Below are 106582 nucleotides of genomic sequence, written 5' to 3'. Positions count from 1 at the left end.
CCCGGATTTTAGTTCGGAGTGCAACACCCAGTGAGTTACCCCGAGCATAACTCCTGGAATACCTCTGCCGGGGTCGCCCAACCCAGCACTTTCCTGGGCCGGTCATTGATCTCACCGATGTACTCGTCGAGTTCTTCCTGGGTGAGGTCCTCGAAGGTTGTGCCCTTGGGGAGATACTTCCGTAGCCGACCATTGAAGTGCTCGTTACTGCCCCGCTGATATGCGCTGTACGGGTCACAGAAATAGGTGGGCACCCCGATCGTGTCGGCAAGCATGTAATGGCGTGCGAACTCGCTTCCATTGTCGGCTGTGACAGATTTGACGGCGTGTGCAGGCAGCACCCAATACACGCCAAGCTGCGCCTCCAGAGTCGGGGCAGCAGCGACTCGGGAGAGCTTCACTCCCAGGTAGTAACGGCTTGTGCGTTCGACCATGGTGTGAATACCGCCGGTGCCGTGTGCGCCCAGCACACTGTCTGATTCCCAATGCCCAAACTCTTCCCGCGTCAATACCTCGGCGGGTCGTTCATGTATCGAGACCCGATATTTGATGCGTTCCGTGTGTACCTTTCGGCCCTTGATGCGGCGTCGTTTCTTCTGCCCCCGAGCAAGGTATTGGTGCAACTGCCGATGCTGTTGCCCGGGTGAGTAAATCCAGGCATACAACGTTTCTGGGCTGACCCGCATACGGTGATCGGTGGGGTGCTCGATAGGGAGGCGTCCGCTGATCTCTTCCGGGGTCCACCCCCGCCCCAAATGTGTGATCACCCAATCAACGAGCGGGTCATGCGTCATTCGGTAGGGCTGGTGCGAGCGTGCTCGGCGTGTGTTGGCGTGGAGTTGTGCTTGACCAGCGAGATACACCCGGTCTCGCCGGTGACGGGTGTCGAGTTTGTTCCGTAGGTAGGGGCGAAGATTCGCGTGGTCGTGTTCAGGTTGCCAGGAACGCTTCTTGATCTCGCGGCCGATGGTTGAACGGTGCACGCCGATTCTTCGAGCGATCTCGGCGTGGGTGTGGCCGTGGTCGTGGAGTTTCTCGATCTCGATCCGGTCGTTCAGGGTGAGGTGGCGGTAAAGTGTGGACAAGGAAGCGCAGCCCTTCGGTGGTGGTCTAGACAACTCACACTTTAGGTGTTGCGCTTCCGTCTAGAACCCGGGGCCGCGGGGGAGTGGGAATGCGCTGCGTGTGGCCATGGTTGTTGGGTACGAAGCGATGTATTGCCCGAAGCCAGGAGCCACCGTGACCAAGCCCACCACCCCATTGACGAACCTCGAGTCGTTTCGCGCTGCGCACGCCGCCTGGCACGCCGAGGTCGAGCGTGGCCGCACCGCACCGCACGGGCCGCTCAGCGTCACAGCTCTCCACTGGCTCTCGGCCGAGCTGCAGGTCTTCCCCGGGGTGCCGGGGCTGTGGAGCGCAGACGCGAAGGGCCTTGTCACCGCCCAGTTCGCCGCGAGCGACGGCGTGACCCGGGGCGGGGCTCCGCTTGACGGCACCGTGCAGCTCGGCCCGCTCACCGGCCTCGAATCCGCCACGCTCGTGTGGGGCGATCAGCAACTCGAGCTCGCCGCCCGCAGCGGCCGGATCGTGCTACGGCCGCGCGATCCACAATCGAAGGATCGCGTCGAGTACGCGGGCACGAACACGTTCCCACCGAGCGAGCAGTGGATCGTCACCGCGCGTTTTGTGCCCGCCCCGCGTGAGGCGGTGCAGGTGGATTCTGCGGCCGGCCCCGATGCGAAACAGCACTACGACTCTCCCGGTACCGCCGAGTTCGAGATTGACGGCACGCCGGTTGCGCTCACCCTGTTCGGCGAGGAGCATTCGCCCAGCCTGCGCGCGATCTTCGCCGACGCGACCGGGGTCGATCTGACCTTCCCCGCCGCGCGCTTCGTGGGCGTGACGCAGACCGGCGATGACACCGTGGTGATCGACTTCAACCGCACCGTGAACCCGCCGTGCGCGTATTCGGCGAGCGCCACCTGCCCGTTCCCGCCACCCGAGAACCGCCTGGGCGTGCGCATCGAGGCCGGCGAGATGCGCCCCGGGGTGACACTCGCGCGGGGTTGAGCTCGCAGGAACCCTGCGCGAGTGTCCACCAGGCATGGCCCAGACAGTCCAAGCGCGGTGCAGGCGCGCGGCCGTGTGTGTCTACCCAGCGCCGGCCCGCCGCATCGGTAGACTGTTCTGGTGATTGGCGAGAATTTGCTCGGCCCCGAGCCCACGAGGCTTGCGCCCGAGCCACAGGTAGCGAGTGCGCTCGCCGCGGGCGAGACCCCCGAGCAGGTGGCACGCACGCACCCCGAATCGCCGCTCGCCTGGGCCCTGCTCGCCGACGAGGCCCACGCCGCGGGCCGCGATATCGAGTCATACGCGTACGCGCGGGTCGGTTACCACCGCGGCCTCGACACCCTGCGCAAGTCGGGGTGGCGCGGCGCCGGGCCGATCCCCTGGGAGCACGAGCCCAACCGTGGCGTGTTGCGCGCGCTGTACGCGCTGCGCCGCGCCGCCGCAGCCATCGGCGAGACCGCTGAGGTTGATCGTCTGACCGAGTTTCTGAACGGGGCCGACGCTACCGCGATCGCCCGCATCGAAGAGAGCGCATAGCGCGAAGGAGGGGCTGCAATGCCCGCAGTACTGATTACCGGCGCCCAGTGGGGCGATGAGGGCAAGGGCCGCGCGACCGACCTGCTCGGCAGCCGCGTCGACTACGTTGTGAAGTTCAACGGCGGCAATAACGCCGGGCACACGGTGGTGGTCGGCGACGAGAAGTACGCGCTGCACCTGCTGCCGTCGGGCATCCTGACGCCGGGCGTGATCCCGGTCATCTCGAACGGCGTCGTTGTCGACCTCGAGGTGCTGCAGGCCGAACTCACCGCGCTCAGCGCCCGCGGGGTCGACGTGTCGCGGCTGAAAGTCAGCGCCAACGCGCACGTCATCACCGCCTACCACCGCACGCTCGACAAGGTCACCGAGCGCTTCCTCGGCAAGCGCCAGATTGGAACCACCGGCCGCGGGATCGGCCCGGCCTACGCCGACAAGATCAACCGTGTCGGGATCCGCATTCAAGACGTCTTCGACGAGGGGATCCTGCGCCAGAAGGTCGAGGCGGCACTCGACTTCAAGAACCAGGTGCTCGTCAAGATCTACAACCGTCGCGCGATCGGTGTCGACGAGGTCGTCGATGAGCTGCTGAGCTACCGCAAGTTGCTCGAGCCGATGGTGTGCGACACCGGCCTGTTGCTGCACGAGGCGATGCAAGAGAACAAGACGATCCTGTTCGAGGCAGGCCAGGCGACGATGCTCGACATCGACCACGGCACCTACCCCTTCGTCACCTCGTCGAACGCGACCGCCGGCGGCGCGAGCACCGGCTCGGGCCTGCCCCCGCACGCCATCGACCGCGTGATCTCGGTCATCAAGGCCTACACGACCCGTGTGGGCGCCGGCCCGTTCCCGACCGAGCTCTTCGACGAGTCGGGCGAGTACCTGCGCGCGCAGGGCTTCGAGTTCGGCACCACCACCGGGCGCCCGCGCCGCTGCGGCTGGTACGACGCCCCCATCGCGCGTTACGCCGCCCGCATCAACGGTGTGACCGACTTCGTGCTGACGAAACTCGACGTGCTCTCGGGCCTCGAGACGATCCCGGTGTGCGTCGCCTACGACGTGAAAGGCGTGCGTCACGACGAAGTGCCGGTGAACCAGACCGACTTCCACCACGCGAAGCCGATCTACCAGGAGTTCCCCGGCTGGACCGAAGACATCACGGGTGCCCGCACCTTCGAGGATCTCCCGAAGAACGCACAGGACTACATCCTGGCGCTCGAGGCGATGAGCGGATCGCGCATCTCGGCCATCGGGGTGGGCCCCGAGCGCGAGCAGGTCGTCGTGCGCCACGACCTCCTCGACTGAGCGGATCGAGGCAGACCATGAGCACCGAAACGCCAGAGGCCCGATTGCGGCGCCTGCGCTCGAGCATCGACAACATTGACGCCGCGCTGATCCACATGCTTGCCGAGCGCTTCCGCTGCACGCAGGAGGTGGGTCGTTTGAAGGCTGAGTTCGACATGCCCGCCTCCGACCCCTCGCGAGAGGCGACCCAGATTTCGCGTCTCCGTTCGCTCGCGAGCGATGCCCAGCTTGATCCCGAGTTTGCAGAAAAGTGGTTTAACTTCGTGGTCGCCGAGGTGATCCACCACCACATGCAGCTCGCCGACGAGGCGCGGGAAGGGTAGCCTTCCCTTCGATGCGCTCGGCCTGCGAACGGGCGAGAATGGGTGACATGTCGAAGATTGTCACCGCAGCACGCCGCTACCCCCTCGTGGCTGCGACCCTCGTCGTGGGCACGATCGGGCTGATCATGCTTGCGACCCATGCGCGCGATGCGGCGCCCTGGGTCGTCGGCGTGTATGCCCTCGCGATTGCCGCGTGGGAGGCCGTGAGTATGGTGCGCCAGCTGTTGCGCGGCCACGTGGGCCTCGACATCCTCGCCGTCACCGCGATCACCGCCGCCGTGCTCGTGGGTGAGCCGTGGGCCGCGCTCGTCGTGGTGCTGATGCTCACCGGTGGATCTGCGCTCGAAGACTACGCGGAGGGCCGCTCGAAGCGCGAGCTGACCGCACTGCTCGCTCGCGCGCCCGAGCGGGCGACCCGCATTTTGCCCTCGGGCGACACCGAAACCGTGGGCGTACACGAGATTCAGGTCGGCGACGAGCTGCTGGTGCGGCCCGGCGAGCTGGTGCCGGTTGACGCGGTGCTGGCGGATCGCTCCGCCACCTTCGACGAATCGTCCCTGACCGGCGAGAGCCTGCCCATGGAGCGCGCGCTCGGGGAGAAGGTCTTGAGCGGCGCGGTGAGCGGATCGATGGCGGTGCGCATGCGGGCGGTCGCGCGCGCGGAAGACAGCGAGTACCAGCAAATCGTGCGGCTCGTAGAGCAGGCGGCGAACAGCAAAGCTGGCGTCGTGCGGCTCGCGGATCGGTACGCGGTGCCGTTTACGCTGCTCTCGCTCGCCATCGCCGCCATCGCTTGGGCCGTGAGCGGCGACCCGGTGCGCTTCGCCGAGGTCTTGGTCGTGGCGACCCCGTGCCCGCTGCTCATCGCGGCCCCGGTGGCGTTCCTCGGCGGAATGAGCCGGGCGGCTCGCTTCGGCCTGATTGTGAAGGGTGGCGGCACGCTCGAACAGCTTTCCCGCGTGCGCGCGGTTGCGTTCGATAAGACCGGCACGCTCACCAGCGGCCGCCCCGATCTCGAGCGTGTGTTGACCGGTGAGGGGTTCACCGAAGAACAGGTGTTGCAGCTCGCCGCGTCGGCCGAGGTCTATTCGTCGCACGTGCTCGCCGACGGAGTCATCGACGCGGCGAAGGCACAGGGGCTCGCGCTGCTCTCGGTCGAGCGCGCCGAGGAGATCGCCACGCAGGGCGTGCTCGCCGAGGTGGTGACTGCTGACATCCTCGCCGCACATTCGACCATGGGTGCGTTCGCCGCGTCGGGCGAGGTGCGCGTGGGCAAGCCCGACTGGGTGCACGAGGCGGCAGCCGACCTGCGGCGCGCGGAACTCGCCGCCGGGGAGCTGGGCATCTACGTCTCGCTGGGGGATCGCTTTGCCGGCACCATCGTGATGCGCGACCGCCTGCGTGACGAGGCCGCCGACACCGTCGCCGAGTTGCGTGAGATGGGCATCGAGCACATGCTCATGATCACCGGCGATGTTGAGGCTACCGCTCGCCCGATCGCCGACCGCCTCGGCATCGACGAGGTGCACGCCGAGTGCAAGCCCAGCGACAAGGTCAGTATTGTGGCGGGTGTCAAGGTTCGGCCGCTGCTCATGGCTGGCGACGGCCTGAACGACGCCCCGGTGCTCGCCGCCGCCGAGGTCGGCTTCGCAATGGGCGCGCGCGGATCCACCGCTGCCAGCGAATCGGCCGACCTGGTCAACCGCTTCGACAACATCGCGGGCCTCGCGCGCGCGGTGCGGATCGGCCGCGACACGGTTCGGATCGCATTGCAGAGCATCTGGCTCGGCATCATCATTAGCGTCGGGCTCATGCTCGTGGCCGCGTTCGGGTTCTTGCCCGCACTCGTCGGCGCGTGGATGCAGGAGCTCGTCGACCTCGTCGCGATCCTCGGGGCACTGCGCGCTATCGGGCCGCGGTCTGAGCGTCGAACGCCCGTCGCGCCACGCTGATCGCCGCGAGCACCCGCTCGCGGAGCGCGTTGCCGCGGGCCGCGAAACCCCGCTGCAGTTCGGCGTACAGGCGCTTGCCCTCGGGGGTCTCGATGGCGATCGGCGTGAGCGGCAGGCCGTCTGCCCCCGTAAACCCGGTCACGTCGTAGGGGGATGCGCGCATGTCGACCTCGCGGATGTCGCGAGCGAACTCGAACGCGTCGAGCAGCACCTCGCCGGGCACGATCGGGCCGAGCTTCGCCGCCCACTTGTAGACGTCCATGCCGGCGTGCAGACACCCCGCTTGCTCGAGCTGCCCCTGCGTTTCGCGGGTGGGGTGCAGGGTGTTCATCGGGGCCGCCTCGGGCGTGAAAAAGCGGTACGCGTCAAAGTGGGTGCAGGCGATGCGGTGGCTCTCAACGACCGCGTCAGTGGCCGCGTGGCCGATGCGAAGCGGCAGCCCGGCGTGGCGCACCTGATCGGGGCCGAGCCGATACACCATCGCCCACTCGTGCAGGCCGAAGCACCCGTACTGCGGGGTGTGCTCGATGGTCGCCGCGAGCAGCTGCTCGACGAAGTCGACGGTCGCGCCGCGCTTCGCGAAGTAGGTGTCGAGGTCGACCGTCACGTCGCACGCTTCGCTTGTGGATCGCGCAGCGTTCGGGAACTCCGTATCCGTGCGTCCCGCGCCGCTCACAGCTGCCACGATCGTGTAGTGTCGCCAGGCTGCGCGATCCACCCCCGCGTCTGCGAGCACGACCCCCGCCCCCGGATGCCAGCGGGCGAGCTCGGCCGGCTTGACCGAGTAATACGTCCATAGAAAATCTTCGATCGGGTGCTTCTCTCCGCGGGCGCGCCGCTCGCGGTGTGCGGCGGTGAGTGCAGCGGCCCGTGCCTGGTGTGTGCGCTCGAGGGGGTGCCACTCGCTGGGAGAGAGGTGCTGCAGATGCGGCATGTGATCGGGCGTGGCAGCAAGCAGACTCGGGGCGGGCGTGGGCACCTGTCAAGGGTAGCGGGGCGATCTGAAAGCAGAGCGACGCGGGCTCGTCAGACACGAAAAATCCGCTCATGTTGTGCGGTTATTCTGGCCCGAAAGACCGCACAAGTGGCGCGGATTTTCATGTCGACCTGGATTAGGGGGTGCGCCTGCGCTGGCACGGTGCGGCAGTGTGTGGCACGGTGTGCTGGGGCGAGGAGCCTTGCGTTAGCCCTCGAAGTCGCGTTGCGACTCCTCGTCGCGGCCGCGCAGGCGGTCGATGTCGCGACGCTCGCGCTTCGTTGGGCGTCCGGCCCCGCGGTCGCGCAGGATGTCGGCGGGGCGCTCGACGCGGGGTAGGGGTGGGGGAGTCTGATCCTCAAAATACTGAGCCGCGTCGGCGGCGCTGCCTCGCCTCGTCGCGAGCCCGGTGACCTTGTAGATGCGGTCGAATCCGTGCAGGCGCACCCGCACCTCGTCCCCAATGTTCACGGCCTGCGCCGCCTTAGCCGGGTTGCCATTCACCCGCACGTGACCGGCGCGGCAGGCCGCAGTGGCCTGGCTGCGCGTCTTCGCGAGCCGCACCGCCCACACCCAACTATCCACCCGCACGCTCACGCCCCGAGCCTACCGCGACTGCCATCCCTCTCTGCCCTGCCCCGACTGCCCAGCCCTGCCCCGACTGCCCTGCCCTGCGCCGAGGGGTCGCAATTCCACCACCAGACCCCCGCACGTGGTGGAATTGCGACTCCTCGGCGAGCGGACGAGCGAGGGCGCGACCCGGCAGACGGGAGCCGCGACCCGGCAGAATGGAGGCATGAGTGCCGAGTACATCACCATCGCGGGCCCGGTCGACACCGAGCTCGAGATCTCGCGTTCTCGGTTCTTGACGCGCCTCGAACGCGTCTCTGATGAGGGTGAGGCGCGATCCACCATCGCGCGTGTGCGAGCCGAACACCCACGTGCCCGGCATCACTGCAGCGCGTTCGTGTTGGGCGCGGGCGGGCGCACCCGACGCTCGAACGACGACGGCGAGCCGAGCGGCACCGCGGGCGCACCCATGCTCGATGCCCTGGTCTCGGCCGGGCTCAGCGACGTGATTGCCTTGGTGGCACGCTACTTCGGGGGCGTGCTGCTCGGGGCCGGCGGGCTGACCCGCGCCTACCGCGCAGCGGTTGCCGAGGCGGTCGCCCAGGCCGGTCGAGTGCGACGTGCAGAGCGGATCCCGGCGCTCGTCACTGTCGACTACGCACTCGCCCCGCAGATCGAGGCCGAGGCAAGGCGCCGCGGGTACGAGGTGGGCGAAGCGGGGTACGGTGAAGCGGTCGAGGTGCGGCTGCTGTTGTCAGTGGATCAGTGCCCGGGCGCGGGTGCGCTGGTGCAAGAACTCAGCGCTGGAAGCGCGACACTCGAATTTGCGGAAGCGATCCTGGTGGATCTCCCCGTGTAATCAGGCAGGAAGAGTCAGCTGATAGTTACACTGCCTCCAACATTGCACCGACCGGAGAAGGATGTCGGTGCGGGGCAATACACTGACATCGTGCCTCACCGCGGACGGTCTCGGACCTTCAGACGACAATCTGAACTTTCGCTTGCCTTGGCAGCGATGTTTCTCTCGGGTGGCGTGTTTGCCGGTCTTGCCGCGACGATCTTCCCGCCCGAGAACCGCCCCCCGCTCTGGGTACCCATCACGGTCTCTGGAATTGCTTTGTTGGTCACTCTGGTAGTTCTCGCGCGCGGCAGCCGTCTTCGCCTGGGTACAGCTGCATTTACTAGTGGAATCTACCTTGCTGTTCTCTTGTTTCTGATCGCGAACAGCACGAGCCTGAGCCGCGCGACGGTGGCTGCGATGCTCACGGTGGTGGTCATCGTCTTGTATGCCTGGTTTCTTCCGACCAAGTACGCGCGGCTGGTGGGCTATACCTGCCTGGTACTCTTTGCCACGATTCTTGTCGTTCGGTACCCGTCAAACGATGCCTATCTCACTGCCGTCGCGCTGGTTGGCCTCTCGATACTCCTGACCGAGGTGTTTGGGCGATTCAAGCTGAACCTCGAGCAGTCTTCACTCACCGACCATTTGTGTGGCGTGTGGAATCGACGCGGGTTTGATGTCTTATTGGAGAAGGAAATTCTCACAGTGGCGCGCACGCGAGAACCCCTCTCCATGATCTTCCTCGACCTCGATGGGTTTAAGTCAATCAATGATTCCCGCGGGCATCACGAAGGCGACATCGTTCTCCAGCAGGTTGCGAAGGCGCTCGTTCAGGGGGTGAGAAGTGGCGACAGTGTGGCTCGCGTCGGGGGTGACGAATTCGTGCTGCTTCTCCCGCGAACCTCGACGAAAGAGGCGCGAGTGTTGGTCGAGCGCCTCCGGGGGCAGGCGACCGCGTGTGGCTGGTCTGCGGGGATTGCCGAATACCGAGAGGGTGAATCGGCGCACGAGTTCGTCAAGCGGTCGGACAACGAGATGATGGAGCAGAAGCGGGCGGGCGGTGGCGAGCATGAGCCGGTCTTGCGCTGATTGCGGACAACCGCGTGACGGTGGCTCGCGATAGCCTGATGCCATGGGTTTTTGGGACGAGATTGTGGGGCAACCGGAGGCGGTGCGGGCGCTCGAGCACGCCGCATCAGCTGAAGGTAGCGACGACCTCTCCCACGCCTGGCTGCTCACCGGCCCGCCAGGTTCGGGTCGTTCGAACCTCGCACTGCGATTCGCGGCCGCGCTCATCGCGCGCGGTGCGGAAGATCTCGACGCGGTCTGGCAGCAGGTGCGCTCTCGCACGCACCCCGACCTCGCCGTGCTCACCACGCAGAAGCTCCTCATCACCATCGACGAGGCGCGTGAAATCGTGACCACGGCGTACTTTTCGCCAGCAACCGGTCGCCATCGCGTCATCGTCATCGAAGACGCGGATCGGATGCCCGAACGCACCTCGAATGTGCTACTCAAGGCGCTCGAAGAACCTCCCGAGCGCACGGTGTGGGTGTTGTGTGCGCCCAGTGAGGCCGACCTGCTGCCCACCATCCGCTCGCGTGCCCGATCCGTCAAGCTCGTCACTCCGTCGCCCGCAGAGATTGCTGCATTGCTGCATGAGCGAGACGGGGTCGATTTCGCGGTCGCGGAACGCGCGGCGCGGCTGTCGCAGAGCCACATCGGTATGGCCCGCAGGCTTGCCAGTGACCCCGAAGCGATGGCGAGACGTGAGCGCACGATTGACCTCGCACTGGCGGTCGACACCCTGGGCGATGCGATGCGCGCCGCAGCCGGTCTGGTGAAGGTCGCGGAGGCTGACGCGTCAGCGTTCACCGAGCAACTCGATGCGGTCGAGCGGGAGGAGGCGCTGCGCAACCTGGGCATCTCTGCTGGCGCAGCGATCCCGCCCAAACTGCGTGCGCAACTGCGCAACCTCGAGGAAGATCAGTCGCGGCGGGCGAAACGCAGCCTTCGCGATGGCATCGACCGCGTCCTGACCGACCTCCTCTCGCTGTACCGTGACGTGTTGCTCACGTCGCTGGGGGCCGGCCTCGAGTTGGTCAATGTCGAGCACCAAGCACGCATCGAAGAGCTGGCGACGCAATGGGGCGCAGCACGGGCGTTGGAGGCGGTGTCGATGGTCGAGCAGGCTCGGGATCGCCTCGTACGCGCGGTCACCCCGGGGCTCGTGCTCGAGGCACTCTTTGCAGGTATCGCGCGGCAGGGCGCTGAATCGATGACACATCAATGAGTGGGGAGCGCACCATGGGCGAAGCTCGAACAGACACAAATTCCGGGGTCGAGTCCGAAGCCGGGCCTCGGCGCACTGGCCGGTCTGGCGGTTCTTCTCGTCGTCGCATCGGCCTCGCGGCCGTGGCGCTCGCCGCAGTCGGTGCCCTCACGCTCAGCGGGTGCGCCCCGCTGATCGAACTTGCGCGAGATTTTGCCTCGCGGGCCGCCGACGGTGCACCCTCGGCGAACTTTGAGCGCTTTGACGCGCAGACACCCAGGTGGAGTGACTGTGGCGACGGCATGGAATGTGCGGAGGTCTTCGCCCCGCTCGATTGGAACGAGCCCGAGGGTGAACGCATCACCCTGGCCCTGATCCGTCAACCCGCGCTGAGTGGATCATCGCAGGGGAGCCTCTTCGTGAACCCCGGGGGCCCGGGGGCCTCGGGCGTGGATTACGCGCGGTATGCGGTCGACGGCGGAATTGGCGAGTCTGTGCAGCAGAGTTTCGACATTGTCAGCTGGGATCCACGCGGCACCGGAGCCTCGTCGCCGGTGACCTGCCTCGATGCCCAAGGGATGGACGAGTTCCTCTTCAGCCTCGGTGAGGGGCAAGATCTTGAACGCGGGAGCGCTGAGTGGATCGCGCTAGCCGCCGAGGAGAGCGCGGCATTCGGCGAGGCCTGCCTAGAGGCCACCGGGCCGCTGCTCGGGCACGTCGACACGATGTCGACCGTGAAAGACCTCGACATGCTGCGAGCCATCGTCGGAGACGAGAAGCTCAACTACCTCGGCTACTCCTACGGCACCTACATTGGCGCGCGCTACGCCGATGCCTACCCTGATCGCGTAGGGCACCTCGTGCTTGATGGTGCGACCGATCCCACCGCATCCGAGGCTGATGTTGTGCGCGAGCAGACCCTCGGATTCGAGGCGGCGCTGCGCGCCTATGTCACCGATTGCCTGACTCGCGAGAAGTGCATGTTTGCCGGCAAGACTGTCGACGAAGCGATGGCGCAGATCGGCGCGCTCATCGACCAGGTGGATCAGCAGCCGATCGAGGCGAGTGATGGCCGCATGCTCGGCACCGACACCATGCTCACTGCCATCATCACCCCCCTGTACTCGCAGGTGAATTGGCCGTACCTCGACGATCTCTTCGCTGAGGTTGCGAACGGAGAAGCCGAGACCGCCTTCATCCTTGCGGATTTCTACTACGACCGCGTGGATGGTGTGTACCAGACCAACCTCATGGAGGCCTTCCTGTCGATCAACTGCCTCGACTACCCGCGAGGCGCTGAGCTCGATATCGAGCGCATGCGTGCGCAGGCAGCTGAGCTCGATGCCATCGCGCCGACGATCGGGCGGTTCCAGGGATACGGCGATACGTTCTGTGCGGAATGGCCGTTTCCGGGGGTTGAGAGCCGCGACGCAGTGCGGGCGGCGGGCGCAGACCCGATCATGGTGGTGGGCACCACGGGCGATCCGGCGACCCCGTATCGGTGGGCGGTGTCGCTCGCGGAACAGCTCGAGAGCGGCGTGCTCGTGACGTATCACGGGGAGGGGCACACCGCCTACGGTGAGCACCCGTGCGTCAACGCGGCGGTCGACGAGTACTTCCTGACTGGTGCGGTGCCTGCGAGCGACCCAAATTGCGCCGCGTAGCGTGCTGTTTCACGCCCCGCGAGTCGTGGTAAAGTAGTCGATTGTGTGCCGGGATTGCTCGGACTATGCCGACTTAGCTCAGGGGTAGAGCAGTTCCCTCGTAAAGAACAGGTCGTGGGTTCAAATCCCACAGTCGGCTCCGATCCGAAACCCCCGCGACACTCGCGGGGGTTTCGTCGTTCCGGTCGCCGCGGAGCGAAGCGGAGAATGGGGAACCGGGTGCTTGAGCTCAGAGGAATCACGCGTAGCTTCGGCGAGCGCCGCGTGCTCGACGACGTGAGTTTCACCGTTGCGACCGGACGTATGACGGGGTTCGTCGGCGGCAACGGCGCGGGCAAGACCACCACCATGCGCATCATCTTGGGGGTGCTTGCCGCCGATGGTGGTGAGGTGACGCGAGACGGTTCCCCGCTCTCCCCGCGGGACCGGGCGAGAATCGGGTACATGCCGGAAGAACGCGGCCTCTATCCCAAGATGAAGGTCGCGGAACAGCTGGTGTACCTGGGCCGACTGCACGGGCTCAGTGCCTCTGACGCGAAGGCGGAGGTCGGCACTCTGCTCGAACGCCTCGGGCTGGGCGAGCGCGCGAACGACCTGCTCGAGAGCCTGTCGCTCGGCAACCAGCAGCGCGCGCAGATCGCCGCCGCGCTCGTGCACCGCCCGATCGCGCTCGTGCTTGATGAGCCGTTCTCGGGGCTCGATCCACTCGCCGTCGAAGTGGTGATGGGGGTGCTTCGCGACTACGCCGCGCAGGGCCTCCCGGTGCTCTTCTCTTCGCATCAGCTCGACATCGTCGAGCGGTTGTGCGACGACATCGTGGTCATTGGTGGCGGGCGGATCCTCGTGGCCGAATCCCGCGAATCTCTTCGGCGCGAACATTCCGGCCTCAGCTAGGAACTCGAACTCGCCACCACGGTCGACGCCGCGGGCGAGCAGGGAACCGACGGCGCAGCTACGGGCTGGGTCCGCGACATGCCCGGCATCACAGTGACCGTGGTCAACGGAGGCCGTGTGCGCTTCGAAGCCGAGAGCGAGGCCGCGGCACAGGCTGTGCTTGCCCGGGCGGTGCGGGGTGAGAGCCGATCCACCGTGGTGCAGCGCTTCGCCCGAATCACCCCAACGCTTGCCGAGATCTTCCGGGAGGTCGTGAAATGAACGAGCAAGTTGGCAGCTCGGTGCGCCGTCCGACCGCCATGAAGGCTGCGTGGATCGTGGCTGAGCGTGAGATCACGACCCGGCTGCGCAGCAAGGCCTTCCTGATCTCGACGGGGATTCTGCTGCTCATCGTGCTCGTGGGCGTGCTCGCTGGTGGGTTCGCGTCACAGATCGGTGGCTTCGGTGGCCCGACCAAGGTCGCCGTAGTGGGGGAGGGCGCGGCGGCGCTTGAATCTGCCGGCTTCGAGGTGACCGAGGTCGCGGATCCACACGCCGCCCGAGAACTCGTGAAGACCGGCGAGGTCGACGCCGCGGTCGTGCCGGGAGGAACCGGTGAGATCGGCGCGACGATCAGCGCCGGAGGCACCGAAGGCACCGAGAGTACTGGCGAGTCCGCCGTAACGGTGATTGCACTCGAGAACGCCCCCGGCGATCTCGTACAGGTGCTCTCTACGTCACCCGAGATCGAACTACTCGACCCGGTCATCGAGAATTTCTTCCTCGCCTACATCGTGTCGATTGCGTTCGGCATGGTCTTCTTCGTGAGCGTGATGACGTTTGGCACGACCACCGCGCAGAGCGTCGTGGAGGAGAAGCAGACCCGCATCGTCGAGATCCTCCTCGCCACGGTCTCGGCGCGGGCGCTGCTCGCGGGCAAGATTCTCGGCATGACGGTGTTGGCTGTGGGGCAGGTGATCGCGATTGTCGCACTCGCCTCGATCGGGCTGCTCGCCACGGGCCAGCAGATCCTCTTCGCCGAGCTCGGCACTGCACTCGGGTGGTTCGGGGTGCTCTTCATCTTCGGGTTCGTACTGATAGCAACTCTGTATGCCGCCCTCGCTTCGCTCGTGTCGCGCCAGGAGGACATCGGATCGGTGACGAGTCCGGTCATGGTGCTCGTCATGATCCCGTTCTATCTCGTGATCTTTCTCTTCGACAACGCGCGCATGATGGCGGCGCTCAGCTACGTACCGCTGTCGGCACCGGTCGCGATGCCGCTGCGGCTCTACCTGGGAACCGCAGCGTGGTGGGAGCCGCTGGCCGCGCTGGCGGTGCTGCTGGCCACCATCGCGGTGGTGTTGTGGATCGGCTCCCGCATCTACAGCAACTCCGTGCTGCGCACCGGCGGCCGCGTGGCGTGGAGAGACGCCCTCGCGAAGACCGAATAATGGCTTCGCGGCACTGGGGCCGTCGATCCTGCCGAAGCTCCTACCCGAAGATCATCGGGCGGTCGTCTTCGTCTTCGAAGCTCGCGAACAGCAGCGACGGGTCGATGTCACACACCACGGGCACGTGGTCGCTCGGGCCGTCGCCCTTCCGCTCATCGCGCGCGATCTCGGCGCCCGTCACCGCGCCAGCGAAGGCCGGCGAGCCCAGGATGAAGTCGATGCGCATGCCCTCGTTCTTCGGGAAACGGCCGGCCTTGTAGTCCCAGAACGTGAAGCCCTCGGGAACGATCGGCCGCACCACGTCGGTGAGGGTCTGCTCGAACGAGGCGAACATTGAGCGCTCGTCGGGCGACACATGGGTGGATCGGCCCTCGACGAACGAGGGGTCGGCCATGTCGGCGGCCGTCGGCGCGATGTTCCAGTCGCCCATCAGCGCGAGCGGGAGGTCCGGGTTCTCGGCGATCCACTGCTCGGCATTGTTGCGTAACGCGAGCAGCCAGTCGAGCTTGTAGGCGTAGTGCGGGTCTTCGAGCGAACGGCCGTTGGGCACGTAGAGGCTCCAGAGCCTGAGGTCGCCCACGGTGACACCCAGCGCGCGCGCCTCAAGCGGGAGCTCGTTCGGGCCGGTGCCCTGCGTGTGTTCCTGCCCGACGATGGCCTTCCCGAAGCCCGGCATCCCGTCGAAGCCACGCGCCACATCGGTCATCTCGTGGCGACTCGCAAACGCAACCCCGTTCCACTGGTTCAGGCCGTGGATCTCGAGCTGGTATCCCGCCCGCTCGAACTCGGCGACGGGAAACTGTTCCGGCTTGCACTTGATTTCCTGCATCGCGAGCACGTCGATGTCTTCGCGGACGAGCCAGTCGACGACCCGGCCAACGCGGGTGCGGATGGAGTTTACGTTCCAGGTGGCAATGCGCATGGATCCACCGTAGCGCGCCGATGCGATCAGTTCGTGCCGTGCAACTGCAGGTGGCGTTCGGCGAGGCCGGAGCGCAGGAAGTCGACGTGCATCTCGGTCTGTGCCAGGGCCGAGACCAGCATGAAGCCGGAGAGGTTCTCCCACCCAGCAGACCAGGCCAGCCGGCTTGCCAGATCCCAGACGGGGGCGTGTGGGGTGATCTCCAGAGCCGCGCGCACCTCGCGGGTTCGTCGCAACTGATGCGCGGCGATCGAGCCGCAGCGTTCCCTGATGTTGCGGAATCCGAATTCGTGGCCGGGTGCAGCCACGTGATCGTCAAACTCGGCGATCGTTTCGAGGCTGACGAGATATGCGTCGACCTGATTGCCCGAGGCGCTGCCGCCGAGACCGACACCGCTGTTGATCGTTGGCAAGACGTGATCCCCGGTGAAGACGATTCGCTCCTGGCGCTCACGAAGGCACAGGTGACCCAAGGTGTGGCCGGGCGTGTGAATGACCTGCAGCTCGCGTCCGGGCACGAGCAGCCTGTCGCCGTCTTCGCACAGTAGGTCTGCGGGCGGAAACGACGAAACCTGAGCGGAGGTCTTGGACCTGGCGAGCCTGCCCTGATACGCGGCGGGCACGCCCCAGCCCTCCGCGCGCTGAGAAACGTCCTCCTCGCGAGTCCCGAGAGTGAGCTCCCTCACGGCGTTGTCTTCTTCGCGATGCAAGATGAGCCGCGCGCTCGATGCCGCGCGAATGCGCGCCGCGAGTCCGAGGTGGTCGGGGTGGAGGTGCGTCGCAATAACGGCGCGTACGTCGCTGACCGATTTTCCGATCCCGCGCAGATTTTGCTTCAGGAGCGCCCAATTCTCGCCCGAATCGATCCCCGGGTCGACCACGTGCAGGTCTCCGGCGGAATCCTCGATGATGTAGCAGAGGTTGTACGGAGGCCCGAACTTTCCCATGGGCATGGCGAATGACCAGATCCCGTCGGAGAGCGCCTCCGGATCGGGAAGATCTCCCTTGGAAGCCGCGGCGAACTGGGTGCCACTCGTGGGGTGAAGAATGGCCGGCCTCCTCCGAACACGAGGGGAAAAAACTCCTCGCAAAGTCGGGATCAATTTCTCCGAGGGGATGACGGGAATCGAACCCGCGCTATCAGCTTGGGAAACAAATCCCGGCCCACTCGTGTGCTAGCGGAATCACGCGGTTTTCCGCGGGATTATGCGGTTTTCAGCGTAGCACGTATTCACCGCCAGATACCGCAAATCACCCTGTTTTACCGCTGCTAGTTCCACGTAGTTCCACGCGGTTGACCAATTCCGGCGGGCCGTTTAGCCTCCCGAGCATGATCACGAAAATCTTTGACTGCCCTATCAGCTGGTGCACGAGTAGCGTCTTTGAGCATGGGGGTGACGGTTCCCCGCCGAATGACTGGATGCACTGGGGAGAGGCAGAGGATCTCGTGCCGGGCCTGTGGGGAACGGTTGAGGCGGGCGGGTCAAGGGCTGCTCATTACGTGGTGAGCCACGATACTGACTGCGATGAGGTGCCTCACGATGCCGAGTCACTGCGCGCGTTGGCGCTGACCTTCGAGGCAGCTGCGGGGCGACTGCGTGAGCGTGCGTTCTATCTGGAGAGGATCAACTCGTGAGCTTCGATGCATGGGGCGAAGTGGTGCCCGACTTCTATACGGCGCAGCTGCGCGCAGGTCTCGCCGAGACGACTGCGGCGATGCAAGTTCGGCAGTTGCGTTCGTTCGGCAGGTCGAGTGGTCTCGATCCGTGGGAGGTGAGCAGGGGAGTCGTGAGCGCGTACCTCGAGGCGCACCCCGGGTCAGTGGCGACGGTGAAGCGGCTCAGACAGACGCTGCGAGCGTTCTACCGATGGGGAATCGAGGAGGGCTACTGTGATCGGCAGCCGGTGCCGGATGCCAGCCCCGTCACGAGGTACACCCTCGGGGATCAGTGGGAGGATGCGATCGGGAGTTTCGAGCGCGCACAGGCGCACGCAAAGATGATGCCGGGCACGGTCGTGAACAGAGTGAAACACCTTGCCAGGTTCGCGAGTGACTGCGAGCGGGGGCCGTGGGAGGTGAGCAGTGATGCTGTGCGAGCTTGGCTCGATTCACTCACCTGCTCAGACAAGACGCGGCTCTCGCATCGGAGCAGCCTGCGCGCGTTCTATCGTTGGGCGCATGCCGAGGGTCGGGTGCACACCGACCCGACAGAGGCGCTGAACGCAGGCATGCAGAAACTCGGTGCACCGGTCGCATGGCAGGGCGAGATTGATGCCTACGTGCTACACCTGCGGGCAGGCGGGCGGATGGAAACAACAGTCGCACAGCACGTGCACACTCTCGCACGGTTCGCTCGCGATCACGCACGCCTCGCACCCTTTGCCGTCACCGCAAACGATGTTCTCGTGTGGGCGGGGGCGAAGCGGTGGGGCAGTGAGATGCGCCGGCATACCCGCTCACACTTGCTCGGCTTCTACACCTGGGCGATCGAGACGGGCAGATGCGACACCAACCCGGCGAGCGTCATTCGCCGCATCAGGCCGGCACCGCCAGCGCCGAAACCTGCCAACGACGACGACTACCGTCAGGCACTCGCGCAGGCGGCACCGCGCGAGCGCCTCGCGCTGCGGCTAGCAGCTGAACTCGGCATGCGGTGTGCAGAGGTCTCGCGAGTGCATACGGGTGACGTGCACCACTCTCGAGACGGGTGGAGCCTCACTGTGCGCGGCAAGGGGAACCGAACTCGGCATATACCGCTCACGGAGTCGCTGGCGCTCGAGCTTCGGAGTAAGGATGCCGGCTACGTGTTCCCTGGCAAGGATAATGGGCACCTCTCTGCCCACTACCTGAGCAAGCGCATTTCTCAGCTGCTCCCGACCGGCGTGACCATGCACGCGCTGCGGCACCGTTTCGCCACCCGCGCATATAACGTCGATCGCGACGTGTTCACAGTGCAGCAGCTGCTCGGGCATGCCTCGCCAGCCACCACTCAGCGCTACGTCCTTGTGCAGGACGATGCCAAGCGGCGACTTGTGGAACTCATGTCGGTGTGATGTCGCCAGCAGGCGGTCTCACTCTGCCAGCGACTCGGCGACAAGTTTTCGCAACTGCGGGAGTCGGGGCATAAAGAAACTGAGACGGTCTGTTGATGGGTCTGTTGTCACCGCAAACTCACTGCCCATCTGGTCAAGTAGGGGGGCGTACTTAGCTGCCCCGGCACGGGAGATATACCCGAATTTGCGCTTCCCGGCATAGACCGCGACGGCGTTTGCGTCATGGGTATTGGTCGGCTCTCTGCGCAGGTAGAGCTGTTGGGTCGCGCGATTGAACGAGTAGAGCGTTTTATCGTCCACCCAGTTTGAGGATCCCACTACACGCACAGTCACTCCGTTGTCTGTGCGGAGGTCGATCGGTGCATTTGGGATGTCTCGAAGCTCCTTCTTGATGCGTGCACGCTCAGCCTCAGCGTCGCGCCTCTCGGCTTCCAACAGGTAATCATCTGTTGCATCCCAGATCGTTACTCCGTGCTTCTCTGCGATCGCTGCGCCTTCTACCCAATAGGAGCCGCCGGCATCTTCTGCCCGCTTTATCTCGAGTGCGATCGCGCGTCGATCAGCTGAGCTCATAGGCGGGCGCGCAGGCTCTTGTGGAGACTCTTTGGAGTAAGCGCGCCATACCTTTGGCGCAACTTTGAATGCAAACCACCCGAGCGCGGCGGCGAGGCCGATGAGAAATAGCGTGAGTGCGTCCATGTCCTGATCATAGGTGGGGTGCAATATCGTCTCAAGACTGCGTCACTGAGGCCTGCGGATTGTGACTGCGCGAGGCGGCGGGATGGGCAGTTGGAGGGTGAGCAGAGGTGAGGTGAGCAGGTGTGGAAACTTGCGAAGTCGATGCGGTGAGGTAGTCTCAATCGGTAGGAGGCCATAGGCCTCAGCTTTGTCGTGTTTTTTTTGGAGAGATCTAGGCGAGTCGATTCGATCAGACTGCCTTCCACGGATCTCCACGACGATCGCAACAGTAGAGAGAGAAATCCGTGCTGCCCACTAGTGGAGGTTCGATGCATCTCTCAAAAAACATCGCGATCTTGCTCGATTGTGCGAGGTGACTCGGCTCTGCTCGGGTCGCTCTCTCCGCGTACCCTGTCACGAAGTGTCACAAGCGTCACTTCCGCATGATCATGCGGCTAAACCGTGACGCTTCGAGGGTTTTAAAGCGTCACGCAAAGCGTCACGCACAGCGAAGCGCCGGGCCTGTAACTTCCAGCCCGGCGCTTGGTGACGCTTGTGACGCTTAGTGACGCTTCATGCCTGTTCATCGGTGGTTGTGGGTGCGGGAAGGTAGCGAAGGAAGGCATCCTCGAACTCGGCGCGCACGTAATATCGGTGTGAGTTCGATCGCTTGGGGGTGATCGCGTAGGACTTCAGCAGGCGCGCCAGCCGGTGCCCATTCAGCTCGTACTCTTTCCAGCGTGAGTCCTCAATACTGCGCAGGTGCTCGAGGAGTGCCGAGGTTGCCAGCCGGTCGCTGCGCATCAGCTCGAGTACCGCGCGAATGTCGGTGAGCAGTTCGATGCCTTCCGAGATCTCTGCCTCGGTGCCCGCTGCCTCGCTCACGAGATACCGGGCAGCTGCTCGAGCTGTCTCAGGCCAGTGCCCACCGGCAAAGTCAGCGATCGTGAGCAGTGGTTCCCACACATCAGCGGGGCGATCATCAAGCTCGGTGTCGGGGATATGCTCGGCTGCGGCGAGCGCATGCCCTGTGGCCCACTGTGCCACGTCTCCACGGATGACGTGCAGGCGGTCGGCATAGCGCAGCCGGTATCGCTCCACGTGGTCGCTGGGCTTGCGCCGGCGCAGCCTGAGCACGACTGCTCGGTCGGTGATCGTGTCAGGTAGCGTGCCGATCGCTGCGAGCACCGCCGGCGCGAAGGTCTCAAACTCTTGCACTTCATGCTTCGGCCCGACAGTGCGCAGAGCAGGGGTGCCCTTCTGGAAACCCGCATTGAGCAGCCCTCGGAGATCCTCATTCTGTTCAGCTTTGGTGCGGGTGCCGAATACCGTGTCGGCTTCATCGAGGATCAAGGTAGGCGGGTGGTCGGGGTCGTCTCCGATCGTCCGAAATAGGGCGGCCACGGTCGCATTTGCAGACACGAGGGGGCGGCTCACAAGTTCGCGCAGAATGTCGAGCGTGCGGGTCTTGCCGCTTTGTTTCTCGGCGCTGGTAATTACCAGGCGTGGTGCATACCTGAACGAGCCGGAGAGGTGCGTATACGCGGCGAACAGTGCCAGTGCCGAGTAGTGGTGCGCTGACTGTTGCACGGTGAACAGCTTGAACATGTCGCGCATGAGGTCGAGCAGGTCGGCACCGTTGTGCGGTGGTTCCTCGAGGTCGGCGCTCATGCTGCGCACCTGGCTGCGGCGAGCGCATATCGTACCCGAGCGGCTCGAGGCGTGCGGGGCTGTGGATGCTCAGCACCTGCGCAGATGGGGTGGGATGTGGGATACATGTGAGATGCTTTCATTGTCGGTCGAGCGAAGTGGCGCAGGGGTTGCGCGAGTTCGCTCGCGGGGGCGGTGTGCAGGTCGGTCGGATTACTGGGCACACCGCCCTCGCATCATTCAGTCGGGGATCAGCTGAGCGACTTCTTGAGCGCGTCTCGCACCTTGCTCTCGCGCTGGGAAGCTTCGGCGAGATCTCGGATGATGACCTGCTCGGCCACCCGGAAACATGCCTCGCATGACTTGAGGGTGCCGGTCGAGTTCATCCAGTTGCCCGGAGTGAGTGGCAGCCGTCGCGGCTTCACCTCGCCGAGTGAGCCGTCGTGTGTCTCGCCACATACGGCGCAGCTGTAGCGCGTCTGCCGCACACGGTCTTGTTTCTGTCGTGCCTTTCGAGTGGCATCGTCTGCGCGGGCGGCGGCCAACCGTGCGTAGTGATCGGCGAGCGGGGCGATCTCCTCGAGCGTGAGGCGTTCGCGTGCGGTGCGCATGTACTCCACGCGCTCGATGTTGCGGCGCTCCCGGGCATAGTCATCGTTCAGGGGAACGAATGTGTTTGCGGGCGGCTCATGGGCGCCGAGCTTGTCGCGACTTGCGACGCGGGCGAGTTCTTCGGCGGCGTGCTCGAGGTAGTCGAGTGCCGGCCCTGGGCGAGCGGCGAGGTAGGTGGGCAGGAGTGCTTCGGGAATGTAGTACACACTGTTCGGGTCGTCGTGACCAACTGGCAGTGCGGGGGTTGTAGGAGGGTTCTGTCGGTTCTTCATGGTCGGTGCTTTCTGTCGTGCGAGGCGGGATGCCTCGAGGGGAGGGGGTTACGGGGTGGTGCGCACCGTGCGGTGCGCACTGGCGAGCGTGCGGGCGATCTCCTCGGCGGTGAGGCCGGTTCGGGCACCTGCCTGCTCGAGCAGGGTGAACGTCTCACTTGGGTGCCCGTCGCGGTGTGCCTGGCAAGCGGCCCAGAACAGTCGCGCGTTGCGCTGCCCTTCACCTGCTGCGGCGACGTGCTCGGCAAGGTAGCCGGCCTTCATCGCGAGACTCCCGGCCCGGTTCCCTCGCGCGGGGAGCGTCACCTGTGCCGGCACCTGCGGGCGGGGCGGGTGCAGGATCTCCACCAGCTGCGCGGGGAGCCTCCCCGGTGCCGCACGTGAGGCCCAGATGTAGGGCTTCCCGGTGTCGGGGTGCAGTGAGGGCGGGATCACGCAGTACCCGCTCGCGGTTTTCACATCGATGCCAGGGGGCAAGCGTCGGGAACTCAGCTGCCCGCCGGGGTGCAGGTAGTAGCGGTGCTGCCCACCGTCACCCCGGCCCGAGTGTGCCGTGAGGGTGTCGGGCAGGGGTGCCCTGAGCAGTTGCTCGAGCGCCTCCACCGTGCCACCGTTGCGGGGGTCGAAGTCGAGCACCACCAGGTGACCGGGCACCTGCGCGCCGAGGTTGTGCTGCGCACCGTGTGCCCACCACTGGCGCACCTGCGCGGGGTCGCAGCTGGCATCTTTCACCCCGTGCCGGGTGAGCGGGATCTTTCCGCGCAGCGGGAGTACCCGCCAGCCCTGCGCGGCGTAACTGAGCGCATCTTCGAGCGTGGGCATGAGTCAAAACCTGTCGCACGCTCGGTCGAGATGTAGCTCGGGGCGCTGAGATCCGTGCTCGGTGCCTCGCACGTGCCAGGTGGGCAGGAGGTTGCGGCGTTCCAACTCCTCGAGGCCTCGGCGCATATCTCCCCGGGTGAGACGCTGCCCGGTGTGCTCGAGCAGCTGCTCGTTCACGAGGTCGCGAAATGCGGCGCTCCCCGGGTGTCGGGTGAGCGTGGTGGGAGAGGTCGCGATGATGTCCACGAGGTAGGCGGCGACAAACGGGAGCGTCTGCCCCGAGTGCTCCACCGTCGCGATCACATGCTGCCGCCAGGTGCCGCGCATCACCCGGTCGGCCTGTTCCGGGTCGTGCTGGCTGGGCGCGGGTGCGAAGGCGGTGCTCATTGTGCAGCCCGTTCGGTCGCGGGGCGAGTGTTCCGGGTGACGAACTCGGCGAGATCGTCAGTCCACACGCGCACATGCCGGCCCACTTTCACCGTGGGCACCCGTCGTTCATCAAAGAGGCGACGAGCGAAGCGTTCCCCGGTGCCGAGGAGGCGGGCGGCATCCTTCACGTCAACGAGGCGATTCTCTCCGAAATCTGCCTCGAGGGTTTGCGAGTACATGGTGTTCTTCCCGACACGCTGCGAGCAGCGTTGGGCTGGCGAGGCCAGCGGGTGACGGGTCAGCGGTCGTGCGCATCCGGGCAGCGTGCAGCGTGCCTGAGAGTGAGATCGTGCCCGCGATGCGAGCGCCAGATCACGACTGAGCCGTCACCTCACGAGACGGGGCACCGGGTGCCATCGTCAGGGCGCACGTGAGACGCTCTGCGGTGGGCACGGTGTGCAAATGGTCGCAGCGACGAAACGTGCCAGCGGGCGGGGGATGCTCGGGCGGCGCTGCGGTCACCTGCGCAGCTGCGGCGACCTCGGCGCGGGGAGCGTCGAGGGAAGCGGGGAGGTCGCCTGCGGTGCCGAGGCGGGCGCTGCGGCTGCGGGCGCACTCGGCGAGACGGGCGGCGAGACGGGCGCGGCGATCAGCGAGCATGGCGCGGGCATGCGGGGTGTCTCGCCGGGCGGCGAGGTGCGCGGCTTCTTCCACCTCATAGCGCAGCTGCGCGGTCGAAGGGGTGCGCAGGTGATCCTCGCGATGACACACAAACGCGATGCGCTTGCCGGCGCGAGTGTTCAGCCGGCGCACCTCGAGACGGCGCACCTCGCGCAGCGAGGGCACGAGGTCGGGATCGTCGAGCGGGTGCACCCCGGCCCACTCGGTGAGCGAAGCTTCCATGCCGCGGGGATCTCGAACGGGGCGCGGGTGCGCGGGCGCAGAGAGGTGCGTCGGGGGTGCTGCGATCGCTGGTGCGTGCATGCTTCCCGTCCTCTCGGTGCCTGTGGTGTGTTGGGTGATCCACACGTTACCCGGGAGCACCGACAGTGCCCGAAGCGGGCAGCACGTTCCCCTGTGGATAACCGTGCCGAGATCGGCGGCGAGTGCCGTGCCGGCGAGGTCGTGACGCTTGGTGTGACGCTCTCACGCGGGGCGAGCGTCACCGTGACTGCCGCATGATTCTGCGGCTCGCGCGGGCGCGTGACGCTTGTGACACTTCGTGACGGGGGGTGCGGGCATCTGCCCGAGGTGAGCATGTGGAAAAGTGCGGCGGGGAAGGGGGTGAGCGCCGGCGCAGTCTGTCATGCGCGGAGTTCTTCGAGCGGATGCCCCGGGCACCGCGTCGGCTGCGGTGCCCGGGGTGAGCCTGTCCGAAGGTCACGCCACCCGGGCGGTGGGCGAGTAGAGCGCGTCGAGACGATCGGCGAGCACCCGGTCAGATCCCTCGCTCGCGTGCGAGTAGATCGCAGCTGCGCGCATGGTCGAGTGCCCGAGCCGGTTCTGTACCTCGCGCACGCTCGCGCCGGTCGAGTAGGCGAGGGTCGCGCCGGTGTGGCGCAGGTCGTGCCAGCGCAGATCTGCGCGGCCAGCCTGCGCACGTGCCCGCTGGTAGGCCTGAGCGAGCCGAGGCGTGGTGATCGGTTCACCCTGCAATGTGGTGAACACGAGCGCAGTGGGGTCGGTGGGCACAAACGCGGCGAGGTGCGCGCGCAATGTCTCCACCACAAACCCGGGCAGGTGCACCGTGCGGCGTGAGCTCTGCGTTTTCGGCTTCCCAAACTTCACCGGCTGCCCCGGTACGGCGATCAGTGCCCGCTCCACGCGCACCGTGCCCGAGTCGAGGTTCACGTGCGCGCGGGAGAGCGCGAACAGTTCCCCAAAGCGCAGACCCGACCAGGCGGCGAGGAGCACCGCTGCGCGCAGGTGGGCAGGCATGAGATCGGCGATGCGTTCCACCTCCGCGGGGGTGGCCGTGGGGCGCTCACTCGGTTGCGTGGTGCCGGCACCGGCGATCTGGCAGGGGTTCACCTGGATCAGCCCGTCAGTTACTGCGGCGTTCAGAATGGTGCGCAGGGTGCGGTACGCGATCGCGGCGGTCGTGCGGCCCGGGTCGTGACTATCGTCGACGATCTGTGGGGGGCGACGCAGCGCGCCAGGGGCGCCGGCTTTCTCCCATGCGTCGAGGATCTTCGGGGAGATCCTGCCAGTCGGGGGCACCTCGATGCCTTGCCGCTTGGCCCATGCCCGGGCGGGGTGGATGGTGCGGCCCTTCGCGCGCTGGCTGCGCGTAGCGATCCGCTCCCGAATGTCGGTGAGCAGTGCCCCGCGCCAGGTGCGCACTACTGCGGGCGTGATCTCGGCGAGCGCGAGCGCACCCAGCTCCACTCCTCCCCGCGCACCGCCCACCCGGGGCAGAATGTGCGCGTCGAGGGTGCGTGCGTAGAGGTCGAGGGTACGCGGGGAGAGGTCGGCGCGGGAAGCGAGCCAGCTGCGGGCGTACTCGGTGAGTAGTTCCTTTCCGAGTCGCGGGTCGAGCCAGCTGCCACGTGCCCGGTCGCTGCGCTCAGCGGCGAGCCAGTTCAGCGCGTCGGCTTTCGTGGCGAAGGTGCGCGGGGCTTTGAAGGTTTCCCCGTCGCGGGAATAGCGGGCACGGTAGCGGCCGCTGGGCAACTTCTCTACACTCCCGAGCGCATCCCGGTGCGCTTTCTGTGCAGTTCGGGGCTTGCGTGCCGGCGCAGCCTCGCTGCGCGGCGTGCGGGCGCTCATGCGCGCACCCCGTGTGCGGTGGGGTCATTGAGGTGGGCGAGTGTGCCCACGAGGTCGGCGCGGGCACCGTCGCAGGGGTGCGCGACGTCGGAGCTGGCACCGTGCGGTGCCGCACCGCCCTGCGCACGAGGTGCGGCCTCGAGGGTGGGCACTGGGTCGCAGAGCACCGCCAGCGGGGCGTGCGCAGTCTGTGCGGGTGCCGGCTGCGGGGCGGCGGGTGCCGGCAGCGCCGAGGTCGCGGGGATTACGCCGGCAAGTGTCCGGGCGCTCCGCGCTGCGCAGCCGTTATCGGCGGGGGTGGTCAGCTGTGCGGGGCGCAGCGCGGTGCGCACGGCGTGCACGAGCGTGCGCCGGGCTTCATCGCTGCGGTCGCTGGCCGCACGTAACGTCAATGGGGCAGCGCCGAGGGCGTACCCTTCGGCGCGGGCGGCGGCTTCGAGCTGGAGCACCAGGGTGAGCAGTGTGTCAGTCGTGGTCGGTTCGGGAGTGACTAGCGGCGCGGTGCGCAGTGCGGTGCGCACGGCGTGCACGAGCGTGCGCCGGGCTTCATCGCTGCGGTCGCTGGCCGCACGTAACGTCAATGGGGCAGCGCCGAGGGCGTACCCTTCAGCGCGGGCGGCGGCTTCGAGATCCACGACCAGGGTGAGCAGGTCGTCGAGGGTCGAGGGTGCGGGCACAGCCTCGGCAGCGACGTGCAGCGGGGCGGCGAGCTGCGCGAGCAGCGGCGCAGGTGCCGGCGATTCTGGGCGGTGTGCATCTGGGGTGTTCATGTTGGCCTCTCGAGGGTTCCAACGTGTTAGTTCCACGTTGTTCCACGAGAGGGCCTGAACTCGCTCTCAGAGCTTCATTCGCTCGGGCTGTACTTCCGCACCATGATGCGGGAGAACAACCAGAGGGGATGACGGGAATCGAACCCGCGCTATCAGCTTGGGAAGCTGAAGTTCTACCATTGAACTACATCCCCAGGTCAAGATTTCTGAAATCTCGACCTGCCTAGCCTAGCAGAAACACGCTACTCGGCTGGAGCAGCCTCCTCCGGGGCTGGTTGGCAGATCGCGGCTGCCGCGCGGGCGGCCGCGAAGTCGGCCGATGCCCAATTCACTGCCGGGCCAACACCGGCCTCGGTGGAAATCGCGGCAAGTTCAAAGGCCAGGGTGCGCACGAAGCCAGCCCCGATGCTGGAGTTGTTGAGTACCACGACCACGGAGAACCCGGTTGCTGGGTCGTGGTATGCAGCGGTCAGCGTGCCCGTCATTTGGCCGCTCATGCCAGAGAGCGACTGCACCTTTTCGAACCCGAACCCCCACTTCTGGCCGTTCGGATCCTCGGCCGCCGCAAGTAGCGCGGCAGCTTCCTCAGTGTCGCCCACCGGCTCCCCAGCCTCGTTGCGGGTGGGGTTGGTGGTCGAGCGAGCCTCCGCAACGACGGCGGCTCCCTCGGCCCCGCCGAACTGGCCGCCGAGGTAGCTCGTGTAGAAGTTCTTCAGGTCGGTCACGGTCGTGACGGTGGCGCCAGCGCCACCGAGCATCGAGGGCGATACCTCGGCGACTTCCACGACACCGACCTCGCACTGGGGTACCCCACCCGCCGCGGGATAGGTGAGGCCGGTGAGGCTGTTGCCGGGAAGGCTGACATCAGCAAGCACGTCACCCGGGAAGTAGCTCGCAGGCATGTTGGCCTTGCCGAACACGCGTGACTCGAGAAGGTCGGGGATTGACTGCCCGGTGACCTGGTGAAGTGCGCGCGCGAGCAGCAGCGTGTCGGTATCGGAGGGGTGCACGTCGAGCCCAGGCCAAGAGAGGGGTGAGTGGGCGAGGCCCTGTGCCAGAAGTTCTCGGTCGCTCCACGGGCGTGTCGGGTTGTTGACGAAGATGTCGCCGATGCGACTCTTGTAGTCGGCGAGGCCTGACTGTGCGGTGCAGAGCTGGCCGTAGGTGATGCCCTCGATGCCAACCTGGCGCGAGACGTCGGCCGCGACCTCGCGGTCAAGGCTCACGGTGCCGTCGGCAACGAGTTCGAGCAGCAGTGCGCATATCACCGGCTGCGTGGCCTGCGCGCCGCGGATCAGTGCGTTGGCTGACAGGCCCTCGCCGTAGGAATGCACGTACTCGCCGGCACTGCCCGTCCAGACGCCGACGATCGCCTCGGTGGATCCGCTCTGCTGCATGGCAGAAACTACTGCCTCGTCGATGCGAGTTGCGAGCCCCGCGTCGATCGAGTTCGACTCCGCCTCGCCCGAAACTGCCCCGTTCCCGGTGCAGGCAGTGAGGCCGAGTGCCGCCACTGTAGCCAGGGTGAGTGCTGCAACGCGAGTGCGTCGCGCAAGCTTCGAAACCACGGAACCGCCGATCACTTCAGTGGGCATAGGACATCGCGAGTCTACCTTCCAGGGGCCGAGAGTCAGTTGGGCGCAGCGGTGGGTCTCGCAGCTAGTTCATCAGATGAATGGTGTAAGTTACCCCATTTTTCACTACGATGTGATGGTGAATGAATTTGAAGCCTCTGTGATCTCTGCCGTAGTTGAACACATGAACGGCGATCACCCAGAAGACAACCTGCTCATCGCGCGCGCCTTCGGGCGCCCCGAGGCAACCGCCAGCGTGATGGTGGGGCTCGATGGCGCCGGAGGACGCTGGCTCGTGACCGACGCGAGTGGAGAGAGCGAGCTCACCGTGGCGTGGCCCGGGGGGCCGATCAGCGAGCGCGCCGAAATTCGCCGCGAGGTGGTCGTGCTCTACAAGTCTGCCTGCGAGAAGCTGGGCGTGACACCCCGCGAGGAGCACGCACCCGAGCAGACCACCGCTGCGCCGCACGGTGGCGGTCATACGCACGGCGCCGGACACCCACACGGGGCTGGGCACCCGCACGGTGGCGGTCACGCCCACGCGGCAACCACTCCAGATGACGACGGTTCATTCGCGCAGGCGATTCGCGAGGCCACCTGGGGCGATCACTCCGGCAGCGAGGGGTCGACCTATATGGAAGACATCATGCGCGGGCGCTCTGGCATCGAGGAATACACGGCGCTCGTCGCGCAGCACTACTTCGTGTACGAAGCGCTTGAGGCGGCATCCGAGAAACTCGCCGCAGATCCCGACTTCGCCGCCTTTCACCCGGCCGCACTCGTGCGCCTGCCCGCACTCGTGGAGGATCTCGAGTTCCTCATTGGTGCCGATTGGCGCGACAAGATCCAGGCGGTTCCTGCAACTCGGGCATACGCGGATCGCATCACCGAACTCGGGGAAGAGCCGTGGCTGCCCGGGCTCGTCGCGCAGCACTACACCCGGTACCTCGGCGACCTGTCGGGTGGCCAGATGATTGCGAAGCTCGTCGCCAAGCAGCACGGATTCGATCGCGCCGGCATCGCGTTCTACGATTTCACCGAACTCGGCCCGATCCCTGCGTTCAAGCAGACCTATCGCGAGGCGCTGAACCAAATGGGCGAAAGGCTCAGCGACGAAGAGCGGGCGCGCGTGATCGCCGAGGTGCGTGCGGCGTACCGCTTCAACACCGAAACCTTCATTGATATGGATAGGGCGCGGGCCGCAACGGTCTGATCGCCCCTACGCTGAAGTGGTGAATTCAGCACCTGGCACCCCCGCGGCGGCGCCGACCTCGTCGAACGCCTCCGGGGGTGCTGCTGTGCCCCCGGCACACACCGCACCTCCCCGGGCGCGCGTCGCGCTCTGGGACAACGCTCGCTTCATCCTGATCGTGCTCGTGGTCGCGGGCCACGCCATCTCGACGATTCGCACCGATACCGCATTCGGCTTCGCCACCTACGCGTTCATCTACCTCTTCCACATGCCCGCGATGATCGCCCTGTCGGGCCTCTTCGCGAAGCCCGAGGCGACACCGAAGGTGGCGCGATCCACGGTGCAATTGCTGGTGACCTGGGTGCTGTGGGAAGGCATCTGGGCGCTGCTGCACCTGGCGGTGAACGGCCGCGGGCTGCCCGAAAGCTGGCTCGTCGCGCCCGCCTGGACCCTGTGGTTCCTGGTGACCCTCGCGACGATGCGCATTGTGCTGCCCTACATCGCGCGGCTGAAGCACCCCCTGATCTTCTCGGTCGCGGTGGCACTCGTGGCCGGGCTCAGCCCGGCGATCGGTACCCAGTTCTCGGCGTCGCGCACGCTGTGTTTCTTGCCGTTCTTTGTTGCGGCCTGGCTCGGGGTGGATCGCGGCTGGTTTCGCGGCGACTGGTTTCTGCGGCCGGCCCGCGCCGCGCGGGTCTCGGCCTGGGCTCTGCTCGCCCTGATTGCAGCGGCGTTCGCTGCGTTGCCGGGCCTGCGCGACACCTGGCGCATCGACACCTGGCTCACCTGGCGCGATGACTACGCGTGGCTGTTTGCGCGCGCCCCGATCGGCAGCTGGGCCCCCACCGAGTGGTGGTCGATCGCGCTCGGCGGTTCGGGGGTGCGGCTCGCCCTGCTCGTCGTCGCTGCCGCGATGACCCTCGCGGTGCTGCTCATCGTGCCGCGCGGGCACAGCATCATCACGGTGTGGGGGGCACGCACGCTGTACGTCTACCTGCTGCACGGCCCCATCATTTGGGCGCTGCGCGAAACCGGTGGGGCCGAGTGGATCGGCGCGTTCGGGGTTCCCGGCGTGTTCGCCCTGATCGCGTTCGGCATCGCCCTTACCCTCGTGTTGTCGATGGGGTGGGTTTCGAAGGTCTGCCGCCCCGTAATCGAACCGAGACTGGAATGGCTCTTCTCGCGAGAGGCCACGCGATAGCCTCGAACTGACCCAGGCGATGGTGCCAGGCGGAAGGGGAATCGATGGCGAGCCGGCTCGCTCAGCGCTCGCGTGCGCGCCCTGCTCGCGTGCGCGCCCTGCTCCTCTCGCTGGCAGGAACCCTGGCGCTTGCCGTTACGCTGAGCGCGTGCGCCGCCGAGCCCGTTGCCGGGTGGCTGCCACCGACCGCCCCCGAGTCGGCCGTGACCGCCGGGGTGTTGCTGGTACCGGGTGGCGCGGATCCACTGATTCGAGACGACACTGCAGCCGCGACCGAGTCGCTCGCGCTGGTGGGTGATGCCCGTTCGTTCGACGCCGCCGAACTGGGGCTTGCCCCGCACCGGCTGCGCAACGATGCGCTGGGTCTGGCGGCTCGGTTTGTGTATGTGCCCGGCGTGCCCGCTTTCAATGACCACGTGGATCGGCTGATCTGGGCGGCGATCGGCGCGTCGGGGCAGCCGTACGTGCCCGAGGTGCACCCGGTCGAGGCGGGGCTTGCCGACCGGGGATGCGTGGCGGGTTCGGCCGCGTGGCCCGCGGCCGAGGTGCTGAGCCGGCCAGAGACCGGGCCGGTGGGAGGCACGGGCACCGCGATCACCTGCGAGGTGACTGGCGCCTTCGGCAGCACGCTGGTGCTTGTGATGCGCACCGTCACCGGGAGCGTCGCGGGCATCACCAGTGACGAACTGCAGACCCTGTACCTCGACGTGAGCACTGGGGGCATGACCGAGGGCGTGCAGGAGTGGCGCGAGGAGGCACCCGCCAAGCTCTGGGCCGCGGCGGGTGAGCTTCTGCGCCTACAGGCCGGGGCGCTCAGCACCGCGCCCCTGGCAGCCCCCGACGCCACGCAACTGGCCCTCGCCGCGGAGGCGCTCGCGTCGGCCGCGCACCCGGATGGCGGCGGGCTGCGCGTGACCCTGCCGCCGGGGCTCACCTCGCCAGAGCTCGAGGGCATCGGTGTTGGCCCGACTACCGGCCAGACCGTGCTGCAGGTCGACGCGGCGACTGCTAATGGCTGGGCGAGCGATCAGCGGCGGGCGCTGCTAGCCGCCGCCGGGCAGCCATTCGTTCGGCTGGCAGCTGCTGGTGCGCGCATGCCCATCGACTGCGCGCTGTTGCCCTGCGTCGCGCTTACGTACGACGACGGACCGTCGGGGTTCACGCCTGAGCTGCTCGACACCCTGGCCGCACATCACGCAGCCGCGACCTTCTACATGATCGGTGGGGCTGCCCGGGGCAATCCTGAGGTCGTGGCGCGGGTGGCGGACGAGGGACACGAGGTCGGCAGCCACACCATGAATCACAAGACCCTGACGAAGATCCCACTCGCGGATGCCCGAGCGCAGGTGCACGATGCGGCTGCACTGCTGCGGCAGCTTTCGGGTCAGCCGGTGGCGACGTATCGGCCCCCGTACGGGGCGATCAACGCCGACGCTCAGGCCGCGATCGACATGCCCTCCGTGTTGTGGTCGATCGACACGAACGACTGGCAGAGGCCGGGCCAGAGCGCCCTCTACGAGCGCGCGGTCCTCCCCGCGCAGCCCGGCCACATCATCCTGTTTCACGACACCCACGCCGACACCGTGAATGCGGCGGGAGACATCATCATCGGCCTGCAGAACCGCGGCTTCGAGCTCGTCACGGTCACCGAGCTCTTCGGCGGCGCGGTGCCTGACACGATCGTGAGGCGAGGGTGAGCTCGATGATGGCAGACGCACAGCGCCACCTGGATCCACCAGCACCCGCCCGCGGTAAGGGCACCCGATTCTGGGCCCTTCTCTTGCTCTCGATGCTGCTCCTCGTCTGCAGCGCCCTCGCGGTCTGGGTGTTGCTCGCGCCCAGCGTGCGGGCGGGGCTTGCCGGCCAGGAGGCGGACGGGCTGCGAGCATTCGGGGTCAATGACGACACGGACTCCGGGTTCGACCTCGGCTCCGCCTTCCGTGCCGGGGCCGACACCGACATGTCGACCCTCGGCGCGGTCGCCGCGGTGACCCCAGACTCGGGCTGGTGGATCACGCCGCAGGTTCACGGTGGGCTTCTGCTGCGCTCGCCCGACCGCGTGCTCGTCGTGGAGTTCGGCGTCGCGACGGCAGCGGAAGCCCGCGAGGCGCTCGAGGCCGCAGGCGCTGCCGGCGATCCACTGCGCACCGAAACGCTCGCAAACGGCGCGCGCGTGCAGCACGTCACCGGCGACACGGAGTTCACCGCGGTCGTGGAACTGGGCGACACCGACCTGCTGGTTGAGGCAGAGGTCACCCCGGAAGGCGACCTCGTCGACTATCGGCCCGCGCTGGGTACGCTGCTCGAATCGGTGACTCGGCCCGCGGGCTAAACGGAATCTTCCCCAATGCCCGGGGTATCCTCCGGCACGAGCAACTGATGCTGCGCGAGCTCGCGGTACAGCGGTACCGTCTTGACCAACTCCTCGTGCGTTCCCTCTCCGACGACCCGGCCGCCATCGAGCACGATGATCAGGTCGGAATCGACCACGGTCGAGAGACGGTGTGCGATCACCACGAGCGTGCGGCCGGTCGACACCGAGTCGAGCGCCTCGCGCATGAGGCGCTCGTTCACGCCGTCGAGGCTCGCGGTCGACTCGTCGAGGAGGAGAATCGGCGGGGCGGTGAGCAGTGCGCGTGCAATCGCGAGGCGCTGCTTCTCGCCGCCCGAGAGCATCAGCCCGCGCTCGCCGACCTGCGCGTCGAGCCCGTTGGTGAGCCCGGCGTTGGTGGCCGAGCGATCGAGCAGAGCCCCCAGGTTGACGGCGCGCAGCACCTGCTCGCACTCCACGTCGCTTGCGTTAGGGGCGCCGAGCAGGAGGTTCTCGCGCAGGGTTCCGGCGAGCACCGGGGCATCCTGTTCGACGTAGCCGAGCTGCGCCCGCAGTTCGAGGCGGTCGAGGGTGCGCAGATCCGCACCGTGCAAAGAAACGCTGCCCAAATCGGGATCGTAGAAGCGCTCGATAAGCCCGAGGATGGTCGACTTCCCGGCGCCGGAGGGGCCGACGAGCGCGACCCTCGTTCCACGTGGAACATCGAAGGTCACCCCGTGTAGCACGGGGGTCTCGACGATCTCCGCGGGCGCGGACTCAATCGCACGGCGGCCGCCGCGACCCGAACCACGCACGAGCTCGCGGGCATCGACGCGCTCGGGTGCGGCCGAGCGGTAGGTGAAGTGCACCTGCTCAAAGTGGATCGCCGGAGCGCCCTCGCGCACCGCCTCTGCGAGCGGAACCGTTCGCCCGAGGGGGGAGCGTTCCGCATCGCGTGCGGTCTCGGTCTCGAGCGAGGAAATCTCTTGGATGCGGCCGAGCGCGCCGAGTGCCTGGTTGATCGCCGAGATTGCACCGAAAGCTTGGCCGAGCGGGGTGATCATGAGGAAGAGGAACACGATGAACGTGATGAGCTGCGCGATGGTGATCGCGCCGGTGGCAACACGGAACCCGCCGAGGCCGAGCACCACGAGAAACGAGAGCTGGAGGGCGAGGAACGACACCGGAACGATGAACGCCGAGATCTTCGCGACCTTGAGACCGAGCACGTAGGCCTCCTCGGCCTCGCGCTCGGTGGCGGCCTGCTCGCGCTTCGCGGCACCCGCGGCGCGAATGGTGCGAATCGAAGACACCGAGCGGTCGATCTGCGCGGCGAGGTCGCCCACCTTTTCTTGCGCCCGCGAGACGGCCGGGCGGATCCGCGAGGAAACTATCACGACGACGACTAGGGCGACCAAGATCACCGAAAAGGTGATCGCGAAGAGCAGCGGATCGATAACGAGCATGCCGATCAGCGCGCCGAAAAACACGAGGAGGCCGCTGACCGCCTCAACGAGGCCTTGCGTGAGCACTGCCCGCAGCAGGGTCGTGTCGCTGCCGATGCGCGAGACGAGGTCGCCCGTGCGGCGGCGATCGAACTCACTGATCGGCAGGTGCAGGATCTTGCCGATGAGCGAGCGGCGCGAGGCGAGCACGACGCCCTCGCCCATGCGCTGCAACACGTAGTGCTGAATGCCGCTGAGCAGTGCGCTCGCCACGATGAGTGCGGTGAGGATCCAGAGCAAGACCCCAAGGGGCTCGGCGACCTGCACGCGACCGATGACCTCGCCGAGCAGCACCGGCTGGGCGAGCGAGGCGGCCGCGCCGACGATGCCGAGCGCGAGTGCCAGCGCGAGGAGGCCCCGCTGCTCAAACAGGTAGGGGAGGAGCTGCTTGAGTGACGCGCGCGGTCCGGTCGGCGTGGATGGTCCTGCGGAGCGTCTACCGGCGCGGCTTCGCGGGGGTCTTGAGTAATCTGGCACGGGTGCCAGGGTATCCGGTTGACCTGACACGTACCTGCCGGGGCTCCAAGGTCGCCGCCTCCGCTGGACGCTCTGGTGGGCGCTAGTGGCTCGTTCGGCTGCTGCGAAGCAGCCACTCGCGACCTACCTGATTCGGGCGCGTTCAGAGCTCGATTCTGCTCGCGGCCTCAGGTGACTCAAGCAATCGCTTGAGGCCGTGCTCGAGTTGCGCACGCTCTGCTGCGCTCAGCCCGGTGGTGAGCTCCTGCTGCACCGCCGTCACCAGCGGCCTCAGTCGAATCCGCTCAGCGAGACCGTGCGCGGTCAGCCGAACGGTGTTGCGACGGGCATCCACCGCTGACCGTTGACGCTCGATTAGGCCGTTGCGCTCCATGCGTCGCAGGATCTCCGCGATGGTTGATCGATCGAGACCGGCTTCGTCGCAGAGCTCACGCTGGCTCGCTTCACCGAGCCGGTTCAGCGTGACGAGGATCGAGTACTGCACGCTTGAGATCTCGGTCGACACCACCCTCGACCACACCGCCACATGCAGTTGCTGCGCGCGTCGAATGAGGAAGCCGATGTGCGCGTGCGGCTCGTGTGCATCGTGGATCCCGCCGACACCCTCGGGGGCAGCCTTGCCGACAGGCCTGATGGCTGCCTCGATGCCATCCTCGCCCGCAGGCCCATCCTTCAACGCATCAGTCAACACATCACTTAACGTACAACAGTGCTCTGACGGGGAAGAAACACGCCACCGAAGAGTTCAGTGAGTTCTTCGCGAACGCTCAGCGGCAGCACGTGCGCCACGTATTGGTCCGGACGCACGACCACGACCGCTCCGCTCGCAGCCACCTCGCGTGTTGAGAAGATGTCAGCGCTCTTGGCATCCACCGCCCACACCTTCTCCCAATCCTGCAAATGGAACGGGCCGGAGTGGGGGAGCAGGATCTCGGGCACCTCACGAAGGTCAACCTCGTGATGCCCGCTGCGGAAGATCGCGTGCACGTCGATCACGCTGTCGATGTCTTCGTCGGCTGCCCGGAATCGCTGCGTGGGCGCGTCAGGCGACTCGCTAAGCCAGCGTGCGAACTCGAGCAATGCCGTGCCGTCGGTGTCGCCAAACGCGTAGATCCGCCAGCGGCCATCGGCTCGGTGCGCGTGTCCCAACTCCATGCGTTTGGCATCGGCGACCCGAACCACGGGGGCCGAGTGGAATCGCGTGCCAATCTCGAAGCCTGCCGCGAGGGCCTGGTGCGTATCGTCACCGGTCAGTGCCGACGGCGTGTACTTCGTGGCCATGCCAGCGGTGTATCGCCCCTGTCGCGCAAACTGGTCACGCATCTCCTCGGCAGTCACCCCGCCAAGTTCAGGGTATTCGGGGTCTACGGTGGGCTGCGCAATGAACGCCGACCAGGCCCGATCGAAGTCGATGAGATCTTGCGCGACGCTCTGCCGTTCGGCCGAATAGCTGTGGAGGAGCGTGGCATCAGACCTGCCACGCAGCACAGCCGCCAGCTTCCAGCCCAGGTTGAACGTGTCCATCATCGACACGTTCATGCCTTGACCGGCCTTCGCCGAGTGGGTGTGGCAGGCATCGCCCGCGATGAAGACGTGGGGAAGCCGACCCGTCGCGTCATTGTCGGGCACGTCGTCGAACCTGTCGGTCACGCGCTGTCCCACCTCGTACACCGACGACCACGCGACCGAGCGCACGTCGATCGAGTAGGGATGCAGGATGCTGTTGGCCACTGCGGTCAGCTGCTCAACGTTTGTCTTGCGGATCTGCTGGTCGCCTGCAGGCACCTCGCCCAGATCCACGTAGATGCGCACCATGCTGCCGCCCTCGCGGGGGATCATGAGCAGGCTCCCCTTGCCGGCCGACTGAATCACATTCTTCGTGCGCCAGTCAGGGAAATCGGTGTTGGCGAGCACGTCCATGACGCCCCACGCGTGGTTGGCGGCATCGCCGTGAAGCTCGCGACCGATCGATCGACGAACCCCGCTGCGCGCCCCGTCGCAGCCCACCACGTACTTGCAGCGCACGGTGAACTCTTCACCGGCCAGTTCCCCCGCGACGTGCTTCAGCGTCACGGTCACGGGGTACGCACCCTCGCCGACGCTCAACTCGACGAACTCGATCCCGTAGTTGGTCTCCAACCTGCTGGGCGACTTCGCGGCGTAGTCGAGAAGGTACTGCTGCATCCGGGCCTGATTCACGATGACGTGCGGAAACTCGCTCAGCCCAGCGGGGGTGTCTTCGACCCACCCGGTGCGGGTGATGCGTGAGCGATCGTCTTCGGAGGGACCCCAGAAGCGAACTTCATTCACCCAGTAGGCCTCGCGCATGAGTGCCTCGGCGAGTCCGAAGGCACTGAACATCTCCACGGTGCGGCACGCGACGCCGTCGGCGTGACCCAACTCAAGCGGAATCTCTCGGCGCTCGATGATTCGTGTGTTGATCTCGGGGAACTCGGCCAGTTGCGCGGCGAGGACGGTGCCGGCGGGGCCGGTGCCGACGATGAGCACGTCGATCTCATCGGGTAGCTCGGGAGTGCGGGCGAGCGCTTGAGGGGCGGCGGGCTTGATGTCTGGATCGCCCGGGCGGTATCCGTCACGGTAAAACTGCACGACTGGACTCCTTTGATCAGATGCTCGTGTGCGTGGTTCGGCACCCGAAATGGAGAGGGCCGATCCCCAGACTATCGTTGGTGTACCAACGAATGCAATACGTGTGGCAACTCGTGACGATGCCCGAGTGGACGCTCGCGCGGCGTTCGAGTCATTTCAACCCTGCGCGAGCGTCCACCCAATGGGGGCCGTCAGGCGCCGGGCACCAGCTTCATCGTGGAGCCCTCGGTGCGGATCTTGCGCGTCACGATCGCGGCCCTTACGACTCCCGCTGGCGTGTTTCAGCTCCAGCACCAGCGGTCTTCTGCAGGGTAGGGCGCGAGTGGCTCCTTCCGCTGCTGCGAAGGAGCCACTCGCGCCCTACCTGAGTCTCTACCCGAGGGGCCGTCAGGCCCCGGGTACCAGCTTCATCGTGGAGCCTTCGGTGCGAATCTTGCGCGTCAGCACCGCGGCGTGCAGCGCAGCCTCGGCTGCCTCCACACCCTTTGACTCGGATGAGCCCTCGAGCCCGGAGCGATCGAGCGCCTGATCCTCGGTATCGGTGGTGAGCACCCCGAAGCCCACGGGCTTTCCGGTATCGAGTTGCACGCGGGTCAGCCCGTCGGTCACCGAGTTCGAGACGAACTCGAAGTGTGGGGTGCCCCCGCGGATGATCACGCCGAGGCACACCACCGCATCGAACCCGCCGTCGGTGAGGGCGGCCTGCGCGGCCAGCGGCAACTCAAATGCACCTGCCACGCGGAACAGCGTGTGATCCGCCTTCGCCGCGACGATGGTCTGGTGCGCGCCCTGAATCAGCCCGCGCATCACCTCCGTGTGCCAACTTCCGGCGATCACGGCGACGCGCAGCCCCGTGGCATCCACCGAAAGGCCCGGCGCTCCGTGGCCGCTCACGCGCTTGCCCCGTTCTTGTGCGACACGTCATCGGGCAGGCTGTGGCCCATGCGATCCCGCTTCGTGCGTAGGTACTGCTCATTCTCAAGTGTGACGCCGACATACAGAGGCACGCGCTCGCTCACGCGCACGCCGTAATCTTCGAGTTGCGAGACCTTCTCGGGGTTGTTGGTAAGCAACCGCACACTCTTGAGCCCGAGGTCGGCGATGATCTCGGCCGCGGCGGTGTAGTCGCGGGCGTCGGCGGGGAGGCCAAGCTGCAGGTTCGCATCGAGCGTGTCGACGCCCGACTCCTGCAGCTGGTAGGCGCGCAGCTTGTTCGCGAGGCCGATGCCACGGCCCTCCTGCCCGCGCAGGTAGACGATCATGCCGCCGCGCTCGTGCACGAGATCCATCGAGGCCTGCAACTGCGGACCGCACTCGCATTTCAGCGAGCCAAATGCCTCACCGGTAATACATTCCGAGTGCACGCGCACGAGAGAATCCTCTCCCAGCTCGGGCACACCGTCGCCGGCGGCAATAAGGGCGACATGATCCACCCCGCTGCGGCGGTCGCGATAGGCGCGCATGCGAAACAGGCCGTGCTCGGTCGGCACGAGCGTGTCTGCGCGCAGGCTGACCTGGCGGTGGCTGGTGGGCAGAGCGGGTACCCCGTGCGGATCATGCTCGTTGAGGTATGCGATGAGCTGCTCGATGGTGATCACCGGCACGCCCTCGACCGCGCCGAGCTCGATGAGCTCGGGCAGGCGCATCATGTCGCCGTCATCGGCGACGATCTCGGCGATCATCGCGACCTCGCGCAGGCCCGCGAGGCGCATGAGTTCAACCGCCGCCTCGGTGTGGCCGGCGCGGGCGCGCACCCCACCATTCACTGCGCGCAACGGTAACACGTGTCCGGGGCGCCGCACGTCGGTTGGCGCGGCGTCGGGGTTCGCGAGCGCCTTCAGCGTGGTCGTGCGGTCACTCGCGCTGATACCGGTCGTCACTCCCTCGGCGGCATCAACGGTCACCGTATATGCCGTTCCGCGTACGTCTTCGTTGCGCTCCACCATCATCGGCAGTTCGAGCTGGTCGGCAATCTGGTTCGACATCGGCGCGCAGAGCAGGCCCGACGACCAGCGCACGGTCCACGCGACCCACTCGGGGGTGGCGAGCTCGGCCGAGAGGATCACGTCGCCCTCGTTCTCGCGATCCTCATCGTCGGCGACGATCACGGGGCGGCCGGCCCTGATGGCGGCGACGGCAAGGTCGATGGTGGTGATTCCTGGAGTGGTCATCTGAAGTTCCTTAGTCGTGTGCGAGGTCTGATGCGGCGCCTGCACCGAAGCGCAGCATGCGGGCAACGTGGCGGGCAAGAATGTCGGTTTCGAGATTGACGCGATCGCCCGGCTCGAGAAGGCCCAGGGTGGTGGCGGAGAGGGTCTCCGGGATGAGTGATACCTCGAACCATGGATCGGCTTCGTTCTCGTCCGAGATACTCGAAATTGTCAGGGAGACCCCGGAGAGGGTTACGGAGCCTTTGTCTACGAGAAGCGGGGCGAGTTCGCGTGGCAGCGCGAAGCGCAGCACACGCCAGGCATCTCCGGGGGTCGTAGAGATCAGTGTCGCCGTGCCATCGACGTGCCCTTGTACGATGTGCCCACCGAGGCGGCTGTCGACGCGGGCGGCCCGCTCGAGGTTCACTCGATCGCCGGGCTGCAGCGCGCCGAGCGTCGACATGTGGATCGACTGCGCCATCACGTCGGCGGTGAAGGTCCCGGCGCCGTCCGTGTCCTGGCCCTGCTCGATCACGGTCAGGCACACGCCCGAGACCTGAATCGAGTCGCCGTGCCCGGCATCTTCGGTGACCTTTGGCCCCTTCACGGTGAGCCGGAGCGAATCGCCCAGGGGTGCGACGGCGACGATCTCGCCGATCTCTTCAATGAGTCCGGTGAACATCAGTGCTCCTTTGGGGTGAGGGTTGCGGTGATCAAGAGGTCGGTGCCCAGCTCTTCGACGCTGGTGAACTGCAGTCGCGCGATGTCGCGCATAGTCGCGATGCCCAGATCGTGGATCGCGAGGCGTGGCCCACCCAGGAGCGCTGGGGCAACGTAGACGAGCATCTCGTCCACCAGCCCGGCGGCGATGAAGGCGCTTGCGACCGTCGGCCCGCCCTCGACGAACAGGCGCTGCACGCCGCGTTTGGCGAGGTCCGCGAGGTGTGCTGCGAGGTCGGTCCCGTCATAGTGGATCGGCTCCGCGAGCCCGTGCGCCGCGAGCGCCGGGTGCTGTCGCACCCGTGCATCGGCCGGAACTGCCCGGCGACCGAGCACGACGGGAATCGGCTGCTCGGACGCGGGCACCATGAGCTCTTCGCCAGATCGCGCGGTGAGTGAGGGGTCGTCGGCGAGCAGCGTGCCAGTGCCCACGAGGATCGCGTCGGCCAGGGCGCGGCGGCGGTGCACGTCGGCGCGGGCCTCCGGCCCGGTGATCCACTGACTTGAGCCGTCGGCCGCTGCCGCGCGGCCATCGAGGGTTTGCGCCCACTTTACGGTGACGAATGGTCTCGGGGTCCGAGTGAGGGCTGAGTGGCCGACTTTGTGTGTCGCGTCTCTCGGCTGCATCGAAGCAGAGTCCGAGGTTTCGTGCATCGAGTGCGACTGGCGTGCGAGCCATGGCGCGATCACGGCGCGGGCCTCAGCCTCGCGCACTCCGCCGATCACCTCGACACCTGCGGCACGCAGCGTCTCGGCCCCACCGCCAGCGTCCTCGCCCGGGTCGCTCGTGCCGTACGCGACCGCGCCGATCCGCGCCTCGGCGAGCGCGCCCGCGCAGGGCCCGGTGCGCCCGGTGTGATTGCATGGCTCGAGGGTCACGATGGCGGTGAGTTCGTTCATCCGTCCCCGCCACTCGGCGGGCAGGTGCGTCAGCGCGTCGACTTCGGCGTGTGGAGTGCCTGCGCCACGGTGCCAGCCCTCGGCGACGATGCGCCCGTCGGGGCCGAGGAGCACACACCCGACCTGCGGGTTTGGATCTCCCGCGGGGCTGCGGCGGGCAAGCGTGAGCGCGCGGCGCATTGCGTCGTCAAGCAACTCGCGATCCAACACTGACTTCTCCCGGAGCATGCCGGGGGTGAGCAGGGTAGCCCGGAAGCCGGACTCCTGCGTTCCTCTCATCCGGACTAGCGCGGAGGCTTCGCCACCACACATCACCGTCGGTACCGGAATTTCACCGGTTCAACCACGCAGGTGCGAGGTTCGCGGACTGTCACCGCCGGTTCGGATTCTCACCGACCCCGGAACACACTTCTTACAATAACGCGTTTTTCGTCGGTCTATTCCCGAAGTAGCGGATCGCGGCGCCGGGTCGCGAGATTACGAGCCCCGAGCCTGGCCGGGTCTGGCGGGAGCAATGGCGTAGCCATTGCGGATGGATTGGCGAGGGGGCGAAATCTCGCGACCCGGCGCCGCCTCGCGCCGCACTCCTACCCGCCCAGCTCGATCCCAGACCCCTGCAGCCCGCCGGCGATCGTGTTCATGCTCAGCACGATGATGAGCGCGTTGAAGAAGAAGCTGAATGCGCTGTGCCACACCACGGTCCACCGCATCTTGGTGGTGGTGACCACGACATCACTCACCGAGAATGACGTGCCGTTACTGAAAGAGAAGTAGACAAAATCGGCGAGGCGGGGCTCACTCGTTCCGGGAAAGACGAGCGGAGCTTGGCCCGTCGAGCGAAGATACTTGCCGTGGTAGACCCGCGAGTACCCCCAATGAAACAGCGCCCACGAAACGAGCATCGTCCACACCGCCGCGAGTTCGTAGATCGCGAGATGGTCGGGGTCGTCGCGCACGAGAATGAGGGTGAGTGCGGCAGTCAACCCGACCGCGCTCGACGCGAACGTCACGATGAGCGAGAACCAGCGCAGTAGCGGAAACCCGGCCAGACGACGAAACAGAGGATGATCGTGGTCACTGAACCTGACGCTGAGGTGCATCCAGACCGCAGTGAAGGTGAGGTAGCCCGTGCCGATCAGACACCAACCGAAGAGCCGCAGCGTCTCGTCGATCTCGTCCCCGTCGTCGATGAGCACGTAGCGGGCTCCGACCCACAGCAGGGCGATCTGCGCGATCCACCCCACGATCTCGCCGCTGAGGAACCAAAATGCATTGACTCGAGATGCCGCGCCGGCGCGGCGCGCGGCCGGACCCTCGGTCACTGTGACCCGCCCGAGGGTGCGGCCTCGGCTGTGGGCACGCTTGCCGCGGCCGAGGCCACGAGGTCACGCAGGGATGCGTCGGGCAGGTATGCGCGCGTCAACGCGACCGCGATGCGCGGCAGGTCGCCCTCGTCGCGGAACAGCAGGTGCAGCGGCTCGGCGCGCGGGTTGAACTTCTGCTTGAAGCGGTGCAGCGATCTGAAGCCGTAGAGCGGCTCGATGAGTGCGCCCAGGCCGTCGAGCACGCGATCCACCGGCCCCTCCTCGGCATCCTCGGGTCGCACGAGTGGTGCCCCCGAGAGCGACACGAACTGGTAGCCCGCCTCCGCGAAATGCAGGGCAGAGGAGGCGATGAGAAACTCCATCACCGGGCCGAAGCCCCCGTCGCGTCGACGCATGAGATCGAGTGTCCAACCGTGGATCTCCCCGCCGCCCCCGTAGACCGGCAGCCACGAGGTGATGCCGTGGAGGTTGCCGTCGGCATCGACGGCGAGCCCGACGCGGGTCTCCGGATCCATCGCCTCATCCACCGTGCCGAGCGTGAAGCGCATCTCGGGCAGCCCCTTGTCGCCCGTCCACTGCTCGGAAATTGCCCGCACCTGCGCGCGTACCCCGAAGGGCTCGTCGGCGAGCTGGCACATGCGAAACTCGATGCCCTCGCGCGCGGCCCGGTTCACCGAGGTGCGCACCGGCTGCCAGCGTTTGCCGGTCAGTTCGAGGCCGGGCAGATCCACAATCGTGTCTTCGGCAACGATCACCGCGCGCCAGCCCGCGGGCCTTGCCTCTGCGGCCTCGCGACCCGCCGAGAACACGCACGGGATCAGGCCGGCCTGCTCGGAGGCCCGCGCGAACGCGGCGAGCGCCTCGGCGTGTCCACCGGGGGCAACCACGGGGTCGCCCAGGCCGATCGCGACGCCCGCGTAGGCTTGGTAGGCGACGACACCGGTGGATCCCGCGACGTTCGTGGGGCTGCCGCCCACGGGAAGATAGCGGTTCGGAGCCCAGCCGATCATCCACGAGATTGTGCCGCCGCCCAAGGCTCGGAGCCGGTCAAGCGCCGCGGTGCGGCTCAGCCCGTCAGCGGTGAGGGCACGCCGGCTCGCGCGCAGCGGAACGCGGAATGCCCCACGCGCGAACACCAGCACCACCAGGAGGGCGAGCCAGAGGAGGCCCTCGGGGAGCACGAGACTCAGCGCCTCGATGGGGCTCTCGATCGTGCCCGAGTCGATCAGTGAGGGAACGAGCGCGAGGCCGACGACGACCGAGAGCGCGTTGAATGCGGCGGCCGCGAGGGTGATGATCCACGCCCAGCGCAGCCCGAGCCGAATGCCGTTTGCGATGAGCGCGATGAAGATCACGTCGAGCGCGACGTCGAGCGCGTTTGCGACGGGGAAGTGCTGACCGAGCGGCCCGTCGTAGGGGATCGCGAGGTCGATCACCTGCACCACCCCGATGGCCAGCAAGAACGCGAATGACATCACGCGCCACTCTCGAGTGCTGGGGCGGCCGGCCGGGTGGCGGAATGCGGGCAGCCACCCGCTCGCGACGAGGCCCGCCGTGATGGCGATGGCGTGTTCGAGGTTCGCGAGTTGACCCATGTAGAGCACCTCGATCGCGGCCCACACGCCGAGCGCAAAGCGGGCCCGCAGGCGCCAGGGCGAGGGCAGCGTGGCGAGCACGAACGCGAGGCAGGCGAATGCGCCGGCCGAGGGGCCCACGTCGAGTGCCTCAGACAGGCGCACCGCCCACGGCCAACCGCTCGGAGCGATGAGCAGCAGTACCCCTGCCGCGCCGAACACGCCGACCAGGTGGCCCGCGGCGAAGAGGCCCACGGTGCGGAGGGTGCCAAAATGCCATTCGGCCCAACCCACGCCGCCGATGAGCACGGGTGCGATGAGCAGCAGCGCGATCGGCGGGCTGAGCACGAAGGGAGAGGTCGCGACCGTGAACCAGCGCCCCTCCGCGAAGGCGGGGAGGCCGGTTGCGATCCGCTCGAACCAGGGCATGGCCGCGGCGGGCGAGAGGATCGATCCGGTCGCGATTGCGATCGCGAGGATCGCGAGAACGAGGAGCGCGGTGAATGGCACGCGCAGCGCGGCCCGCGCGAGGCGGCCGACCCTGGAGGGTGCTGCAGGAGCGGGTGTGTCGGTGCGGGCGGCTGCGCTCTCAGTCATGTGGTCATTCTATGGAGGGAGTCCACCTTCACGCCCGACCTGGGCGCATCGAGGAGGCGCAATTCCACCACCATTTGCGCGCAGGTGGTGGAATTGCGACCTTTCGGCGGGGGGCTACCGGTGCAGCAACCCGATCCGCTCGTAGACCGTGGCGAGGGTGCGGCTTGCGACCTCGTTCGCGCGATCCGCGGCGCCCGCGAGCAGGCGGTCGAGCTCGGCGCGGTCGTCGAGCAGCTCCGCGGTGCGGGCGCGCACGGGGGCGAAGGTCTCCTCGACCACCTCGACCAGCGACTTCTTCAGGTCTCCATACCCGCGCCCGTCGAACTCGCGCTCGAGTGACTCAATCGAACGCCCGGTCAACACCGCGAAGATCGTCAGCAGGTTCGACACCCCGGGCTTCGCCGCGCGGTCGTAGCGGATCTCGCCGTCGTCGTCGGTCACCGCCCGCATGATCTTCTTCTTCGTGACATTGGCGGGATCCAGCACCTTGATCAGGCCCGCCTCGCTCTCGGCAGACTTCGACATCTTTGAGGTCGGCTCCTGCAGGTCGTAGATCTTCGCGGTGTCCTTCTGGATCTGCGCCTCGGGCACCGTGAACGTCGCCCCGAACCGGCTGTTGAAGCGGGTCGCGAGATCGCGGGTCAGTTCGACGTGCTGGCGCTGATCCTCGCCCACGGGCACGGCATCGGCCTGGTACAGCAGGATGTCGGCGGCCATCAGGATCGGGTAGGTGAACAGCCCCACCGAGGCGGTGTCTGAGCCGTAGCGCTGCGACTTGTCTTTAAACTGCGTCATGCGGCTCGCCTCGCCAAAGCCGGTGAGCGTGTTCAGCACCCACGCCAGCTCGGCGTGCGCGGGCACGTGCGACTGCACGAACAGGGTCGACTTCGCGGGGTCAATACCGGCCGCGATGTACTGCGCCGCGGTCGAGCGGGTGCGCTCGACGAGGTCGGCCGGATCCTGCGGCACCGTGATGGCGTGCAGGTTCACGACGCAGAAGAACGCGTCGAAGCTCTCCTGCATGTCGACCCACTGCGTGAGCGCGCCGATGTAGTTGCCGAGGTGCAGTGAATCGCTCGAGGGCTGCATCCCTGAGAAAATAACGGGCTTCTGGTTCTCGCTCATGGTGTCTGGGCTTTCTGGCGGCACTGCCGCTCACGGTGTGGGGTGGATCGCCAGGCGATCCACCGGGTGAAGAATTTAGGCGCGGTAATCGACCACGACGGGGGCGTGGTCGCTCCAGCGGGTGTCGTAGGAGGGGGCGCGGTCGATCGCATAGTGGGCGACGCGCTCGGCGAGGGGCGGTGTGACCACGTGGTAGTCGATGCGCCAGCCCGAATCGTTGTCGAAGGCCTGCCCGCGGTTCGACCACCAGGTGTATGGCCCCGGTACCTCGCCATGCCATCTGCGGCCGATATCGACCCAGCCCAGGCCCTCACCCGCGCTGCCGTCGACACCCACGACGCTCTCGCCGGCCTCGCCGAAGAAGCGGTCGAAGTAGGCGCGCTCACGGGGCAGGAAGCCCGCCCGCTTCACGTTGCCCTTCCAGTTCTTGATGTCGAGCTCGCGGTGGCCGACGTTCAGGTCGCCGACGATCGCGACGTACTCGCAGGCTGCCTGGAGCTCGCGCATGCGCTCGCCCATGGCATCGAGGAACGCCCACTTCGCTTCCTGGCGGGGAGTGTCGACCTCGCCCGAGTGCACGTAGGTGCTGACGACGGTGAGGGGGGTGCCCCCGAGGTCGAAGTCGGCCTCGAGCCAGCGGCCAGACGACTGGATGGAATCCTGTGCGTCATCCGCGCCGAGGCGCTTGCGATGCCCAGTTGCGGGCACGCGGCTCGCGATCGCGACACCCGCGCGGCCCTTGATGTCGCACGGATCGTGCAGCAGGTGCCAGCCCTCGCCGAGGAGCTGCTCGAGGTGGGTGTCGTCGGCGCGCACCTCTTGCATCGCGAGCACGTCGACATCGCGGGCATCGAGCCAGTCGCCCATGCCCTTGCGGAAGGCGGCACGGATGCCATTCACATTGACGGAGGCGACGCGCAGGGTTTCGGCCATGGGTGCCAGTTTACTGCGCTCGCGAGACCCCCGCCCTCGGCCTCGCCGACCCCGTCTCCAATCAGGTTGGGCGCAAGTGGCTGCTTCCGATGTCCGGAAGCAGCCACTTGCGCCCTACCCGCGATGAGGTCGCGGGAACCTCGAACCGCGGAAGCGGCCGCTAGGCTTCGATGCATGGCAGCAGCGACGCGAGACCACATCGTGGCGATCGATCAGGGCACCACCTCCACCCGGGTCATCGTGTTCGACCGCGAGGCGCGCGAGGTCGCGACCGCGCAGCGCGAGCACCGCCAGATCTTCGAGCGGGCCGGCTGGGTCGGCCACGACGCCACCGAGATCTGGCACACTACCCAAGCCCTGCTGCGCGAGGCGCTTTCCGCGGCCCGCATCGGGGCGGATCGCATCGCCGGCCTGGGCATCACCAACCAGCGCGAGACGACGGTCGTGTGGGATGCCGCGACCGGCGCACCCGTCGCCGACGCGATCGTGTGGCAAGACACCCGCACGCAGCCGATCATCGACGCGCTCGCCGCCGCGCACCCGCTCGGCACCGAGCGCCTGCGACAGATCACCGGGCTGCCGCTCGCGAGCTACTTCTCGGCGAGCAAGGTGCGCTGGCTGCTCGACGAGGTGCCGGGTGTCGCCGAGCGTGCGGCGCGCGGTGAGCTGCGGTTCGGCACGATCGACTCGTGGCTTGTCTTTAACCTCACGGGGGGTGCGACGGGCGGCGGGATCCACATCACCGATGTGACCAACGCCAGCCGCACCCTGCTGTGCGATCTCGAGACCCTCGACTGGAGCCAGGAAGCCCTCGATACCTTCGAAATTCCGCGCGAGATGCTGCCGGAGATCGTCTCGTCGTCGCAGGTGCTTGGCGAGGTGCGCGGTGTGCCCGGGCTCGAGGGCGTGCCGATCGCGGGAATTCTGGGCGACCAGCAGGCGGCGACCTTCGGGCAGGCGGCGTTCGCCACGGGCGACGCGAAACACACCTTCGGCACCGGCGGGTTCTTGATCGTGAACACGGGGGAGCAGCCGGTGCGCTCGCGCAACGGGCTCCTCACCACCGTGGCGTATCGCCTCGACGGCGAGGCACCCACCTACGCGCTCGAGGGCTCGGTCGCGGTGGCGGGTTCGCTGCACCACTGGCTGCGCGACAACCTCGGCGTGCTGCGCGACAGCACCGAGATCGAGGGGCTGGCCGCGAGCGTGCCCAACGCGGGCGGGGCGTTCATCGTGCCCGCATTCTCCGGCCTCTTCGCCCCACGCTGGCAGCCCGACGCCCGCGGCGTGATCGTCGGGCTCACCCGCTTCGTGACGCGGGCGCACCTCGTGCGCGCGGCGAGCGAGGCGTGCGCGTACCAGACTGTCGAGGTGATCGACGCGGCGGCGGCAGACACGGGTGTCGCCCTGACCGAGTTGAAGGTCGACGGAGGCGGATCCGCCAGCGACATGATGATGCAGTTTCAGGCCGACATGCTCGGTATTGACGTGGTGCGCCCGCAGGTGCTCGAGACCACCGCGCTGGGTGCCGCCTTCGCCGCCGGGCTCGCCACGGGCGTGTGGGCGGGGAAGCACGAGCTCAGCGCACTGGTGCGCGAGGGGCGTCGCTGGTTGCCAAGGATGGACACGGTGGATCGCGAGCGCCTCCTGCGCCTCTGGAACAAGGCGGTCGAGCGATCGCTTGACTGGGTCGACGACGACACCCGGGCGCTCGCCGGCGCGTAGCGGGTCTGGAACCGGGCGTGTACGCGATCCACTCGCGCGAGTGAAATAATCGTTACGTGCGCGCCATCACTCAATCCAGCAAGCTCAGCGGGGTGCGCTACGACGTGCGCGGCCCGATTCTCGAAGAGGCCGAGCGGCTCGAGCGCGAGGGACATCGGATCCTCAAGCTCAACATCGGCAACCCGGCCCCGTTCGGGTTCGAGGCACCGCCCGAGATCGTGGAGGAACTGCGACGAGTGCTGCCCGAGGCGCAGGGATACAGCGACTCGCGCGGTGTGCTGGTGGCGCGCGAGGCCGTGGCCGACTACTACACCGGCATCGGGATCACGGGCGTCGAACCCGAGCACGTGTACCTGGGCAACGGGGTCAGCGAACTCATCTCCCTGGTGCTGCAAGCGCTCGTGAGTAACGGTGACGAGGTGCTGGTGCCCGCGCCCGACTATCCGCTCTGGACCGCGCAGGTCACCCTCTCGGGCGGGCGCGCCGTGCACTACCCGTGCGACGAGCAGAACGGGTGGATGCCTGACCTCGCGGCGATCGAGGCGCTCGTGACCCCGCGCACCAAGGGCATCGTGCTCATCAACCCGAATAACCCCACCGGTGCCGTCTACTCGGCAGATCTCGTGCGGGGGTTCGCGGCGCTCGCCGAGAGGCACGGGCTGGTGCTGCTCGCCGACGAGATCTACGAGAAGGTGCTGTACGAGGGCGTGCACGAGCATGCGGCCCGGCACGTCAACGAGACGCTGTGCCTGACATTCAGTGGGCTGTCGAAGGCGCAGCGCGTCGCGGGGTACCGCTCGGGGTGGGTCGTCGCCTCGGGCAACCTAGAGCTCGCGATCGACTTTCTCGAGGGGCTCACGCTGCTCGCCAACATGCGAATGTGCGCCAACGTTCCGGCGCAGTACGCGATCCCGATCGCGCTGTCGCACGAATCCTCGATCGGGGCGCTGTGCGGCCCGGGTGGGCGACTGCGTGAGCAGCGCGACGCGGCCCACCGGTTGCTGACCGAGATTCCGGGCGTTACCTGCGAGCTTCCGGGTGGGGCGATGTACCTGTTTCCCCGCCTCGACCCGACGCGCTACCCGATTGAAGACGACCAGGAGTTCGTGATCCACCTGTTGCGCGCGACGAGTGTGCTGGTGACGAACGGCCGCGGCTTCAACCTGCCAACCCCCGATCACTTGCGGTTCGTGACGCTGCCGCGGGTGGATGTGCTGACCGAGGCGATCGGGCGGGTGGCCGAGTATCTCGACACCGTGCGCGTCGACTAGCGATGGGTGCACCGTGAGTGTTCGCGTCATCGCGATCGGCAAGAAGCTGCACGCTGGAGCTCAGAGCGAGAGCCATTTCTGGCTCTCGCCGCGACGCCAGTGCCGAGTGCCTCTGGTGCTCGGAATGGGTCTGACCTCGTGAGTATTCGGATCCTCGCAATCGGCAAGCGACATGAACCCTGGGTCGACGGCGGCATCGCGCGCTACGAGAAGCGCCTGCGCAAGCCATTCGACGCGTCGTGGCTGCTGCTGCCGCACTCGTCGCGCGAGGGCGACGCGGCGCGTAGCGAGGAAACAGATCGGGTGCTCGGCAAGATCGGCGCGGGAGAGTTCGTTGTGCTGCTCGATGAGCGCGGCAAGAATGTCGACTCGCCGAGTCTCGCCCGCACGCTGCAATCTGCGTTCGATGCGGGGCGGCAAGTCTCGCTCGTGATCGGCGGGGCCTACGGGGTTGACGACCGGGTGCGGCAGCGGGCCGACTTCGTGTGGAGCCTGTCGCAGCTCGTGTTTCCACATCAGCTGGTGCGGCTGATTGTCGCCGAGCAGCTCTACCGGGCGCAAGAGATTGCCGGGGGTCGGCCCTACCACCACGTGTAGGGACGTGCGGATCGCGCCCGCTTCGCTCAGGAGGGCGTGAGTGGCTTCTTCCGGCTTGCCGAAGCAGCCACTCACGCCCTACCTCGATGGGCGGTGGGTGTGGATCTTGCCCGTGACCCCCTGGTAGGGCGCAAGTGGCTCTTTCCAGCTTGCCGAAGCAGCCACTTGCGCCCGACCTGTGACGGGGGTGGATCATCCCGTCATCTCGGAATCCGCCAGTGTCAGAGGTGGCGCCTACCCTGCTGTCAAGCCCGAAATCAGGGGTCAGGGCCGACACGCCGCGCGGGCCTGTGGGGAGAAATAATCTTCCGCCCGCGGGGCTGTGGATAACTCGCCCCAGGTGGCGGAAAAGTGCGGAAGGTTCTCCCCAGATGGGCCCTCCGGCCGGTGGAGAACGGGTGGAAAATGACATTGGTGTAACTACATCATCTTGTGGTCTAACGCGATATGATTCACTATATGTAGTGCCTCGGTCGAGGTCAGAGCAGTTTTGAGAAAGGGCGTGACATGGCAACCACCGTGTACACCAAGCCGTCGTGTGTGCAGTGCACCGCGACCTATCGTGCGCTCGACAGCCAGGGCATCGAATACGACGTCATTGACCTGTCGGAAGACCCCACGGCGCTTGAGACCGTGAAAGAACTGGGCTATCTCCAGGCACCCGTCGTGGTGACTGACGACGAGCACTGGTCGGGCTTCCGCCCCGACAAGATCTCGCAGCTCGCGTCGCGCCTCGGCGACTAGTTGCCCTGATGATCGCCCACGACTTCGGCCGTGGGCGATCCACGCACTCGGGAAGAACGCAAGGGGAGCGAAAGATGACTGATCTGGTCTACTTCTCCAGCGTGTCGGGCAATACCGATCGCTTTGTGAAGAAGCTCGGGCGGCCCGCCCAGCGCATCCCCCTGCGCTCCACCGATGAGCCTCTCGTGGTGGACGAGCCGTTCGTGCTCATCCTCCCGACCTACGGCGGTGGCCCGGAAACACGGGCAGTCCCCAAGCAAGTTATTCGGTTTCTCAACGACGAGCGCAATCGAATGAACCTTCGCGGGGTCATCGCCGCAGGCAACACGAACTTCGGCGACGCGTACGGCATTGCGGGCGACATCATCGCCAAGAAGTGCCACGTGCCCCACCTTTATCGATTTGAACTCTTTGGCACCCCGGACGACGTGACCGCCGTCCAACATGGATTGGAACAGTTTTGGAAACAGCAGTGATCGACGCTCCGCTCGCCTCCTCGCGCGTGAGCGACATGGACTACCACTCGCTGAACGCGATGCTCAACCTGTATGACGCAGACGGCAAGATTCAGTTCGAGAAGGATCGCGAGGCCGCGCGTCAGTATTTCCTGCAGCACGTCAACCAGAACACGGTCTTCTTCCACAACTTCGAGGAGCGTGTGCGGTTCCTCCTTGATAACGACTACTACGAGCGCGAGCTCATCGAGAAGTACCCGCTCGATTTCATCGAGCAGCTCACTGATGAGGCGTACGGTCTCAAGTTCCGCTTTCCGACCTTTCTCGGCGCGTTCAAGTTCTTCACCTCATACGCGCTGAAGACGTTCGACGGTAAGCGCTACCTCGAACGCTTCGAGGATCGCGTTGTGATGGTGTCGCTCGGTCTCGCGCAGGGCGATCAGCAGCTCGCCCGCGGCATCATGCGCGAGATCATCTCGGGCCGCTTCCAGCCGGCCACCCCGACGTTCCTGAACCTCGGCAAGGCACAGCGTGGCGAGCTCGTCTCCTGCTTCCTGCTGCGCATCGAAGACAACATGGAGTCGATCTCGCGCGCGATCAACTCGTCGCTGCAGCTCTCCAAGCGTGGCGGCGGCGTGGCGCTGTCGCTGTCCAACATCCGCGAGGCGGGTGCCCCGATCAAGAAGATTGAGAACCAGTCTTCCGGCATCATCCCCGTGATGAAGCTGCTCGAAGACAGCTTCAGCTACGCAAACCAGCTCGGCGCGCGTCAGGGCGCGGGCGCGGTGTACCTCTCGGCGCACCACCCCGACATCATGCGGTTTCTCGACACGAAGCGCGAGAACGCCGACGAGAAGATCCGCATCAAGACGCTCTCGCTGGGCGTCGTGGTGCCCGACATCACGTTCGAACTCGCGAAGAAGAACGAGGACATGTACCTCTTCTCGCCGTACGACGTTGAGCGCGTGTATGGCGTGCCCTTCGGTGATATCTCGATCAGCGAGAAGTACCACGAGATGGTCGATGACGCGCGTATCAAGAAGACGAAGATCAGCGCCCGCCATTTCTTCCAGACCGTGGCCGAACTGCAGTTCGAGTCGGGCTATCCCTACATCGTGTTCGAAGACACGGTGAACAAGGCGAACCCCATCAAGGGCCGCATCAACATGTCGAACCTGTGCTCCGAGATTCTGCAGGTCAACACCCCCACCACCTACCACGAAGACCTCAGCTACGACCAGATCGGCAAGGACATCTCCTGCAACCTGGGCTCGATGAACATCGCCATGATGATGGACGGCGATGACTTCGGGGCCAGCGTCGATCTCGCGATCCGCGCCCTCACCGCGGTGAGCGACATGAGCCACATCTCATCGGTGCGCTCGATCGAAGACGGCAACGATAAGTCGCACGCCATTGGCCTCGGCCAGATGAACCTGCACGGGTACCTCGCTCGCGAGCGGATCCACTACGGCAGCGCCGAGGGCATCGATTTCACGAACATCTACTTCTACACGATCCTCTTCCACGCGCTGAAGGGCTCGAATCGGCTCGCGATCGATCGCGGGGTCGCGTTTGAGGGGTTCGAGGATTCGAAGTACGCCTCGGGCGAGTTCTTCGACAAGTACACCGAGCAGGTGTGGGAACCCGAGACCGAGCGCGTGCGCGAGCTGTTCGCCGCGTCTGGTGTCGCGATCCCGACCCAGGAAGACTGGCGTGAGTTGAAGGCCAGCGTGCAGGCGCACGGCATCTACAACCAGAACCTGCAGGCGGTGCCGCCGACCGGCTCGATCTCGTACATCAACAACTCGACGAGCTCGATCCACCCGATCGCGTCGAAGATTGAGATTCGCAAGGAAGGCAAGCTGGGGCGCGTCTACTACCCGGCGCCATTCCTCACGAACGACAACCTCGAATACTACGAGGATGCCTACGAGATCGGTCCCGAGAAGATCATCGACACCTACGCCGCGGCGACGCAGCATGTGGATCAGGGCCTCTCGTTGACCCTGTTCTTCAAAGACACCGCCACCACGCGCGACATCAACAAGGCGCAGATCTACGCGTGGCGCAAGGGCATCAAGACGATCTACTACATCCGCCTGCGTCAGCTCGCCCTCGAGGGTACGGAACTCGAGCAGTGCGTCAGTTGCATGCTGTGATTGCCTCACAATGCGCGCATGCGGTAATCGCTCAGTAGCTCACGCTCGCTGCATCGCGCAGCTACCCACCCACTCTTTCGGTTGAGAAAAGGAACACGCATGGTGCCGCACGAGAAGCTCAAACTGGTGGATCACGTCCAGGCCATCAACTGGAACCGCATCGAAGACGAAAAAGACCTCGAGGTCTGGAACCGTCTGGTGAACAACTTCTGGCTGCCCGAGAAGGTGCCGCTCTCGAATGATGTGCAGTCGTGGGCGACGCTGACGCCGAACGAGCAACTGCTCACCATGCGCGTCTTCACGGGACTCACCCTGCTCGACACGATCCAGGGCACAGTCGGAGCGGTCTCGCTGATTCCCGACGCGATCACCCCGCACGAGGAGGCGGTCTACACGAACATCGCGTTCATGGAGTCGGTGCACGCGAAGAGCTACTCGTCGATCTTCTCGACCTTGTGCTCGACTCAGGAAATTGACGACGCATTCCGCTGGTCTGTCGAGAACCCGTACCTGCAGAAAAAAGCACAGATCATCACCGACTACTACCGTGGTGATGATCCGCTGAAGCGCAAGGTCGCCTCGGCGCTGCTCGAGTCATTCCTGTTCTACTCGGGCTTCTACCTCCCGATCTACTGGTCGTCGAAGGCGAAGCTCACGAACACGGCTGACCTGATCCGCCTCATCATTCGCGACGAGGCCGTGCACGGGTACTACATCGGGTATAAGTTTCAGAAGGGTCTCGAAAAGGAGACCGAGGAGCGCCGCGAGGAGCTCAAGGACTACACGTTCTCGCTCATGTACGAGCTGTATGAGAACGAGGTGCACTACACGCAGGATCTCTACGATTCCGTCGGTCTCACCGAAGACGTGAAGAAGTTCTTGCACTACAACGCGAACAAGGCGCTGATGAACCTCGGCTACGAGCCGATGTTTCCGAAGGAGATGACTGACGTCAACCCGGCGATCCTCTCGTCGCTGTCGCCGAACTCAGACGAGAACCACGACTTCTTCAGCGGATCAGGCTCCTCGTACGTGATCGGTAAGGCCGTCGCCACCGAGGATGAGGACTGGGACTTCTAAGATTTCTTCCTAGAGGACCCGCATAAATACCTGTTCACGCCCCTGATCCGCGAGTTTTCGCAGATCAGGGGCGTTTTCGTGTCTCCCAGTCGAAAGACAGAGGAGAACAGAAATGAACAGGAATACCCACCCGAAGTGGCACGGGGATGGCACGCGCGCACCTTCCATGCGGAAGGAAGGCGAGGTAGCGACCGGAATTTGCGGTTGCTGCACCGCCGAAGCCGTGCCACTTCGTGCCACCAACGATCGAATCAACCCCCGGAGATCCGCGGAATCATGCGGATCTAGGCGAGGTGTGAGGTCGAGTGGCACGAAGTGGCACGACGGTCCGCCAGCGTCCGTTCTAGTCCAGGGGAGGGCATCATGAGTAACAGCAAACGCGAGAATTGGGGGAGCCTGCGCAAGCTCCCGTCTGGTCGATGGCAAGCTCGCTACCCGGGACTCGACGGAACGACCTACACCGCCAGAACCGATCAAGACCGGCCGCTCACCTTCCTCACCAAAACGGATGCACGAACCTGGCTTGCCGGGGTGCAATCGAAGATGGCACGGGGCCTTTGGGAGCCACCGGAGGAGACCGCAGCGCGGCTGCAAGCTGAGCTGGAGGTCCAACAGGCGCAGTCCTTGGGCTTCGAAGAGTACTCCACGCGTTGGCTTGAAATGATCCGTACCGAACCAAATCGCAGCGGTAAGAAGCGCGCCGTTGGTACCGTGCGCTCGTATAAAGGCAAGGTCACCGGTTATCTCATTCCAGAGTTCGGAAGCACGCCAGTGCGCGAGATCGACGCTGCCCGCATCAAGGTGATGACGGACCGGCTGGACCACATCCCCGCGCCGCTCAACCCAAACTCGAAGTTCAACGGCATTACGAGACCGGTGCTCATCGTGCTCATGATGATCCTCCGGCAGGCCGCACGAGACGGCATCATCCCGGCGGCACCGAACGTATCGGTACCGCGGCAAGAGTCGGTGAGGCACGACGCAGACCACGACGCGGGTGAAGACGTTGCGAATCCCATACAGGTGGAAGCACTGTACGAGGCGGTTCCAGATCAGTGGGCTATTGCGGTGCTGCTTGCGGCATGGTGCCAGCTGCGCCGAGGTGAGTGCCTCGGTCTGCAGCGTCGTGACATCGAGTGGCACGACGACGGAAGCGCCACACTGCATGTGCGGCGTCAGCTCAACGCCAACACCGGTGGCTACACCGACCTGAAGAGTGAAGCTGGCAGGCGATCCCTCAGCATTCCGAAGCTCATGATCGGTCGACTGCAGCAGCACTTGGAAGACTACGTTTCGTCCGACGCGAAGGCGCCTGTGCTTCCCGCCGACAGCCGGGGGAGCATCCCGCTGTCGAACACCCGGTGGGGATACATCTGGGCCGACGTGCGAGATGGAGTCGCGGGGCTGCCTCATCGCTTCAGATTTCACGATTTGAGGCACACGGGGCTGACGATCTTCGCGCAAGAGGGGGCGACGCTCGCGGAGCTGATGCGCCGGGGCGGGCACGCTGACATCCACATCGTGCTGCGCTACCAGCACGCCACGATGAACCGAGACCGAGAGTTGGCCGACCGCATGAGTGACCGTGTCCGCTCGAGTATCGCCCGAGCGAAGAAAGAAGGTGATGGGGGAGAGGAGACCTAACCGGACAGCCGCGGACACCTGTGGAGTGACACTCATTCGCTTACAGGGAGGTAACACCATGATTGCTCGCACTCCATCCGATGCACACGACTCCGCGTTGGTTCCATTGGCGGTCGCGGCCGAGAATCTGGGAGTTTCGGTCAAGACCATCAGACGTCGAATCGCTGACGGCACCGTCCGCGGGTATCGGGTCGGGCGCCTCATTCGCGTTGACCTCGACGAGCTTCGACGGAGTCTGGTGGTAGAGATGCCAACGGCGAGGTAGCAGCTACAGCACCCAACTCTTGGGTGAGACCGCATACGGCGCCCCCGCTCGGATCACACTCCGCGCGGGGGCGTTCGTTTCTCCCTCAACCATGCGCACGATGTCGGATCCATTGGTAATGACACAGGCGTGACCACTTTGCAGCAGCAGGTTGGTCCCCGTGCTGGCGGCGCTCGTTATAGGCCCGGGGACTGCGCCGACGAGGCGGCCGAGCTGCGCAGCCTCGGTGGCCGTGTGCAACGAACCTGACCGGGATCCTGCTTCAACGATGATCGTCGCGCTCGACAAAGCGGCGAGGATGCGCGATCGGTCGATAAACCGCTGGCGAGTCGGCGCGACCGACGGTGGTACCTCGGACAGCAGCAGCCCTTCGCGCGCAATACGGTCGATGAGATCAGCGTGGCCCGCGGGGTATGGGCGATCAACCCCAGAAGCGAGCACTGCGATCGTGTTCATATCGCGGAGGAAGGCGGCGCGGTGCACGGAGGCCTCGATCCCGTACGCCGCGCCTGCGACCAGCGTTCTGCCGTCCTGAGCGAGGTCTCCGCACAGTTCGTCGGTGACATGCGCGCCGTATGAGGTCTCGGCGCGGGCACCAGTGACGGTGATTCGCTGAGAGAGCGGCTGAGTAAGCAATTCGGTGCGTCCCTTCGCCCAGAGCGCGTATGGGGCACGAGCGCCGAGATCGTTGAGTGACGTTGGCCAGTCGGGATCGCTGGGAATGATCACACGGAACTTGCTGGCCTCAATCATGCGCTCGGCAAGTCGATCCGGGGTGGCAACTGAAAGTAGCCGATCGCGCCACACCGCAGCTTCAACGCGATCCATTCCCGGGACTAGGCCGTCCCTGTCGACGATTGAGATCAGTTCCACTGAGCCCACCTCGGCGAGCAGGTTTCCCGTGGCGACGTTGCCGGGGGCGCCGATCATCGACAGCAATACGCGGGCAGATCGATCATCCCTAACAAGAGCGGTGAGCGCGGGCATGGTGGCCTCCTTCGAGAGTGACTTCTACTAGAAGGTGCGCCTCATCCGACCCCTTTCGCATCTGTAAAAGGGGCGTACATTGGAAGGTGAGGCACGTCCACAATTAGCAGGCCCTTCGGGGCGGCCCTCACGGGAACTCGATCATATGTCGCCTCCTCTTCGGAGAAGTATGTACATCGGGAGTCCCCGTTATGATTCGCTCAATCTGGATCTTGAGTATCTACGTTCGCTCGTTCATGCAGCACTGCATGCCGACCAACATCCTCATCGCTTTCATTCGGCGGCGTCGTGGGCTGAAGTGGGGTGTGCCAGCGATGTTGCTTGTCGTGCCCTACGCGCTGGCTGCCGTGTGGTGTTTAGATCTGATCGATCATGGCGGGCCGGGGTGGTTACACCTCGTGATCTTGATCTGTATATGGAACGCGATAAAGTTCATCGTCATGGGCCCGGTCAGCGTGGTGCTGTTGTTGCGGTGGAAGCATTTTGAGGCAGTCGCCCGCAGAGAGGTAGCCATGCACGAGTCACCGGCTGAGCCCAACACTGTGCTCAGCCGGTGACGGCGATTAGTTGGGCACTTCTCCCGTGTGATCGTCGATGCTCGCGTAAAAGGCATCTTCGGCGGCTCCGCGTACTTGAACCTGGTCGACGACGAATTTCACGAAGTCGGCATCGCGGTTAGTGATGACCTGCTCGACGTTTTCGACCGTGTGATCCTCACCGGGCCAGATTGTCAGCCGTGTGGGCCGGTCTCGATCGAGACGGGTGCCGCTTGCGGACACCCAGTCGCGCAGACGCTGCCGCACATCAGCGAAGTCACGATGCCAGCCCAGTGGGGCAGAGCCGTCCTGGTTCGCGTCATAGGCGCAGAGCCAGTGCAGATGGAGCGCAGACAGCTCCCAGAGCAGCTCGGGGTGTCGGTGCCAGAGCGGTGGGATCACTGACGCTGGGAGCCCGTACTCCAGTCGGAGCCAGTCCACCCAGCGATTGAGTTCAAGCAGCTCCTGTTCAAGGTCGTGCGAGGTGAGCAGGTTCCAGTTGACTGGGTGTGGCGGTTCAGCCACCAGATTGCCATCGCCCCACTGGCCGTGAGCGCGGTCATCGCTTTCATCAAGGTTCTCCTGAGTGTTCATGAGTCGATCCCCATTCGTGCGTTAGAGGCCGAGCACCGGTGGGCTGAATACTGATCGTTGTGCGGGGGATTCAAACGCTCGATTCTGTTCCCGGGCGGGAGCGTCTTGACCTGCAACTTTGCGAGGTGAGCGATCCACGTCGTACCGGGTGCGAACGACATCATGACCGATGCGCTTCGCCACGAACTCTTCCCCCTCAACGGGCTGTCCATCTCGTTCGAAGCGCACCGGCTGTTGGTAACCCTCGGCGATGAAGTTGTCGCCTTTCGTGAACCGTTCATTTGCCAGTTCCGCTGAGCGCCCAAACATGACGAGATGATGGAAGCTCGTCTCGAGCTGCGTGAAGCTGCCGTCCCCTTCGCGACGAAAATGCTCCTGCCCAAAGCGGAAATAGAGACGCTGGTTTCCGTTTGCCGAGGTCGTCAGCTTGGGGTCGGTGGCGACAAAGCCGGAGACGGATTCTTGCGTGTGGATCGACATGTTCTCTTCCTGTCTGCTCGGGTGACCGGCATTGTTCGGTCACTGCATCAGGAAGGTGCGCGTGGATTCCCGCGCGTATCGTTACGTCGCGGGGCGTTCCAGCAATGCCTCAACCGCCGTGCGGTCGGCCTTGAGCTGCGGGCTGTCGGTCCGCTTCGGCCACGGATGCAGGTCAGTAATGATCGGCGGTGCCGATCGCAGCAGGATGACCCCGGTGCCAAATGGCAGGGTGCGGATGCGGTCGGGCGGCAAAATCGGGACGCGCCGAATGGAACGTTGGTTCGAGCGCGAACCGTAGTCACCGAGTGTGATCGAGTCGGTGAACTCGTCACGTTCGCCGATCAGCGTGGAGAGGTCTTGAAGGTCACGTGAGTTGGACGCACCGCCGAGGATGATTTTCGCAATGCTGGCATCCCAGATCGCGGCTGCTTGATTCTCGGACCACTTGTCTCGCGCTTGGGCGAGTGACTGGAGTACGGGCATCGTGGTGATCCCTGTGCCGCCGCCCTCTGCCATGAGCGTCGGGAGCGAGGGGAGCGGCGCGAGGTTTCCAATCTCATCGAGGGCGAGTAATAGCGGCGGGTCAAGTCGCGCACCCGGTGATCGTGCTGCCATGCGGCGCGTCGTCTCGACGAGGTCTTCGACGAACGCGGCGACTAGGGCAGAGCTGTTTCCCGCACCCGCGCCGGTTGCGAGCAAATAGAGTGTGCCGCGACTGCGGATGAACGTCTCGGGGTCGAAGTGTTCGCCTTCAGCTGGGCTGACAGCATCGAGCACCCTTGGATCGGCCAGCGCCGAGAGCGCGAGGGAAACACCCTGCCAGATGCTATCGCGCGTGCGCGGATCGGCATCGAGCATCGCCTCCAGAGACTCCGCCCAACCCGTTGCCGCGAGTGGCGACCCGATCAAGATAGCGACCGCTTCTGCTGCCGCCGCGGGGTCGAGCGTCCAGCGGAAGAGTTCTGTTGGGCTGCGGTGGTCGAGGGCCGCCGCGTGAAGGAGAGCCTGCAACGCAATGCGCGTCTTTCCTTCCCAGAACCCGCCGCCTTCGACGCCACCCGAAGATAGCTCGGTGGCCGCGGCAAGCCCGGTTGCTCGGATCATCGCGGTCAGCGGGTCCTCGCACCCACGTACAGGTGACCACCGCAACCCGGCAGGGATGCCTTCGGCAAGGTGTTGTGGATCGAAGACGGCGACCGGCCCGAGCCGCGCTCGTGCTCTGAGTGTTGCGGTGAGATTGTCGGGCCTCGTTGACGTCGTTACGACCGCACCCGGTGCATCAAGGATCGCCGGGATGACGATGTGCAGACCTTTGCCTGAGCGCGGTGGCCCGATCAGCAAGATCGAGTCTTCGACGCTGGCCCAAATCTGCTTGCCACGTGACCGGCCCAACAAGTAACCCACGTCCTCAGGCATTGGCTTCTCCAGCGAAGGACGAAGTGTGGCAGCCCGGTGCAAGAGCGACTTCGCGGACGCATTGGTTACGACCTGGTGGCTCGTGGCAGTGCCCACGAGCTTGTGTGGATCGGCATCCGTGGCTCGAGAATGGCGATGCCACCTCATCCAGATCCAGCCGATCGCGCCACCGAGTCCGAGAAGAAACGTTATAGCCACGGCCCAGTAGATGATCGCATTGAGCGCGGGCGCTTGGAGCGCTGCCGCCGGGTCCAACGGATCAAAGAGAACGTTGACACCACCGGCAATTCCGACAGCTGGTTGAGTCGCCCCAGTGAGGAAGGCAGCAATCGAACCAGCTGCTCGCAGGACCACGGCAACACCAAAGACAGCGACAAGTGCAATCATCAAGGCATTGGTCAACTCATCACCGAGACCACGCCCCTGCGCGTGTGGAGCACTCATGACGGCAACTGCTTTGAAACGATCACGCCCGAAACACGTCCGATGAGCATGACTTCTGAACGGTGATTGACCAACTGGCTTAGGTCGACGAGGCCACGAGCGGTCCCGTCAGCAGATCCTTCGGCGCTGGATAAAGCCAGCGCGACGGTGATGTCTTCGCCAGGAATGAACCCAGACCCGGTGATCTCGAACAGCTGATGCGTCGGACGGTGTCGCGCTCGCTGGATCGTACTGGGTGGAGCTGTCACTGTCGTGACGCGCTCGCTTCGTGCCGCATGGATGATGTCGGTGAAGACCGAGCCGTCGAACTCGTGCACTTCAACTCGGACGGTGCACGTTCGGTGGGTAGAAACTGCGTCGAGCAGAGCACCAAACCGCGCTCTGCTCCAAGGGGAGTCTGGCGTCGGAGGTGGGAAGTCCCGCCCGTCGTAGCTGACGTCCATGGTGCCGCGCTCATTGACTGTGACGACGGCGAGCGGAAGGTTGACGTGTGATTCGGGTGGTGTTTCGGCAGGGTTGTTGCGATTACTCATGCCACTGAGGTGCGCGCGCGTGCCTGTCCGAATAGGTTGCCAGAGCCGTTGACCGAATGCTCAGCGGTGGTAACGACCCACCCACGCTTGGTCCGACCCACTTCAGCCTGAATAATCTGCATTCAACTGGTAACTATTTGCTGACTGGTCATCGCGAGCTGTATAGTCAGTGCATGCTGACTATTGCTTCTCGTGTTGACGTGATGAACCGATTGGGTCGGGCGATGGCTGATTCGACGAGGTCGAGGATTCTGTTGATGTTGCTTTCGGGGCCTGGGTACCCAGCAGAGCTGGCTCGGGAGTTGGAACTGACACGCACGAACGTGTCGAACCATCTCGCCTGCCTCCGCGGGTGCGGAATCGTGGCCGCTGAGCCCGAGGGACGCAAAACCCGCTACGAGCTTGCCGACCCCCACCTGGCGGCGGCGCTGACGGCGCTGGTGGATGTGACTCTCGCCGTCGATGAAAACGTGCCGTGCATCGATCCGACTTGCACTGTGTCCGGTTGCTGCGCCACCGCCGACAACTCCGACGCTACTGGCGTGCGAGCAGCCAAGTGAGCGCGTCGTGTTGCGAGGTGCCCAACACTTCAGGAGCGGAGCATGAGGATGCAGATCGCCCATGGTGGCGTGATCCAGCGATTCTGATTCCACTGGCTTCCGGGGTGTTCTTCCTCGGGGGCCTCGTCATCGAGTGGACGGCGGCGGAGAACCCAGTCGCTGAAATGGTGGCGTTGGTGTTGTTCTGGGGCGGACTGTTGCTGGGGGCGTACACGTTCGTGCCCGGTGCGGTGCGAGGACTATTCACAAAAGGCAAGATCGGGATCGCGTTACTGATGACGATCAGTGCCGTTGGGGCGGTGATTCTCGGCTATGTCGGGGAGGCCGCGGCGCTGGCATTCCTGTACTCCATTGCCGAAGCTCTCGAAGACAAAGCGATGGATCGGGCGCGCACCGGCCTCCGTTCCTTGCTCAAGCTCGTTCCCGAAACTGCGACCATCCTTCGCGATGGCACCCCGGTTGAGGTGCCCGCACGCGAAATCCGGACCGGTGACGTGCTTCGGGTGCGGCCCGGTGAACGCATCGCCACCGACGGCACTGTCGCACAAGGAGCGAGCAGGCTGGATAGCTCGGCGATCACCGGGGAGTCCATCCCCGTCGAGGTTGCCCTCGGTGATCGGGTCGCGGCGGGGTCTATCAACACATCCGGGTCATTGGAAGTCACCGCCACCGCGGATGGCACCGACAACTCGCTGACCACCCTCGTTGATCTTGTCGAACAGGCGCAACAGGATCGAGGCCAACGTGCCCGCCTTGCCGACCGTATCGCGCGCCCACTGGTGCCCGGGGTGATCATCCTCGCGGTGCTCGTCGGGACGATTGGTTCGCTGCTCGGAGACCCGGAAACCTGGATTATTCGCGCTTTGGTCGTGCTTGTCGCGGCCTCTCCGTGTGCGCTTGCAATCGCCGTGCCGGTAACAGTGGTTTCCGCTATTGGGGCCGCCAGCCGCTTTGGGGTGATCATCAAGAGCGGGGCTGCGTTCGAACGTCTCGGCACGTTACGCGGTCTCGCCGTTGATAAGACCGGCACCCTCACGCGTAATCAGCCTGCCGTTACCTCGGTCGAGGCCACCGCCGGTGTTTCCCGCGAACAGGTGCTCGCCTGGGCGGCAGCCATCGAACTGCACAGCACACACCCACTCGCAGCAGCCATCACCGCAGCGGCCCCACATACGCTCGCTGCAACTGAGGTGATCGAGCAGCCTGGTCACGGTGTCACAGGCCGTATCGATGGCCACGAAATCACCGTGGGTAGTCCGCGCTGGATCACTCCGACGGGAGACTTCGCAGACCAGGTCGCGACGATGGAATCAGATGGACAGACCTGCGTCATGGTCACCTGTGATGGTCAGATTGTCGGCGCAATTGGTGTCCGCGACGAACTCCGACCTGAAGCCGCCGAAGCTATCACAGCACTCCGTGAGCAGAGGGTGGAGGTGATGATGCTCACGGGCGACAACTCCCGCACTGCGAACGCTCTCGCGAAGCTCGCTGGGATCACTGACGTGCGCGCGGAACTACGCCCCGAAGATAAAGCCCGTGAAATCACCGACTTGGTGAAGGAGCAGCCGACAGGCATGATTGGTGACGGCATCAATGATGCCCCCGCGCTGACCTCGGCCACCGTCGGCATCGCAATGGGCGCAACCGGGTCCGATGCAGCCATAGAGTCCGCCGACATTGCGTTCACCGGTCATGATCTTCGTCTCATCCCACAAGCGCTGCTCCATGCGCGTCGCGGACGAAACATCATCAACCAGAATATCGTTCTATCTTCGGCGATCATCGTCGTGCTGTTGCCATTGGCGATCACCGGTGTACTCGGTCTTGCCGCTGTCGTCCTGGTTCACGAGGTCGCCGAAGTTTTTGTCATTGCCAACGGGTTACGCGCTGCCCGCACCCGACAACCGCGCCTACACCCGATCGTGTCAGAGCAGAATCACGAGGTAAATACCACACCCAAAATGAAGAACGAAAGAGTGGACGCATGAAGGTTCAGGTATTACATATCGAAGAATGCCCCAGCTGGGAGGAGGCCGGGGTACGGGCCAGACAAGCACTCGACGGTGCAGGGCTGGCGGATGTGGCTGTCGAGTTCGTCCTTATTCGCACGCCAACTGAAGCAGCGAGTACTGCGTTCGCTGGCTCGCCAACTATCGTCGTCGACGGTGAAGACCTGTTCCCATCCGACGGACAGACCACTTCGCTCGCCTGCCGGGTCTATTTCACTGAACACGGCCTTGCCGGAACGCCCACCCGAACACAAATCGAGCGAGCACTCCGGAATCACCTGTAACTGGCATAGAAGAGAATGAGAGCTATGCGAGCCGAGGTCGAGTGGATAGAGCGATTTCAGGTGCAGCTCTACCTGGTGGCCCTCCTTGTTGGACTGCTCGTCGGGCTCCTGTTCCCTGTGGTCGCGTATCCGGCCGAGGCCGCGATCAACCCCGTGCTTGGACTCCTGCTGTATGCGACGTTCCTCGGGGTGCCGTTCCGACAGATCGGGCAGGCGTTCCGAGACTGGCGGTTTCTCACCACCGTGCTCGTCGTGAACTTCATCTTCGCGCCAGTGGTGGTGTGGAGCCTGTCGCGTATCGTCGCACACGACCAGGTGCTGCTAGTCGGGGTGTTGTTCGTGTTGCTGACGCCGTGCGTGGACTATGTGATTGTCTTCACCGGGATCGCGGGAGGCGCAAAAGATCGTCTCCTCGCCGCAGCTCCGCTGCTCATGCTCGCCCAGATACTGCTGCTCCCGTTCTATCTCTGGGTCTTCGTCGGAGCTGAGTTCGTCGCCGCCGTCGATCTCGCTCCGTTTCTCGAAGCGTTCCTGCTGCTCATCGTCCTGCCCCTGGCCGCGGCTGTGCTCACCCAGCTCGCGGCTGCGCGCACCCGTTGGGGCAGGGCGCTGGAAGCAGTGGTGCTGGGGGCGATGGTGCCGCTGATGATGCTCACGCTCGCGATCGTCGTCGCCTCCCAGATCGGCGGCGTGAGCGCCCAACTCGACTCGCTGCTGCTCGCGATCCCCGTCTACGTCCTCTTCGCCGCGATCATGGTGCCGATCGGCGCAGTCGCTGGAAAAGTTGCGAGACTCGACATTCCTGGTCAGCGAGCAGTTGTGTTCAGTGGCGCGACGCGCAACTCGCTCGTCGTGCTCCCGCTCGTGCTCGCGCTGCCTGCAGCGTTCGCACTCGCCCCGCTTGTCGTGGTCACCCAGACACTGGTCGAACTGATCGTTATGGTGATTTTCGTCCGTCTCATCCCACGCTTCCTGAGGCTCCGAGTCGGACAGCAAGAAGCTCTGCAGCAATAGGGCGGCGGTAGGAGTTCCACGAACTTCAACCCACAACCACCCGAGAGATGGTGAGGATTGAATCTCCTGCCAGTACCGTTACTCACGTGGCCTTCTAGCTTTTGCCAGTCATTCTGGTGGTGGTATCGAAGAGTTCCAGTTCCCCGGGATGCAGTTGGTGCTGGCATACGAAGGAACGGTCCTTGATGCGCCAGAGTCCTTGGCCCACACCGAGCCCAGGCAAGAGCTTCTGCTCGGTGCCGGTGAGCCCAAGCGCTTTCGCAGTTGCTCCAAGCTGATCAGATTCCTGCCGGTAGATGATCCGCGTTTCGGCGTTCGCGAGCAAGCTGTTGGCCAGAGCCCGCATTGCGGATCCTTGATCTCCGACGTTCTCTAGATCAGTCAGCTTATGAAAAATAAGCATGTTCGCGATTCCGTAGTGACGAGCGAGCCGCCAGTGAGCATCCATGCGTCGCAGCAACGCCGGATGAGACATGAGACGCCATGCCTCGTCATAGATACACCAGCGCTGGCCACCGTTCGGGTCGAGGAGCGCGGACTCCATCCACGCCGACGAGCACGTCATGAGCACCGACATCAACGTCGAGTTCTCTGTCACCCGTGACAGATCAAGCGAGATCATCGGCAGCGTCGGATCGAACGTGACTGTCGACGGGCCGTCGAAGAGCCCGGCGAGGTCACCCGAGACTAACCTTCGCAGCGCATGTCCAACGAGTCGTCCGTCCTCAGCGAGACGCCCATCGAGATCCGCTTCCGAGGCCGGGGCAAGGATGTGATCGACGACCATCGGAAGGATCGGCACGTCGTTACTGCGCACGACCTCAGTCAGCGCTGTGTCGATGGATGTGTGTTCCAGTGGAGTGAGCGGTCGCGTCAGTACCGTCTCCGCGAGTGCGCCGATGAGGTCGCGCCGTCGTGCCGAGACTGTGGCTGACCAACTCTCCTCGCTCATTCCTGCGGGTCGATAGCCCTCATCGAGAGGATTCAGCCGGGTAGAGAGTCCGTGGCCGAGCACGATTGCCTTGCCGCCGACGGCTTCGGCTACCGCGGTGTGTTCACCCTTTGGGTCGCCAGGAACGTAGACGCGACGGCCGAACGGGAGGGACCGGGTATAGAGGCTTTTCGCCAAGCTGGATTTTCCGGATCCGACGATCCCTGCGAGCACGAGGTTTGGGGCAGTGATGAGGCCGCGCGCATAGAGTACCCATGGGTCATAGACGAAGGACCCTCCGGAGTACAGATCCTGCCCAACGAAGACGCCATCGGGTCCGAGACCGCCTTCGGCCAGGAACGGGTACGCGCCAGCGAGGGTTGCCGAGGTGTCTTGATGCCGCGGTAGGCGGAGCTTTCCAGGAGATCGCAGCTGGGCAGGGCCGGGCTCTCCAGCAGCAGGGAGAAATGTGGTCGCCCGGCGTTCTGCCAGTTCGGCCGCGTATTTTGCGCGGGCCGCCCGACGTTCAGCCTTCTGCTGCTCAGCCTGCAACTTCGCGGCAGCCTGAGTGCGCTGCTTACGCACGCGCCGTTTCTCTGACGCCGGAGCGACGAGGACCGATGTGTGCAGACGCCCGGAGTCATCACGGCTCATAGCACTAGACCCCGCTGCTGCTTGATCGCCGTGATGCTAGCGGGCTCAAACCATGATGTTCGCTGTTGCTCACGGGTTCGGCTCGATGCTGACGGAGCGCCAAGGGTCCGGTTACCATCGGGTAGTTGATCAGCTGGCTCAACCCCATGGAGTCGATACAGTGCGACGTGGTCGAAGCTGTGGCTGTAAGCGAGATGGTAATCACCATCTCTTACCTCACGCTCAAGTGGCCCGCTTGGCGGGGCGTCGTAGACGTATCCGTTCTCCATTGCCGCGCTTGTGGTCTCGTCACCGAAGTCCCAGGATTTCAGATGGTCGAGCCCGGCAAGAGCACCGTCTCCGTCGATTATGTCGAGAACCTCATCTGCCTCTGGGCCTTGCAAGAAGACGACACTGATCCACCGAGCAACCGGCTGTGGATCAGCGTCTGAAACTTCGCGCCAAGCGACTCGACTCGCAGCACTTGCTGCGGCATCGAGTCGTTCCTCTGCCTGGTCGAGGAAGGCCGCGGCCTGGTGGAGTTCGTCCGCGGCCGCAAGGGCATCCTTCGACCCGATGGCATGGTCACCGTGGTCGTCAAACGCGCGAGGGCGATTCTCGACATAGGCTGCAGCGAGCTGATCAAGTACCTGCTTGAGCGAACGTACACCTGACAGAAGGTCGCCAAGAACGCTGTACAGTTCCTGCGGATTCTCGAAGGTACGTGTTGCGTGCACGAACCCGCGCAGAGCTCCGGATGCTTCACCGGCATCAGCGCCGGGATCGTAGAACGTGGGCATGGTGACCTCCTGAAATGTTGCTCCAGACAACATCCAGGTGCACCGCGGGAGCCGGCGAGTTACATGGTGACAATCAGGGCGCCGATAACGCAGGCAAATCCGCTGAGGAGCAGCGTGCTGAATCCGTATATGGCTTTCGTGCAAGCGGCAAACTTGCGATTTGCAAGTTTCGAAAGGTCAATAACCTGCTGCCAAGCATCATCTGAAGCGGAGGAACTGGAAAGGTGGTCCCGGAGACTAGTGTTCGTTGTATTGGCAAGTGATGGCCAAGAGAACCTGTTGGGTTGCCCATAGTCGACCCGACGTTGAGGGATGATGGCTCGGACGAGCCAGAACAGCGCCCACAGAAAAGCAACAAAGGCAATTAAGCACAGCCCTCCAATACACAGCCCAGAGATCCAGTTCTGCTGCACGGCATTGAAAATTTGTGTTGCGTTGCTTGCGAGTATAGTGACGGCTACGCCAAGACCTGCAGTGAGCACCGTTGCTTTCGTATCTGCAAATCTCACCCAGTTAGCGATCTGATCCATGGCTTGGGCGCTGCCATCTTCAGATCTGTCGCTGCTAGGTGCACTCCGTTTGCGTTTAAGACGCAACTGACATCACCCCTGCCACGGGCCATTGCCTCGTCATTCTCCATTCGGTGTAGGCCGCGAGCCAGTGTGCAGCCCAAGCTGTAGCTGTTGCGACGCTGTGAACCGATGGATCCCACTCGCTCTCGTCGGCAACGCATAGGTTTCCATTGAGGTAGAGATGAGGTGCTGGTATCCAGCGACGACCTGCATGCGCGCCCAGCTTGGGCCCGATGACGGCCACACGCGGGAGCCCCTCATCTCCGCGAGTCATTACAATCACTTTGAACTTTCCGCGGCCAGTATCGAGTTCACCTCCCCAGCAAGGGCCGACACCATCCGCGGCTGCCAAGTATATGAATCGGGGGAAGGCCTGCTCCATGGCTGAGATATGACGTTGAAGTCGCGTGTCGTCATTCCACCAAACATCTTCGTGCAGACTAACGTTATCCGCGGCTTCGTCGCCACCGTGAAAAGTGTGGTTCGCCACTGGCGTCACGGAACCAAACGTGCTGTGTGCGAAGCCGACGGATGTTGAGTGCACGTCATCAAAAATAACCTGCCCATTGACGGTGACGTATCGGGGCACATCGACCCCGTGATGGTGAAGTAGTGAAGCAATACTCATGAAAGAACCTGTCTTAGCTGATCGCGATGGTCGAAGTAGGGTTTCCGCTGAGCTGACGTGCAATCCCGTCGAGATGGGGCAGTGCTTGCCGCCAACGGTAGTTGTAGAAGTGGTAGTACTTTCGTTCATAGTCACGCTGGTACGACTTAGGGGATTCTGCGTGTTCGACGAAGGATGTGGCCTGCGGCAGTTGTGAGGAAAGCCCCTCTCCCACGACTATCTCCCACGAGTTCGCCTTCTTCTCACATTTTGCCGCAAAGTTGGCGGCAAAGCCGAGCGGATTCACTTCGCTGTGATGCCTGCTCCCGGTTCGGACGAAGGTTATTCGGCCGTAGTCCAGTCCTGCTCGTGTTTGAACTCGATGAATCCCTCGTGCTTCCAGCCGCGGGTTCACCTCAGACTCCACAGCGCCAAGGGCAAAAGCGCAAGCGCCGAGTGCCATGGTCGTGTCCACCTGAGGGTTGCCTGGACCAAAACCTGCGAATAGCCCGTCACCACGAAGTCCGAGTGGAAAGCCTCCGTGTGCGAGCACTACTTCAATAAAGCCTGTAAGCACGGCATGCGCAAGGTCAACTACTTCGACTTCGTCATCCCAAAAGGTGCGACCGGTGAAATCTGTTAGATCGAGGAAGGCAACAGCAAGAGGCGCAGTGCGGCGCTCACCTACTTCGAGTTCCTCGAACGCGGGATGGCCTAGCGCCTTTGTCTCAGATGCGGCGGATGCATAGAGTTCACTGACAGCTCGGCCCTCGCGCCGAGCGACAAAGTCACGCATAACGGTGTCTCCAAAGGAGGATGCAGTGTACTTCATCATCGTGACCCACTCACTACGACGCGCATCAGGTGACTACTTCTTCCGTGTTCCATAGGGACGCTGGTTCGTGGGCTTTAGAGAGACTCCAAGATCACTCGCGCGATTGCTAATTGCATTATCCGTCCTCCCCAGGTGGAGACCAATCACGCGCGTGGGTGTATTCCCGCTTGCCTCTCGACGCAACTGCGCATCCTGCGCTGCAGTCCAAGGTTTGCCCGCATTGGGTGGCTGCTTCTTCATTAAGGGCATGCTCCTTTTTGCTCTGTGAGGCTACTGCTTTATCCCTACGAGATTAGGATGGCACGTTTCTTTTACTATGGCAACAGGTATTCTGCAGTTTCACTTAATTTTAGAGCAAATGTGTGCTGATTGTACTTTTTTAGAGTGGCGACTATTCAAAATGAGGTGGTTCTGCTTTACTGGCTACATGATGTCATGGGATCCGCACGGGGAAGATCGTGCCAACGCGATGCAGCTAGCCCTGTCGCAACATGGACTGGACTCGCTCGTTCGCGATTCCGTAGTCGACGTTTGGCGCGCCAATAGAGCTCGTCACGAGCCTGATGAGCTGTTCGACGACGCCTTTACTCTGAGCATGCTCTCGAGTAAGAACCTTGCTAATCGCTTGTTCTCTTCGATCAATGGCGACGCTGCATGGAGGGAATCGGGCATCACGGCGACCCGAGAGTTCACAGCCCTAATCATCCGGATGGGCGAGGTCGATGTGCGTCTAGTCAAGACACCCCACACCGCAGGCCGACGCCCCAATTTTGTCGCCGACTTTGACTGGACCAGCAGCGAAGCGCGACTATCCGCTGCAACCCGCAACCACGATTCTTACAGTCCACCAGTCCGACGACCAGAGATGACCCCGCTATTTGAGATCAACTCACCCCGAGCGTCGGACGCTGTTCTCGATTGTCGCGATGCGTTCCTTCTCTGGGGAGCAGATCTTTCATCTGGTCTGACTGCGGGCTGGCTCGGGATTCCAACTACGACTCAGGATCGTTGGCTCGCTGTCGTGCCCGTGTGGTGGGATGAACCTGCACCGCGTTCTGCCAAGGAAAGCACGGAAGAAGAAGGAGGAAGAGCTGCAACCTTCGAAAGCCGACCTGCTCCGATTCCGACCATCAAATTGAAGCCGCGGCGAGCTGAGGGGAACGTACTGTGAACTATGAACTCGACCCTGCTCAACGTGCACGCCATCGACGGCTAACTGGCACCTCGGTCGACTTTGACGGACGCAGACTCTCCTTAGCTAGGAGACTACGGCGGCTCCAGCGGACATCGCTTGCAGCCAAAACTTCCGTGACTGCAGCGGCCATCACTCAGTTTGAGCGCGGAGCTTCTCGGCCTACGAATGCAGTTGTGGCAGAGCTCGCGCTTGCATTAGGCCTGCCATCTGAATTTTTCCAGAGGGGCAGAACGATTGAACAGGTGCCTGCCAGTGCAGCTCACTTTCGATCGTTGCGTGCGACTCCCGCGATTGCTCGAGATCAAGCTTTGGCATTCGCTGAGATCGCGTTGGCTGTTGTGGACGTCTTCGAACAGTACGTGGATTTTCCAACGCTGACAGACATCATCGACCCGGTCGAGGAGGAGCCCAGTCATGAACAAATCGCTGAACTTGCTTCTCAGACACGGCTGAAGCTTGGGGTGGAGCCGGGCCCGATCTCGAATGTTGTTCGTCTGATGGAAGCACACGGAGTGGTCGTTCTTCGGCTACCTGACGAAATCGACCGTAAGGTTGACGCTTTCTCTACCAACGTTGGCTCGAGACCTCTTGTGCTGCTTTCATCCGCAAAGAGCGACAAAGCTCGTAGTCGATTTGACGCTGCGCATGAACTGGGACATTTGGTCATGCATCATGATGTTGAGTCCGGATCTAAGATCATTGAGGACCAAGCGCAGCGATTCGCAGCGGAGTTCCTTGCGCCAACAGCAGAGCTTGGAAGTGAACTTCCGCAAAAAGTGAATTGGGACGAGCTGTTGAGGCTGAAAACTAGGTGGGGCGTGAGTCTGAAATCGCTCGCCTACCGTGCACATGATCTGAAACTGTGGGGAGATTACGCATATCGGAGCGCAAGTAAGCATCTTGCTATGCAAGGGTTTCCAGAGGCTGGATCGCTGGGACCGCCCGAATCACCTTCGCTACTTGGACGCGCAGCTGACATGCTTAATAGTGCAGGGACACAAAGTGTTGACCTTGCAGTAGCAAGTCGACTTACTGTTCAGCAGATCGATGAAGTTATCGCTTCGGGAAGCGATATGAAACCTAAGCTACGGTTAGCAATCGATCCAAGCGATCTGTAGGTATGGAGGCTCGACTGCTTCAACTAAAGAGGGTGACGTATTGCAGTCTGATAAGGTGATTGCCGTACCAGGTCCGTTTGCGATGCGCTGTATTCGGCTGCTGGTTGTTTCCAAAGTAATTTGCTAGGCAATGCGACAAAGTGGCAGCGCCGCAGCGGTGAACGCCTGAGCCTGCTGGCCGACGAGGAGGCGGGTCTCGCAAGATGCTTGAATGGCCGCTTGCTCGATCGCGGCGACTGCGGCGTCGAGTTCGTCAGCGGTTCGCGCAGAGACCGAAATGAGTCCGGTGTAGCGCAGAACGCCGTGCCCTGCGGTGAGGTCAGCTTCCTGCTGGAGAACGTCCTGGAACTCCGCGGTCTGTGAAGCATCCTCAATCTGCCCGATCCGTTGGCGTTGGGCGGCGTCTGAGATGTACTCCGTCTTCTTCTTTCGGATGTCGCGTGCGGCTTGGTCGGATCGCATCGGGGTGCAGAGCAACGAGAAGGAACGCTGTATTCCGCTCGAAAGAAGTACCGGTGCCAAAAACCCCGGGTAGACCATCGACCGCGGCCACTCTGAGATCCACAACACTGCATGAAAAGCCGAGTCTGTCCGCAATCGGGACCAAGATTCGTTCACGGCGACCGGCCCTGCCGTGGCGAGTGACTGCCCGAGTTCACCGTGCCGTTCGAGTGTCGCTGCGATCGCCGGGTCATACGCCGAACGCAGAATCACAGCGATCTCGCCGCACGTCAACCACGAGGACGGGGCGAGGTCGGCTGAGCGCAGCGCAGCGATCAACGTGGACATCTCTTGGCGAAGGACAGCTGCAGCACCGCGGATTCCGCCACCGGCAGTGCGGATCTGCCGAGTCGCAGCATGCGTATCGAGCGAGAGGGACAGCGTTGTAGCGTGGCGTTCTCCGGCGGGCCCGGCGCGCTCAATCAGTTCGGCGTACGTCGTTGACGCCCATGAACCATCGGCACTGCCGTGCGAGGCCCACCATTCTGCGAGCCCGGTGCCAGAGTCCGGCAGGGTGCGCTCAAGCACTTGCAGCATCGAGAGCCGACCAGACCTACACACGGTTGCAAGCACACGCCCCCAAGAGCTGACGCGCCGATCCTGCTCGCCGGGATCGAGGAGCACGAATGCTGGGTGAGAGACGGCAACGATGGCTGTGAGAGTGCTCGCGGTCGGGTCATGAACCATCCCGGCGCCCGTGATCGGATCCTCATACTCACGAAGCCGTGCCATGTCGCCGGGTAGCGCGAGCGAACCCGCAGGTCGTGGCTTCACAACGCGTCGTCGGTAGATCAATTGACCGCCGGTAATTTTCCAGATCCACCAGAAAACAACGGGAATCCATTCGACGATTGCCCGCCCAGAGATCCGGATCCACACCACTGCTACTGCGGAAAGCCACACGGGTGCCGAGAACGCGATGAACATGCCGCCTCCGGTATAGAAAGCCCCCACCAGCGAGCCCACGCCAAGTCCGAGTGCGACAAGCTGCGAAAGTGATAGGCCAAGCAAGACCCCCCGTCGCGTTAGCCTGGAGAACTTGACCGGGACGAGATCACCGGCTCGTTGATCGTCGTAGTCCTTCGACATGGTGGGCTATTCCTTTCCTGCCGTGCGCGGCTGTGGAGGCTGGGTGCTGGGCGGTGCAGGATCGGTTCGAGGCGCGGGAGGCTGAGGCGTTGAATGAGGTGCGGCGGAAGCCGCGCCCAAGCCATCCGCACCAGCGGCCGCTGATTCGGCTGTCCCGCCAACAGCACCTCCAAGCTGAGGTCCGGCAGTAGCGGCACCTTTGACGACCTCCGCGCCGATGACGACCGCTGCCGCGGGGCCAGCCGCCGCGGCAGCACCGCTGGCCCCCGCGCCAGATCCTGCTCCCGCACCGGCAGCTGAAGCAGAGGTACTGGGCGCACCAGTTGCTGCGGGAGTGGCGTTCGGCGTCGCACCGCCGCCGGAGCCACCATCGAGCACCTTCTTAACTCCGTCGCTCTGCGGTTTCGACGGCACGGGCACGGGCCGGTTCACGGCGCTCTTTGCTTCTTGCTCGCTTCCCATCGCGTGGTAAAGATCGAAGCCGAGGAACGAGATGAACCGGTAGACCATGTATGGCGCGAAGGCTGCAATGAACAGCAGCACGATGCCTGAGATCGGTTCAGTCACGGAAGACAGATCGGCCTCAATCGGCGTTGAGACCTGCGTGATCGCGATGAGGAACACGACGACGAGGACGAGTTTGGAGATGATGAGCGCGACAACGAACGCGGCCCATTTACCGATCCATCCGCGGGTGACATCCCAGGCCGCTCCAGCGAATGCGATGGGTGCGAGCACGATCGCAACGAGCAACAACGCTTTACGGATCAGGAGCGAGAACCAGACAATCGCGACCGCACAGATCATCAGCCCGGCGAGGAAGATCGTAACGATCGCGCCGACGCCTGGAGCCGCGATGTTGATTGTGGTGAGCCCGGCGGTGAGGAGCGCGATCTTGTCGCCCATAGTTTCGGTGGTTTCTCCTGCCGCCTGGACGACACCGATGCATAACTGATCCACAATCTCCAGGGCAGTTGCCGTCAATGTGATGACGACGAAGGAGCCGAGAACGGCTTTGGCTGCGCCGAGTGCTGCGCGTGAGAGCGCGGCGGGCTCGCGTCTGATGAGGCTGAGGACGAGTTGGAAGCAGAAGAACAGCAAGACGATGAAGACACCGATGCCAAAGAGCAGGTTGTAGACATCGAGGTAACCCTCTGATTGGACGTCCACGAGAGTCGTGCTGTCGAAGACAGTCCACATGGCTTCGATGAGCCAGCCCGCGGCTTGACCCATCGTGGAGGCGAGCCAGTCGAAGGGCGCCGACACCAGAGTCGCGGCGCCTTCACCGACGGCATCGCAGACGTTGGATATGACGGGGATATCGCAGACACTCATCGAAGGCCTCCCTGAAGTAGTGGATGGGTGAGCCTCAGACCTGTTGTCCGACGTTCCAGAAGAAATTGATCAGGGTCACGGATGCGCCGCAAATGACAGCTGCACCACACGAGATGAGTACACCGAGCTTGCCGCGACCCGCGAGGTGCGGGTTCGACGAGTTCGATCCAAATCCCCACACGATCGCGGAGATGATCAGCGCGAGCACGGAAAGGATGAGCCCGACGGTCATGACGGCTCCGACGATGGTCCGCAACTGCGCGATCCCCGGCAGGCCGGAGTCATTCGGTGTGATGTCGATGTCCATCGGCAGGACTGCGGCGATGGTCGTGATGAGTTCAAACACGATGGCTCCTTTTGCGTGAACACCGCCGACGGCGGCAGGCGAAACATGGTCGAGAGCCAGGTGCACTATCGGTGCCGGGTGTTCCAGAGGCTGCGGGGCCCACCAACTTGGTCAATCGGATTAGTTAGTGGCAAGCAGTAGTGTGATGTTACTTAGCCGAAGTCGGTTCTTGTTCAGCAGCTTGGAGCTTCATTTGGAAAAAGACTTGTTCGCATCTCATCAGATATGGGGAGCGCTGAAAGATGTCGAATCCGCACTTACCCAGATTGATGAGCTCGGAGACGCCGTTATTTCATCAGAACTCGATGAAGTTCGACAAGTTCGTGCCTACGCTGTTGCGCTTTCAGAAGCAGATCAACTGTTCCTTATTGGTGCGCCCCTCCTCGATGAGCTGAACGCCGCTTGGTCTCAAGTCGGCACAAGTTTGAACAACTATCTCCAGAACCCTGCAGGTCATAAATCGCATCTTGACAACGCAACTGGACCGTATCTCGACGCGGTTCGGAGTTCTCTCTCGCGGTTCCCACGGGCGGATGAGGCCGGAGCAAAGAAGGCAGCTGCTACCCGAGCGGCATCGGCGTACCTGAGTCAACTTGATGAGTCTCGGGAGCTATTATCAGCTCAAATCCAGGCGCTGAAAAGTGATCGCGATCAGATGATCGAGCGGCACAAGGTCGAATTGGAAGAGCAGACCATTGTTGTAGAGAATCTACGTTCTCAAATATCTGCTTTAACTTCTCGAATTGGTGAGGACGAAACCCGGATCTCAACGGCACTCACCGAGTCAAACGAGGCCTTCATTAAAGCTCAAAGTGAGCGCCAAGAGCGCTTCGGAAAGTGGCTTGAACAACAAGAAGAAAGATTCGATGAGGAAGCGCGCCCGCAGTATGAGGGCATAATGGCTGCTGCGAACAGAGCTGATGAAGCTTTGAAGGAAGTTGAAGAACTGAGGACGAGCGTCGTCAACATGTCTAACCTCGCTTCCGGAGATATCCTTGGGGACGAATACAAGAAATCTGCTCGTTGGGATCGAGTCGCTGGGTACATCGGTTACGGGGTGGGCATACTTGCGGGTGCGATGGGCATTTGGATTCTTCTTTTTGCCTTCGGTGACGCGCAAGCCGGGCTCGAATGGCCCCAAGTAGCACTCAAGCTTGGGTTGACTACGGGTATCGGGGGTGTTGCTGCTGTGGCGTTCAGATTCGGCGGTCAGTCTCTCTCACGTGCGACTGCGTTCAAGCGGCAGGAGCTTGAACTCCGCGCGCTAACTCCGTTCCTTCAGGGAGTCCAAGGTTCTGATGAAGCGAAACTTACTTTCGTGCGGCAGGCCTTTGGCCGGGCATGGGTTCCAGAACAGAAAGCTGACCAATCATCCGATTCGGCCCCAAACGCGGAGCTAGTCAAGTTGGTGCAAGCTGCAGTCGAGGCCATCGCGAGGACCTCAAAATAGTGATCACGAGAGACATGTTTCGCTGCCTAGCTAACAAGAGTCTTGGGTTATAAGCTCTCACCGACGCTAATCAGCCAGTTCAGCCAGGTCACGCCGCCACCTGCGAGGATCGCGGCGCCCAGAGCTACGAAGACCCCCGCGCGTGCCTTAGCCGCGACCGCGGGGTTGCCGCTGGAGGTCGAGATGGCCCAGATGATTGCGCTGACGATGATCATGAGGACGGCGACAACAAGGATGATCGTGAGCATCGCTCCGATGACAACCTTGAGATCACCGATGCCGCTCATGCTGCCGAAGTCTGGAAATACATTCATGACGTGCCTCCTGTCATCGCAGAACATCCAGCACCAGCAGTCGCCTCTGGGAGATCAGCGGCGTCGTGATCGTTGAGCCATTTCGCCGCATCGATCGCCTCCGCATAGGTGCCGCCTGGACGGACTTCAAAATGTAAATGTGGTCCGGTTGAGCGCCCCGATGAACCGACATCACCGATGTGCTGACCGGCGATGACACGGTCTCCGACGGTGACGTGGATGCCGGTTTGCCACATGTGCGCGTACGCGGTGGCGAAGGTAGTGCTGTCGATGCGGTGTTCGATGACGATCAGCCCTCCCCAACCGCCGGAGAACTCTGCGACAGTTACCACTCCATCCGCTGCGGCGAGAATGGGTGTCCCGTCGGCCGCGGCAAGATCGGTGCCGGTATGGAAGGCGCTCTCGCCTGTGATGGGGTCAATGCGTGGCCCGAAGTCGCCAGTGTGAACCCAAGACCCTTCCGGCAATGGAAATACGACTCGGGAGGATTTCGTCACTGCGTCGGTTGGTGGTGGCGATGTCATTGACGGAGTCGTGGTTGACGCAGCAGTCGTCGACGACGTCGAGGCACCGCTCGTGAGCGTTGCGAGAATCTTCTCGGCAACGGGTTCGTAGTTGTTGTACCGATCCGGGTACGCCGAAACCTCGACAGCTTGTGCGGCTTCGCCCTTGCCCATGCTCTGCCAGCCGGGGATATCGAGCAGGCCGCGAGGCGATGGATAGTTGGGACCGGAGGGTCCACCGAAGAACGCAGCAGCCTGATATTCGGGGTCCATCAGGTCGGCGACAGATCCCCAGCCCGATTGCGGGCGCATTTGAAACAAGCCGAGCGAGTCGTGATCGGATCCATTTCCGTCGTTCGGGTAGCTCCCGGATTCTGGGTAGGTTCCGGTGTTCGCGAGTTGCCGCAGCGTTGACTCGGTGAGGGCGGCCATGAGTGCGATCTGCACGCCCTCGCGTGTGACACCTTCGATGCTTGAGCCCACGGTGATGATCGTTGCGGCATGCGTCAGTTGTTGCTTGTTGAGCGTGAACGTCTCCCCATTAGCAGCTGTCACCACGAGAGAGTCCGGTACGTTACCGAGCGTGAGACTTGACGATGAGAGACACGCAATAGCGGCGGGATTCATCACGAGGCCGACGGTGACGAGCCCCAGCGTCGGTGCGAGGAACATGAGAGAGACGACTGCGATCGCGAGTTTCTTCATCATGAGCTGGGTTCCTAGCGCAGCGGATTGTTTAGCTGTGATAGCCGCAGCACATAGCAGGCGTCTTTAGGCGGGCAGGCAATGAAAACTGTGAAGGCAACCTGTTGGTCGGCACTGACCGGGTCACCGTTCCAGTCGCCGGAGCGATGGCGGATTCCCTCGATCGTGAACGCGGTGGCACCGTCGGGGAGCTGGCCTCGTTGAGCTTGCGCGAGGGCGTCAGCCCAGGCATCCGGCATGTACGCGGAAGTGATCTCCAAGTGTTGCTGCGTTGCGTACTGACGCAGTTGCGTCCAGGCATCGTGCGTGGGTAAGTAGGTTGCAAGATCGGCTGCGAGGCCGGGCTGCTCGGCGCCGCTCGGGTCTGCAACGTCGAGGATGACCTCGGTGTAGTCCAGCGGAAGGAATCCACTGCCGGTGTCCCAGGTAAACAACGCCGTCGCGACGCTGCGTGCAAAGGTCTCGGCATCGGTGCTGCGGGGGATTGCCGGAATCCGAGGCGCCGGTCTATCAGGGGCGTTCGAGGGTCCAGGATCGTGTTCAGTAGTTGGTGAGACCGGGCCGGTTGACTCACCGTGCCCACGTGATCCGGTGATGAGTCCGTAGACGCCAACACCGGTGATGAGGAGCACCACGACTGCGGTGGCGATGAGGGCGACAACGGTGCGGCGGGAACGAGGAGCGGTCAGAAGCTTCATGCCTGGAAGGTGCGCAGCGTCGGCCGCGCATCAGATCGCTCGGAGGTTCCTTATCTCCATTGGCTGCTCAGCGGTATCAACGTTGGTATCGAGCGCTGTTCGGAGTCGCTCCGCGAAGTCTGAGGTCGCATCCACTGCCCGCAAGAACAACTCGACTTCAGCAGCACTCAGTTTGAGAGCGAGGTCGTCGACATCAAAGTGACGCCACCACCCATCGAGCTCAGTCCAGGTAACAACGAACGCGCGAACTGGCCACGGCTCGTCGTTGTCCGCACGATTCGTCTGCGGACTTGGCGAAGAGCGGCGCTTGGTGCGCGGCGTGCTCTTGAGACGCGCCAGAGCTTCTTCCGCCAGCTTCGCGACATCTTCCTCAGGTGCATCGGAGTCCGCCTCCGCGACAAGCTGGCGGGCCCGCAGATAACTCGGGTGTACCGGCTCGCCTGAACCGATGAGTTCGAGCTCGGCGGCAACTCCCACACGAACTGTCTCTGATTGATCTTGGTCCTCAGCGATCTGCTGCAGGTAGTTGATCTTCTCGAGCGTGGTGTGTGAAGCACCATAGGGGATCATCGCAGCGGCCTGGGCGCGAGATTGTCCCGGTGATTCTGACGGTGGCGCAAAATTTGCTGCACCGTCACTTCCCGGCTGATTTTCGCTACTGAAGCGTGAGGCTTCCTGCCGACGAGCGGCATCCTCAGCCATCAGCGCCTTGATCTCCCGATAGAGCGCTGCACTCTCCAGCTGCGTGAGCGGCTTGTGCAGCATGTTGTCATCTTGTTCAGCAAGCAGGTGCGCGAGATCTCCCGAGATACCTGAACGCACCCAAACCTTGACGTGCTGCCAGCCGAGCTGTTTGATCGCGGCCAATCGTCGCGCACCGCATACCAAGATCCCGTCGGGCGTGACCGTGATCGGTTGGAGCAAACCGTCACGCTCAATCGAAGCTGCGAGCGAGTCGAGGTCGCCGAGTCCAGTGCGGTGACGCCGCCCAACGCGGATCGATTCGACTGCACGGTCCAACTCGATGTGTCCGCCGTCCCGACTCACTGGTTGCTCCCGTGGACGGGGACCGACATCGCGATAGCTGTGACGAGGGCATCGTCGCTGAGGAGCGTTGCGAGCGCTTCACCGACGAGTATGCGGAGAAGGATGCCTCGTCCGGTGCTCGTCGCGCGATACGCGGGATGAGGGTGCCCGAGCAACACTTGCAATAGCGCCGACCAAGAGTCGGCGGGCAAATCGAGCAGTGCTCGGGCGTGCTTGTCTCGACGCAGTAGTTCGTACGCACTCTGTCGAGACCCAGCACGTACCACCGCGCTGCAAACGTGCTCGATCGCCGTACGGGCAGTGCTTTCGGGCCAGCCCAACGTTGTAAACAGAGTGATCGACGCGTCGATTGCGCGGCGCGCAGTGTCAACGTCGCGGGTAACGTCAGGGTCATCGTCCTCAGCGACCGAGTACCGGTCCACCACGTGAAATGCCGGGTGATAATCGGCCAGTGGGTTCTCTCGGTCGGCAAAGCGCTCCGGGTCATGGAACGCAGAAATATGGGGTCGACGTGCTTGATGGGTCGCGCAGAGCAATCCTTGTCCCCGCTCTTCAGCGATGCAGGTGACTTGAACACCGCGGGTGACTACGGCCCAAGGATCAATCGCCTCACGAGCGGATCGCGTCCTCATCACATCGAAAGCTGCCGACGCTGCCTCCCACGGATCGAGGCCATGCTTGCGAGCCAACGCCGCGTACTTTTCTGCGGCAAATGCGGCGAGGTCAGCGGCGACGCGGTCGTGCTTCCAGGTATGTGAACCCGAGCGGTGCAGCCGATGCAGGAGGGCGCGGAGCCCCTCGCTGGTCGTGTAGTCCTCGCGAGGTTGTGACGCAGAGTGGCTTGAATTGGTCATGGTGTGGGAACCTCCTGGCAAGCAGGTGCGCGCCCGCTCCCCAGCGGGGTCTGAGGTGTCCGTGAAGTGCCCATGAGAGGTCATGACCAACGATCAGTGCGTCCCGATCGCGCCTCGTTCAGCACCATGTCGGGAATTGCCATGGCCGAACGCGGATAACGGCGGGAGGTGCCGGGCCCGGTCTGCGATGCCGCGAGCGCTCGCCGCAGTCACTTCAAACGTGCGGCGCCGGAGTTCGGTCTGGAAGTTGATCCCCGCCCCGGCGACGCGCGAACTCCCGCGTGCAATCAGGTCAGTCGGACGCACCCATTCGACTCCTCGGCCTCGGTAGACCGATGGATCGACTCCCGCACGCGTGCGCCGACGCTGAACGCTCGCGGCCTCGACAGCTTCTGGCAAGAGATGATCGTTTCCCAGATGACGATCGGTGCTGGCAGTCAAAGCATCCTTCTCTATCTCGTTCATTTTGGCTCCTCGTCGGATGTCGTTGCGGGGGAGGGCTTATGGTCCTCAACGGTGAGCGGGATGCTGGCGAACCAGCGCCCCACGGTGGAAGGGTGCACATTCAGTTCGCGTGCGATGGCCTTGTTCGACCAACCGGCATCGCGCAACGTCATCGCAGAGTCTTGGGGTGAGGTCTGAATGGCTGACGTCTCAGTGCTTTCGGCTGTTTCAGTAGTCGCGGGAGTCCGGATGAGGAGCACGGTGAGATGCGTGATCGCCAGCAAGACCACGGGCGGAACTGCGGCGACCGCAGCGGCAAGAAAGCTCGGCACATCGGCATCCGCAGCGACTACGGCATGGATTGAATTCGCCGTGACCGACACGGCTGCCGCACCAGCGAGTAGTGCCCAGGGATACCAGGCGGCGCGGGCCCCGGCCAGCGCGACGACGGCGACGGTCGAGACGACGATGACTCCGTCGACAATCAGTGGCCATGCCCATGCTTGGCCATCACCAATTCCAGACCGTGCGGCAAGGTCTGCGAGCGAGGTGAACGACAGCCAGAAGGCTCCCACAGCAATGAAGACGGTGCCTGCCACAGCTGTCGATACTGCCCACCGTCGTCCGTCGAAGTCACTCATGACAGCACCCGAAAGGTTGATGAAGGCGGCGGTCGGTCGTGTGAAGTCGATGCGCTGACTCGTATCGATTGCTGCGGAGGGGCGCCCTGCACCGCTCGGTAAGCCGACCGCACGGTCGCCGTCGTTTCGCGGCGGCTGAGGCCCGCCCGCTCAGCGGCGGGACTCAGTGCTTCGAGCGCTTCGACTGTCGACACTCGCTGTTCAGCCATTTTGCAAGCGGCCCAGAAGAGTCCATGGTTGCGTTCGCCTTCTTGGCGCCGCGCAACCCAATCTACGAGGCGCTGCACATCGACAGGCTGCTGTGCTGACCGCCCACTTTGATGCGCCTCGTTACGCTGCGGGGGATCAAGATAGTCGCGGAGTTGCTGCGAAGCGAGCGCACGACCAGGTTCACGAGCCAACCGGAGTGTCTCGTATGGCCGTGATTGCCCATCGAGCACGCGAAGCGAGGGAGGGACGATGACGTATCCGCCATCACCACGGAAATCGATTCCCGCCCGCGCAGATTGCCACGAGCGTTGTTCCATATTCGGGTCTGCGGGGAAATAGAGATGGAGCCCACCGGATGGAGTTCTGACCGCGGCCTCCCAGCCGCTCAGCAATCCCGCGCGCCAGGCGCCATCGAGAGCGTCGTAGCCGTTGACAGAACCGTGCACGTCTACATCGACGACAACGAGTCCAGAGGTTGTACCGGTCGGCATCCCGATATTTGCGGAGGGAGTCGCGGTCCACCAGCGACGAATTAGCTCGGGATCGCTGCGGGCCGAATGAAATCCGCCCGCAACGACGGGGCGCTTCCCGCCTGCGGCACAGGGGAACACAGGGAAGCCGGAGCCGGCAAAAGCGAGTGCGCCCTGTTCGAGCGGCATCCCGCGATCAACATGATCGAGCGTTGTGGTGAACACTTTCGATGAACTCATCGCATTCCCCGCACGTCTGCCAGCGCCACCTGTTTTGGGGCAGCAGTAGCCGAAGGCGTGTGTGAAGCGCTCGCACGCTGAGCTGCCGCGACGTTGCGATGTGTCGATTCCCGCTCGATACCCGGAGGGGTACCGTTGCCGGTCATGGGGGTGTCGAGCTGATCGAGAATCTTGATGGCGGTGGCACGTACTCTGTCGCCGGTGGACTTGATCACGTCGACGGGTTCTTTTCCGTCGACCTGTGCCGCCCAGGTGGTGACGTATGGGAGTGTGTACCCACTGGTGTCCATGCCGTGCGCTGCGCCGATCATTAGTGCGACCGATTCTGCTTCGACTTCTCCGATGCCACGGTGCAGTCGTACGTCAGCATTCTCGGGGTCGTGCATAAGCACGTGTCCCAACTCATGCGCGAGGGTCTTCACCCGTGCCGCTGCATCCATGTCGGCGCGCACGAGCACGGTCTTATCGGTGTAGTTCGTGACGCCATTTGCCCCGTGAATTGATGATGTATCTGGTGCATCGCCCAACGCGAATCCCGCGGATTCAACCTGTTTCGCAAGCCCTTCCCACAGCCCGGCGGGTGCTTCGCCCTCAAGCAAAGTCGGGGCGGGTAGCTCAGGAAGTGGATCGCCTGCGGTCTGAGAGGCATCCCACACGTAGGTCGGGCGAACGCCGATCATCTTTGATCGCACCGCCTCACCTGGCCGAGGTTTCTCGAACTTCTTTAGTCGCCTCCATGAATCTGCATTTGCTGGCGTGGCAGAAGCGAAGCGGCCGGTGACGGGCGCGAGGATCTGATACCCGGGTTGCCCCTTCTGCACTTGGCGGCCGAGATCTTGCCATTGCTTGTATCCGGCGACGTAGGTCGGCATCGGATCAGGCACAAGGCCTTGCTCGTGGGCCGCCTGATGCTGCACCCAGATCAGCAGTGTGTTGTTGAAAGAACGGCTTCGAAAGTTGGCCCCGAACGTCAAGGCCCGCTTCCAATCGTCACCAGATACGAGTTCTTCGACGGCCCCCGCGAGCTTTTCGTGCAGCTCATCGAGCTTTGCGTCTCTGGCGGCTTGGCGATCCTCGATCGTGGCCATAACTGGATCTCCTCTCTGACGTGCCGCGCGGCGAACTCGTGCGGCAGTACATCTGAGAGGTACGCGTGGGTGTCCGGATCGGCGACAGAGTAACCGGCTTTTGGCATGGGTGGAGCGCATGGTGCACCTCCTCGGCGCAGAGACGGGTGCACGCTCAACACCCGTCGTTGAGCATGCCCAAAATCATGTGATCTACTGTCTAACATCACATTTGAGCATGCGCAACCCTTGATTTGAGCATGCCCAAGAGGTACATTGATCATGCGTAATCACCTCAAGAGGTGCCGTTTGACCATCGCCAAACCCATCCCGAAGGGAAGGGCACTATGCAACAGACCGAAGATCAGAACAAGGCCGCGGCCGAGCTTCTTGAGAAACGTCTGCGTCTGCTGCTCGACGTCAAAGCTGCCGAGACCGGTGCTGAACCGTCGTTCTCGGAGATCGCCGCATTCTTGAGAGAGCGCGGTACGAACCTGTCGCGATCCCGCTGGACCTACATGATCAACGGACACCGAAAGGTCGATGACGCTGAGGTGTTTGCGGGGCTCGCCGAGTTCTTCGACGTTGACGTCGACTTCATCACCGGTGATAGCGATGCCTCAACGCCCGAGAAGGTGAAGGCCCAGATTGATCTTGTGCGCTCGATGCGGGCAGCAAAAGTGAAATCGTATGCGACGCGTACTCTCGGTGATCTTTCGCCAGAAACGCTTCGGGCGATCAGCCAATTCTTGGATCAAGAGATGACACACTAAGCGAGCGCCACCGGTGTCGCTCACAAGGCTGGCGCCGAGGATGCGTCCGAAGCAGATAGTGAGCACGCAGTGAATATCGAACAGACCGTAACAACCGCAGTCGCGAGCTTGCAGCTGGGCGAAAACTTCACGTTCGCCGCACTCACCGATGCTGTGCAGCGGCAACGAGGGCGAGAGATCCGGGTCACTGAACTCGCGGAGCTAGGCGATAACAACGGGCTCTGTGCGTTGCTGTTCTACGGCGAGGATCAAGATGTGATCCTCCACGCCCGTACAGACTCGGCCCTTCATAGCCAGCAGTTCGTGCTGCACGAATTCGCGCACATCATTCTTGGTCACTGTGATGGCGAAGGCTGCTCGCTCAACGATGTCGTACACAACACACTGTTCCCCGACATTCCTGCTTCTCTACGCTCCCGTGTGCTGGCGCGGAAGGACGTGGAATCAGAAGACGAGATCGCCGCTGAAAGCTTGGCTGATCGCCTGGCCGCGGGCATCCGCGGGTCGGCGTTTGCGGAGACGAGCTACACGGAGATATTCGGTTGATCCAAATGCTTGTCGCAGGCGTCATGTGGACGCTGGTCGCAAGCCTGCTCATTCTGCGGCGAGGGCGTGCCGACCGCAGTATTACTTACGCTGCGGTTGCCATCGCGCTTGCGATGACGCTCAATATCGACGAAATCTACCTCGCGATCGATCCCGCACTGAGTGGAACGAACCTTGTCACCGTTGCGAGCGATGCTTTGCTCATGACGGGTCTCTTCTTTCTGGGCCGGGGCGTGATGAAGGCAGGAGACTACCGGCCCCAACTGGTCAAGATCGCCGTCGGGCTCCCGGCGCTCGTCGTTGCACTTACCTGCGTCGCCGTACTGTTCTTCTTCATCGACCGCGGCGAGACGACCACAGAGTTCATGCGTGATCTTGGCGCTCATCCCGCTGCTGCGATCTACTCGATTACCGTCTTCGCGTACTGCGGCATTGTTGTCGCCGCCATGCTCGTGCTGGCCATGCGGCAGTTGCGACTCGCTTCAGGCGTGCTTCGAGTGCCCGCGATGCTGCTGGCGGTCGGAGCTGGTTGCGGTATTGCACTGTGCACCACCGTGATCATCATGGACGTCGCACACGTCACCGGCGCACTGAGTGTCATGTATGCGGTTGATCCCGCATACGGGCCGCTCATGATCGCGACGTTCCTGTTTCTTTGTGCGGGCTTCATTGCGCAGCCTGCAATGCGCTCGCTCCGGCAGCGCCTGCGTGATGTGCAGACCGACGTGCTCGTCGCCCAGCTCGACCCGATCTGGCGTGATGCAACCAGCCTCAGACCTGGTCTCAGCGGGAGCCACCCCACTCCGGGAATTCTCGAAGAACCCGAAGCACGATTGCATCGCCACATCGTCGAGATACGTGACGCCATGATCGACCCACGAGTGACCTTCGCCATCGACGATGCCGACCGCACATTGCTCGAACGTGCTGAGGCCCACTTGTTGGGAGTGAAGGTGCCGAAGACGAACCGGCGCAAGACCTCTGACGTTGAGGTCAAAGCGGAGTCGTCGTGAGAGTGGGGCATACCCTCGGCGCTGGCGTCGCGCTGCTGGGCGCAGGTGCAGCCGCTCTTGGTTGGGCTATCGCCCGCAAGCTCACCGCGCCCGTCGGCATGCGAACCTTCAACCTCGTTGTTCGCGGCATTGAAGACGACGGTGGTGTGCGCTGGATTGTGCTCGACCGCACGCCAGACACCACTGCACAAGGTGTCTACAATCTTTGGTTCGAACGAGGCGGTTGGGTGCAGCTCGGTAGCGTGATGCAGGGTCGCGGTCCAAACCGAATCGCCCGTGAAGTCACCGGAACTTCCGACGGCCCCACCCTCCAAGTGGGTGATCGTGTCTCGTGGAGCGGCATCTACTTTGCTACTCCAGCGGATGCGGGGCTCGAAGCTCATGACATCATGATCAACACCCCGTCGGGGTGCGCACCCGCATGGCGGGTCGGTGGCAGCTCGTCGACGTGGGCGATTCATATTCACGGTCTTGGCAGCTCCCGCGCAGGCACGCTTCGCGGCGTGCAAGTTGCCACGAATCTGGGGTACACGTCTCTCGTCGTGAGCTACCGTAACGACGGTGACGGCCTGAGCATCGGGGGCGGTCGCTCAACACTCGGGGCCACAGAGATAGAAGATGTCGAAGCAGCGATCAGTTATGCAGTTCGTCGTGGAGCCGAACAGCTCGTGTTGTTTGGTTGGTCGATGGGTGCCGCGATCGCACTACAGCTCGCGCACAGGTCGGGTTATGCGCAGCTAGTCGTAGGTCTCGTGCTCGACTCACCGGTGCTCGATTGGGTCGAGGTGATCAAAGCGAATTGTGTGCGAAGTAATCTGCCCGCGGCAGCAGGACAACTCGCTATTCCATGGTTGACCTGCGACCCGCTGGCTCGCGTAGTCGGGCTGCCGAGCGGGATCCCACTTCGAGAATTTGATTGGGTGCAGCGTGCAAATGATTTCACCGTGCCGACCCTGGTTCTTCATGGCGCCAGCGACGATTCAGTCCTCGCCACCCTCTCCGAAAAGCTTCGTAATCGACGTCCCGATCTTGTACAGCTTGAACTCTTCGACGCAGGTCACACGCTGTCCTGGAACTCGGATCGCGATAAGTGGCGCATTGCCGTTAGCTCCTGGCTTTCGAGACACGTGTCTGCCTGACTATCATCATTCAGGCCCCGTTGGCCGACTAGACCCGGAAAAACCCGACTCAAGCCGTCGTGACTCCGATACCATCGGGATAGTCAGCCTGTGCGGGCCGAGATGGAGGACTGAAGTCACCGAGCCGTCGCTGTCTACCGACGACATTGCCTGGGTTCTTCGTCCCAACCCCAGTCTGTGACTACAATCCAGACTGGATGATCGTCTTCACTGAAGGGCGCGTGAAGCACGTCTACTTCGTCGCTGAAACCAAGGACTCACTTTCGACCCTCCAACTCAAGGCATGGAGGACGCCAAGACTGAGTGCGCGCGGAAGTTCTTTGCGTTTCTCAATGCCAAGAACGGTAATGAAGTCAAATATGGCGTCGTCACCGGCTACACCGAGCTGATGCAGCTGGTGACGTCGTAGGAGGTGCTCGGTGTTTGGAGATCGACCGCGCTTGGATGACTAGGGTCTGCTGCACGTTTAGGTGACGTTGAAAGAGCAGGCCGACACTGATCAGGCGCGCTGCCCCCAAGAAGCGGTTAGGAACACCCGCCGTCAGCGGTCGGCCCGTCCAAAGACGAGGAAGCGTGCGGGCCGGGCGATCGAGCGCGGAGGCAGATGAACGAGGGATGGCGTCTCGGGTGCTGATGCAGTGTAAGGACTGTACCAGCCTGCGCAGTGACTGCTGGGATGGCGGCATCGCGGGTGTGGCCGTGGGGCGGGTCAGCTGACGCCGGATCATGAGGGGGAACATCGTCCTCGCCATCGTCCTCTCCTCTTCCCAATGGCACTCTTCGGCATACTCGCCCTTGCCAGGGTCATACTCGTGCACGAGCTCGCCGAGGTGCTCGTGATCTTCAGCGGCATCCGGGCCGCGCGCAGGCCCGTGGGCGCAAGGCCCAAGGCCATATTACCGACCGCTGCGCCGACGCGGATCGACGAGGGTCGACACTCCCGAGGGGGCGATCGCGAAGTAGCAGCCTCTGGCCCCCCGAGGCTTTCGATGCTAAATTGTTACATAACTAAGGAGGTGATGGAGTGAAGGGTGCACGCTCAGCGGCGCGACGACCGCTGTCGCGGCGTGCGCTCCTGACTCTCATCTGGGTCGGCGCCTTCGTCATCCTCGGCCTGGTCGGGCTGCGGGCACACAGCGCCGAACTCGCCATCGTCCCTGTCGTGGCCGACGCCTCGGCGAGCAGCAGCACCGCCTCGGCAACTCCGGGCGCCACGTTCGTCGAGGAGGGGGAGCATGCCGCTCATGGCAGCGTGCAGAGCTGGCACCTCGATCTGCTCGCGATCTGCATGCTCGGCATGCTCGCCACGCTCATGCTGGTTGTCCACTTTACTCGGCGACCCTGGCTGCATCTACGACTCGGCAGGCTCCGTGAGTGGGTGGTCGTCCTGCCCCGAACCCCCAAGCGCCCGCAGCCACTGCTGCTGCTCCACTCAATCTCTCGAACCTGATCGGTACCGGGAACCCACGCAAACGGGTAGCCCGCGAAGCTCCGCGCGCCTCGACGAGGCGCCGCATTCTCTGAGCGCTTGCCGGGCACCGCGTGAGCGCTGCCACCGGCACGAAGCCGTCCGGCATCGCGCCTTCTCGAACCTCACTCGGGCGCACGAGCGCCCCCGATCAGGATAAACAGTATGAGCTCAACAGATTCACCGATTCAAGCTAAACATTTTCTTTTTGTCTTCAGCAGCTTGCTCGTGAGCATTGGCGTCGCCATTGCCTCGTTCTTCGTCCTCGGAGTCGTCTTTTGATTCGGCTCTGGCACGCCGAGCAGTCGGCGGGGCCGAGGCGGAGCACCTGGATCAAGCCCGCTAAACTCGACGACCGTCCGGCCGACGCCCCGGCTCAGCCCCGCCGATCCAAGCATGCAGCCGCTGCTGCGCCAGCGGCGACGCGTCCTCAGACCTCGACACCGTCCGTCATCGATCCCTCCACCGGAGCCGAGACTGCCCCTGGGGGCGGGGCAGCCGGCGAGGCGGGCACGGCCAGGCGCCGTCCGCGACTGCGTAGCTTCATCGCCGGCAGCTCCGCGCTCGCCAGCGTCGCCGCACTCGTGGCAGGCGCTGTCTTCCCGGCGAACACCGCCGCAATCGCCGACAGCCCCGTGCTCGGGAACCGACAGCAGGCTTTCGTCACCGGAGGCACCATCGACGCCCCGACGCTGCTGGACGAGATCTCGATCTCCCCGGTCGCCATCGCCGCTCCTGAGATCGGACTGAGTGGCGGGGCACTCACTGTCAGCGGACTCACCGACACGAAGCTGCAATACCCCTTCGCTCAGGAGGTGCCCCTCACCGATGGCTTCGGGTACCGCTCCGCACCGGTTTCAGGCTTCCACGACGCGCAGGACATGGCCGCCGGAGGCGGCACCCCGATCCGCATCGTCGGCGACGGCGTGATCACCGAAGCTGGCTGGGCCTCCGACGGCTGCGGCTTCTCGTTGAAAGTCCAACACCAGGTCGCCGGCCAAAACGTCATCAGCCGGTATTGCCACATGCAGGAAAACTCCCACTCCTGGCAGGTCGGGCAAACCGTCAAAGGTGGCGACCAAGCCGGACTCGTGGGCACCACCGGCATGTCATTCGGCAACCACCTGCACCTGGTGGTGCGCGTCGAAGATGAGCCCGTCGACCCGCTGCCGTTCATCGCCGCGAACTCGAAGTAGCCCCCTCCCCGGCGAGCACTCGCCAGCGTCAGTAAGGACAACCCCCGACCGTGTACCCCGCGATGGCCAGCCTCGAGCTCGGCGACCTCTTCCAGTTCGATTTGCGCAGCATGTCGCCGCTCGCCTGGCTCGCCGTCGTCTGCCTCTCCATCTACCTGACCGGGGCGATCTCCCTCTGGGTACGGGGAAAACGATGGGGCGTCGGTTCGACGCTGCTGTTCACCGTCGGCTGCCTCCTCTGGTTCGCGGCCACCGGACTGCGCGCGAACGCCTACGCCGAGGAACTCGTCTCGGTGCTGCTCTTCCAGCAGATCACGCTCATGGTCGTCGCACCCCCGTTCCTGCTCATGGGCTCTCCCGGCCGTCTGCTCCTGCGCGCGACGCCGCGCCGGGGACTCGGGCGGCCGGTGATGCGCGCCGCGCTCAGCGCCTACCGCTCGCGCACCGCCCAGGTGCTCCTGCACCCGGCCACCGTGATCGTCATCGCCGTCGTCGCCTTCCCCACCCTGTACTTCACCGACACCCTGAGCTGGTTCCTCGAGCTCCCGTCCGGGCATCTCATCCTGCTCACCCTGTTCCTCGCCTTCGGCATGATCGGTGGCGCTCCGCTGTGGTCACTCGACCCGTTGCCGCGCGCCCCATCGTTCGTGGTACGCATCGTCGACGTGCTCCTCGAGATCCAGATCCACGCGATCTTCGGGCTCGTGCTGCTGCGCAGCACCGAGCCCATGTTCCGCTGGTACGCCACCGACCCCGAAGCGTGGGGGATCAGCCGCGCTCTCGACCAGGCCATCGCTGGCGGCCTGATCTGGTCATACGGCGAGCTGCCGCTGATCATCGTGCTCATCGTCACCATTTCCAAGTGGCGCACGAGCGATCTGCGGCAAGCGAAACGTCGAGAAGCTCAAGAGGACGCGGAACTCGACGCCTACAACGCCTACCTCGCCGCGAAGTTCGGAAAGGAGCAGTGATGGCGACGATCCTGATCTTCGCGCTCACCGCGATGCTCGGCGTGCTGGCCATCTTCCAGATCGCCCTGGCTGCCGGTGCACCGCTCGGCAAGTACGCGTGGGGCGGGGAACACATCACGCTCCCGCTCAACCTCCGCCTCGGCGCGATCTCCGCTGTGCTCCGCTACGCCTTCATCGCTTTCATCGCCCTCGATCGCAGCGGCACCATCGCTGTGCTGCCCGGGGAGTTCAGCTTCTGGGTGATGTGGCTCATCGTCGCTCACCTCGGGTTCAGTGTGATCCTCAGCCTGCTCTCCAAGAGCAAATACGAGAAGATGACGCTCGCTCCCTACACCTTCGTGATGGGCCTGCTCAGCCTGCTCATCGCTCTTCAATAGGGTGCAGTATGCCGTGCGCGTCAGTCCACTCCCATGATCGCCTTGAACCCGCTCGGTATAATCGGGGTGTGTCCTCAGTTCCCCGCAGTGCCCGCATCACGCGGCGACGATTCACGATGAGAGCCGCGACGCTGCTCCTCGCCGCAATCGTCACCGTCGTGGGCTTGTGGGGCGTCTCCCACGCCGATGATGTCGGCTTCTCCGCGCCGGCGGCCGCCTCGAACACGGTCGCAGCCACCTCCTTCGACGCCGCAGTGGGACACTTCGCCGACACCGTGGGGGAGACCACCGCCAGCGACGACATCCTGATCGGTGTTGTCACCTGCCTGCTCGGGATACTCTGCGGCTTTGCCTTGGCGATCCTGATCGTCTTCGCGCTCCGCTGCAGGCAGATGCGGTTCCAACGCCAGCGCCCCCAGATCGCTCCGATCGCCGCAACTGCAGCGTTCAATCATCGCGGCAGGCATCGCTTCGGCCTGCACGACCTCAGCCTCCTGCGCATTTAAGCGCCCCTCACGCTGCCCCCTGAGGCAGGAACGGGCCGGCACGTCCGCCATGCCCGCGACCACGCGTTGAGGAATGAGGAGAACCAGGAACTTGAGGACGTCCAAACCGACGTACCTGCTGCTGACCGCACTCGTAGCGACCGCCGCAATCAGCATTGGGCTGATCGGCTGCACAGCCGCCGCGCCGATGTCGGAACAGTACCAGCAGGGCAGTGAACGAAGCGGCACTTCTGATGGCCGCATCGTCGAGATTCCGGTCGACGAGCGTGGCGCCGCCGTGAGCTTCAGCGGCACCACCGAATACGGCGACCCGGTTTCCAGCGACGACTACGCCGGAGAGGTGTACGTCGTGAACTTCTGGTACGCCGCCTGCGGCCCCTGCATCATCGAGGCCCCCATGCTCGAGGAGGTCTGGCTGAACTACCAGGATGAGGGCGTCGGGTTCCTCGGTGTGAACATCTACGACCAGCCCGCAACCGCCGTCGCCTTCGCCGAAGAGAACGGCATCACCTACCCGAGCATCATCGATGTGAACGACGGCCGCGTCAAGCAGGCCTTCGCCGGCGTCACCCCGATCCAGGCCACGCCCACCACGCTCGTGCTCGACCGCGAGGGGCGCGTCGCGGCCCGCATCATCGGGCAACTCGAGTCCGCCTCCATCCTCGACACGCTCGTCGCCGACGCACTCGCGGAGACGCCATGAACCCGAGCGATCTCGTTTTCGACGGCGCACTCTGGGCGGGTGTGCTCATCGCCGCACTCGCCGGCTTCGTCTCCTTCGCCTCCCCCTGCGTGCTTCCGCTCGTACCCGGTTACTTCGGCTACCTTGGCTCCGCCGTCGCCCCCGTCGAGCCGAGCTTTGCACCTGCCCGCGGCACCACCGCACAGCGCCGCCGCCTGCTCCTGGGTGTTCTCCTGTTCATCGCCGGATTCTCCATCGTGTTCGTCACTGTCACCGTGCTCGGAGGTGTCTTCGGCCAGGTCTTCCTCGCCTATGCCGACATCGCCACCCGTATCCTCGGCGTCGTCGTGATCGTCATGGGGCTCGCCTTCGTCGGGGTCTTCCGCAAGATGCAGCGCACTGTCCGACCCCGCTTCCGCTCACGCCTGGGCCTCGCCGGGGCGCCACTGCTCGGTCTCGCCCTCGGTATCGGCTGGACACCGTGCATCGGGCCCACCCTCGCCGCGATCATCTCCGTGTCGTGGAACCTCGGCGACCCCGTCCGTGCGGGGCTGCTCGGCGTCGCCTACTCGCTCGGCCTCGGTATCCCGTTCCTGCTGCTCGCCCTCGGGCTCGGCTGGGCCACCCGCTCGATGTCGTTCCTGCGGCGTCACATCCGCGCCATCAACATCGCCGGCGGAGTTGTCCTCGTCGTGCTCGGCCTGCTCATGGTAAGCGGGCTCTGGACGCGCCTCATGTCCTCCCTGCAGGGGGTGATGGCGAATGTCCAGCTCCCGCTCTGAGAACGATACCCTCCCCGCACGCCCAAGCGATCACGTCGACTCCACCGAACGCGGCAGCGGCGACGTCGGCCTCGGGTGGCAGGGCTGGCTCCGATGGGGGTGGCGGCAGCTCACGAGCATGCGCACCGCGCTCATCCTGCTCCTGCTCATGGCGATCGCCGCGATCCCCGGCTCGCTCTTCCCACAGCGCCAAGCCGACCCCAACGGCGTCGTGAAGTACTTCGACGACAACCCCGAGCTCGCCCCCACCATCGACAAACTGCAGCTGTTCGACGTCTACAGCTCGGCCTGGTTCTCGGCCATCTACCTGCTGCTGTTCGTCTCCCTCATCGGCTGCATCATCCCGCGGATCAAGCATCATGCGAAAGCGCTCCGCGCGCCGGCGCCGAAGACCCCGGCCCGGCTGCAGCGCATGGTCGGCTATTCCTCCAACGATCTGCAACTCGTCGATGATCGCACCTCCGAAGCCGACGTCGCCCAGGCCATCGCGATCGCCGAGAGCGAGCTGCGACGCCGCGGATACCGCACCGCCCGCTACGACAGCGCGACTTCCTGGTCGGTATCCGCCGAACGCGGTTACCTGCGCGAAACCGGCAACCTCGTCTTCCACTCGGCACTCGTCGGGATCCTCGTGACCGTGCTGCTGAGCACCGGCCTCAACTACACCGGCGATCGCGTCATCGTCCAAGGCACCACCTTCGTGAACAGCGAGAGCGCCTACTCCTCGTTCTCGCCAGGACGGTACTTCGACCGAAGCTCACTCACCCCCTACGCACTGAGCCTCGACAGCTTCGACGTCGAGTACGTCGACCCTGGGAAGCCCGGTGCGGGGCAGGCAGGCAACTTCGCTGCCCACCTCTCCATCCGAGAGGCCGGGGACGACGACACCCGTGCCGAGACCGTGCGGGTGAACGCACCGATCGAGGTGAACGGCGACCGCATCTACCTCCTCGGTAACGGCTACGCGCCGATGATCACGATCCGCAACGCCGCCGGAGACGTCGTCTACCAGGAACCCCAGCCCTTCCTCCCGCAGGATTCCGCGATGACCTCGCTCGGCGTGATCAAAGTCCCCGACGGTCTGCCTGAGCAGGTCGGGCTCATCGGCTTCCTGTACCCGACGCAGAGCACCTTGGACACCGGCGCCTACTACTCGGTGTTCCCCGACCTCTACAACCCGATGATGACGTTCAACGTGTTCACAGGAGACCTCGGCATTGACGACGGCACTCCGCGCTCGGTGTACCAGCTCGACACCCAATCGATGACCCAGATCACCGGCGGCGACACCGGTATCGACTCGATCGAGCTCACCCCCGGCGACACCGCCGACCTCCCGAACGGGATGGGAACTATCACCTTCGAGGATCTCACCGTCACCGAGGGCGCCGAAGAGTCGATCAAGCGCTTCGTCTCGCTGCAGATCCAGCGCGACACCGGCGCCACCTGGGTGCTTGTCTTCTCCATCCTCGCCACGGTCGGCCTCATCACCGGCCTCCTCGTGCCGCGCCGTCGGCTCTGGGTGAAAGCCACCCTCACCCGACCAGTCGTCGGCGGCCGCAAGGTCAAGATCGAGTACGCCGGCCTCGCCCGCGGTGAGGATCCAGGCCTCGAGCGCGCCGTCGAACAGTTCCGCACCAGCCACCTCTCGGCCATCGCCGAGCAACTACCGTCACCGCTTTTCAAGAAGGGAACCCCATGAACCGGCCCCCGCACACCGTGCAGAAACCGAACAAGAAGCTGAGCACCTCGCAGAAGGCGGCACTCATCGCCATTCCCGCCGTGCTGCTCATCGCGCTCATCCTGATCCTCATCTCGGTGCTCAACCGGCCCGAAGTCCAGGCGCCCGGCGAGGCGTCGAACAGCGGCGGAACGGGCGGCGGAACCCCCACGCAGAGCGAAGTGCCGCTCGTGCAGGAGAACTCGCACGTCCTCGACGACGCCGGCGAGGGTGCACCCGTGCTCGTCGAGTTCCTCGACTTCGAATGCGAGGCCTGCGGCGCCGTCTACCCGGTGATCGAGGAGATCCGCAAACAGTACGACGGGCAGATCACCTATGTCGCCCGCTACTTCATCACCAACCACACGAACTCCATGAACGCCGCCATCGCTGTCGAGGCCGCGTCGCAGCAGGGCAAGTTCGAGGAGATGTACCAGAAGCTCTTCGAGTCGCAGTCCGAATGGGCGGAGCAGCAAGACTCGCAGGCCGACAAGATCCGCGGCTACGCCGAGGAGCTCGGACTCGACATGGACGCCTTCGATGCGGCCGTCGCCGACCCTGCAACCCAAGCGAGGGTCGAAGAAGACCACAACGCCGGCATGTCGCTCGGCGTGCGCGGCACCCCGACGTTCTTCCTGAACGGTGAGCTGCTGCAACCCCAGACCGTCACCGACATCACCGACGCCCTCGACGCGGCGATCGCGGAGAGCAAGGAGTAGCCATGGATCTGCAACTGCAGGCCGCGCTCGACGAGTTCTCCGTGCTCGCCGTCTGGTCAGCGATCACGATCTACGTCCTCGCGTTCCTCGCCTTCGCCTACGACCTCTCGCAGCGCGCCTCGGCCGCACCCATCAAACAGCGGGAGGCCGCGCTCGTCGGCGCGGCCGGAGGCCCCGCAGCCTCCCCGCAGAACGGGGGAGGGGAGGGGAGCCTCCGCGTGCCCGGTGCCGAACGGTCACGACGCTACTTCGCGCGCCTCGGCATCGCGTTCACCGCCCTCGGCTTCGCGCTCCATCTCGCCGCCACAGTCACGCGCGGGATCGCGGCCGAACGGGTGCCGTGGGCGAATATGTACGAGTTCGCCCTCATCGGCACCCTGCTGATCGTCGCCGTCTACCTCGCCGCCCTGCGCTGGTACGACCTCCGGTTCCTCGGCGTCTTCATCGTCGGCATGGTGGTGTTCTTCCTCGGTGGATCGACGATCTCCTTCTACGTCGAAGTGACCCCGCTGATGGATCCGCTCAAGAGCATCTGGCTCATCATCCACGTCTTCGTCGCCTCGCTCGCCACCGCGCTGCTCGCGATCGCGGCGGGCCTATCGACGATGCAGCTGCTACAGGCACGCCGCGAGCGCATCAAGGCCACCGGGGGCGAAGAGGTCGCCCCGGATCGCGGCTACCTGCGCACGCTCCCGAGGGCCGAAGTGCTCGAAACGCTCGCCTACCGCTTCGCGATCCTCGGCTTCATCTTCTGGACATTCACCCTCATCGCCGGAGCGATATGGGCCAACGATTCTTGGGGACGCTACTGGGGCTTCGACGTCAAGGAGGTATGGACGTTCGTGATCTGGGTGATCTACGCCGGATACATCCATGCCCGCGCAACCCGAGGATGGCGGGGCACGAGATCCGCGTGGCTATCGCTCGTTGGCTTCGCCGCGGTGATCTTCAACTTCACGATCGTGAACCTGTTCTTCAAAGGCCTCCACGCATACTCGGGCATCAGCTAACCCGCCCTCGGCCATTCCTTGACCGACACGGACATCAGAAAGGAAGCCGCAGTGACGATCACCGCGAAATCAACGCAACGCGACGACCCCGAAGCATACCGCACCGCACCGCGCCGTGGCGCGGGTGACCTGCGCGGCAGCGGCCTGATGCACGGCCTAACGTGGGTCGCGGCGATCCCGGTCGCCGCCCTCTCGGGCCTACTACTCGACGTCGCATTCCCGAGTGCGGGCTGGTGGCCGTTCGCCTTCCTGAGCATCGCCGGTGGGCTCTGGACGCTTGTGGGCCGCAGCATCGGGGGCGCGTTCCTCGTGGGTCTCGCCTACGGCGCCGCATTCTACTTCACACATCTCATGTGGGTGGTGCAGTTCCTCGGCCCGATCCCATGGGTCGCGCTCGCCGGGCTCGAATCGCTGCTCGTCGCGCTCGGTGCGATCCCGATCGCGCTCGCCTACCGTTGGGGCGCTGCCCTCCGACATCGCACTGCCCGCATGCTGCTGCTCCCCGCGCTTGTCGCGGCGCTCTGGTCCGCACGAGAACTCTTCCTCGGAACCTGGCCTTACAGCGGGTTCCCCTGGGGCAGAATCGGGATGTCTCAGGCGAGCGGCCCTTTCGCCGAAGCCGCCTCTTGGGTCGGCGTCACCGGCCTCACCCTCCTCGTCGTCTGGGTCTGCGCCACCGTTGTCGACTGGGCTGCCCGGCGCGCACCACGAAGACTCGCCGGACTGCTGCCCGCAGCGGTGATCCTTGCCCTGTTGCTAGCGCCGGCGTTCCCCACAACCGAAGCGGGCAGCCTCCGCGTGGGCTGGGTGCAGGGCGACGGGCCCGCCGGCTACTTCGACACGCGCAGCTCCGGCGATGTGCTCGCCGCCCAAGGACAAGCGAGCGACGCACTCCTCGGCGAACCGATGGATCTGCTCGTGTGGCCCGAGGGCGGCGTCGATTCCGATCCGCTGAACACCCCGGCCACCGCTCGCACTCTCGACGAGCTCGTCGCAAGCGCCGAGGCCCCGCTCCTCATGAATGCGGCCACCGCGCGAGGCGAGGACACCTACAACACGTCGATGCTCTGGGAGGTCGGCAGCGCCGAGCAGATGCATGACAAGGTGAACCCGGTGCCCTTCGGCGAATATGTGCCCGACCGGTGGTTCTACGAACGCATCGTCCCCGACCTGGTCGGCCTCATCCAACGCGAATACACGCCGGGTACGAACCCGCCGCTCGTCTCCGTCGACGGCATCCAAGTCGGGCTCGCGATCTGCTTCGATGTCATCTACGACTCGGTGATCTGGGACGGGGCGCGGGGCGGTGCGCAGTTCTACGCCTTCCAGACCAACAACGCCGACTTCCGGGGCACTGACGAGAACCTGCAGCAGCTCGAGTTCGCGCGTATGCGCGCCATCGAGACCGGACGTGCCGTCGTGAACGTATCGACCGTGGGCACCAGCCAGATCATCGCCCCCGACGGCACCATCATCGACGGCGCACCCGCCGATTCTCCGGCGGCCGCCGTCACCGCCGTACCACTGCGCACCGGGCTCACCCCGGCCGTGCTCGTCGGCCCGACCCTCACCCTCATCATCCCCATCGCCGCGCTCGGCGGGCTCCTCGCACTGGGCCTGCTCGAGCGACGGAGCCGCACGACCTCCCTCCCGCCCGCGCCTGCCTCCGCAAAGGGCGGCGCAGCAGCCGAACTCCCGCCGAAAGCATCATGACCTACGAACTCCCGCACGACCCGCCCGCCGATGAGCGCACCGGCCCGTCGGCGCAGCCCCGAAGCCGCCGTCCCTCCCGCCGACTGCTGTTCGTCTACAGCTGCGCCATCGCCGCCCTCACGATCGCTGTCGACGTGATCAGCAAACAACTCGCCTTGCACTTCCTCGACACGGAGAACCGCATCCCCGTGCTCGGCGACCTCTTCGGGCTGCAGCTCGCCTTCAACACCGGGGCCGCGTTCTCGATCGGTGCCCAGCTCACCCCCTTCATCACGCTGCTCGGCATCGTCGCCTCCGTGCTCCTTATCCGGGCCGCCCTCCGCACGAAGTACCGCATCTACGCCGCCTCGATCGGGCTGATCCTTGGCGGTGCCCTCGGCAACCTCGCCGATCGCATCTTCGCCCCGCCAGGATTCGGCAGCGGTGCGGTCACCGATTTCCTCGCCTACGGTCACCTGTTCATCGGCAACCTCGCCGACGTCGCGATCGGGGCCGGCGTCGTGCTCTATGCCCTCGGTGCTTGGCGCCTCCACGCAGCCTCCCGCGCTCGAGATACCGACGATTCGGTCGAGAGCGCCGAGGCCGAACTGCCGACCAGTAGTCCCGTAACCACCCGAGCAGAAACGACGGACTCATGAGTCAGAAACAGCAGCCCCCGTCCTACCAGCGCAACGCGCTGCTCCCGGGATTCATCGCACTCGCCCTACTCATCGTCGCGGTCGCCTTCATCGGCACCGACTGGTTCACCGTCTTCCGCTTCATCATCGCTATCCTCGCGCTCATCGTCGCCTGGTTCGCGGTGCAAGCCCGCCACTGGTGGTGGGTGCCAGTCTTCGTCGCGATCGCCGTGCTCTGGAACCCCGTCTATCCGTTCAACTTCAGCGGCATCTTCTGGATCCTCGCCCAGCCCATCGCCGGCAGCGTCTTCCTGATCGCCGGAGCACTCATCAAACGGCCTCGCGACTAGAGACCCAGGATCCGACCGTTCACACTCCGCAGACAGGAGGAGCAGACAGATGAATATCACCTCAAGCGTTCGGAGACGCCGGCTCGTCGGCGCTCTCGCGGCCGCCCTGGTCGGCCTCGCCCTCTTCCTCTCGGGAGGGGCGACGCCCGCCCACGGGGTCGAGCTGCCCACCTGGGACGACGTGCAGGCCGCGAAGCGGAACGAGGCGGCCGCCGCCGCGAAAGTCACGGAGATCGAAGGACTGCTCGAGCAGAGCCTGGCGGAGCTCGAGCTGCTCCGGGTCGCGACCGAACAAGCGAACGCGAGCTGGCAGGACGCCGAGACCGCAGCAGCCGACGCCGCGCTCCGCGCTGAGACGCTCCAAGCGAAGGCCGACAAGAGCCGTGAGGAAGCCAACGTCGCCGCAGACCAAGCGGGGGTCGTCGTCGGCCAGATGTATCGCTCCGGCGGTATCGACCGCAGTGCCGACATGTTCTTCGAGGCCGACGCAGCGACCACCGACGCCCTGCTGAACCGCCTCGCGATGATGGAGCAAGCCACCCGGCGCAACACCACCATCGCCGCGAGTGCTGAGCTCGCCCGCAACACGGCTTCCTCGCTGGGCGAGCAAGCCGACGCCGCGAGCACGGAGCGCGATCAGTTGCGAGCCGATGCCGAACAGCTGGCCCAGACCGCCGCTGAGAACCTCGACGCACAGCGCACTACGTTCCTCGCGCAAGAAGCGCAGCAGCGTGAGCTCGAGGCGCAGCTCGCCGCTCTGAAAGACGCGACCACCGACACGGTCGCCGGTTACGAGGAACGCCTCCGCGCCGAAGAGGAGGAGCGCAGAAAGCAACAGAGCGGCGGAGGTGGCGGCGGTGGGGGTGGCGGCGGTACCCCCGGCGGTGCCGGCTGGTACCAGCCGGTGCCGATCTCCTGGATCTCCACCTACTTCCGGCAACCACCGAGTCACACCGGGCTCGATCTCCCAGCCGGCTGCGGCACCCCCATCGTCGCGCCCTCCTCCGGCACCGTCGCCGTCGCCGGTTGGGTCGACAACTTCGGCGGATACATGACCTACCTCAACCAGGACAACGGCTATCAGACCCGTTTCGCGCATCAGATCGGCACACCGCCGGTGGTCTCCGGCCAATGGGTGCCCGCCGGAGCTGTCATCGGCTACGTCGGCAACACCGGGATGAGCTTCGGCTGCCATGTCCACTACGAAGTGCTCTCCGGCGGCAACTTCATCGATCCGACCCCGTTCATCTAGCACGATGTCACCTCTAGACACCGCATCCGCTCAAGACCCGCCTCTGGCACGCCGACGCCCCATGCCGTGCCGCGCGCAGAGGCCGCAACCGGTGACGCCGCACTCGTGCCGGAGCCCACGACTCATCTACATGCAGGAAAGGGGACAAACATGAAGGCCGTTGGATATACCCACCCAGGCCCCCTCGACGAAGACGGGGCTCTCCGCGACGTCGAGCTGCCGATACCCGAAGCCGAGGAACACGATCTGCTGGTGCAGGTGCACGCTGTCTCCGTGAACCCGGTGGACTGTGCGATTCGCGCCACCGAGCAACCCCGCGCCGGGCAGCCTCGCGTTCTCGGCTACGACGCCGTTGGCACAATCGTCGGACTCGGCGCGTCCGTCGAGGACGAACCGCTGCTTGAACACTTCGCCGTTGGCGACCGCGTCTTCTACGCGGGAGCGATCGACCGGCCGGGCAGCAACGCCGAATACCAGATCGTCGATGCCCACCTCGCTGCTCACGCTCCGGCCTCGCTGAGCGACACGCACGCGGCGGCGCTGCCGCTGACAGCGCTCACCGCGTGGGAGCTGCTCTTTGACCGGCTCGAGGTGACGCGGCCCGTCCCGGGAGCCGCATCCGCAGTCGTCATCATCGGCGGGGGCGGGGGAGTCGGGTCGATGGCCATTCAGCTGCTGCGCGCCCTCACCAACGTCACCGTGATCGCCACCGCCAGCCGCCCAGTCACGAAGGCGTGGTGTGCGAACCTTGGCGCCCACCACGTCCTCGACCACCGCCGGCCGCTCACCCCACAGGTGGCCGAGCTCGGCCTCGGGGCGCCCGGCTTCGTGCTCTCCACCGCGGGATCCGAGGAGAGACAGGGCGACATCCTCGAACTGCTCGCCCCGCAGGGGCGCTTCGGGTACACCGATCACCCCGAGCTCGACGTGCAGCCGTTCCAGTCGAAGTGCATCTCACTGCACCCCGAAGACGTGTTCATGCGCTCTCGCTTGCAGACCCTCGACCTGGCCGAGCAGGGCGAGATCCTCCGACAGGTCGGCGAGCTCGTCGACGCCGGGAAGCTCCGCAGCACGCTGACCAGCACGCTCGGCGAGATCGACGCCGCGACCGTCGCCGAAGCCCATCGCCTCATCGAGAGCGGCACGGCGGTCGGGAAGATCACACTCGAAGGCTTCAGCTCCCTGCCGTAGCAGCGAGGCCGCCCAGCTGCGGGCGGCTCAGGAAAGGATGACCGGCATGATGCTTGCCGCCCTCACACTCCGTGTCGACTCCGGCATGCTGCGCACCCCTTGAGCGGCATGACGACACACACCGCCACCTCCGGGCAGGGCCCAGTCCACGGAGGACATGAGCGACCCCAGGAGCCGCCCCAATCGCAACCGGGCTGGTCGTTCCTGCGATCGCGCCGCTGGCTCGGGTACTACGTCCTCCTCGTCATCTTCTGCATCGTCTGCGTCTGGCTCGCTGACTGGCAGTTCGACCGGCGAGCCGATGCCCGAGCGGAGATCGCGCGCATTGAGCAGAACTACGACGCCGCAGCTATCCCGCTCGATGACGCTGTGCCCGACCCTGCTGGCTTCGACGAAGACGCACTGAAATGGCAGACCGCCACCGTGCGCGGCGAGTACCTCGGCAACCCCTTCCTCGCCCGCAACCGACCCGGCCCCGAAGGGGTCGGCTCACATCTCCTCCAAGCTCTGCGCACCGATCAGGGGTTGATGTTCATCGTCGACCGCGGCTGGGTGCCGGTCAATGGCAACGAGGCGAATGCGGGCGACGCCTGGCTCGACAGCATTCCTGCAGCCCCAACCGGGCCGGTCGAGGTCGACGTGCGACTTCGGGCGAGTGAACCGCAGATCGCCGGGCGCCTCGCTCAGGGCAGCACGGTCGCCAGTATCAACTTGCCCGAGATCGCCCGGATCGGCGGTTTCGATGAGGCCTACACCGGGGCGTACGGCATGCTCATCGGGGAAACCCCCAAGGCCGAAACCGGGGTGCTCCCCGAGCCACCGGAGCGCGATGAAGGCCCGCACCTCTCTTACGCGCTGCAATGGTATGTGTTCATCCTCATCGCCGCCTTCGGCGTCGTCTACGCCGCCCGGCAGGAGCATCGCGGTCTGAATGCGGGCAGCGAAGCCGTGCTGCGGCAGCAGCGACGAGCCGCAGCGCGCAAGGCCCGGCGCGGCACGACCGACGCCGAAGAGGAAGACGCCTTCCTCGAGCAGCAGCGGTCGCCACCGGCCGCATGCGCCGGAGCGTCTTCCCGACCCGGGCCATCGAAAGGAGCAGGCGTGGAGATCGCCCTCTGGATCACGCAGCTGCTCATCATGTCCGCCCTGATCGCCGTCATCGGTGTCGCCGGCGCACCCCCGCGCGACAGCCGCGAGGATCCGACCGTTCGCGAGGAGCTCGACGACTTCGTCTACCGCTCGCGTCGGCTCGGCTCACGGCTCAAGCGCCGATGGCAGCAGCGCGGCAGGCGGAAGAAACGCCCTCCGCGTCGCTGATCTGTCGTCTTGCCGGGTCCGTGGTGCCTCATGTCAAGATGATCGCGTAACCCGGGTCGTGCCTCACATAGATTGATCGCGTAGCCCCGGGTCATGCGGAGTGAATCTTCACGCCGCCAGCCTGCCGCTTCCGCCGGCTCTTCTGCGCGTCTGCCACCTCGGCCGTAAGGACCTCGGTCTTCCATCGCGCTTTGGTGATGAGCATGTCCTGATACCTCACAATGTCACGCGTCAACTCGACCGGGTTGAGCTTCGCATACTGCGCCCGCAACATCCGCTCCTGGGTGTGAGAAAGCACCCCCGCTTCGAGCAACCGCTGGAACGGAGTCTTCGGGGCGTCATACACGCGTCGCCTGCGCCCCTGACCGTCCACACTCCACCCGACAGGCTTCTTCGTGGGCGTGAAGAAGTTCATCTTCCACCCCACCACCTGCCACAGTTTCGCGAGCACATCTCGTTCCTCGGCGGTGTCATACCGGTAGTAGAAGCCATACTTCCGGACAATGTGATTGTTCTTGGACTCGACAACGGCTTGATCGTTTTTCTTGTAGGGCCGGGACCTGGTGAAGAAAATCTTCCGCTCACCGGCCCACGTGATGACTTGGTCGTTGATGAACTCGGACCCGTTGTCGCAATCCAATCCCGCGATATCAAACGGCAGCGCAGCCTCGAGTCGTTCGAGCGCGGCAATCATGTGTACGCGGGCGTTATTGCGCAGCACTTCCAGGTGCGTCCAACCCGTATACACGCAGGTTGCGGTCAACGTTCTCGCGAACTCACCCTGCAATGTCGGCGCGCAATGCGCGACCGTGTCACACTCCAGAAACCCAGGCTCTGTTTCGGCTTCGTCACCGGCTTTCCTGATCTGGATCGAGGTACGCAACAGTGCGCCCGACCGGGTGGCCGAGATACCTTTGAGTTCGAGGGCCCGACGGTGTTCACGTAAGTACCGGTCAATGGTCGCGGCAGACATGTGCAGCAGCTCGGCTCGCACCTCAGACGTGTAGTCGTGCTCGCCATACACGAGTTCGTGATGGGCTTCGAGCCGGGGAATCCATTCGGGGAGCATCTGCTGCATGTACTTCCCGCACGGGTACATCATGACCCGCCACAGCCACACCAGCACGCGCCTGGAAGCGGCCGAGTATTTGGTCGGTCGGTGGTGTCTGCGGTCGATCCGGGTGACGTTCTTCGCCCCGAGGTTCGGGTCGGTGAGGTAGCGTCTGGCCGTGACGCGTGACACCCCGGTAGTTGCGCAGAACTGGTCCAGAATTTCGGACTTCTCGGACTTCGCCGCGGTCTTGTACGCCTGTTTCAACTGTTTGGTGATTTCGATTCGTGTCGCCACTGACACCACACCCTTGTTCATACTCGTTCAGCGTAGAAGTACGCGATCAAAGTATGTGAGGCACGACTTGGGCTACGCGATCAATATACGCAAGGTACGCCGGGGTCCGAGGAACCTCATATAAATATGCCCGCGAAACACCACCGGTGACTCACATAAGAATGCCCGCGTAATTCTCGAGCTTAGCTTGCCTGTTTCCTGCTCGCGCGGGCCGGCTTGACCCCGGCTGCCGCGTTTGGTGCTTTCGCGAGTTCGATCGCTTCGAGCGTGCGAGTCTTCTCGGCCGCGAGGTAGGTGAGGCGCTGCTGGATTCGGTCGATCTCGCGAGCGATGTGGGCCGGGTTCAAGCTGTCACGGTACCCGGTCAACTCGGCGGTCTTCTCGGCGCTGAGCACACCGGAACGCTGGAGCCGGTCGAATGGTGTCGCGAGCTCATCGTAGACACGTTTACGGCGCCCCCTTTGATCGGTCGCCCAACCGATGGGTTTCTTCGTGGGGGTGAGGAAATTATGGCGATCGTTCACCAGCGGCCATAACTCGTTCAATAGCTTCAGCAGAGGCGCGGTGTCGTACCTCCAGTAGAACGCGTACCGGCGCACGATCTGATTGTTTTTCGACTCGATCGTGGCCTGATCATTCTTCTTGTACGGCCGGGACCTCGTGAAGTAGATGTCAAGTTCTGCAGCCCAACCGATGACGTCGTAGTTGATGAACTCGGACCCGTTATCAAAATCCACCCCGGTCACCTCGAACGGCACTTCGCTGATGAATCGGTCGAGGGCGTCACGAATGTGCAGGTGTGCGTTGTTCCGGATCGAGCGCGTGTACGTCCAACCGGTGTGCATGTCGGTGAGATCAACACTGCGACAGAACTCACCCTTCAAGACGGGCCCGCAGTGTGCGACGGTGTCGCCCTCGAAGAACCCGGGTACGGCCTCGATCTCGTCACCGGCTTTCCTGATCGTGATCGAGTTCCGCAGCAGCGGGCCTGGCGTGGTGGTGGCGATCCCGCGGAGTGGGTCCCTCGCGCGGGCTGGGGCGAGGTAGCGGTCGATCGTGGCCGGTGACATTGCCAGCAACTCGTCCGCGACGTGGTGACTGTACCTGCCCCGGCCTGGGACCAGTTCGCCGTGCGCTTCCAGCAGCATGAGTTGGAGTTCCATTGACGCGGCCAAGTATTTCCCGCTGATCCCGCCCGCGAACGCCCACACTTTCTGCAGCACTTTCAACGCGTCATGTGAGTACTTCAGCGGGCGCGGCTTACGTTGCCGGGCCCCTACCCGACGCGGTTTCAGCGCAGCTTGTAACTGTCTGCGCGCGTTGTCTCTGGACCAGCCCGTGATCGCGCATACCTCGTCAAGGAGACGGCTCTTCTCCTTCTTGGCCGCTGCGGCATACTGCTTCGCGAACTTTCGTGTGATCTCGTGTCTGGCACGCATTGATAGCCCACTTCCCATGAAACTGATGATTCCGTTTCGCGGGCATTTTTACGTGATGCACCGGAAGTGTTTCGCGGGCATATTAGGTGAGGCACGTCG

General features: G+C 64.4%; 103 protein-coding genes, 2 tRNA genes, 3 pseudogenes and 1 riboswitch. Of the genes and pseudogenes, 57 read left to right on the top strand and 51 right to left on the bottom strand.

All coding sequences use genetic code 11. The annotated features are described in order from the left end of the window. Nucleotides 1-35 precede the first annotated feature (35 nt). On the bottom strand, nucleotides 36-1085 hold the full coding sequence (locus ACR0R4_RS10830; RefSeq protein WP_433645630.1) for an IS30 family transposase: 1050 nt from the start codon (nucleotides 1083-1085) through the stop codon (nucleotides 36-38). Nucleotides 1086-1239: 154 nt separating this feature from the next. On the opposite strand from ACR0R4_RS10830, the gene ACR0R4_RS10825 reads away from it, so the two are divergent. From ACR0R4_RS10825 to ACR0R4_RS10805, 5 genes are all read left to right on the top strand, one after another. Continuing rightward, nucleotides 1240-2070 carry a DUF1684 domain-containing protein gene (locus ACR0R4_RS10825; protein ID WP_433647420.1) on the top strand — a complete coding sequence of 277 codons (831 nt, stop codon included), beginning with the start codon at nucleotides 1240-1242 and terminating at the stop codon, nucleotides 2068-2070. Nucleotides 2071-2190: 120 nt separating this feature from the next. Then, nucleotides 2191-2607 carry a DUF3151 domain-containing protein gene (locus ACR0R4_RS10820; RefSeq protein WP_433647418.1) on the top strand — a complete coding sequence of 139 codons (417 nt, stop codon included), beginning with the start codon at nucleotides 2191-2193 and terminating at the stop codon, nucleotides 2605-2607. A gap of 18 nt (nucleotides 2608-2625) precedes the next feature. Continuing rightward, nucleotides 2626-3912, top strand: a complete 1287-nt coding sequence (locus tag ACR0R4_RS10815) for an adenylosuccinate synthase (RefSeq protein WP_433647417.1) — start codon at nucleotides 2626-2628, stop codon at nucleotides 3910-3912. A gap of 17 nt (nucleotides 3913-3929) precedes the next feature. Continuing rightward, nucleotides 3930-4235, top strand: coding sequence for a chorismate mutase (locus tag ACR0R4_RS10810; protein ID WP_433647416.1), 306 nt, complete (start codon nucleotides 3930-3932; stop codon nucleotides 4233-4235). A 47-nt stretch (nucleotides 4236-4282) separates the two neighbouring features. After that, the gene (locus ACR0R4_RS10805) at nucleotides 4283-6187 is read left to right on the top strand and encodes a heavy metal translocating P-type ATPase (protein ID WP_433647415.1); all 1905 of its coding nucleotides are present in this window, start codon (nucleotides 4283-4285) and stop codon (nucleotides 6185-6187) included. Here the strand turns inward: ACR0R4_RS10805 and ACR0R4_RS10800 are convergent. Further along, nucleotides 6141-7121, bottom strand: coding sequence for a 3-methyladenine DNA glycosylase (locus ACR0R4_RS10800; RefSeq protein ID WP_433647427.1), 981 nt, complete (start codon nucleotides 7119-7121; stop codon nucleotides 6141-6143). The two genes, ACR0R4_RS10805 and ACR0R4_RS10800, sit on opposite strands and share 47 nt — an antisense overlap. Nucleotides 7122-7370: 249 nt before the next feature. Continuing rightward, the gene (locus ACR0R4_RS10795; RefSeq protein ID WP_433647414.1) at nucleotides 7371-7760 is read right to left on the bottom strand and encodes an RNA-binding S4 domain-containing protein; all 390 of its coding nucleotides are present in this window, start codon (nucleotides 7758-7760) and stop codon (nucleotides 7371-7373) included. Between the two features lie 199 nt (nucleotides 7761-7959). Between ACR0R4_RS10795 and ACR0R4_RS10790 the strand changes: the two genes are divergently transcribed. From ACR0R4_RS10790 to ACR0R4_RS10760, 7 genes and pseudogenes are all read left to right on the top strand, one after another. Continuing rightward, nucleotides 7960-8592: an IMPACT family protein gene (locus ACR0R4_RS10790; RefSeq protein ID WP_433647412.1), complete on the top strand. Its 633-nt coding sequence runs from the start codon at nucleotides 7960-7962 to the stop codon at nucleotides 8590-8592. Between the two features lie 90 nt (nucleotides 8593-8682). Next, nucleotides 8683-9663 carry a GGDEF domain-containing protein gene (locus tag ACR0R4_RS10785; protein ID WP_433647411.1) on the top strand — a complete coding sequence of 327 codons (981 nt, stop codon included), beginning with the start codon at nucleotides 8683-8685 and terminating at the stop codon, nucleotides 9661-9663. A gap of 43 nt (nucleotides 9664-9706) precedes the next feature. Continuing rightward, nucleotides 9707-10867 carry a DNA polymerase III subunit delta' gene (locus ACR0R4_RS10780; RefSeq protein ID WP_433647410.1) on the top strand — a complete coding sequence of 387 codons (1161 nt, stop codon included), beginning with the start codon at nucleotides 9707-9709 and terminating at the stop codon, nucleotides 10865-10867. A gap of 14 nt (nucleotides 10868-10881) precedes the next feature. Next, nucleotides 10882-12510, top strand: a complete 1629-nt coding sequence (locus ACR0R4_RS10775; protein ID WP_433647409.1) for an alpha/beta hydrolase — start codon at nucleotides 10882-10884, stop codon at nucleotides 12508-12510. A 67-nt stretch (nucleotides 12511-12577) separates the two neighbouring features. After that, nucleotides 12578-12649: transfer RNA gene (locus tag ACR0R4_RS10770), tRNA-Thr, on the top strand. Between the two features lie 80 nt (nucleotides 12650-12729). Continuing rightward, a pseudogene (locus tag ACR0R4_RS10765) lies at nucleotides 12730-13665 on the top strand (ABC transporter ATP-binding protein). After that, nucleotides 13662-14834 carry an ABC transporter permease gene (locus ACR0R4_RS10760; RefSeq protein WP_433647408.1) on the top strand — a complete coding sequence of 391 codons (1173 nt, stop codon included), beginning with the start codon at nucleotides 13662-13664 and terminating at the stop codon, nucleotides 14832-14834. Before ACR0R4_RS10765 ends, ACR0R4_RS10760 begins: the two are co-directional and overlap by 4 nt. Before the next feature lie 40 nt (nucleotides 14835-14874). On the opposite strand, the gene ACR0R4_RS10755 is transcribed toward ACR0R4_RS10760, so the two are convergent. Then, entirely contained in the window at nucleotides 14875-15756 is an 882-nt protein-coding gene (locus tag ACR0R4_RS10755; RefSeq protein WP_433647407.1) for an exodeoxyribonuclease III, read from the bottom strand. Between the two features lie 26 nt (nucleotides 15757-15782). Continuing rightward, on the bottom strand, nucleotides 15783-16709 hold the full coding sequence (locus tag ACR0R4_RS10750) for an MBL fold metallo-hydrolase (protein WP_433647406.1): 927 nt from the start codon (nucleotides 16707-16709) through the stop codon (nucleotides 15783-15785). A gap of 377 nt (nucleotides 16710-17086) precedes the next feature. Between ACR0R4_RS10750 and ACR0R4_RS10745 the strand changes: the two genes are divergently transcribed. Further along, the gene (locus ACR0R4_RS10745) at nucleotides 17087-17392 is read left to right on the top strand and encodes a hypothetical protein (protein WP_433647405.1); all 306 of its coding nucleotides are present in this window, start codon (nucleotides 17087-17089) and stop codon (nucleotides 17390-17392) included. Continuing rightward, the gene (locus ACR0R4_RS10740) at nucleotides 17389-18810 is read left to right on the top strand and encodes a tyrosine-type recombinase/integrase (protein WP_433647404.1); all 1422 of its coding nucleotides are present in this window, start codon (nucleotides 17389-17391) and stop codon (nucleotides 18808-18810) included. The genes ACR0R4_RS10745 and ACR0R4_RS10740 overlap by 4 nt, the downstream gene beginning before the upstream one ends. A gap of 18 nt (nucleotides 18811-18828) precedes the next feature. Here the strand turns inward: ACR0R4_RS10740 and ACR0R4_RS10735 are convergent, their stop codons facing one another. The 11 genes from ACR0R4_RS10735 to ACR0R4_RS10685 all read right to left on the bottom strand — a co-directional run bounded on the left by ACR0R4_RS10735 (nucleotide 18829) and on the right by ACR0R4_RS10685 (nucleotide 28347). After that, nucleotides 18829-19509, bottom strand: coding sequence for an HIRAN domain-containing protein (locus tag ACR0R4_RS10735; protein ID WP_433647403.1), 681 nt, complete (start codon nucleotides 19507-19509; stop codon nucleotides 18829-18831). 552 nt (nucleotides 19510-20061) lie between these two features. Then, on the bottom strand, nucleotides 20062-21159 hold the full coding sequence (locus tag ACR0R4_RS10730) for a DUF3631 domain-containing protein (protein WP_433647402.1): 1098 nt from the start codon (nucleotides 21157-21159) through the stop codon (nucleotides 20062-20064). 230 nt (nucleotides 21160-21389) lie between these two features. Beyond that, on the bottom strand, nucleotides 21390-22022 hold the full coding sequence (locus tag ACR0R4_RS10725; protein WP_433647401.1) for a hypothetical protein: 633 nt from the start codon (nucleotides 22020-22022) through the stop codon (nucleotides 21390-21392). Between the two features lie 48 nt (nucleotides 22023-22070). Then, nucleotides 22071-22844, bottom strand: a complete 774-nt coding sequence (locus tag ACR0R4_RS10720; protein WP_433647400.1) for a bifunctional DNA primase/polymerase — start codon at nucleotides 22842-22844, stop codon at nucleotides 22071-22073. Nucleotides 22845-22847: 3 nt separating this feature from the next. Further along, complete coding sequence (locus ACR0R4_RS10715; protein ID WP_433647399.1) at nucleotides 22848-23231, bottom strand: hypothetical protein; 384 nt, start codon at nucleotides 23229-23231, stop codon at nucleotides 22848-22850. Beyond that, nucleotides 23228-23452, bottom strand: coding sequence for a helix-turn-helix domain-containing protein (locus ACR0R4_RS10710; RefSeq protein ID WP_433647397.1), 225 nt, complete (start codon nucleotides 23450-23452; stop codon nucleotides 23228-23230). The genes ACR0R4_RS10715 and ACR0R4_RS10710 overlap by 4 nt, the downstream gene beginning before the upstream one ends. Before the next feature lie 133 nt (nucleotides 23453-23585). Further along, nucleotides 23586-24197, bottom strand: coding sequence for a hypothetical protein (locus ACR0R4_RS10705; RefSeq protein WP_433647396.1), 612 nt, complete (start codon nucleotides 24195-24197; stop codon nucleotides 23586-23588). A gap of 396 nt (nucleotides 24198-24593) precedes the next feature. Then, a complete protein-coding gene (locus ACR0R4_RS10700) occupies nucleotides 24594-25982 on the bottom strand; it encodes a tyrosine-type recombinase/integrase (RefSeq protein WP_433647394.1) in 1389 nt (462 codons plus the stop codon). Next, complete coding sequence (locus ACR0R4_RS10695; RefSeq protein ID WP_433647393.1) at nucleotides 25979-26752, bottom strand: hypothetical protein; 774 nt, start codon at nucleotides 26750-26752, stop codon at nucleotides 25979-25981. The genes ACR0R4_RS10700 and ACR0R4_RS10695 overlap by 4 nt, the downstream gene beginning before the upstream one ends. Before the next feature lie 123 nt (nucleotides 26753-26875). Beyond that, nucleotides 26876-26946, bottom strand: a tRNA-Gly gene (locus tag ACR0R4_RS10690). A gap of 48 nt (nucleotides 26947-26994) precedes the next feature. Then, nucleotides 26995-28347 (bottom strand): serine hydrolase domain-containing protein, encoded by a 1353-nt coding sequence (locus ACR0R4_RS10685; protein ID WP_433647392.1) that lies wholly within the window; start codon nucleotides 28345-28347, stop codon nucleotides 26995-26997. A 76-nt stretch (nucleotides 28348-28423) separates the two neighbouring features. On the opposite strand from ACR0R4_RS10685, the gene ACR0R4_RS10680 reads away from it, so the two are divergent. The 4 genes from ACR0R4_RS10680 to ACR0R4_RS10665 are packed head-to-tail and all read left to right on the top strand — an operon-like array spanning nucleotide 28424 to nucleotide 33051. Further along, nucleotides 28424-29539: a biliverdin-producing heme oxygenase gene (locus ACR0R4_RS10680; RefSeq protein ID WP_433647391.1), complete on the top strand. Its 1116-nt coding sequence runs from the start codon at nucleotides 28424-28426 to the stop codon at nucleotides 29537-29539. Nucleotides 29540-29558: 19 nt separating this feature from the next. Further along, nucleotides 29559-30719, top strand: coding sequence for an acyltransferase family protein (locus tag ACR0R4_RS10675; protein ID WP_433647390.1), 1161 nt, complete (start codon nucleotides 29559-29561; stop codon nucleotides 30717-30719). A 44-nt stretch (nucleotides 30720-30763) separates the two neighbouring features. Beyond that, a complete protein-coding gene (locus ACR0R4_RS10670) occupies nucleotides 30764-32416 on the top strand; it encodes a polysaccharide deacetylase family protein (RefSeq protein WP_433647389.1) in 1653 nt (550 codons plus the stop codon). 8 nt (nucleotides 32417-32424) lie between these two features. Then, on the top strand, nucleotides 32425-33051 hold the full coding sequence (locus ACR0R4_RS10665) for a hypothetical protein (RefSeq protein ID WP_433647388.1): 627 nt from the start codon (nucleotides 32425-32427) through the stop codon (nucleotides 33049-33051). Here ACR0R4_RS10665 and ACR0R4_RS10660 read toward each other — a convergent pair. The 11 genes from ACR0R4_RS10660 to ACR0R4_RS10610 all read right to left on the bottom strand — a co-directional run bounded on the left by ACR0R4_RS10660 (nucleotide 33048) and on the right by ACR0R4_RS10610 (nucleotide 46946). Beyond that, complete coding sequence (locus tag ACR0R4_RS10660; RefSeq protein WP_433647387.1) at nucleotides 33048-35012, bottom strand: ABC transporter ATP-binding protein; 1965 nt, start codon at nucleotides 35010-35012, stop codon at nucleotides 33048-33050. The genes ACR0R4_RS10665 and ACR0R4_RS10660 overlap by 4 nt on opposite strands. A 142-nt stretch (nucleotides 35013-35154) precedes the next feature. Then, nucleotides 35155-35703 carry a MarR family winged helix-turn-helix transcriptional regulator gene (locus ACR0R4_RS10655; protein WP_433647386.1) on the bottom strand — a complete coding sequence of 183 codons (549 nt, stop codon included), beginning with the start codon at nucleotides 35701-35703 and terminating at the stop codon, nucleotides 35155-35157. 5 nt (nucleotides 35704-35708) lie between these two features. Continuing rightward, nucleotides 35709-37622, bottom strand: coding sequence for an FAD-dependent monooxygenase (locus ACR0R4_RS10650; RefSeq protein WP_433647385.1), 1914 nt, complete (start codon nucleotides 37620-37622; stop codon nucleotides 35709-35711). A 387-nt stretch (nucleotides 37623-38009) separates the two neighbouring features. Next, complete coding sequence (gene ribH, locus ACR0R4_RS10645; RefSeq protein ID WP_433647384.1) at nucleotides 38010-38516, bottom strand: 6,7-dimethyl-8-ribityllumazine synthase; 507 nt, start codon at nucleotides 38514-38516, stop codon at nucleotides 38010-38012. Beyond that, a complete protein-coding gene (gene ribA / locus ACR0R4_RS10640) occupies nucleotides 38513-39793 on the bottom strand; it encodes a GTP cyclohydrolase II (protein WP_433647383.1) in 1281 nt (426 codons plus the stop codon). Before ribA ends, ribH begins: the two co-directional genes overlap by 4 nt. A gap of 10 nt (nucleotides 39794-39803) precedes the next feature. Next, entirely contained in the window at nucleotides 39804-40454 is a 651-nt protein-coding gene (locus tag ACR0R4_RS10635; protein ID WP_433647382.1) for a riboflavin synthase, read from the bottom strand. Next, complete coding sequence (locus tag ACR0R4_RS10630) at nucleotides 40454-41620, bottom strand: bifunctional diaminohydroxyphosphoribosylaminopyrimidine deaminase/5-amino-6-(5-phosphoribosylamino)uracil reductase RibD (RefSeq protein WP_433647425.1); 1167 nt, start codon at nucleotides 41618-41620, stop codon at nucleotides 40454-40456. The genes ACR0R4_RS10635 and ACR0R4_RS10630 overlap by 1 nt, the downstream gene beginning before the upstream one ends. Nucleotides 41621-41655: 35 nt before the next feature. Next, a riboswitch (FMN riboswitch) is annotated at nucleotides 41656-41802 on the bottom strand. 177 nt (nucleotides 41803-41979) lie between these two features. Further along, nucleotides 41980-42714 (bottom strand): DUF1345 domain-containing protein, encoded by a 735-nt coding sequence (locus ACR0R4_RS10625; protein ID WP_433647381.1) that lies wholly within the window; start codon nucleotides 42712-42714, stop codon nucleotides 41980-41982. Beyond that, nucleotides 42711-44888 (bottom strand): bifunctional lysylphosphatidylglycerol flippase/synthetase MprF, encoded by a 2178-nt coding sequence (locus ACR0R4_RS10620; RefSeq protein ID WP_433647380.1) that lies wholly within the window; start codon nucleotides 44886-44888, stop codon nucleotides 42711-42713. The genes ACR0R4_RS10625 and ACR0R4_RS10620 overlap by 4 nt, the downstream gene beginning before the upstream one ends. Nucleotides 44889-45002: 114 nt before the next feature. After that, entirely contained in the window at nucleotides 45003-46013 is a 1011-nt protein-coding gene (trpS, locus tag ACR0R4_RS10615) for a tryptophan--tRNA ligase (protein WP_433647379.1), read from the bottom strand. 75 nt (nucleotides 46014-46088) lie between these two features. Then, complete coding sequence (locus ACR0R4_RS10610; RefSeq protein WP_433647378.1) at nucleotides 46089-46946, bottom strand: exodeoxyribonuclease III; 858 nt, start codon at nucleotides 46944-46946, stop codon at nucleotides 46089-46091. A gap of 174 nt (nucleotides 46947-47120) precedes the next feature. Between ACR0R4_RS10610 and glpK the strand changes: the two genes are divergently transcribed. The 9 genes from glpK to ACR0R4_RS10565 all read left to right on the top strand — a co-directional run bounded on the left by glpK (nucleotide 47121) and on the right by ACR0R4_RS10565 (nucleotide 56889). Next, nucleotides 47121-48671 (top strand): glycerol kinase GlpK, encoded by a 1551-nt coding sequence (gene glpK, locus ACR0R4_RS10605; protein WP_433647377.1) that lies wholly within the window; start codon nucleotides 47121-47123, stop codon nucleotides 48669-48671. Between the two features lie 56 nt (nucleotides 48672-48727). Further along, nucleotides 48728-49942, top strand: coding sequence for a pyridoxal phosphate-dependent aminotransferase (locus ACR0R4_RS10600; RefSeq protein WP_433647376.1), 1215 nt, complete (start codon nucleotides 48728-48730; stop codon nucleotides 49940-49942). A gap of 138 nt (nucleotides 49943-50080) precedes the next feature. Beyond that, entirely contained in the window at nucleotides 50081-50539 is a 459-nt protein-coding gene (locus ACR0R4_RS10595) for a 23S rRNA (pseudouridine(1915)-N(3))-methyltransferase RlmH (RefSeq protein ID WP_433647374.1), read from the top strand. A gap of 507 nt (nucleotides 50540-51046) precedes the next feature. Further along, on the top strand, nucleotides 51047-51283 hold the full coding sequence (gene nrdH, locus ACR0R4_RS10590; protein ID WP_433647373.1) for a glutaredoxin-like protein NrdH: 237 nt from the start codon (nucleotides 51047-51049) through the stop codon (nucleotides 51281-51283). A gap of 74 nt (nucleotides 51284-51357) precedes the next feature. Beyond that, the gene (nrdI, locus tag ACR0R4_RS10585) at nucleotides 51358-51759 is read left to right on the top strand and encodes a class Ib ribonucleoside-diphosphate reductase assembly flavoprotein NrdI (RefSeq protein WP_433647372.1); all 402 of its coding nucleotides are present in this window, start codon (nucleotides 51358-51360) and stop codon (nucleotides 51757-51759) included. 35 nt (nucleotides 51760-51794) lie between these two features. Next, nucleotides 51795-53900: a class 1b ribonucleoside-diphosphate reductase subunit alpha gene (gene nrdE, locus ACR0R4_RS10580; RefSeq protein WP_433647423.1), complete on the top strand. Its 2106-nt coding sequence runs from the start codon at nucleotides 51795-51797 to the stop codon at nucleotides 53898-53900. Between the two features lie 99 nt (nucleotides 53901-53999). Beyond that, on the top strand, nucleotides 54000-54980 hold the full coding sequence (nrdF, locus tag ACR0R4_RS10575; RefSeq protein ID WP_433647371.1) for a class 1b ribonucleoside-diphosphate reductase subunit beta: 981 nt from the start codon (nucleotides 54000-54002) through the stop codon (nucleotides 54978-54980). A 363-nt stretch (nucleotides 54981-55343) separates the two neighbouring features. After that, nucleotides 55344-56624 carry a tyrosine-type recombinase/integrase gene (locus tag ACR0R4_RS10570; protein ID WP_363879714.1) on the top strand — a complete coding sequence of 427 codons (1281 nt, stop codon included), beginning with the start codon at nucleotides 55344-55346 and terminating at the stop codon, nucleotides 56622-56624. 58 nt (nucleotides 56625-56682) lie between these two features. Then, the gene (locus ACR0R4_RS10565) at nucleotides 56683-56889 is read left to right on the top strand and encodes an excisionase family DNA-binding protein (protein WP_363879717.1); all 207 of its coding nucleotides are present in this window, start codon (nucleotides 56683-56685) and stop codon (nucleotides 56887-56889) included. A gap of 3 nt (nucleotides 56890-56892) precedes the next feature. Here the strand turns inward: ACR0R4_RS10565 and dprA are convergent, their stop codons facing one another. Then, nucleotides 56893-57876, bottom strand: a complete 984-nt coding sequence (gene dprA / locus ACR0R4_RS10560) for a DNA-processing protein DprA (RefSeq protein ID WP_433647370.1) — start codon at nucleotides 57874-57876, stop codon at nucleotides 56893-56895. Nucleotides 57877-58067: 191 nt separating this feature from the next. Here dprA and ACR0R4_RS10555 point away from each other — a divergent pair, with 191 nt between their 5' ends. Further along, a complete protein-coding gene (locus tag ACR0R4_RS10555) occupies nucleotides 58068-58433 on the top strand; it encodes a sulfate permease (protein WP_433647369.1) in 366 nt (121 codons plus the stop codon). Nucleotides 58434-58439: 6 nt separating this feature from the next. Here ACR0R4_RS10555 and ACR0R4_RS10550 read toward each other — a convergent pair whose 3' ends face one another. The 4 genes from ACR0R4_RS10550 to ACR0R4_RS10535 all read right to left on the bottom strand — a co-directional run bounded on the left by ACR0R4_RS10550 (nucleotide 58440) and on the right by ACR0R4_RS10535 (nucleotide 61879). After that, nucleotides 58440-59006, bottom strand: a complete 567-nt coding sequence (locus tag ACR0R4_RS10550; protein WP_433647367.1) for a hypothetical protein — start codon at nucleotides 59004-59006, stop codon at nucleotides 58440-58442. A gap of 21 nt (nucleotides 59007-59027) precedes the next feature. Beyond that, the gene (locus tag ACR0R4_RS10545; RefSeq protein WP_433647366.1) at nucleotides 59028-59486 is read right to left on the bottom strand and encodes a single-stranded DNA-binding protein; all 459 of its coding nucleotides are present in this window, start codon (nucleotides 59484-59486) and stop codon (nucleotides 59028-59030) included. Between the two features lie 81 nt (nucleotides 59487-59567). Beyond that, nucleotides 59568-61346 (bottom strand): type IV secretory system conjugative DNA transfer family protein, encoded by a 1779-nt coding sequence (locus ACR0R4_RS10540; RefSeq protein WP_433647365.1) that lies wholly within the window; start codon nucleotides 61344-61346, stop codon nucleotides 59568-59570. Then, entirely contained in the window at nucleotides 61343-61879 is a 537-nt protein-coding gene (locus ACR0R4_RS10535; protein WP_433647364.1) for a hypothetical protein, read from the bottom strand. Before ACR0R4_RS10535 ends, ACR0R4_RS10540 begins: the two co-directional genes overlap by 4 nt. A 173-nt stretch (nucleotides 61880-62052) precedes the next feature. On the opposite strand from ACR0R4_RS10535, the gene cmtR reads away from it, so the two are divergent. From cmtR to ACR0R4_RS10515, 4 genes are read left to right on the top strand one after another with little or no spacing between them, the layout of a single operon-like run. Next, entirely contained in the window at nucleotides 62053-62439 is a 387-nt protein-coding gene (gene cmtR, locus ACR0R4_RS10530) for a Cd(II)/Pb(II)-sensing metalloregulatory transcriptional regulator CmtR (RefSeq protein WP_433647363.1), read from the top strand. Further along, nucleotides 62436-64430: a heavy metal translocating P-type ATPase gene (locus ACR0R4_RS10525; protein ID WP_433647362.1), complete on the top strand. Its 1995-nt coding sequence runs from the start codon at nucleotides 62436-62438 to the stop codon at nucleotides 64428-64430. Before cmtR ends, ACR0R4_RS10525 begins: the two co-directional genes overlap by 4 nt. Then, on the top strand, nucleotides 64427-64735 hold the full coding sequence (locus ACR0R4_RS10520) for a hypothetical protein (protein ID WP_433647361.1): 309 nt from the start codon (nucleotides 64427-64429) through the stop codon (nucleotides 64733-64735). Before ACR0R4_RS10525 ends, ACR0R4_RS10520 begins: the two co-directional genes overlap by 4 nt. 24 nt (nucleotides 64736-64759) lie before the next feature. Further along, on the top strand, nucleotides 64760-65749 hold the full coding sequence (locus ACR0R4_RS10515; protein WP_433647360.1) for an arsenic resistance protein: 990 nt from the start codon (nucleotides 64760-64762) through the stop codon (nucleotides 65747-65749). 94 nt (nucleotides 65750-65843) lie between these two features. On the opposite strand, the gene ACR0R4_RS10510 is transcribed toward ACR0R4_RS10515, so the two are convergent. The 5 genes from ACR0R4_RS10510 to ACR0R4_RS10495 form a co-directional block, all read right to left on the bottom strand. Continuing rightward, a complete protein-coding gene (locus ACR0R4_RS10510; protein ID WP_433647359.1) occupies nucleotides 65844-67334 on the bottom strand; it encodes a putative type IV secretion/conjugal transfer ATPase in 1491 nt (496 codons plus the stop codon). Then, complete coding sequence (locus tag ACR0R4_RS10505; protein ID WP_433647358.1) at nucleotides 67331-68113, bottom strand: hypothetical protein; 783 nt, start codon at nucleotides 68111-68113, stop codon at nucleotides 67331-67333. The genes ACR0R4_RS10510 and ACR0R4_RS10505 overlap by 4 nt, the downstream gene beginning before the upstream one ends. A 59-nt stretch (nucleotides 68114-68172) precedes the next feature. After that, nucleotides 68173-68643 carry a Pycsar system effector family protein gene (locus ACR0R4_RS10500; RefSeq protein WP_433647357.1) on the bottom strand — a complete coding sequence of 157 codons (471 nt, stop codon included), beginning with the start codon at nucleotides 68641-68643 and terminating at the stop codon, nucleotides 68173-68175. 55 nt (nucleotides 68644-68698) lie between these two features. After that, nucleotides 68699-69067 (bottom strand): type II CBASS E2 protein, encoded by a 369-nt coding sequence (locus ACR0R4_RS13090; protein ID WP_504362688.1) that lies wholly within the window; start codon nucleotides 69065-69067, stop codon nucleotides 68699-68701. A 259-nt stretch (nucleotides 69068-69326) separates the two neighbouring features. Next, nucleotides 69327-70088, bottom strand: coding sequence for an adenylate/guanylate cyclase domain-containing protein (locus tag ACR0R4_RS10495; protein WP_433647356.1), 762 nt, complete (start codon nucleotides 70086-70088; stop codon nucleotides 69327-69329). Between the two features lie 355 nt (nucleotides 70089-70443). On the opposite strand from ACR0R4_RS10495, the gene ACR0R4_RS10490 reads away from it, so the two are divergent. Both ACR0R4_RS10490 and ACR0R4_RS10485 read left to right on the top strand, forming a co-directional pair. Beyond that, complete coding sequence (locus ACR0R4_RS10490; RefSeq protein ID WP_433647355.1) at nucleotides 70444-71298, top strand: hypothetical protein; 855 nt, start codon at nucleotides 70444-70446, stop codon at nucleotides 71296-71298. Beyond that, entirely contained in the window at nucleotides 71295-72440 is a 1146-nt protein-coding gene (locus tag ACR0R4_RS10485; protein WP_433647354.1) for an ImmA/IrrE family metallo-endopeptidase, read from the top strand. The genes ACR0R4_RS10490 and ACR0R4_RS10485 overlap by 4 nt, the downstream gene beginning before the upstream one ends. Nucleotides 72441-72563: 123 nt before the next feature. On the opposite strand, the gene ACR0R4_RS10480 is transcribed toward ACR0R4_RS10485, so the two are convergent. Genes ACR0R4_RS10480 through ACR0R4_RS10470 form a run of 3 tightly spaced genes read right to left on the bottom strand, consistent with a single transcriptional unit; the run spans nucleotide 72564 to nucleotide 75672 of the window. Further along, nucleotides 72564-74030 (bottom strand): PrgI family protein, encoded by a 1467-nt coding sequence (locus ACR0R4_RS10480; RefSeq protein ID WP_433647353.1) that lies wholly within the window; start codon nucleotides 74028-74030, stop codon nucleotides 72564-72566. A gap of 6 nt (nucleotides 74031-74036) precedes the next feature. Then, entirely contained in the window at nucleotides 74037-75365 is a 1329-nt protein-coding gene (locus ACR0R4_RS10475) for a TrbL/VirB6 family protein (RefSeq protein WP_433647351.1), read from the bottom strand. 34 nt (nucleotides 75366-75399) lie between these two features. After that, entirely contained in the window at nucleotides 75400-75672 is a 273-nt protein-coding gene (locus ACR0R4_RS10470) for a DUF6112 family protein (protein ID WP_245190222.1), read from the bottom strand. A 232-nt stretch (nucleotides 75673-75904) separates the two neighbouring features. Between ACR0R4_RS10470 and ACR0R4_RS10465 the strand changes: the two genes are divergently transcribed. After that, entirely contained in the window at nucleotides 75905-77161 is a 1257-nt protein-coding gene (locus ACR0R4_RS10465; RefSeq protein ID WP_433647349.1) for a hypothetical protein, read from the top strand. Nucleotides 77162-77208: 47 nt separating this feature from the next. On the opposite strand, the gene ACR0R4_RS10460 is transcribed toward ACR0R4_RS10465, so the two are convergent. The 9 genes and pseudogenes from ACR0R4_RS10460 to ACR0R4_RS10420 all read right to left on the bottom strand — a co-directional run bounded on the left by ACR0R4_RS10460 (nucleotide 77209) and on the right by ACR0R4_RS10420 (nucleotide 84375). Further along, nucleotides 77209-77475 carry a DUF6112 family protein gene (locus ACR0R4_RS10460; protein ID WP_433647347.1) on the bottom strand — a complete coding sequence of 89 codons (267 nt, stop codon included), beginning with the start codon at nucleotides 77473-77475 and terminating at the stop codon, nucleotides 77209-77211. A gap of 11 nt (nucleotides 77476-77486) precedes the next feature. Continuing rightward, nucleotides 77487-78686: pseudogene (locus ACR0R4_RS10455) on the bottom strand (M23 family metallopeptidase); the annotation flags it as partial. An 11-nt stretch (nucleotides 78687-78697) separates the two neighbouring features. After that, a complete protein-coding gene (locus ACR0R4_RS10450) occupies nucleotides 78698-79381 on the bottom strand; it encodes a hypothetical protein (RefSeq protein ID WP_433647345.1) in 684 nt (227 codons plus the stop codon). A 30-nt stretch (nucleotides 79382-79411) separates the two neighbouring features. Then, nucleotides 79412-80428, bottom strand: coding sequence for a ParB N-terminal domain-containing protein (locus tag ACR0R4_RS10445; RefSeq protein ID WP_433647343.1), 1017 nt, complete (start codon nucleotides 80426-80428; stop codon nucleotides 79412-79414). After that, nucleotides 80425-81282, bottom strand: coding sequence for a hypothetical protein (locus tag ACR0R4_RS10440; RefSeq protein ID WP_433647341.1), 858 nt, complete (start codon nucleotides 81280-81282; stop codon nucleotides 80425-80427). Before ACR0R4_RS10440 ends, ACR0R4_RS10445 begins: the two co-directional genes overlap by 4 nt. Nucleotides 81283-81375: 93 nt before the next feature. Next, complete coding sequence (locus ACR0R4_RS10435) at nucleotides 81376-81747, bottom strand: hypothetical protein (protein WP_433647339.1); 372 nt, start codon at nucleotides 81745-81747, stop codon at nucleotides 81376-81378. Next, entirely contained in the window at nucleotides 81744-82367 is a 624-nt protein-coding gene (locus tag ACR0R4_RS10430; RefSeq protein ID WP_433647337.1) for a DUF2637 domain-containing protein, read from the bottom strand. Before ACR0R4_RS10430 ends, ACR0R4_RS10435 begins: the two co-directional genes overlap by 4 nt. Beyond that, nucleotides 82364-83287, bottom strand: coding sequence for a bifunctional DNA primase/polymerase (locus ACR0R4_RS10425; RefSeq protein WP_433647335.1), 924 nt, complete (start codon nucleotides 83285-83287; stop codon nucleotides 82364-82366). Before ACR0R4_RS10425 ends, ACR0R4_RS10430 begins: the two co-directional genes overlap by 4 nt. Continuing rightward, complete coding sequence (locus ACR0R4_RS10420; protein ID WP_433647333.1) at nucleotides 83284-84375, bottom strand: ArdC-like ssDNA-binding domain-containing protein; 1092 nt, start codon at nucleotides 84373-84375, stop codon at nucleotides 83284-83286. Before ACR0R4_RS10420 ends, ACR0R4_RS10425 begins: the two co-directional genes overlap by 4 nt. 326 nt (nucleotides 84376-84701) lie before the next feature. Here ACR0R4_RS10420 and ACR0R4_RS10415 point away from each other — a divergent pair, with 326 nt between their 5' ends. From ACR0R4_RS10415 to ACR0R4_RS10315, 22 genes and pseudogenes are all read left to right on the top strand, one after another. After that, on the top strand, nucleotides 84702-85127 hold the full coding sequence (locus tag ACR0R4_RS10415; protein ID WP_433647331.1) for a hypothetical protein: 426 nt from the start codon (nucleotides 84702-84704) through the stop codon (nucleotides 85125-85127). A 69-nt stretch (nucleotides 85128-85196) separates the two neighbouring features. Further along, nucleotides 85197-85673 carry a hypothetical protein gene (locus ACR0R4_RS10410; RefSeq protein ID WP_433647329.1) on the top strand — a complete coding sequence of 159 codons (477 nt, stop codon included), beginning with the start codon at nucleotides 85197-85199 and terminating at the stop codon, nucleotides 85671-85673. A gap of 5 nt (nucleotides 85674-85678) precedes the next feature. Beyond that, entirely contained in the window at nucleotides 85679-86686 is a 1008-nt protein-coding gene (locus ACR0R4_RS10405) for an MAB_1171c family putative transporter (protein WP_433647327.1), read from the top strand. Beyond that, nucleotides 86683-87825 carry an alpha/beta hydrolase gene (locus tag ACR0R4_RS10400; protein WP_433647325.1) on the top strand — a complete coding sequence of 381 codons (1143 nt, stop codon included), beginning with the start codon at nucleotides 86683-86685 and terminating at the stop codon, nucleotides 87823-87825. The genes ACR0R4_RS10405 and ACR0R4_RS10400 overlap by 4 nt, the downstream gene beginning before the upstream one ends. A 146-nt stretch (nucleotides 87826-87971) precedes the next feature. Continuing rightward, nucleotides 87972-88094 (top strand): annotated as a pseudogene (locus tag ACR0R4_RS13085) (restriction endonuclease); the annotation flags it as partial. A 14-nt stretch (nucleotides 88095-88108) separates the two neighbouring features. Beyond that, nucleotides 88109-88234 carry a hypothetical protein gene (locus ACR0R4_RS10395; protein WP_433647429.1) on the top strand — a complete coding sequence of 42 codons (126 nt, stop codon included), beginning with the start codon at nucleotides 88109-88111 and terminating at the stop codon, nucleotides 88232-88234. A 615-nt stretch (nucleotides 88235-88849) separates the two neighbouring features. After that, on the top strand, nucleotides 88850-89275 hold the full coding sequence (locus ACR0R4_RS10390) for a hypothetical protein (protein WP_433647323.1): 426 nt from the start codon (nucleotides 88850-88852) through the stop codon (nucleotides 89273-89275). Between the two features lie 296 nt (nucleotides 89276-89571). Further along, nucleotides 89572-90489, top strand: coding sequence for a M23 family metallopeptidase (locus ACR0R4_RS10385; RefSeq protein WP_433647321.1), 918 nt, complete (start codon nucleotides 89572-89574; stop codon nucleotides 90487-90489). A gap of 62 nt (nucleotides 90490-90551) precedes the next feature. After that, entirely contained in the window at nucleotides 90552-91460 is a 909-nt protein-coding gene (locus ACR0R4_RS10380; RefSeq protein ID WP_233615402.1) for a cytochrome c oxidase assembly protein, read from the top strand. After that, nucleotides 91460-91837, top strand: coding sequence for a hypothetical protein (locus ACR0R4_RS10375; RefSeq protein WP_433647320.1), 378 nt, complete (start codon nucleotides 91460-91462; stop codon nucleotides 91835-91837). The genes ACR0R4_RS10380 and ACR0R4_RS10375 overlap by 1 nt, the downstream gene beginning before the upstream one ends. Before the next feature lie 68 nt (nucleotides 91838-91905). Continuing rightward, nucleotides 91906-92343, top strand: coding sequence for a hypothetical protein (locus ACR0R4_RS10370; RefSeq protein ID WP_238560329.1), 438 nt, complete (start codon nucleotides 91906-91908; stop codon nucleotides 92341-92343). Nucleotides 92344-92530: 187 nt separating this feature from the next. Then, nucleotides 92531-93046 (top strand): TlpA family protein disulfide reductase, encoded by a 516-nt coding sequence (locus tag ACR0R4_RS10365; protein WP_017883919.1) that lies wholly within the window; start codon nucleotides 92531-92533, stop codon nucleotides 93044-93046. Beyond that, nucleotides 93043-93807 carry a cytochrome c biogenesis CcdA family protein gene (locus ACR0R4_RS10360; protein WP_017883918.1) on the top strand — a complete coding sequence of 255 codons (765 nt, stop codon included), beginning with the start codon at nucleotides 93043-93045 and terminating at the stop codon, nucleotides 93805-93807. The genes ACR0R4_RS10365 and ACR0R4_RS10360 overlap by 4 nt, the downstream gene beginning before the upstream one ends. Next, nucleotides 93788-95509 (top strand): cytochrome c biogenesis protein ResB, encoded by a 1722-nt coding sequence (gene resB / locus ACR0R4_RS10355; RefSeq protein WP_017883917.1) that lies wholly within the window; start codon nucleotides 93788-93790, stop codon nucleotides 95507-95509. The genes ACR0R4_RS10360 and resB overlap by 20 nt, the downstream gene beginning before the upstream one ends. Then, nucleotides 95506-96246 (top strand): DsbA family protein, encoded by a 741-nt coding sequence (locus ACR0R4_RS10350; RefSeq protein WP_433647318.1) that lies wholly within the window; start codon nucleotides 95506-95508, stop codon nucleotides 96244-96246. The genes resB and ACR0R4_RS10350 overlap by 4 nt, the downstream gene beginning before the upstream one ends. A gap of 2 nt (nucleotides 96247-96248) precedes the next feature. Then, entirely contained in the window at nucleotides 96249-97256 is a 1008-nt protein-coding gene (gene ccsB / locus ACR0R4_RS10345) for a c-type cytochrome biogenesis protein CcsB (protein WP_433647317.1), read from the top strand. Between the two features lie 147 nt (nucleotides 97257-97403). Beyond that, on the top strand, nucleotides 97404-98969 hold the full coding sequence (gene lnt / locus ACR0R4_RS10340; protein WP_433647421.1) for an apolipoprotein N-acyltransferase: 1566 nt from the start codon (nucleotides 97404-97406) through the stop codon (nucleotides 98967-98969). After that, nucleotides 98966-99607, top strand: a complete 642-nt coding sequence (locus ACR0R4_RS10335) for a signal peptidase II (protein WP_017883913.1) — start codon at nucleotides 98966-98968, stop codon at nucleotides 99605-99607. The genes lnt and ACR0R4_RS10335 overlap by 4 nt, the downstream gene beginning before the upstream one ends. Beyond that, entirely contained in the window at nucleotides 99604-99936 is a 333-nt protein-coding gene (locus tag ACR0R4_RS10330; protein WP_017883912.1) for a DUF6804 family protein, read from the top strand. The genes ACR0R4_RS10335 and ACR0R4_RS10330 overlap by 4 nt, the downstream gene beginning before the upstream one ends. 49 nt (nucleotides 99937-99985) lie before the next feature. Further along, complete coding sequence (locus tag ACR0R4_RS10325) at nucleotides 99986-101188, top strand: M23 family metallopeptidase (protein ID WP_024356171.1); 1203 nt, start codon at nucleotides 99986-99988, stop codon at nucleotides 101186-101188. 150 nt (nucleotides 101189-101338) lie between these two features. Next, nucleotides 101339-102379, top strand: a complete 1041-nt coding sequence (locus ACR0R4_RS10320; RefSeq protein WP_024356170.1) for a zinc-binding alcohol dehydrogenase family protein — start codon at nucleotides 101339-101341, stop codon at nucleotides 102377-102379. 108 nt (nucleotides 102380-102487) lie between these two features. Continuing rightward, nucleotides 102488-103696: an SURF1 family cytochrome oxidase biogenesis protein gene (locus ACR0R4_RS10315; protein ID WP_433647316.1), complete on the top strand. Its 1209-nt coding sequence runs from the start codon at nucleotides 102488-102490 to the stop codon at nucleotides 103694-103696. 91 nt (nucleotides 103697-103787) lie between these two features. Here the strand turns inward: ACR0R4_RS10315 and ACR0R4_RS10310 are convergent, their stop codons facing one another. Both ACR0R4_RS10310 and ACR0R4_RS10305 read right to left on the bottom strand, forming a co-directional pair. Further along, nucleotides 103788-105065 (bottom strand): integrase catalytic domain-containing protein, encoded by a 1278-nt coding sequence (locus ACR0R4_RS10310; protein WP_433647315.1) that lies wholly within the window; start codon nucleotides 105063-105065, stop codon nucleotides 103788-103790. Nucleotides 105066-105226: 161 nt separating this feature from the next. After that, a complete protein-coding gene (locus tag ACR0R4_RS10305) occupies nucleotides 105227-106483 on the bottom strand; it encodes an integrase catalytic domain-containing protein (protein WP_433645266.1) in 1257 nt (418 codons plus the stop codon). Between the last annotated feature and the right edge of the window lie 99 nt (nucleotides 106484-106582).

The organism is Leucobacter fengyongliangi (assembly GCF_050971685.1).
Lineage (GTDB): Bacteria > Actinomycetota > Actinomycetes > Actinomycetales > Microbacteriaceae > Leucobacter.
This window is presented reverse-complemented; position numbering and strand designations above follow the sequence as displayed.

Bases quoted from the DNA above. Each gene is read 5' to 3' on its own strand.
- ACR0R4_RS10815 (WP_433647417.1), top strand. From the start codon at position 2,626: ATGCCCGCAGTACTGATTACCGGCGCCCAGTGGGGCGATGAGGGCAAG.
- ACR0R4_RS10810 (WP_433647416.1), top strand. From the start codon at position 3,930: ATGAGCACCGAAACGCCAGAGGCCCGATTGCGGCGCCTGCGCTCGAGC.
- ACR0R4_RS10805 (WP_433647415.1), top strand. From the start codon at position 4,283: ATGTCGAAGATTGTCACCGCAGCACGCCGCTACCCCCTCGTGGCTGCG.
- ACR0R4_RS10800 (WP_433647427.1), bottom strand. From the start codon at position 7,121: ATGCCGCATCTGCAGCACCTCTCTCCCAGCGAGTGGCACCCCCTCGAG.
- ACR0R4_RS10790 (WP_433647412.1), top strand. From the start codon at position 7,960: ATGAGTGCCGAGTACATCACCATCGCGGGCCCGGTCGACACCGAGCTC.
- ACR0R4_RS10780 (WP_433647410.1), top strand. From the start codon at position 9,707: ATGGGTTTTTGGGACGAGATTGTGGGGCAACCGGAGGCGGTGCGGGCG.
- ACR0R4_RS10775 (WP_433647409.1), top strand. From the start codon at position 10,882: ATGGGCGAAGCTCGAACAGACACAAATTCCGGGGTCGAGTCCGAAGCC.
- ACR0R4_RS10760 (WP_433647408.1), top strand. From the start codon at position 13,662: ATGAACGAGCAAGTTGGCAGCTCGGTGCGCCGTCCGACCGCCATGAAG.
- ACR0R4_RS10755 (WP_433647407.1), bottom strand. From the start codon at position 15,756: ATGCGCATTGCCACCTGGAACGTAAACTCCATCCGCACCCGCGTTGGC.
- ACR0R4_RS10750 (WP_433647406.1), bottom strand. From the start codon at position 16,709: ATGCCCATGGGAAAGTTCGGGCCTCCGTACAACCTCTGCTACATCATC.
- ACR0R4_RS10745 (WP_433647405.1), top strand. From the start codon at position 17,087: ATGATCACGAAAATCTTTGACTGCCCTATCAGCTGGTGCACGAGTAGC.
- ACR0R4_RS10735 (WP_433647403.1), bottom strand. From the start codon at position 19,509: ATGGACGCACTCACGCTATTTCTCATCGGCCTCGCCGCCGCGCTCGGG.
- ACR0R4_RS10730 (WP_433647402.1), bottom strand. From the start codon at position 21,159: ATGAGCGCCGACCTCGAGGAACCACCGCACAACGGTGCCGACCTGCTC.
- ACR0R4_RS10725 (WP_433647401.1), bottom strand. From the start codon at position 22,022: ATGAAGAACCGACAGAACCCTCCTACAACCCCCGCACTGCCAGTTGGT.
- ACR0R4_RS10720 (WP_433647400.1), bottom strand. From the start codon at position 22,844: ATGCCCACGCTCGAAGATGCGCTCAGTTACGCCGCGCAGGGCTGGCGG.
- ACR0R4_RS10715 (WP_433647399.1), bottom strand. From the start codon at position 23,231: ATGAGCACCGCCTTCGCACCCGCGCCCAGCCAGCACGACCCGGAACAG.
- ACR0R4_RS10710 (WP_433647397.1), bottom strand. From the start codon at position 23,452: ATGTACTCGCAAACCCTCGAGGCAGATTTCGGAGAGAATCGCCTCGTT.
- ACR0R4_RS10705 (WP_433647396.1), bottom strand. From the start codon at position 24,197: ATGCACGCACCAGCGATCGCAGCACCCCCGACGCACCTCTCTGCGCCC.
- ACR0R4_RS10700 (WP_433647394.1), bottom strand. From the start codon at position 25,982: ATGAGCGCCCGCACGCCGCGCAGCGAGGCTGCGCCGGCACGCAAGCCC.
- ACR0R4_RS10695 (WP_433647393.1), bottom strand. From the start codon at position 26,752: ATGAACACCCCAGATGCACACCGCCCAGAATCGCCGGCACCTGCGCCG.
- ACR0R4_RS10685 (WP_433647392.1), bottom strand. From the start codon at position 28,347: ATGCCCACTGAAGTGATCGGCGGTTCCGTGGTTTCGAAGCTTGCGCGA.
- ACR0R4_RS10680 (WP_433647391.1), top strand. From the start codon at position 28,424: ATGAATGGTGTAAGTTACCCCATTTTTCACTACGATGTGATGGTGAAT.
- ACR0R4_RS10670 (WP_433647389.1), top strand. From the start codon at position 30,764: ATGGCGAGCCGGCTCGCTCAGCGCTCGCGTGCGCGCCCTGCTCGCGTG.
- ACR0R4_RS10665 (WP_433647388.1), top strand. From the start codon at position 32,425: ATGGCAGACGCACAGCGCCACCTGGATCCACCAGCACCCGCCCGCGGT.
- ribA (WP_433647383.1), bottom strand. From the start codon at position 39,793: ATGACCACTCCAGGAATCACCACCATCGACCTTGCCGTCGCCGCCATC.
- ACR0R4_RS10635 (WP_433647382.1), bottom strand. From the start codon at position 40,454: ATGTTCACCGGACTCATTGAAGAGATCGGCGAGATCGTCGCCGTCGCA.
- ACR0R4_RS10630 (WP_433647425.1), bottom strand. From the start codon at position 41,620: ATGCTCCGGGAGAAGTCAGTGTTGGATCGCGAGTTGCTTGACGACGCA.
- ACR0R4_RS10620 (WP_433647380.1), bottom strand. From the start codon at position 44,888: ATGACTGAGAGCGCAGCCGCCCGCACCGACACACCCGCTCCTGCAGCA.
- trpS (WP_433647379.1), bottom strand. From the start codon at position 46,013: ATGAGCGAGAACCAGAAGCCCGTTATTTTCTCAGGGATGCAGCCCTCG.
- ACR0R4_RS10610 (WP_433647378.1), bottom strand. From the start codon at position 46,946: ATGGCCGAAACCCTGCGCGTCGCCTCCGTCAATGTGAATGGCATCCGT.
- glpK (WP_433647377.1), top strand. From the start codon at position 47,121: ATGGCAGCAGCGACGCGAGACCACATCGTGGCGATCGATCAGGGCACC.
- nrdH (WP_433647373.1), top strand. From the start codon at position 51,047: ATGGCAACCACCGTGTACACCAAGCCGTCGTGTGTGCAGTGCACCGCG.
- nrdI (WP_433647372.1), top strand. From the start codon at position 51,358: ATGACTGATCTGGTCTACTTCTCCAGCGTGTCGGGCAATACCGATCGC.
- nrdE (WP_433647423.1), top strand. From the start codon at position 51,795: ATGGACTACCACTCGCTGAACGCGATGCTCAACCTGTATGACGCAGAC.
- nrdF (WP_433647371.1), top strand. From the start codon at position 54,000: ATGGTGCCGCACGAGAAGCTCAAACTGGTGGATCACGTCCAGGCCATC.
- ACR0R4_RS10570 (WP_363879714.1), top strand. From the start codon at position 55,344: ATGAGTAACAGCAAACGCGAGAATTGGGGGAGCCTGCGCAAGCTCCCG.
- ACR0R4_RS10565 (WP_363879717.1), top strand. From the start codon at position 56,683: ATGATTGCTCGCACTCCATCCGATGCACACGACTCCGCGTTGGTTCCA.
- dprA (WP_433647370.1), bottom strand. From the start codon at position 57,876: ATGCCCGCGCTCACCGCTCTTGTTAGGGATGATCGATCTGCCCGCGTA.
- ACR0R4_RS10555 (WP_433647369.1), top strand. From the start codon at position 58,068: ATGATTCGCTCAATCTGGATCTTGAGTATCTACGTTCGCTCGTTCATG.
- ACR0R4_RS10550 (WP_433647367.1), bottom strand. From the start codon at position 59,006: ATGAACACTCAGGAGAACCTTGATGAAAGCGATGACCGCGCTCACGGC.
- ACR0R4_RS10545 (WP_433647366.1), bottom strand. From the start codon at position 59,486: ATGTCGATCCACACGCAAGAATCCGTCTCCGGCTTTGTCGCCACCGAC.
- ACR0R4_RS10540 (WP_433647365.1), bottom strand. From the start codon at position 61,346: ATGAGTGCTCCACACGCGCAGGGGCGTGGTCTCGGTGATGAGTTGACC.
- ACR0R4_RS10535 (WP_433647364.1), bottom strand. From the start codon at position 61,879: ATGAGTAATCGCAACAACCCTGCCGAAACACCACCCGAATCACACGTC.
- cmtR (WP_433647363.1), top strand. From the start codon at position 62,053: ATGCTGACTATTGCTTCTCGTGTTGACGTGATGAACCGATTGGGTCGG.
- ACR0R4_RS10520 (WP_433647361.1), top strand. From the start codon at position 64,427: ATGAAGGTTCAGGTATTACATATCGAAGAATGCCCCAGCTGGGAGGAG.
- ACR0R4_RS10515 (WP_433647360.1), top strand. From the start codon at position 64,760: ATGCGAGCCGAGGTCGAGTGGATAGAGCGATTTCAGGTGCAGCTCTAC.
- ACR0R4_RS10510 (WP_433647359.1), bottom strand. From the start codon at position 67,334: ATGAGCCGTGATGACTCCGGGCGTCTGCACACATCGGTCCTCGTCGCT.
- ACR0R4_RS10505 (WP_433647358.1), bottom strand. From the start codon at position 68,113: ATGCCCACGTTCTACGATCCCGGCGCTGATGCCGGTGAAGCATCCGGA.
- ACR0R4_RS10500 (WP_433647357.1), bottom strand. From the start codon at position 68,643: ATGGATCAGATCGCTAACTGGGTGAGATTTGCAGATACGAAAGCAACG.
- ACR0R4_RS13090 (WP_504362688.1), bottom strand. From the start codon at position 69,067: ATGGAGCAGGCCTTCCCCCGATTCATATACTTGGCAGCCGCGGATGGT.
- ACR0R4_RS10495 (WP_433647356.1), bottom strand. From the start codon at position 70,088: ATGCGTGACTTTGTCGCTCGGCGCGAGGGCCGAGCTGTCAGTGAACTC.
- ACR0R4_RS10490 (WP_433647355.1), top strand. From the start codon at position 70,444: ATGGCAACAGGTATTCTGCAGTTTCACTTAATTTTAGAGCAAATGTGT.
- ACR0R4_RS10480 (WP_433647353.1), bottom strand. From the start codon at position 74,030: ATGTCGAAGGACTACGACGATCAACGAGCCGGTGATCTCGTCCCGGTC.
- ACR0R4_RS10475 (WP_433647351.1), bottom strand. From the start codon at position 75,365: ATGAGTGTCTGCGATATCCCCGTCATATCCAACGTCTGCGATGCCGTC.
- ACR0R4_RS10470 (WP_245190222.1), bottom strand. From the start codon at position 75,672: ATGGACATCGACATCACACCGAATGACTCCGGCCTGCCGGGGATCGCG.
- ACR0R4_RS10460 (WP_433647347.1), bottom strand. From the start codon at position 77,475: ATGAATGTATTTCCAGACTTCGGCAGCATGAGCGGCATCGGTGATCTC.
- ACR0R4_RS10450 (WP_433647345.1), bottom strand. From the start codon at position 79,381: ATGAAGCTTCTGACCGCTCCTCGTTCCCGCCGCACCGTTGTCGCCCTC.
- ACR0R4_RS10440 (WP_433647341.1), bottom strand. From the start codon at position 81,282: ATGACCAATTCAAGCCACTCTGCGTCACAACCTCGCGAGGACTACACG.
- ACR0R4_RS10435 (WP_433647339.1), bottom strand. From the start codon at position 81,747: ATGAACGAGATAGAGAAGGATGCTTTGACTGCCAGCACCGATCGTCAT.
- ACR0R4_RS10430 (WP_433647337.1), bottom strand. From the start codon at position 82,367: ATGAGTGACTTCGACGGACGACGGTGGGCAGTATCGACAGCTGTGGCA.
- ACR0R4_RS10425 (WP_433647335.1), bottom strand. From the start codon at position 83,287: ATGAGTTCATCGAAAGTGTTCACCACAACGCTCGATCATGTTGATCGC.
- ACR0R4_RS10420 (WP_433647333.1), bottom strand. From the start codon at position 84,375: ATGGCCACGATCGAGGATCGCCAAGCCGCCAGAGACGCAAAGCTCGAT.
- ACR0R4_RS10415 (WP_433647331.1), top strand. From the start codon at position 84,702: ATGCAACAGACCGAAGATCAGAACAAGGCCGCGGCCGAGCTTCTTGAG.
- ACR0R4_RS10405 (WP_433647327.1), top strand. From the start codon at position 85,679: ATGCTTGTCGCAGGCGTCATGTGGACGCTGGTCGCAAGCCTGCTCATT.
- ACR0R4_RS10395 (WP_433647429.1), top strand. From the start codon at position 88,109: ATGGAGGACGCCAAGACTGAGTGCGCGCGGAAGTTCTTTGCGTTTCTC.
- ACR0R4_RS10380 (WP_233615402.1), top strand. From the start codon at position 90,552: ATGGCCAGCCTCGAGCTCGGCGACCTCTTCCAGTTCGATTTGCGCAGC.
- ACR0R4_RS10375 (WP_433647320.1), top strand. From the start codon at position 91,460: ATGGCGACGATCCTGATCTTCGCGCTCACCGCGATGCTCGGCGTGCTG.
- ACR0R4_RS10365 (WP_017883919.1), top strand. From the start codon at position 92,531: ATGTCGGAACAGTACCAGCAGGGCAGTGAACGAAGCGGCACTTCTGAT.
- ACR0R4_RS10360 (WP_017883918.1), top strand. From the start codon at position 93,043: ATGAACCCGAGCGATCTCGTTTTCGACGGCGCACTCTGGGCGGGTGTG.
- resB (WP_017883917.1), top strand. From the start codon at position 93,788: ATGTCCAGCTCCCGCTCTGAGAACGATACCCTCCCCGCACGCCCAAGC.
- ACR0R4_RS10350 (WP_433647318.1), top strand. From the start codon at position 95,506: ATGAACCGGCCCCCGCACACCGTGCAGAAACCGAACAAGAAGCTGAGC.
- ccsB (WP_433647317.1), top strand. From the start codon at position 96,249: ATGGATCTGCAACTGCAGGCCGCGCTCGACGAGTTCTCCGTGCTCGCC.
- lnt (WP_433647421.1), top strand. From the start codon at position 97,404: ATGCACGGCCTAACGTGGGTCGCGGCGATCCCGGTCGCCGCCCTCTCG.
- ACR0R4_RS10335 (WP_017883913.1), top strand. From the start codon at position 98,966: ATGACCTACGAACTCCCGCACGACCCGCCCGCCGATGAGCGCACCGGC.
- ACR0R4_RS10330 (WP_017883912.1), top strand. From the start codon at position 99,604: ATGAGTCAGAAACAGCAGCCCCCGTCCTACCAGCGCAACGCGCTGCTC.
- ACR0R4_RS10325 (WP_024356171.1), top strand. From the start codon at position 99,986: ATGAATATCACCTCAAGCGTTCGGAGACGCCGGCTCGTCGGCGCTCTC.
- ACR0R4_RS10320 (WP_024356170.1), top strand. From the start codon at position 101,339: ATGAAGGCCGTTGGATATACCCACCCAGGCCCCCTCGACGAAGACGGG.
- ACR0R4_RS10315 (WP_433647316.1), top strand. From the start codon at position 102,488: ATGACGACACACACCGCCACCTCCGGGCAGGGCCCAGTCCACGGAGGA.
- ACR0R4_RS10310 (WP_433647315.1), bottom strand. From the start codon at position 105,065: ATGAACAAGGGTGTGGTGTCAGTGGCGACACGAATCGAAATCACCAAA.
- ACR0R4_RS10305 (WP_433645266.1), bottom strand. From the start codon at position 106,483: ATGCGTGCCAGACACGAGATCACACGAAAGTTCGCGAAGCAGTATGCC.